Genomic DNA, 112,838 nt, shown 5'->3' with positions numbered 1-112,838 from the left:
GTGTGACGCAGGAATCAACGCAAACCGCGTTGTTTCTCGTCCAGCTCACGGATGTATTTGAAGATTTTGCGGCTCGAAGCGGGTGCCTTGTTATGGGCCAGCTCGTGTTGAGCCTGACGGATCAAAGAACGCAGTTGCTGACGATCCGCTTCCGGATATTCAGCAACAAACGTTTCGAGGACGCCGTCATCACCGGCGATCAGGCGATCACGCCAGCGTTCCAGGCCGTGAAAACGTTCGTTGTATTGGCGAGTGGAGGCATCGAGTTGATCGAGAAGCACCAGAATGGCGTCCAGATCCTGATCGCGCATCAGCTTGCCGATGAACTGAATATGCCGTTTGCGTGCGATATGAGCCGTGTGCTTGGGCGCATCGGCCAAGGCTCTGCGCAGCGGATCGGTCAAAGGCAGCTTGTTCAGCAGGTCGGGTTTGAGCGACACAAGACGCTCGCCAAGTTCAACCAGAGCATGCAGCTCGCGTTTGACCTGGGTTTTGCTTTTCTCCCCGTCGAGGGAGTCGTCGTAAGAATCAACCATGGGGGCAGTCCGCAAATAAACGCCGCCATGATAACCAGTCAGGGGCCTCTTGTCCGGCCCACTCGGTATTCGGCTCGTGCCGAAAGCAGAATTTGATGGAGAAAGTCATGAGTGCATCACAAAGCGTCGGCCCACAGGCCTTGCCCGCACTGCAAGAACAAGTCGAACAAATCATTGCCGAAGCCAGGCGTCAGGGTGCCAGTGCCTGCGAGGTTGCTGTGTCGCTGGAGCAGGGTCTGTCGACCTCGGTTCGTCAGCGCGAAGTGGAAACCGTCGAATTCAATCGTGACCAGGGTTTCGGCATTACCTTGTATGTAGGCCAGCGCAAAGGTTCGGCCAGCACCTCGGCGAGTGGTGCTGACGCGATTCGTGAAACCGTCGCTGCTGCGCTCGCAATCGCCAAACACACCTCTGAAGACGAAAGCTCAGGGTTGGCCGATGCTGCATTGATGGCAAGAGAACAGCAGGATTTTGATCTGTTTCATGCCTGGGATATCTCGCCAGAGCAGGCAATCGAAAAAGCGCTGATCTGCGAAGCAGCCGCCTTCGATGCGGATAGCCGGATCAAGAATGCCGATGGTACGACGCTCAATACTCACCAGGGCTGCCGCGTGTACGGCAACAGCCACGGGTTTATCGGCGGCTACGCGTCGACCCGTCACAGTTTGAGTTGCGTGATGATTGCTGAAGGCGAAGGCCAGATGCAGCGCGATTACTGGTATGACGTCAGTCGCCAGGGTGAGTTGCTGGCCGATCCAAAGAGCGTCGGTCGTAAAGCTGCCGAGCGGGCGGCCAGCCGCCTGGGCGCGCGTCCTGTGCCGACGTGCGAAGTGCCGGTGCTGTTCTCGGCCGAGCTGGCTGGCGGATTGTTCGGCAGTTTCCTCGGGGCGATTTCTGGCGGCAATCTGTACCGCAAGTCATCGTTCCTGGAGGGCTCCATCGGTCAGCGACTGTTTCCCGAATGGCTGACCATTGATGAGCGTCCTCACTTGATGCGCGCCATGGGCAGTTCGGCGTTCGACGGTGATGGCCTGGCCACTTATGCCAAGCCATTCGTCGAAAATGGCGAATTGGTCTCATACATTCTCAGCACCTATTCGGGCCGTAAACTGGGTTTGCCAAGTACCGCGAACGCTGGCGGTGTGCACAATCTGTTCGTCACTCATGGTACTGAGGACCAGGCGGCGCTGATTCGACGAATGGGCCGCGGGTTGCTGGTCACCGAGCTGATGGGCAGCGGTCTGAACATGGTGACGGGCGATTATTCCCGCGGTGCAGCTGGTTTCTGGGTCGAGAACGGCGAGATCCAGTTCCCCGTTCAAGAGGTGACCATTGCCGGCAACATGCGCGACATGTTCAAACAAATCGTCGCCGTAGGCAGCGACCTCGAATTGCGCAGCAACATCCGCACGGGCTCGGTGCTGATCGAACGGATGACCGTCGCCGGTAGCTGATACAAAAAGCTGTCGCCCCCCACCTTTGTCTCTGTGGGAGCTGAGCTTGCTCGCGATAAGGCTGGATGCGATCTGAAGTGAAACGTGTCCAGCCTTATCGCGAGCAAGCTCAGCTCCCACAAAAAACATGCCGCTCCGATAATTATTTTCCTCCCCCCTCTAAATCCCTTCACCCTCTACGGTTGTTTTGATTCTCAATATCATTTAATAATGAATATCATTATCTAGATGAGCCGTGGTCATGGGTCCTGTTTTGCACGCGCTTCCTGCGCACCTCGAAAACTGGCGCGGGATGAGTTTCAGAATTCGTTGTGCCCTTGAGCCTGACGAACCACGGCTGATTGATCGTTACCTGGCCGAAGGCCGTTACCTGGCGCGATTTACCGCCACGCCTCAGCGAATGATTGCTGAAACCTCCTTTCGACTGCTCATCGATACCGCTCGCGATACGGTTCTGCCCTGGCATTGGCGCTGTTTGTGCGTCGATCAGGCCTGGCGTCCGTTACGTGATCTCAAGGCCCTGATCAATTGCGCGGCCGACCAACAACGCTGGCAGGCCTGTACCTGGCAATTGGCGACATGCCTGCTGCAGCCCTCGATCTCTCTCACTGAACTGGTGCAAGGAAACTCCGATGAGTAATACCCGTATCGAACGCGACAGCATGGGCGAACTGCAGGTCCCTGCCGAGGCCCTGTATGGCGCTCAGACCCAGCGTGCGGTGAATAACTTCCCGATCAGTAATCTGCGCATGCCAACGCAATTCATTCGGGCGCTATTGCTCGCCAAGGCTGCCGCTGCACATGCCAACCTTGAGCTTGAGCAAATCTCGGCCGCACAAAGCGAAGCCATCGTCAGTGCCTGCCAGGAACTGTTGAGCGGCGATTACATGGCGCACTTCCCGGTGGATGTGTTTCAGACCGGTTCAGGCACCAGCACCAACATGAACGCCAACGAAGTCATCGCGACCATCGCCAGTCGTGTACTGGGTGACAAGGTCAATGCCAATGACCATGTGAACTGTGGACAGAGCAGCAACGACATCATCCCGACCACTATTCACGTCAGCGCCGCCCTGGCGTTGCACGAGCAGTTACTACCGGCGTTGACCCATCTGGTCGAAGTGATCGAGCGCAAGGCTGATGAGGTACATCCGTTCATCAAGACCGGTCGTACCCATTTGATGGACGCCATGCCGGTGCGCATGAGCCAGGTACTCAATGGCTGGGCTCAGCAGATCCGCGCCAACATTGAGCATTTACAGGCTTTGCTGCCGAGTCTTCAGGCGTTGGCTCAGGGCGGCACGGCGGTGGGAACCGGGATCAATGCGCACCCTGAGTTCGCCAAACGCTTCAGTAGCCATTTGAGCCGCTTGAGTAACGTCGCGTTTGAGCCGGGCAAGGACCTGTTTGCCCTGATCGGCTCTCAGGATACCGCTGTGGCCGTGTCAGGCCAGCTCAAAGGCACCGCCGTATCGTTGATGAAAATCGCCAATGATCTGCGCTGGATGAATTCCGGTCCGCTGGCCGGGCTGGGAGAGATTGAACTCGAAGCGTTACAGCCCGGTTCGTCGATCATGCCGGGCAAGGTCAATCCGGTGATTCCGGAAGCCACAGCCATGGTTGCCGCCCAAGTCATCGGCAATGATGCGGCGATCACGGTCGCCGGGCAGTCGGGCAACTTCGAGCTGAACGTGATGCTGCCGATCATCGCGCAAAACCTGTTGAGCAGCATTGAGCTGTTGGCCAACTCCAGCCGATTGCTGGCCAACAAGGCTATTGCGACCTTCAAGGTCAATGAAGCGAAGCTCAAGGAAGCGTTGTCGCGCAATCCGATTCTGGTCACCGCGCTAAACCCGATCATCGGTTACCAGAAAGCCGCAGAAATTGCCAAGACGGCTTACAAACAGGGGCGGCCGATTATTGATGTCGCCCTTGAACACACCGACCTGCAGCGCAGCCAGCTTGAGGCGCTGCTGGATCCGGAAAAACTCACCGCTGGCGGGATCTGACCTGTCGGCCATCGCTTGAGGAGTCGCGCCATGGAGCATTGGAAACGCACAATCGAAAAAGCCAATCGCTGTTTCAATCTCGGTGAGCTGGTTGACGCCCGCGAGTTGTATTTGCAGGCGCTGGCGTTGGCTCAGGTGTTGTTCGAGCGCTGGCCCAACCCCGACGAAGCGGTGGCCGCTTGCGTCATTTCCCATCACAACCTCGCTGACCTGCATTTGAGTCTGGGTCAGCCGGAGGAAAGCGCAGAGTACCTGTGCGCGATCCATCAGCACCTGCTGCGGGTCATGCAAGAGCAGCGCTTACCGCCAGCGCTGCGCCAGGCTGCCTTGCGCCACAGCAGTAAAACCTACGCCGAGCTGCTGAGTTTTATCAGTGAGCATGGTGAATACCCGCGCACCCATCGCCTGTTGAACAGTGGCGGCGAGCATTCGCGCTCGTCATTACAACGCAATGCCGCCGCCACTTCCGGCCTTTTCTACGGAGTACATTGATATGCCGTTTACCCTGCCTGCCTTGCCATATGCTTACGACGCCCTGGAACCGCACATTGATGCGCAGACCATGGAAATCCACTACAGCAAGCATCACCAGACCTACATCAATAACCTCAACGCAGCAGTCGAGGGTACTGAATGGGCTGAATGGCCGATCGAAAAGCTGGTGGCCGCTGTTGCTCAATTGCCTGAGAAGCTGCGCCCGGCAGTGATCAACCAAGGTGGTGGTCACGCCAACCACTCGTTGTTCTGGGCAGTCATGGCGCCAACCGGCGGCGGCTTGCCTGATGGCGCACTGGCTAAAGCCATTGACGAGCAACTGGGTGGTTTTGAGCAGTTCAAGGACGCGTTTACCAAAGCGGCGCTGACTCGTTTCGGCAGTGGCTGGGCCTGGCTGAGCGTGACACCGGAGAAAAAACTGGTCGTCGAGAGCAGCGGTAATCAGGACAGCCCTCTCATGAACGGCAACACGCCGATTCTGGGCCTGGACGTTTGGGAGCACGCGTATTACCTGCTCTATCAGAACCGCCGTCCGGAATACATCGCTGCGTTCTACAACGTCGTCAACTGGCCGGAAGTTGCCCGGCGTTACCAGGCCGCTCTGGCCTGATCTTCCAATAATCAGATCCAGGGCAGTTTATGCGCACGGAAATACTCACCATCAGCAGTGGGCGGTTGTTTCGCCTGGCATTGGGTTCGGTTCTGCTGTTGGCAGGTATGGCGCTTCTGGTTGCGCACGCGCTTGAATGGCTGGATCTTGAGCCGCGCCTGATGCGAGCGCTGGAGGGCGGAGCAATCTGTGCTCTGGGGACCGCACTGGGCGCTGTTCCTGTACTGGTCATCAGAGGCATGCCTGCCTCTGTGTCCGACGGTTTGCTCGGCTTCGGTGCAGGGGTGATGCTGGCAGCTACGGCATTTTCGCTGATCGTGCCCGGGCTGGCGGCTGCTGAAAATCTTGGGTTTTCCCCTTGGGGGGCTGGCGGGCTCGTCAGTTTCGGGATTTTTCTCGGGGCTGTGGGCTTGTTTATAGTTGATCACACAGTCTCCAAAGGTTCGCCCCTGAGCGGTGAAGAGCTGCCTGCGATTGCGCCGCGGATCTGGTTGTTCGTGATCGCGATCATTGCCCATAACATCCCTGAAGGGATGGCTATCGGTGTGTCTGCCGGTGGCGGTTTGCCCGACGCCGACAGTCTCGCCATGGGCATCGCGATACAGGACGTACCCGAAGGGCTGGTCATTGCACTGGTACTGGCCGGAGCAGGGATGTCGCGCTTCAAGGCATTTCTGATTGGTGCTGCTTCAGGGCTGGTCGAGCCGGTTTTTGCTTTGCTGTGCGCGTGGCTGGTGGCGATTGCCGAGTTGCTGTTGCCGCTAGGTCTGGCGTTTGCTGCAGGTGCCATGTTGCTGGTGGTCACTCAGGAAATCATCCCCGAATCGCGTCGTAATGGGCACGATAAAGTCGCCAGTCTCGGCTTGATCGCCGGGTTCTGTCTGATGATGGTGATGGATACGGCACTGGCTTGACGGAGCGGGCAGGGCGGCGAAGTGACATTCGCCCCCTGCGCAGGTCTAAAACCACTTATAATCCATGGTTTTTACCCTTCGACGCGAGAATGTCTGTGAGCTTACCTGCCTGCCCAAAATGTAATTCCGAATACACCTATGAAGACGGTACTCAACTGATCTGCCCGGAATGCGCGCATGAGTGGTCCGCAGACGGCAGCAGCGAAGCGGCCGATGACGTCAAAGTCATCAAGGATTCAGTAGGCAATACCCTTCAGGATGGCGATACCGTCACCGTTATCAAAGACCTTAAAGTCAAAGGCTCTTCGCTGGTCGTCAAGGTTGGCACCAAGGTGAAGAACATCCGCCTGGTGGATGGCGATCACGACATCGATTGCAAGATCGATGGCATCGGCGCGATGAAGCTGAAGTCGGAGTTTGTGAAGAAGGGGTAAGGTAGTGAATTGCTAAAGCACCTCTGAGCCAACGTCAGATTACTGAGTATCTAAATCCGGAGTTCGAGAGGACTTCGGATTTTTCGTATCTGGCGCACGAGTTTTGCAGACTTTTCCTTCGAGCCTCATGAGTAGAATGGTTTTCGTGTGAACTGTTCGGAGAGTCTTTATTTGAAGCGTAAACCCAGGTCGATCTGAAGGTGTTTTTTGAGAAGGTTTGCTTTTGTAAGCGTTGCCGCTGAGCGGGAGTACAAGAATCTGCCCGAAGATGTTCAGGACGAGTTTGGCAAGGATTTGCGGAGGATTCAGTTCGAGCAGGACCCGCGGCTAGCAATCAAGCAACTTACAGAGTCAGTAGGTACTGGTGTGGTCGAGCTGATCATAAACGGCAGCCCCGCATTTCGCTGTGTCTACATTGCTAAATACGCGGACATGGTGGTCGTTTTACATTCGTTTGTGAAAACCACCAATAAGACTGATCGGCACGCGATGGCCGTTGCGGAGCAGAGATTCAAGCAGTTGAAAAGTGAGTTGCGGGGGATGGGCTACTAAACTTAGGCAGATTTGGTAATGACAATCTGCGGAGATGCTTCGGCACCTGCATTCGACATGGTGAAATTGGCACGAAAGCCCAGGCAATCAAGCATGTCGATCATGGCATCGATAGTGAATTTCTCAATCTTGCCGTTCGCCAGTTCTGACACCCGTGACTGGGTCAGGTTAAGCAATTTCGCAGCTTCACTCTGCTTAAGATTCAACTGCTTCAGGCAGTTAGTGATGAATATGGATAAATCCATTTTGAGGGCCATCTTGCTGGCAGTTTCATCATCATGCGTGACATGAAAAGGGCTTTCATGAAATTGGAGAGCCATAATCGCCTCGGTTTATATCTAAAATTTAAGATAAAAATCTTAGCGGCAGACAGATGGGCTGGTCAAGAAAATCTTTTGACGCGGGCGCCGCTCTACTCTCCCTCATCAAACTTGTTATTGATCAACTCAACCAGACCATCCAGCGCGGCCTGTTCCTGATCGCCTTCGGTTGAAAGGTGGATGTCTGTTCCTTTGCCTGCAGCGAGCATCATCACTGCCATGATGCTTTTGCCGTCAACCATGCTTTCAGGTGAGCGCCCCACACGGATCTGGCAGGGGAATTTGCCAGCGACTCCGACAAACTTGGCGGCTGCGCGGGCGTGCAGGCCCAGCTTGTTGATAATGGTAATTTGACGAGCGGGCATCGCAGGGAAAGTCCTTTCAGCTTAAGTCGCGGTGGCGAACCTGAACGTTTTTGAGGGATTGTTGCAGGACCTGACCCAAGCGCTCGGTCAGGTATACCGAGCGGTGGTGCCCGCCGGTGCAGCCAATGGCAATGGTGACATACGAGCGGTTGCTGGCAGCGAAGCGCGGCAGCCACTTGTTGAGATAAGTGAAGATGTCCTGAAACATCTCTTCGACGTCAGGCTGCGCGGCGAGATAGTCGATAACAGGTTGATCTTTTCCCGACTGCTCTCGCAGCTCCGGTTTCCAGTACGGATTGGGCAAGCAACGTACATCAAATACCAGGTCGGCATCCACCGGCATACCGCGCTTGAAACCGAAAGACTCGATCAGGAACGCAGTACCTGGCTCAGGCTTGTTCAGCAGTCGCAGCTTGAGCGTATCGCGCAGCTGGTAAAGATTCAGGTGGGTCGTGTTGATCTTCAGGTCGGCAAGATCAATGATCGGCCCAAGCAGCGCAGTCTCGTCGCGGATGGCTTCTGCCAGCGAACGGTTGGCGTTACTCAGAGGGTGGCGGCGGCGGGTTTCCGAGAAGCGCTTGAAGAGGGTGGATTCATCTGCGTCCAGGTAAAGAACATCGCACTGGATATTGCGTGAACGCACCTCTTCAAGCATCTGCGGGAAGCGGGTCAGGTGACTGGGCAGGTTGCGGGCATCGATGGAGACGGCCAGTAACGGTTCAGCCAGCTCGGTATTGATCAGCGCACGCTCGGCCAGCTCTGGGAGCAGCCCCGCTGGAAGGTTGTCAACGCAATAAAAGCCGTTGTCTTCCAGTACGTCCAGCGCCGTGCTCTTGCCGGAGCCTGAGCGACCGCTCACGATGATCATGCGCATGATTAATGCCCGTTCTGTACGTCCAGCACCACTTTATAAAGCTCATCGCCAGTCTGAGCCTTACGCAGCTTGTCGCGCACTTCAGTGCGGTCCAGCATGCTGGCGATCTGGCGAAGCAGCTCAAGGTGTTCATCGGTAGCGGCTTCAGGTACCAGCAGGACAAACAGCAAGTCCACTGGCGCACCATCGATGGCGTCGAAATCAATGGGGGCATCCAGCCGTATCAAGGCGCTGACGGGTGCGCTGCAGCCCTTCAAGCGACAATGAGGAATGGCAATGCCATTACCAAAGCCGGTAGAACCAAGTTTCTCACGGGCGACAAGGCTTTCGAACACGACTTGCGAATCCAGATCCGCGACTTGTTCGCCGATCAGGTTGGCAATTTGTTCGAGTACTCGTTTCTTACTGCCGCCCGGCACGTTCGCACGCGAACGGCCGGGGGTCAGGATATTTTCTAGTCGGATCATGTTTTGGGGGTATCAGCGAGCCGTTGCGCCCTGAAGGAGGCTGAGCTGCTTTTCCTTATGCTTGAGCAATTGTCTATCCAGCTTGTCGGTCAAAAGGTCGATTGCCGCGTACATGTCATCATGTTCCGCATTGGCGACGACCTTTGAGCCGGGGATGTGCAGGGTGGCTTCGATTTTCTGTTTCAGCTTCTCGACCTCCATGATGACCTGCACATTAGTGATCTTGTCGAAGTGGCGCTCCAGTCGTCCGAGTTTTTCGGTGATGTAGTCGCGTAGGGCGTCGGTCACATCCAGTTGATGTCCACTGATGTTGACTTGCATACCGCTTTCTCCTTATTGCCAGTGCATAAAGAGGCAGGCTTTTGCCTGCCACTGGAACGCTGTGGCTAGCAACCGGGTTGCGTAAAAACCGTAACGTGCAGCGGTGGTACGGTTACTACTGTACCTCTCGTCACATCAGTCGCTTGCGTTCGCTTGAAGGCGCTATGCCAAGTGATTCGCGGTATTTGGCAACTGTGCGGCGGGCTACTTGAATGCCTTGTGCCTCCAGTAAACCAGCGATCTTGCTGTCACTCAACGGCTTTTTCTGATTTTCCGCTGCAACCAGTTTTTTGATGATCGCGCGAATGGCTGTGGACGAACACTCACCGCCCTCTGAGGTACTTACGTGGCTGGAGAAGAAATATTTCAACTCGTAAATGCCGCGTGGGGTATGCATGAATTTTTGCGTGGTAACCCGGGAAATAGTCGATTCGTGCATGCCTACTGCTTCGGCAATGTCATGCAGAACAAGAGGCTTCATCGCCTCATCGCCATACTCAAGGAAACCGCGCTGGTGCTCGACGATTTGTGTCGCCACCTTCATCAGGGTTTCATTGCGACTTTGCAGGCTTTTGATGAACCAGCGGGCTTCCTGCAGTTGATTGCGCATGAAGGTGTTGTCGGCGCTGGTGTCGGCGCGGCGAACAAAGCCTGCGTACTGAGGGTTTACACGCAGACGGGGCACTGACTCCTGGTTCAGCTCGACCAGCCAGCGCTCGTTGTCCTTGCGCACGATAACGTCCGGGACCACGTATTCTGCTTCGGTTGATTCGATCTGCGAGCCTGGCCGCGGATTGAGGCTTTGTACCAGCTCGATGACCTGGCGCAGCTCATCTTCCTTGAGCTTCATGCGCCGCATCAGTTGCGAGTAATCGCGGCTGCCCAACAAGTCGATGAAGTCACTGACCAGGCGTTGGGCTTCGCTGAGCCAGCGGGTTTTCGCGGGCAACTGACGCAGTTGCAGCAAGAGGCACTCGCTGAGGTTTCGGGCGCCAATGCCTGCTGGTTCAAACTGCTGAATACGGTGCAGCACGGCTTCGATTTCGTCGAGTTCGATATCAAGCTCGGGATCGAAGGCGTCAAGAATTTCTTCGAGCGTTTCGTCCAGATAACCTTGATTGTTGATGCAATCGATCAGGGTTACGGCGATCAGACGATCGGTATCGGACATCGGTGCGAGATTCAACTGCCAGAGCAGATGGCTTTGCAGGCTCTCACCGGCAGATGTGCGGGTGGTGAAGTCCCACTCATCGTCGTCATTGCTGGGCAGACTGCTTGCGCTGGTCTGATAGACGTCTTCCCAGGCGGTGTCGACAGGCAGCTCATTGGGAATGCGCTCGCTCCAGTCGCCCTCTTCAAGATTGTCTACTGTTGGAGCGGACTCCTGATAGGTCGGCTCCTGAACGTCAGGGTTTGGCTTCTGTTCGATGTTGTCAGCCAAAGGATCGGCATTGTCGAAGTCGTCGCCTTCTTCCTGGCGTTCCAGCATAGGGTTTGACTCCAGTGCCTCCTGAATCTCCTGTTGGAGGTCCAGCGTCGACAGTTGGAGTAAGCGGATGGCCTGTTGCAGCTGCGGCGTCATCGTCAGCTGCTGGCCCATTCTCAAGACTAGCGATGGTTTCATGGCTGGGGCTTAACACCTTATTCGCCGGCGCACATGCGCCATCCACTACCGAGCGCCTAGGCGCCTACATAAGCAAATTATATGCCTGAAACCGAAGTGTTTGCCTAGGGGTGTACTGGCATTTAACAAGCGTCAGAACAAACCCCCCAGGTTGCTGGCCTCCAGAGGCCAGACGCTGCGGCTATTTACAGGCGGAACTCGTGGCCGAGGTAAACCTCTTTCACCAGCTGATTTGCCAGAATGGTTTCCGAGTCGCCCTCGGCGATCAATTGCCCGTCGTTGACGATGTAAGCGGTTTCGCAGATATCCAGGGTTTCACGAACGTTGTGATCGGTGATCAGAACGCCAATGCCCTTGGCTTTCAAGTGATGAATGATCTGCTTGATGTCGCCTACCGAAATCGGGTCCACGCCTGCGAAAGGTTCATCGAGCAGAATGAATTTCGGTGAGGTAGCGAGTGCGCGGGCGATCTCTACCCGACGGCGTTCACCACCGGACAGGCTCATGCCCAGGTTGTCGCGGATATGGGTGATGTGGAATTCCTGAAGCAGGCTTTCCAGCTCTTTACGGCGTCCGTCGCGGTCCAGTTCCTGGCGGGTTTCGAGAATCGCCATGATGTTGTCTGCCACGGACAGCTTGCGGAAGATCGAGGCTTCCTGAGGCAGATAGCCGATACCCGCACGTGCACGGCCGTGCATTGGTTGATGGCTGACATCCAGGTCGTCAATGAGCACGCGGCCCTGATCCGCCTGAACCAGACCGACAATCATGTAGAAGCAGGTGGTCTTGCCGGCGCCGTTAGGCCCCAGCAATCCAACGATCTGGCCGCTCTCAATAGACAGGCTCACATCACGTACGACCTGACGGCCCTTGTAGCTTTTAGCCAGATGCTGGGCTTTCAGCGTCGCCATTTACTGGGCCTTCTGCTGGTCGGGTTTCTTTTTCGGCTGGATAACCATATCGATACGCGGACGCGGCGTAGTCACTTTGCTGCCGCCATTGGCGCGACCTGCGCTGACGATCTGCTTCACAGTGTCGTAAACGATTTTTTCGCCTTCGGACGTGTTGCCGTCGTTGATGACCTTGGCCTTGTCGATCAGCACGATACGATCCTGAGCAGCGTAGTACTGGATAGTGATCGCGTAGGCTTGAACGATAGGCTTGTCCACTGACGGCTTCTGCTCGTAGTAGGCAAGGTTGCCCACAGACGTGAATACGTCGACTTCACCTTGGGCGTTACGTGTGATGGTCACGGTGTTACCGGTGATCTTCATCGAGCCCTGGGTAATGATTACGTTGCCTTTGTAGGTAGCAACGCCTTTCTTGTCGTCGAGTTGTGCATCGTCGGACTGGATGTGGATAGGCTGATCGCGATCAGTCGGCAGGGACCAGGCGCTCGCGCTTCCCAGTGCTGCACCCAGGCCGAGCAAAAAAGGAAGGGTTTTAACGAGCCTCATACTGTCCTCTTACTTTAGATAGCAGGTCCATCCTGCCGTCGTTCAAATACGCTTTCATTCCCTTGGCCGTAGTCACACCGCCTGCGCCGTCGATTCTAACGGCTTGCTCGGTCTGCGCATATTGCTTCTGCGGGAATACGGTCATGCGACTACTAGTGATAATGGTCGTACGGTTTTTGTCGTCGGTTCGTGCTACGCGAACCGAATCGATCAATTCCACTTGCTCGCCACCTGGGGACACTTCACCTGTTTTGCTCTGTATATGCCAAGGATAAAGGGTGCCACGGTACATCTGCAGGTCTGGCGTGGTCAGCATTGTTACATCGGTAGCCTTGATGTGCTCGACCTTGTCGGCGGTCATCTCGTACTGCAGCTTGCCGTCGGGCAGATACTGCACGCTGTGCGCATTGATCGCGTAAAAGTCGATGGCGCTTTCATCCACCGCTGCAGCCGGTTGCTCCATGAAGCTTTCCGGGCTGATGTTCCAGTAACCTGCGGCAGCCAGCAAAAATGCCAGCACACCGAGGATCAGGAACGTTCGAATTCTTTTGCTAAGCATAAATGGCTTCTATAAGTAGGCTGCGTGGGCTGCTTCAAGACTGCCCTGAGCGCTCATGATCAATTCACAGAACTCGCGGGCTGCGCCTTCGCCGCCTCGCGCCTGGGTAATGCCATGGGCATGTTGCCGGACGAAAGTAGCTGCATTGGCTACCGCCATGCCCAGGCCGACACGCCGGATGACTGGCAAGTCTGGCAGATCATCACCCAGATAAGCGACCTGTTCGTAATTCAGGCCAAGTTGCGCGAGCAACTCGTCGAGCACCACGAGCTTGTCTTCACGGCCCTGATAAAGATGTTCAATGCCCAGGTTTTTGGCCCGGCGTTCGACTACCGGGGTTTTGCGGCCACTGATTATGGCGGTTGTCACGCCTGAGGCGATCAGCATTTTAATGCCTTGGCCGTCCAGTGTGTTGAAAGTCTTGAACTCGCTGCCGTCTTCAAGGAAATACAGGCGCCCATCGGTCAGCACGCCATCGACGTCGAAAATCGCCAGTTTAATATTTTTGCCGCGTTGCAGCAGGTCCGTGGTCATTTGTACATCTCCATTACATGACGCCTGCACGCAGCAGGTCCTGCAGATTGAAAGCGCCCACCGGATGGTCTTTCTCGTCGACGACGATGAGTGAGCCGATTTTGTGGTCTTCCATGATTTTCAGCGCTTCAGCGGCGAGCATTTCAGGGCGTGCGGTTTTGCCGTGGGCTGTCATTACGTCGTCTATGATCGCCTGGCGAATGTCGATAGGGCGATCCAGGGTGCGACGCAAATCGCCGTCGGTGAAAATCCCGGCCAGTCGTCCGTCAGCTTCGAGAATAGCGGTCATGCCCAGGCCCTTGCGGGTCATTTCCATCAATGCATCACGGAGCAGCGTCCCTCGTTGTACTTTCGGCAACTGGTCGCCGCTGTGCATGACGTGCTCGACTTTCAGCAGCAGGCGCCTGCCCAATGCGCCGCCCGGGTGCGAGAACGCGAAGTCTTCGGCTGTGAAGCCGCGGGCTTCCAGCAGTGCGACCGCCAGCGCATCGCCCATGACCAGTGCTGCAGTCGTGGACGAGGTCGGGGCCAGATTCAATGGGCAGGCTTCATGTTCTACGTGTGCATTGAGGTTGACATCGGCAGCTTCCGCCAGCGTCGACCCGGGGTTGCCGGTCAGGCTGATCATCTTGATGCCCAAGCGCTTGATCAGGGGCAGCAAGGTAACGATTTCGGCGGTGGTGCCCGAGTTCGACAACGCCAGAATGATGTCATCGGAGGTGATCATGCCCATGTCGCCGTGGCTGGCTTCGGCAGGGTGCACAAAAAAAGACGTGGTGCCGGTGCTTGCCAGTGTGGCAGCGATCTTCTTGCCGATATGGCCGGACTTGCCCATGCCAACCACGACAACGCGCCCTTTGCTCGCCAGAATCATCTCGCAAGCCTGGACGAAATCCGCATCGATATGCGCTAACAAGCCTTCCACCGCTTCGATTTCGAGGCGGATGGTGCGTTGTGCTGATTGGATGAGGTCGCTGGTCTGGTTCATGTGAAAAATCGGTCAGCTCGTTAAAAGGCGGCGATTATAGCGGTAATGCGCGATTCCCTCACGTCTGATCGTCGAGGTTTGTTTTTAATCGTTCTGGATGGCGATAAGCAGGCGGCCTTTGTGTGAAATGTCGCAAATTGTGTGTGGCGATCTTGATTGATCGGCTTCTCTCTTGGGCGACGCCTTATAGCGGTGGTATAGTTCGCGGCCTGTTCAGCCCACCGGGACAGCATGTCTCCCGCCAGGGACTCGGCAGCTGAACGTGAGGCTGCATCGCAAGGAGTTTAGATGAGCGCCGATAACGCCTACGCGATCGAGCTGAAGGGCGTTTCCTTCAAGCGCGGTACGCGCAGCATTTTCGAAAATGTCGATATTCGCATTCCCCGTGGCAAAGTCACCGGCATCATGGGACCTTCGGGCAGCGGCAAAACCACATTGCTGCGCCTGATGGGTGCCCAGTTACGGCCTTCTGCGGGCGAGGTATGGGTCAACGGTCAGAATCTGCCCGCCCTGTCGCGCAGCGATCTGTTCGATGCGCGCAAGCATATGGGTGTGCTGTTTCAGAGCGGTGCGCTGTTCACTGATCTGGATGTATTCGAGAATGTAGCCTTTCCATTGCGCGTTCACACCGAGCTGCCGGAAGAAATGATTCGCGACATTGTTCTGCTTAAACTGCAGGCAGTGGGGCTGCGCGGTGCTATCGAGTTGATGCCTGATGAACTGTCAGGCGGAATGAAACGTCGTGTGGCGCTTGCCCGGGCGATCGCGCTTGATCCGCAAATTCTCATGTACGACGAACCCTTCGTGGGGCAGGACCCGATTGCCATGGGGGTTCTGGTGCGTCTGATCAAGCTGCTCAATGACGCGCTCGGGATTACCAGTGTCGTGGTTTCTCATGATCTGGACGAAACGGCGAGTATTGCCGATTACCTTTATGTGGTGGGCGACGGTCAGGTGCTGGGGCAGGGTACGCCCGAGGAGCTGATGGGCTCGGATAACCCACGCATTCGTCAATTCATGACCGGCGATCCGGACGGCCCTGTGCCGTTTCATTATCCTGCGCCGGATTATCGCGAAGATCTTTTGGGGAAGCGCTGATGCGCAAGAAGTCATTAATGGAGCGGATACGTCTGCTGGGGCGTTCCGCAATAGATATCCTGGCTGTTCTCGGGCGTTCGGCAATTTTTCTGGTTCATGCCCTGCTGGGCCGTAGTTCGATTGGCGGCAGCTTTCAGTTGCTCGTCAGGCAGCTCTATTCGGTGGGTGTCATGTCGCTGGCGATCATCGTCGTGTCGGGCATGTTTATCGGCATGGTGCTGTCGCTGCAGGGTTTCAGCATCCTCACCAAATACGGCTCTGAGCAAGCGGTTGGGCAAATGGTTGCACTGACACTTCTGAGAGAGCTGGGGCCCGTGGTGACTGCGTTGTTGTTCGCTGGTCGCGCAGGTTCTGCATTGACCGCCGAAATCGGCAACATGAAGTCCACTGAGCAGTTGTCCAGCCTGGAAATGATCGGCGTCGACCCACTCAAGTACATTGCTGCGCCAAGGCTGTGGGCCGGATTCATCTCGCTGCCCCTGTTGGCCATGATTTTCAGCGTGGTAGGTATCTGGGGAGGCTCCTGGGTCGCGATTGACTGGCTGGGAGTCTATGAAGGCTCGTTCTGGTCAAACATGCAAAACAGCGTTTCTTTTGTAGATGATGTGATTAACGGCGTTATCAAGAGCGTCGTATTTGCCTTCGTGGTGACCTGGATTGCCGTGTTTCAGGGTTATGACTGCGAGCCCACCTCCGAAGGGATCAGCCGTGCCACGACCAAAACAGTCGTGTATGCCTCCCTGGCCGTGTTGGGCCTGGACTTTATTCTGACCGCATTGATGTTTGGAGATTTCTGATGCAAAACCGCACCATCGAAACAGGTGTCGGCCTGTTCCTGCTGGCCGGGATACTGGCTTTGCTCCTGCTTGCCCTGCGCGTCAGCGGTCTGAGCTCCAGTGCCAGCACTGATACTTATAAACTTTATGCAAATTTCGACAATATTGCCGGTTTGACTGTCAGAGCCAAGGTGAGCATGGCTGGCGTGACGATCGGCAAGGTCACTGCGATCGATCTTGATCGCGACACCTTTACGGGTCGAGTGACGATGGAAGTGCAGAAAAAGGTTGATAACCTGCCTGTAGATTCCACTGCGTCGATTCTGACCGCTGGCTTGCTCGGTGAGAAATATGTGGGTATCAGCGTGGGTGGCGACGACGGGTTGCTGAAGGATGGCAGCACTATCCATGACACGCAGTCGTCGCTCGTGCTGGAAGACCTTATCGGAAAATTCCTGCTCAATACCGTGAGTAAAGACGCTAAATGAGGAGCTTTTAGATGATCTCAATCGTGCGCCGTGGTCTGTTGGTGTTGCTGGCACTGGTACCAATGCTGGGCAATGCTGCCGCCACACCGTCCGCTCATGATCTGGTGGATCGCACCACCAAGGAATTGTTGAGCGATCTGGCAGCCAACAAAGAACAGTACAAAAGCAATCCTGGCGCTTTTTATGATGCCTTGAACCGCATCGTTGGCCCGGTGGTAGATGCCGACGGCATTTCCAAAAGCATCATGACCGTGAAGTACTCACGCAATGCTTCTCCTGAGCAGATGCAGCGTTTTCAGGAAAACTTCAAACGTAGCCTGATGCAGTTCTATGGCAACGCATTGCTGGAGTACAACAATCAGGGCATCACTGTTTCCCCGGAGAAGGCCGAAGGCGCGGACCGCACCAGCGTCGAAATGCAGGTCAAGGGTAACAATGGCGCCGTGTATCCGGTGTCCTACACGCTCGTCAAGATTGGCGGCGAGTGGAAAGTACGCAACGTGATCATCAACGGCATCAACATCGGCAAGCTGTTCCGTGATCAGTTCGCTGATGCGATGCAGCGTAACGGTAATAATCTGGACGAGACGATCAATAGCTGGGCGGGTGAAGTCGCCAAGGCTAAAGAGAAGGCGCCAGAAGCAGCGGGTCCGGGCGCGCAATGACAGAGTCAGTCGTACGGCTCGTCGCGCCCGGTGAGTTGCAACTAATCGGCACGCTCGACTATTTGACCGGTCCGGCCTTGCGCAAGCAGGGCGCCGCGTTGATCAAGTCGAGTGAGCTGCCGACCGTTGTGCTGGATTGCGCAGGCGTTGAAAAATCCAGCAGTGTGGGCCTGGCCTTGCTGCTGGCTTTCATGCGCGATGCACGGGACGCTGGCAAGGATGTCAGCATCCGCTCGATGCCGGAAGACATGCGCAAGATTGCTCAGGTATCAGAGCTGACCGAACTGCTGCACGATCATTGATCCCCGATTATGAAAGCCCCTCGTCCGGGTCCTGCGTTGCGGGGTTCGCATTGAGTGGGCTTTTTTGTATGATGGCCGACCCGCGCGCGTAGGTCGCCAATAGAGGTTTAGCATGCACGCCGTAGAAGTTAAGAGCTTCCTTGAAGGGAAGTTGCCCGAGATCCAGGTTGAAGTTGAAGGCGAAGGCTGCAACTTCCAGCTGAACGTGATCAATGACGAGCTGGCTGCGCTGAGCCCGGTCAAGCGTCAGCAACAGATCTACACGCATTTGAACCCCTGGATTGCCGATGGCAGCATCCACGCGGTCACCATGAAATTTTTCAGCCGCGCTGCGTGGGCCGAGCGCACCTGAGCCACTTGGCGTCGAGACTCTAATGGATAAATTGATTATTACTGGCGGCGTTCGTCTTGATGGCGAAATCCGCATTTCCGGGGCGAAAAACTCTGCCCTGCCGATTCTTGCCGCTACGCTGTTGGCTGATGGCCCTGTAACCGTCCAGAATCTGCCGCACCTGCACGACATCACCACCATGATCGAGCTGTTCGGTCGCATGGGCATCGAGCCTGTCATTGACGAAAAGCTCAGCGTTGAAATTGACCCTCGTACGATCAAAACGTTGATCGCTCCGTACGAGCTGGTGAAAACCATGCGCGCCTCGATTCTCGTGCTTGGCCCTATGGTTGCCCGTTTCGGCGAAGCTGAAGTCGCGTTGCCTGGCGGTTGTGCGATCGGTTCACGTCCAGTGGACTTGCACATTCGTGGCCTGGAGGCCATGGGTGCAATCATCGATGTCGAAGGTGGTTACATCAAGGCCAAGGCCCCTGAAGGCGGCCTGCGCGGTGCAAATTTCTTCTTCGATACCGTGAGTGTGACCGGTACCGAAAACATCATGATGGCCGCGAGCCTGGCTAACGGCCGTAGCGTTCTGCAGAACGCCGCTCGTGAACCTGAAGTTGTCGATCTGGCCAACTTCCTGATTGCCATGGGCGCGAAGATTCACGGTGCCGGTACTGACACCATCACCATCGATGGCGTGAAGCGCCTGGACTCGGCGACCTACAAGGTCATGCCGGACCGTATCGAGACTGGTACCTATCTGGTCGCTGCCGCTGCTACTGGCGGTCGCGTGAAGGTCAAGGACACCGATCCAACCATCCTTGAGGCGGTCCTGCTCAAGCTGCAGGAAGCGGGTGCTGAAGTCACCAGCGGTGTCGACTGGATCGAGCTGAACATGCACGGCAAGCGGCCGAAGGCTGTCAACGTGCGTACCGCTCCTTACCCGGCGTTCCCGACTGACATGCAGGCGCAGTTCATCTCGCTCAATGCCATCGCCGAAGGCACTGGTGCAGTGATCGAAACCATCTTCGAAAACCGTTTCATGCACGTCTACGAGATGCATCGCATGGGCGCGCAGATTCAGGTCGAGGGCAATACCGCCATCGTCACCGGTACCCAGGTCCTCAAAGGCGCGCCCGTCATGGCCACTGACCTGCGTGCATCGGCCAGCCTGGTTATCTCCGCACTGGTTGCCCAGGGCGATACGCTCATCGACCGCATCTACCATATAGATCGTGGTTACGAGTGCATTGAAGAGAAACTGCAGATGCTGGGCGCGAAGATTCGCCGCGTTCCGGGCTAGTAGTTGAACGACCTGACGCCCGAGCCAATTGTGGTTCGGGCGTCAGGTATTGCGCGCTTCACAGCGTGTGAATTCTGATTCGTTTCACCTGGTGCCCGTGTTGAACCGGCATCAGGTTTTGTTCGGCGCCGATTGCGCACGGGCAGAAGTTTCCTGATAAGGACTGACGTTTCCCATGTTGACCATCGCATTGTCCAAGGGCCGCATCCTCGATGACACTCTGCCGCTTCTCGCCGAAGCGGGCATCGTGCCTACCGAGAATCCGGACAAGAGCCGCAAGCTGATCATCCCCACGACCCAGGCCGATGTGCGCTTGTTGATCGTGCGCGCCACCGATGTGCCGACTTATGTCGAACATGGTGCTGCTGATCTGGGCGTTGCCGGTAAAGATGTGCTGATGGAATACACCGGCCAAGGCCTGTATGAGCCATTGGACCTGCAAATTGCCAAGTGCCGCCTGATGACAGCCGGCGCAATCGGCGCTCTCGAGCCCAAAGGCCGTCTGCGCGTGGCAACCAAGTTCGTCAACGTTGCCAAGCGCTATTACGCCGAGCAAGGTCGTCAGGTCGACATCATCAAGCTGTACGGCTCCATGGAGCTGGCACCGCTGATTGGTCTGGCTGACAAGATCATCGACGTTGTTGATACCGGCAACACGCTACGGGCCAACGGCCTGGAGCCTCAGGAGTTGATCGCGACAATCAGTTCCCGTCTGGTGGTCAACAAAGCTTCCATGAAAATGCAGCATGCCCGTATTCAGTCGCTCATCGATACCCTGCGCAATGCAGTGGAATCGCGACACCGCGGCTGACTTACTCGCGCAACCTTGAGTTGCGCCCGTCTATCCGCCTCATAGCCAGAATTCTCAGGTGCCCAAGCGGATCGACTGCTAGTTTAGGGCGCCTGAGTTTTTGCCATTCCTATGAGGCTCTCGCTATGACCGCACCGACTGCAATTCGCCGACTCAATGCTGCTGATCCGGATTTCGCACATCATCTGGATCATCTGCTGAGCTGGGAAAGTGTGTCTGACGATTCGGTCAACGAGCGTGTTCTCGACATCATCAAGGCCGTGCGTGAGCGGGGCGATGCTGCGTTGGTCGAGTTCACCGAGCGCTTCGACGGGCTTCAGGTCGCCTCCATGGCTGACCTGATTCTGCCTCGCGAGCGTCTTGAGCTGGCACTGACCCGCATCACTCCAGCCCAGCGCACAGCGTTGGAAAAAGCCGCAGATCGTGTGCGCATGTACCACGAGAAGCAGAAACAGGACTCCTGGACCTACACCGAAGCCGACGGCACTGTGCTGGGCCAGAAGGTCACGCCACTGGATCGCGCCGGTCTCTATGTGCCGGGTGGCAAGGCGTCTTATCCGTCATCGGTATTGATGAACGCCATTCCTGCCAAAGTGGCGGGAGTGGGCGAGGTAGTCATGGTGGTGCCAACTCCACGCGGGGAAATCAACGAGCTGGTACTGGCTGCGGCCTGTATTGCAGGTGTCGACCGGGTCTTCACCATCGGCGGTGCCCAAGCCGTTGCTGCGCTGGCTTACGGCACTGAAAGCGTGCCACGCGTCGACAAGGTCGTCGGGCCGGGCAACATTTATGTGGCCACCGCCAAGCGTCACGTTTTTGGTCAGGTTGGGATCGACATGATTGCCGGTCCTTCCGAGATTCTGGTGGTCTGCGACGGTCAGACCGATCCGGACTGGATTGCGATGGATCTGTTTTCCCAGGCTGAGCACGATGAAGACGCTCAGGCGATTCTGGTGAGCCCGGACGCAGACTTCCTGGATCAGGTGGCCGCGAGCATTGCCAAATTGATGCCGACCATGGAGCGTGCAGAGATCATCGACAAATCGATCAATGGCCGTGGTGCGTTGATCAAGGTCGCTGACATGCAGCAGGCGATTGAGGTCGCCAACCGTATTGCTCCGGAACACCTTGAGTTGTCAGTGGCGGACCCGGAGGTCTGGTTGCCGCAGATCCGTCACGCGGGTGCAATTTTCATGGGCCGTCACACGTCTGAGGCACTGGGCGACTACTGCGCCGGGCCAAACCACGTTTTGCCAACCTCCGGCACAGCGCGCTTTTCATCGCCGCTGGGTGTCTACGACTTCCAGAAACGTTCGTCGATCATCTATTGCTCGCCGCAAGGTGCATCCGAACTTGGCAAGACCGCATCGGTACTGGCTCGTGGCGAATCTTTGACTGCGCACGCACGCAGCGCCGAGTACCGCATCATCGATAACGAAGGGCAGGGGAACTGAGCATGAGTAAATTCTGGAGTCCTTTCGTCAACGGTCTGGTGCCCTATGTACCAGGTGAGCAGCCCAAGCTGACCAAGCTGGTCAAACTCAACACCAACGAAAACCCTTACGGCCCTTCGCCTAAAGCTCTGGCGGCGATGCGTGCCGAGCTGACCGACGACCTGCGTCTTTATCCTGACCCGAACAGCGACCTGCTGAAGCAGGCAGTCGCCAGCTACTACGACGTGCAGCCCGGTCAGGTGTTTCTGGGTAACGGTTCGGATGAAGTGCTCGCCCATGCATTCAATGCCTTTTTCCAGCACGGCAAACCGTTGTTGTTTCCTGATATCAGCTACAGCTTCTATCCGGTTTACTGTGGTTTGTATGGCATCGAGTACGACGCTATCGCGCTGGATGAACAGTTCCAGATCCGGGTCGAGGATTACGCCAAGCCTAATGGCGGGATCATCTTCCCGAACCCTAACGCGCCAACCGGTTGCGTAGTGGGCCTGGATGCTGTTGAGCGGATGCTTAAGGCCAACCCCGACTCCGTGGTCGTGGTTGACGAGGCTTATATCGATTTTGGTGGCGAGACGGCGATCTCTCTGGTGGATCGTTATCCGAACCTGCTGGTTACCCAGACGTTGTCCAAGTCCCGCTCACTGGCGGGGTTGCGAGTCGGTCTGGCGGTTGGGCATCCAGATCTGATCGAGGCGTTGGAGCGGGTCAAGAACAGCTTCAACTCTTATCCGCTGGATCGTCTGGCCATTGTTGGGGCTGCTGCCGCCTTTGAAGATCGTGAACACTTTGAGTTCACCCGCAATGCGGTCATCGCCAGCCGTGATGCATTGACGGGCGAGCTGCAAGCGCTGGGCTTTGAAGTGCTGCCGTCGGCGGCTAACTTTATTTTTGCCCGTCACCCACAACACGACGCTGCCGGTATCGCGGCGAAGCTGCGCGAGCAGGGTGTGATCGTTCGGCACTTCAAGCAGGAGCGTATTGCCCAGTTCCTGCGGATCAGCATTGGCACGCCAGAGCAAAATCAAGCGCTGCTGGATGGGTTGGCGGGTTTGTAACCAAAGTACAAAACTGTAGGAGCTGCCGAAGGCTGCGAATAGCGGTGTGTCAGAAATAACCGCTTCGCAGCCTTCGGCAGCTCCTACAGAGTTCGCGTAGTGTTACTGCTCCTCAACCGGCGTAGCCGACGGCGGAGGCGGCGGACGCAGGCCCACCTCGGCGTTGAGTTTTACTTCTTTCCCGTTGCGCATGACCTGAATGGCGATCTTGTCACTAGGTTTGGTGCGCGCTACCTGATTCATCGAGCGGCGACCATCACCGGCAGGCTCGCCGTTGATGCTCAAAATCACGTCCCCTAGCTGCAATCCGGCTTTCTGCGCCGGACCGTCACGGAAGATGCCCGCGACGACGATACCCGGGCGGTCCTTCAGACCAAATGACTCAGCCAGTTCCTGAGTCAGTGGCTGCACTTCAATACCCAGCCAGCCACGAATCACCTGACCGTGCTCGATGATCGATTTCATGACTTCCATCGCCAGCTTCGTCGGAATCGCGAACCCGATGCCTTGCGAACCTCCGGACTTGGAGAAGATTGCCGTATTTATACCGGTCAGGTTGCCATTGGCGTCAACCAGTGCGCCGCCCGAGTTGCCCGGGTTGATCGCCGCGTCAGTCTGAATAAAGTCTTCGTAAGTGTTCAGGCCAAGCTGATTACGCCCGGTGGCGCTGATGATGCCCATGGTCACGGTCTGGCCGACGCCGAAAGGATTGCCGATGGCCAGCGCGACGTCACCGATACGGATGCTATCGGAGCGGCCAATAGTGATTGACGGGATATTCTTGAGATCGATCTTCAGCACTGCCAGATCGGTTTCGGGGTCATTGCCAATAACCCTGGCGATGGTTTCGCGACCATCCTTGAGCGCTACGACGATTTGATCCGCCCCGGTCGTAACGTGGTTGTTCGTAAGGATGTAGCCCTCCGGGCTCATCAAAACGCCTGAGCCAAGGCTTGATTCCATGCGCTTCTGCTTGGGCATGTTATCGCCGAAAAAACGCCGGAATTGCGGGTCCTCGAACATCGGGTTGGCCGCTTTGTTGACCATCTTCGTTGTGTAGAGATTGACCACTGCCGGGGCCGCCATGCCCACGGCGTCGGCATACGAGACCGGGCCTTGCTGGACGTAGCTGGTTTGTGGCGCTTGCTGCAGATTAACGTCGAGACTGGGCAGGCCGACCATCTCCGGGAAACGCTGAATAATCAGCAGAGCGATAAGTACGCCTGCCAGCAATGGCCAACCAAAAAAGCGCAGCGCCTTGAACATTGAGCAAATCCTGAAAGTGATCCGACGCTGCGGCTTGCTGCCCATCTGCGCCATAATGGGCGGCATTATACGAGCACTTGGGGTTGTGTCTCACAAATAAGATATGCAGAAGTGAACCATTTCAGCAGCACGACCCTATCAGCTTCAAACCACACATTCAGGAGTCTTTTATGGCCGTTGCGCTCAGCACTCTGGTAGAAGAAGCCGACCGTTATCTCGGCAGTTCGCGTATCCAGGATTATTGCCCTAATGGCCTGCAGGTCGAAGGTCGTCCACAGGTCATGCGAATCGTCAGTGGTGTTACCGCCAGCCAGGCCTTGCTGGACGCTGCGGTCGACGCACAGGCCGACCTGATTCTCGTGCATCACGGTTATTTCTGGAAAGGCGAGAACCCCTGCGTCGTCGGCATGAAGCAGCGTCGCCTGAAAACCCTGCTCAAGCACGATATCAGTCTGTTGGCCTATCACCTGCCTTTGGACGTGCATCCGGACGTGGGTAATAACGTGCAGTTGGCGCTCCAGCTGGACATTACTGTTGAAGGCCCGCTCGACCCGGATAACGCGCGTGTGGTTGGGCTGGTTGGCTCGCTGAACGAGCCTGTGATGCCTCGGGATTTTGCCCGTCGCGTGCAAGAAGCACTGGGCCGCGAACCTCTGTTGATAGAAGGTTCCGGGATGATTCGTCGGGTGGGCTGGTGCACAGGTGGCGGGCAGGGTTACATCGATCAGGCAATCGCAGCCGGGGTCGATCTGTTTATCAGCGGTGAAGCGTCGGAGCAGACCGTACACAGCGCTCGGGAAAACGGCATCAGTTTTATTGCGGCCGGCCATCATGCGACTGAGCGTTACGGGGTTCAGGCATTAGGCGACTATCTGGCCCGCCGGTTTGCTGTAGAGCACCTGTTCATTGATTGCCCGAACCCCGTCTGATCACCCAAACGAGACGGTATATCGTTAGAACGTTTAGATCTATTTGGCCTCCTGAATAGAAGTAGTCGCTGTGCTAGAGTGCCGCCTCGAACACGGCCCGCTGGCCGTCCCGGGCGTTGTCCGGTCAATAATGAATGCAACCCGTGAGTAACCATGGTCGATAAACTGACGCATCTTAAGCAACTGGAGGCGGAAAGCATCCACATCATCCGCGAGGTCGCCGCCGAGTTTGATAACCCGGTGATGCTGTACTCCGTCGGTAAAGACTCCGCGGTAATGCTGCATCTGGCGCGCAAGGCGTTTTTTCCGGGCAAGCTGCCATTCCCGGTGATGCATGTGGACACCCGCTGGAAATTCCAGGAAATGTATCGTTTCCGTGACCAGATGGTTAAGGAAATGGGCCTGGACCTGATCGTCCACATCAACCCGGACGGCGTGGCTCAGAACATCAGCCCGTTGACCCACGGCAGCTCCAAGCATACTGACATCATGAAGACCGAAGGTCTCAAGCAGGCCCTGGACAAGCACGGCTTTGATGCCGCGTTCGGTGGCGCGCGTCGTGATGAAGAGAAATCCCGTGCCAAAGAGCGCGTGTATTCGTTCCGCGACAGCAAGCACCGCTGGGATCCGAAAAACCAGCGCCCGGAGCTGTGGAACGTCTATAACGGCAACGTCAACAAAGGCGAGTCGATTCGCGTGTTCCCGCTGTCCAACTGGACCGAGCTGGACATCTGGCAGTACATCTATCTGGAAAGTATCCCGATCGTGCCGTTGTACTTCGCTGCCGAGCGCGATGTCATCGAGATGAATGGCACCTGGATCATGATCGACGACGAGCGTCTGCTTAACCACCTCAGCGATGAGGACAAGGCACGCATCGTCAAGAAGAAAGTCCGCTTCCGTACACTTGGCGACTACCCGTTGACGGGCGCAGTCGAGTCCGAGGCCACCAGCCTCACTGACATCATTCAGGAAATGCTTCTGACGCGTACTTCCGAACGTCAAGGCCGGGTCATCGATCACGATGGCGCTGGTTCGATGGAAGAAAAGAAACGTCAGGGTTATTTCTAAGGGGTTGTCATGTCGCACGCATCTGATTTGATCAGCGAGGACATCCTCGCCTATCTGGGCCAGCACGAACGCAAGGAAATGCTGCGCTTTCTTACCTGTGGCAACGTCGACGACGGCAAGAGCACGCTGATCGGCCGTTTGCTGCACGACTCCAAGATGATCTACGAAGATCACCTTGAAGCCATTACTCGCGATTCGAAGAAGTCCGGCACTACCGGTGAAGATGTCGACCTGGCGTTGCTGGTTGACGGCCTTCAGGCCGAGCGCGAGCAGGGCATCACCATTGATGTTGCCTACCGCTATTTCTCCACTGCCAAGCGCAAGTTCATCATTGCCGATACTCCTGGCCATGAGCAGTACACGCGCAACATGGCGACTGGTGCATCGACCTGCGACCTGGCGATTATTCTGGTGGATGCCCGTTACGGCGTGCAGACCCAGACTCGCCGTCACAGCTACATTGCATCGCTGCTGGGCATCAAGCACATCGTTGTGGCCATCAATAAAATGGACCTCAATGGCTTTGACGAAAGCGTCTTCGAGTCAATCAAGGCTGATTACCTGAAGTTCGCCGACGGCATCGCGTTCAAGCCGACCACCATGGCCTTTGTGCCAATGTCGGCGCTCAAAGGCGACAACGTGGTGAACAAGAGCGAGCGTTCGCCTTGGTACACCGGCCAGTCCTTGATGGAAATCCTCGAAACCGTCGAGATTGCCAACGATCGCAACTACACCGACATGCGTTTCCCGGTGCAGTACGTCAACCGTCCAAACCTGAACTTCCGTGGTTTTGCCGGTACGCTGGCGAGCGGTATCGTGCACAAGGGTGACGAAATCGTCGTGCTGCCTTCGGGCAAGAGCAGCCGCGTCAAGTCCATCGTCACCTTCGAAGGTGAACTGGAGAATGCCGGACCGGGTCAGGCCGTCACTCTGACCATGGAAGACGAGATTGATATCTCCCGTGGTGACTTGCTGGTCCACGCCGATAACGTGCCGCAAGTGGCCGACGCCTTCGACGCCATGCTGGTCTGGATGGCCGAAGAGCCGATGCTGCCCGGCAAAAAATACGACATCAAGCGTGCCACCAGCTATGTGCCGGGCTCGATCGCCAGCATCACGCATCGCGTCGACGTGAACACCCTGGCCGAAGGGCCTGCCAGTTCTCTGGGGCTTAACGAGATTGGTCGCGTCAAGATCAGCCTCGATTCAGCCATTGCGCTGGACGGCTACGACAGCAATCGCACGACCGGGTCTTTCATTGTCATTGATCGTTTGACCAACGGCACTGTGGCGGCAGGCATGATCATTGCCAAGCCAGTCGGTGGCGCAGGTGCCAATCATCACGGTGCTCTGGCTCACGTTGCGACTGAAGAGCGTGCTCAGCGTTTTGGTCAGCAGCCAGCCACCGTGCTGTTCAGCGGCCTTTCGGGCGCTGGCAAAAGCACCTTGGCTTATGCGGTCGAGCGCAAGCTGTTCGACATGGGCCGCGCGGTTTATGTGCTTGATGGCCAGAACTTGCGTCATGACCTGAACAAGGGTCTGCCGCAGGATCGTGCCGGACGTACCGAGAACTGGCGTCGTGCTGCTCACGTGGCGCGTCAGTTTAACCAGGCAGGTCTGATTACCCTGGCAGCGTTCGTTGCACCGGATGGCGAAGGTCGTGAGCAGGCCAAGTCCCTGATTGGCGCTGATCGTCTGCTGACCGTCTACGTCCAGGCATCCCCTGCAGTTTGCCGCGAACGCGATCCACAGGGCTTGTACGCAGCTGATGGAGATAACATCCCGGGCGAGTCGTTCCCGTACGACGTGCCGCTTAATGCGGACCTGGTTATCGACACTCAATCGTTGAGTCTCGAAGACAGCGTCAAGCAAGTCCTCGACCTGCTGCGCAGCCGCGGCGCGATCTGACGATCGTTTGCTGTAAACAAGAAACCCGCCAGAGATGGCGGGTTTTTTATTTAGGTACAGCCTGTTCGCAATACAACTTGTGGGAGGTTCTATGTTGGGCTGCAAGCGTTGATCCCGGTGGGAGCGAATTCATTCGCGAAGAGGCCGGTACATTCGCCGCCTCTGTGCAGCCTGAAATACCGCTTTCCCGAATGAATGGAGCGTCACCCCGGTCGGTCCCACGGGTCGATCATGAACTTAGATCAGCGCCAACCTGTGGAAGCGAGGCTTGCCCGCGATGCAGGCGCGCCGGTCTGTCAGGTATACCGCGTTATCGTTCATCGCGAGCAAGCTCAGCTCCCACATGGATAACCGATAGCTGTGGGAGCCGAGCTTGCTCGCGATGAACGCTGGCGCGGCTACTGCAAGAATAATCAAGGCGTTAAGAATAATTCAGGTGCGGTATATATTTATCGCACTTCGTAACTCGGTGGGTGATTAGTTGAGTGCTCAATCAATAGCTTTCAAAGGTGAAAGTATGAGTATTCAGTAGGGTGTGTTTATAAATAACGGCGCTCCGGTATTACCGCCCAATCAGAAAATGATACCGGGACAATTTTTACAGTCTCCCAATGGACGTTTTCGTCTGAAACTGCAAAGCAATGGCAACCTGATTATCAAAGATAACGGAGCTATCGTCTGGGTCGCTGATAGCGGTCAGGCCTTTAGCAGAACGCTTTCCCGCAAGCAGACAGGATCTCCCTGGTTTGTCGTCAGCAACAGTGGTTTCCTTTACGACCCGGCCAGATCAAGGTTGTGGATAGCGGAAAGCACGCACACCAGGGACAAGTTCTTATGGGACCACAGTCACATGTCCATACAGAACGATGGGAATCTGGTTATTTATGATGGGCGGCAGGGAGACCTTCGATGGGCTCGTTTTGGATTTACACCGGGGCGTATCAAGAAGCCAACGCAAATTAACGTTAATGGCCCTCATAATAAAAAAGATATCTACACGTGGCGCTTTTAACTGCGCATCTACCTGTTGACAGGGCAGTCTGATCGATAGAGGTCCATGTTGCATTTGTACTCGAGCTCCAAATCTTTGCCTACGAGTATGTAGCAGTCTTTGGTGCAATCTCCGCGTACGCACCCTGACACCAGAACGCTTGCCACGATTATCAGAATTACTTTCATGCTTCCTCCGTTTTTCAAAAAGAATAGAGGTCGCAAAGAAATATATATAGCGCTGCATTCCTGAAAGTCCGTAGGAGGTTTCTCTGGCTTTGATTTTATCCCTGAATGATCCACAAAAAAGCCCGCCATTTTCACAAATGGCGGGCTTTCCTGATCCAGCTTTCGCTTACGGCTTTTTCAAACCGTAATGCTCGTCGAGCATGCCAGGAGCGTTGGGTGATTTCGGCGCGTAGTCTTTCGGCGCTTCAGTTGTGCGCGGTGGCGTCAGGCGATCGCGCTGGACCTGGTTGGCTTCAGGATGCAGGGCCGCCAGCAAACGTTGGCGAGTCAGCTCGTCGGTAGCCAGACGATTGGCACCTTCGGCGAGATGTTCCTGTACGTCCTGGTAGCTTTGGGAAAGCTTCTGGACCAGATTAGCCGTGCTGTTGAAGTGAGTGACCACCTCGTTCTGATAGGTATCGAAACGCTCCTGAACGTCATCCAGCTGGCGCTGGGTTCCATTGGGAGCAGCGTTGGGCACCAGACGTGCGACCAGAAAACCGATGACAACACCGACAACCAGGGCAATGGTCGGCAACAACCAAACTAAGAGCGACAGTTCCACGAGTCCTTCCTCTATAAACGGCTTTGCTTTACGTTAACGGCTCGAACCTGCTCTGTATACCGCGACACGTTCACGGATATGCTATTTGCAGACAATCAGCTAGACGAGTCGACCCATTGCGAGGTCACGGAGTTCCTTTTTGCTCATGCGCGAAACCCCCGTATTGATCGATGGCCCGGTGGGCCAGCTTGAAGCACTTTACCTTGATTTCCCGGATGCTACGGGCGTGGCGTTAATCTGCCATCCCAATCCGATCCAGGGCGGCACCATGCTTAACAAGGTCGTCTCGACCTTGCAGCGTACAGCGCGCGACGCGGGCCTGATTACATTACGTTTCAATTATCGTGGTGTGGGTGCCAGCGCCGGTACCTCCGAAGCGGGGGCCGGGGAAGTCGAAGACGCCCAGGCTGTCGCTTGCTGGCTGCTGGAAAAGCATCCTGATCTGCCCCTGACGCTGTTCGGCTTTTCCTTTGGCGGTTTCGTTGCTGCCAGCCTTGGCGGGCGTCTGGAAGCCTCTGGACACAAGCTTAGCCACTTGTTCATGGTCGCGCCTGCGGTCATGCGCTTGAGCGAGCAGTATCCGCTGCCTCAGAGCTGTCCGCTGACCGTTATCCAGCCGGAGACCGACGAAGTCGTCGAGCCGCAGCTGGTTTACGACTGGTCGGCTGCGTTGCCGCGCCCACATGAGCTGCTGAAAGTGGCAGAATGTGGACACTTTTTTCACGGCAAGCTGACCGATCTCAAGGATCTGGTCATGCCACGCCTTTCGAACTGATGACAGCCCCATAAGCGACCTGCCATGACCACTCGTATCCTGACCGGTATCACCACCACCGGTACGCCCCACCTGGGTAACTACGCGGGCGCGATTCGCCCGGCCATTGTTGCCAGCCGCCAAAGCGATGCTGATTCGTTTTACTTTCTGGCTGACTATCACGCCTTGATCAAGTGCGATGACCCGCTGCGCATTCAGCGCTCGCGTCTGGACATCGCTGCGACCTGGCTGGCAGCCGGTCTGGATGTGGATCGCGTCACCTTCTATCGTCAGTCCGACATCCCGGAAATCACCGAGCTGACCTGGCTGTTGACCTGCGTTGCAGCCAAAGGTTTGCTCAACCGTGCCCACGCCTACAAGGCGTCGGTGGACAAGAACGTCGAGACTGGCGAAGACCCGGATGCGGGCATCACCATGGGTTTGTACAGCTATCCGGTATTGATGGCTGCCGACATTCTAATGTTCAACGCACATAAAGTGCCGGTGGGCCGTGACCAGATCCAGCACGTCGAAATGGCGCGCGATATTGGCCAGCGATTCAACCACCTGTTTGGCCAGGGCAAAGAGTTTTTTGTCATGCCTGAGGCGCTGATCGAAGAAAGCGTTGCCACGCTGCCGGGTCTCGACGGGCGCAAGATGTCGAAGAGCTACGACAACACCATCCCGTTGTTCAGCAGCGCCAAAGAAATGAAAGACGCGATTTCGCGCATCATTACCGACTCGAAAGCGCCGGGCGAAGCCAAGGACCCAGACAACTCGCACCTGTTCACCCTGTATTCGGCGTTTGCCACGCCTGAGCAGAACGCTGAGTTCCGTGCCGATCTGCTTCAAGGTCTCGGTTGGGGTGAGGCGAAAAATCGTCTTTTCACGCTGCTGGACCAGCAGTTGGGCGAGGCCCGCGAGAATTACCATCGATTGATCGAGCGCCCTGCTGACCTGGAAGACATTTTGCTGGCTGGCGCGGCTAAAGCTCGCAAGGTGGCTACGCCGTTTCTCGGCGAGCTGCGTGAAGCGGTTGGCCTGCGCTCTTTCCGTAGCGGCGTGCAAGTCGCCGAGACGGGCAAGAAGAAAGCCGCCAAGGGCGCACGCTTTGTCAGCTTCCGTGAAGACGATGGAAGTTTCCGCTTCCGTCTGCTGGCCGCGGATGGCGAGCAACTGCTGTTGTCGCGCAATTTTGCCGATGGCAAAGCCGCAGGTGCGGTGAGCAAGCAGTTGCAGCAGGGCGGTGAACTGGATGTGCGTGCCGAAGCTGACAGCTTCACCCTGTGGCTAGATGGCCAATGTGTGGCGGACAGCCCGGCATTCGCTGACGCCGCTGCGCGTGACACTGCCATCGAAAGCCTTAAGTCGGCACTCGCGCCACAACAGGATTGATTGCCAATCTGCCGGGCCGTCGCTACAGTGACGGCCCGTTTTTGTTGCCTTGTTAGCGAATATGACCCCTCTAGAACGATACCAAGCTGATCTGAAACGCCCTGATTTCTTCCATGATGCGGCGCAGGAAACTGCTGTGCGTCATCTGCAGCGTCTTTATGACGATCTGGTGGCCGCCAATCAGAGCAAGCCGGGTATGTTCGGCAAGCTGTTCGGCAAGAAAGAACAGGCGCCGGTCAAGGGCTTGTACTTCTGGGGCGGGGTAGGCCGGGGCAAGACGTACCTGGTTGATACCTTCTTCGAAGCCCTGCCGTTCGAGCAGAAGGTTCGGACTCACTTCCACCGCTTCATGAAGCGCGTGCACGAAGAGATGCGGACCCTCAAGGGCGAGAAAAACCCGCTGACCATCATCGCCAAACGCTTTTCCGATGAAGCGCGGGTGATCTGTTTCGATGAGTTTTTCGTCTCGGACATCACCGACGCCATGATCCTCGGCACCCTGATGGAAGAACTGTTCAAGAATGGCGTGACACTGGTTGCGACGTCGAACATCGTGCCGGACGGTCTGTACAAGGACGGCCTGCAGCGCGCACGCTTCCTGCCGGCCATTGCGCTGATCAAGCAGAACACCGAAATCGTCAACGTCGACAGCGGCGTGGACTATCGCTTGCGTCACCTTGAGCAGGCTGAGCTGTTCCACTTCCCGCTGGATGAAGCTGCACAGGAAAGTCTGCGCAAGAGCTTCAAGGCGCTGACCCCGGACTGCGCGCAGACCATCGAAAACGATGTGCTGATGATCGAAAACCGCGAAATCCGCGCCCTGCGTACTTGTGATGATGTGGCCTGGTTCGACTTCCGCGAACTGTGTGACGGTCCGCGTAGCCAGAACGATTACATCGAACTGGGCAAGATCTACCATGCCGTGTTGCTCAGTGGCGTAGAGCAGATGAGCGTCACCACCGACGACATCGCTCGACGTTTTATCAACATGGTCGACGAATTCTACGACCGTAACGTCAAGTTGATCATTTCGGCCGAAGTCGAGTTGAAAGACCTGTATACCGGCGGACGTTTGAACTTCGAATTCCAGCGGACCTTGAGTCGTTTGCTCGAAATGCAGTCCCATGAGTTTCTGTCGCGGGCGCATAAGCCGTAATAGTGCTGGTCATTAATTAAAGCCCACATGATGTGGGCTTTTTTTTATCATTATTTTATAGATGGGATCTTTCCTTCAATTATTGAGGATAAATTCTACAAGCGCAGTCGGCGTTGTTTAATTGTATTTCCTTCGTGGATTCTATTTATTGACTGGTAGACGTTTTAAGACCGACTTGAGCTTGTTTCTGATATTTAAATACTGAAACTACGAAGGATTAAAAAATGCCTACTGAATTACCTCCATCACACCGCAGTACCATTCTGGTATGACTCCCTCGACACGCTGCCTTATCCGCCGACTTGATGAGCAAGCAGACATTCATGGAGGCCGTCAGGCGAGCTCCAGTCGGTAATTCAACGATTGATCAGCGGGTATCACATAATACGTATGATGACTCATATTCTATGGGGGGCATTGGGAAATATTATTTTGAGCGCGCTGGGTGAGCTTCAAAAGGATCACTCCAGAGCCTGGATGTTAAATAATGGGACTTTGATAGTTTTTGATGATCGTTTTGATGCTGATAGTTCTACTCATCGCAGTGGGATGGCCCTATTTCCTGGGAGCTGCCATTGTCAGCAAGCGGAGTAGCAAATTGAGCGTAATCATAATGAAGGGCAGATCATTTTTCTGGACGGCGTTTATCATAGGGACTGAGTACTGTGCAGCTTCGCTTATGGCTGCTTTCCATGTGATAAAAGTGGGGCTCGAGCTTGGGCCTGAGGATGGGGATGCGATGCCGCCCCTATTCGCACTCTTTGTTATTGCGTCAGGCTGGATGTTTGTGACGCTGATCTTGTATGTGCTTGCAATATGGATAGCAAGGTGGCGAATAAATAGATTGCCGAGGATTTTCATTGTGGTGATTTTGCAACTTCCACTTTTCGCTACGGCAGGTTTCGTGGCTATTGGCTTGTGGGTCAACGTGAAAGGTTGGGAAACGATTGCGGCAGCCTTCATCTATAGCGTGGTCGTCCTGCAAATCCCGATGCTGTTTTCCAGGCTTACAGAATCAACTCGCTCATAACTCACCGCCAAAGGCTGGCCATATACGGTCAGCCTTTGGGGAAGTAGCCATTATCCTCTTATAACGGACGCATGGGGTCTGTAGGAGCTGCCGAAGGCTGCGATCGCGGTGTGTCAGGATAAAGGCTTCGCAGCCTTCGGCAGCTCCTACAGAAAATGCATCTCAATCCAGCAGTCTGCATGTTGTTTGATATGAGTGATACCCGTTAAGCAGCCTGCTGAAACTGCTGGCGATACTGATTTGGCGACAACTCCGTGTGTTGACGAAACAGGCGGGCGAAGAAGCTGGCGTCGTCGTAGCCTACTTCGTAGCTGATGGTCTTGATGCTCTTGCGTGTGCCGGACAGCAGACCCTTGGCGGTTTCGATGCGTAGCCGCTGCAGGTAATGCAAAGGCTTGTCGCCAGTTGCTGTCTGGAAGCGGCGCATGAAGTTGCGGATGCTCATGCCGTGATTGCGGGCGACATCTTCGAAGCGGAATTTGTCGGCGAAATGCTCTTCCAGCCAATGCTGAATCTGCAGAATCACGACGTCCTGGTGCAGCTTTTGCCCGCCGAAACCCATGCGACCCGGCGCATAGTTACGCTGCACTTCATAGAGAATGTCCCGGGCAACGGCTTGCGCGACATTGGCACCGCAGAAGCGCTCAATCAGATAAATGTATAAATCACAGGCAGAGGTCGTGCCGCCTGCGCAGTACAAATTGTCGGCGTCTGTCAGGTGTTTCTCCTGATTCAACAAAACTTTCGGAAAGCGCTCACCAAAGTCGTTGAAAAACCGCCAATAGGTTGTAGCTTCTTTTCCATCCAGCAAGCCGGACTCTGCCAGCCAGAACACGCCGCTGGCTTCGCCGCAGAGCACTGCGCCGTTGGCATGCTGTTCACGCAACCAGGGAATGACTTGCGGATAACGCAAGCGAAGGGCGTCGAAGTTGTCCCAGAATGCCGGGATGACAATGACGTCGCTCTGGTCTAGTTCGCCGTCGACCGGTAGCACGACGTCGCTGAAGCTGCGCACCGGCTTGCCGTCGGGGCTGACCAGTCGCGTTTCGAACGCAGGGACTCTGCCCAGGCCCAGCTGTTTGCTGTAACGCAGGGCTGCGAGGTGAAAGAAATCCTTGGCTTGCATCAATGTAGAAGCGAACACCCCGTCAATGGCCAGGATGCTGACGCGCCGCAAGGGCGCGGAGGCGTGAGTCGACATATTCTGTTGTTCTTATATGGGAGATTAGTCAGGTAGCGGCTGGATCGTCTTATTTTTTGGCGGGTGTGTCCAGTGTCCTCTTGGTAGTGGCGAGCATAGGCTCTGCAAGCCAATCCCGGCTTTACGATCCGGCTTCCCCAGCCAGGCAGGTGCCGCATGATCCCCAGGACTTTATTCAGTTCCGAGCATGAGCTTTTCCGCGAGAGCGTCCGCAAGTTCCTCGAACAAGAGGCTGTGCCATTTCACGGGCAGTGGGAGAAGCAAGGTTACATCGACCGTCAGCTGTGGAGTAAGGCGGGAGAGCAGGGCATGTTGTGCTCGCATCTGCCCGAAGAGTACGGCGGCATGGCAGCGGACTTTCTATTCAGTACCGTGGTGATCGAGGAAATTGGTCGGCTCGGTTTGACGGGCATCGGCTTTTCCCTGCATTCGGATATTGTTGCGCCTTACATCCTGCATTACGGCAGTGAGGCACTGAAACTCAAGTATCTGCCCAAGCTGGTTTCCGGAGAGTTGGTCACCGCCATCGCGATGACCGAGCCAGGTGCAGGGTCAGACCTGCAGGGCGTGAAAACCACTGCTGTGCTGGAGGGCAATGAGTACGTCATCAATGGCTCCAAGACTTTCATCACCAATGGTTATCTGGCGGACCTTGTGATTGTCGTCGCCAAGACCGATCCTGCTGCCGGGGCCAAAGGCACCAGCCTTTTTCTGGTGGAAGCCAGTACGCCCGGGTTTGCTAAAGGCAAACGGCTGGAGAAGGTCGGGATGAAGGCTCAGGACACGTCGGAGCTGTTCTTTCAGGACGTGCGTGTTCCCAGGGAAAACTTGTTGGGGCAGGCGGGTATGGGCTTTGCCTACCTGATGCAGGAGTTGCCTCAGGAGCGGCTGACGGTTGCCATTGGGGCGCTTTCTTCAGCCGAAACCGCGCTGCAATGGACGCTTGACTACACCCGCGAGCGCAAGGCATTTGGTCAGGCGATTGCCGACTTCCAGAACACGCGCTTCAAGCTGGCTGAAATCGCCACCGAGGTTCAGATCGGCAGGGTTTTCATTGATCGCTGTCTGGAGTTGCACCTACAGGGCAAGCTGGATGTGCCGACTGCCGCGATGGCCAAGTACTGGGCGACCGACCTGCAGTGCAAGGTGCTCGACGAATGCGTGCAGTTGCATGGCGGTTACGGCTTTATGTGGGAATACCCGATTGCACGCGCATGGGCTGATGCCCGAGTGCAGCGGATTTATGCGGGGACCAATGAAATCATGAAAGAAATCATTGCCCGGAGTTTGTAAGAGTCAGATGAGTTAAAGCTTGTGGGAGCGAATTCATTCGCGAAGGGGCCGGTACATTCGATGCATTCCCATCATCTGTACGTTCGCTTTCGCGAATGAATTCGCTCCCACGGGTCCATATAGCATTATGCCTGCTGTGTTACGGCGCAGGATTTGGCTGATCCTTGTGAATCGCCTCGATACCGGCCAGCACCTCGTCGGACAGTTCCAGATTGAAACTGGCGATGTTGCTGTCCAGCTGCTCAAGGGTGGTGGCGCCAATGATGTTGCTGGTTACGAACGGTTGGCGGGTCACGAACGCCAGGGCCATTTGTGTCGGCTCCAGACCATGCTCGCGAGCCAGTGCAACGTAGCGGCTGCAAGCTGCTTCCGATTGCGGGTTGAAGTAGCGGGTGAAGCGGCTATAGAGGCTCAGGCGACCCTTGGCCGGTCGTGCGCCGCCTTCGTACTTGCCGGAAAGCATGCCGAACGCCAGTGGCGAGTAAGCCAGCAGCCCGCACTGTTCGCGAATGGCCACTTCAGCCAGACCCACCTCAAAGCTGCGGTTGAGCAGGTTGTAGGGGTTCTGGATCGACACTGCCCGCGGCCAGCCACGGCTTTCGGCCAGTTGCAGGAACTTCATGGTGCCCCATGGCGTTTCGTTGGACAGGCCGATGTGCCGAATCTTGCCCGCTTTGACCTGTTCGTCCAGCGCTTCGAGGGTTTCTTCAAGCGGGGTAAAGTCTTCTTCTTTATGGGTGTAGCCCAGTTTGCCGAAGAAGTTGGTGCTGCGCTCAGGCCAGTGCAACTGATAAAGGTCAAGGTAGTCGGTCTGCAGGCGGGCCAGGCTGGCGTCGAGCGCCGCCAATATATGCTCGCGATTGTGCTTGAGGCTGCCACCCCTGATATGGGTGATGGCATTACCTGGGCCGGCAATTTTGCTGGCCAGAATCCAGTCGGCGCGGTCACCTTGTTGCTTGAACCAGTTGCCGATGATTGTTTCGGTGGCGGAATAGGTTTCTGCTGTTGGCGGAACCGGGTACATCTCGGCGGTATCAAGAAAATTGATACCGGCCTCTTTGGCGCGTTCGATCTGGGCAAAGGCCTCAGGCTGGCTGTTTTGCTCGCCCCAGGTCATGGTGCCGAGGCAGATTGCACTGACTTTCAGGTCGGTTCTGCCAAGTTGGCGATAGTCCATTTGCTTCTCCTCAGGTAAGAGAACCATAAAAGCAGGTTGAAATTTATTTCGCAATCCGCATAATCCCGCGCTCTTTGCGGTGGAAGTGATGCTCCGCCCGCCAGAGAAAATCTTTGCCGTACCACAGATGCGCCGACCCGAGCCCTCGGCAGCGTCTGTATCTCGGCTGCCTTTGACATGCTGCTTGTCAAAGTACGATCTATTCAGTAAGATCCGCCGTCTCAATTTATCAGGGCGGCCCCTGAGGCTAAATAATGAAAACTTATACTGCTAAACCGGAAACAGTTAAGCGCGAATGGTTCGTAGTCGATGCTGCTGGTCAGACCCTCGGTCGTCTGGCTACAGAAATCGCTAGCCGTCTGCGTGGCAAGCACAAAGCGGAATACACTCCGCACGTTGACACTGGTGACTACATCGTTGTTATCAACGCTGAGCAAATCCGTGTTACCGGTGCTAAAACCACCGACAAAATCTACTACTCTCACTCCGGTTTTCCGGGCGGGATCAAGTCGATCAACTTCGAAAAGCTGATCGCCAAAGCTCCTGAGCGTGTGCTCGAGACCGCGGTTAAAGGCATGCTGCCTAAGAACCCGCTGGGTCGCGACATGTACCGTAAGCTGAAAGTCTATGCGGGCACTGCACACCCTCATACTGCTCAGCAGCCCCAAGAACTGAAGTTTTAACGGAATAGTTGATTATGTCGGCGACTCAAAATTACGGCACTGGCCGTCGCAAGACCGCTACCGCACGCGTTTTCCTGCGTCCAGGTACCGGCAACATCTCCATCAACAACCGTTCGCTGGACAATTTCTTCGGTCGCGAAACTGCCCGCATGGTAGTTCGTCAGCCGCTGGAACTGACTGAGACTGTTGAGAAGTTCGATATCTACGTCACCGTGATCGGCGGTGGTGTAAGTGGTCAAGCTGGCGCAATCCGCCACGGTATCACTCGCGCTCTGATGCAGTACGACGAAACCCTGCGTGGCGCTCTGCGCAAAGCCGGCTTCGTTACTCGTGACGCCCGTGAAGTTGAGCGTAAGAAAGTCGGTCTGCGTAAAGCGCGTAAGCGTCCGCAGTACTCGAAGCGTTAATTCGCACTTCGTTCAAAAAGAACGCCCAGCCTCCTCACGGAGCTGGGCGTTTTTTTGTGGGCGTCTATTATACATGTGACAACGTGACTCATTCCGCGCAGGCCCCGGATTACAAGGCCTTCGGCTTTTCGGGAAAAGTAATGCCCTTGTAGTTTGAAGGGTTTCTATTTACCATTCGGCAAAATTTAGATACTTAAATTTTCAAATTAGACGCCTGATCGAACAGGCCACATAGCTGATGGGAGAGGACGGAATGAGCAATGACGGCGTGAATGCAGGCCGGCGTCGCTTCCTCGTGGCAGCCACATCTGTGGTTGGTGCAGCAGGAGCGGTGGGGGCTGCGGTCCCGTTCGTAGGGTCATGGTTCCCCAGTGCCAAGGCGAAAGCCGCGGGCGCACCGGTCAAGGTGAACATCAGCAAGATCGAAGCAGGGCAGCAGATGATTGCTGAGTGGCGCGGTCAGCCGGTCTTTATCGTTCGTCGTACCGAAGAAATATTGGGCAACCTTGGCAAGATCGCAGGCCAGTTATCAGATCCCGAATCGAAGAGCTCGGTCCAGCCCACCTACGTTGACCCCGTTGTACGATCAATCAAGCCCGAAATTCTGCTGTTGATCGGTATCTGCACCCACTTGGGGTGTTCTCCGACTTTCCGTCCTGAAGTAGCGCCAGCCGATCTGGGCAAGGATTGGGTTGGTGGTTATTTCTGTCCGTGTCACGGCTCACATTACGACCTCGCTGGCCGCGTCTACAAAGCTCAACCTGCACCTTTGAATCTGCCAGTGCCGCCGCATTCCTATGAGTCGGACAATATTATTGTCATTGGCGTCGATCAGGAGAGCGCGTGATGAGCAAGTTTATGGATTGGGTCGATGCACGGTTTCCCGCCACCAAAATGTGGGAAGACCATCTCAGCAAGTATTACGCGCCAAAAAACTTCAATTTCTTCTACTTCTTCGGCTCCCTTGCCCTGCTAGTGCTGGTCAATCAGATCCTGACCGGTGTCTGGCTCACGATGAGCTACACGCCGTCTGCAGAAGAAGCGTTCGCCTCCGTTGAATACATCATGCGCGATGTCGAATACGGTTCGATTTTGCGCTTGCTGCATTCCACCGGTGCTTCGGCATTCTTCATTGTCGTTTACATGCACATGTTCCGCGGCCTGCTTTATGGCTCTTATCAAAAGCCTCGTGAGCTGGTGTGGATCTTCGGCATGCTGATTTACCTGGCGCTGATGGCTGAGGCCTTCATGGGGTATTTGCTGCCTTGGGGGCAGATGTCTTACTGGGGCGCGCAGGTGATCATTTCGCTTTTCGGCGCCATTCCAGTCATTGGTGATGACCTCACGCAATGGATTCGCGGCGATTACCTGATCTCCGGTATTACCCTGAACCGCTTCTTTGCGCTGCATGTGGTTGCACTGCCCATCGTCGTTCTGGGGCTGGTTGTGCTGCACATTCTTGCGCTGCATGAGGTGGGTTCTAACAACCCGGACGGCGTCGATATCAAGAAGCACAAAGACGAAAACGGCATTCCGCTGGACGGCATTCCTTTCCACCCGTATTACACGGTCAAGGATATCGTGGGCGTCGTGGTGTTCCTTTTCGTGTTCTGCTTCATCGTGTTCTTCTTCCCTGAAATGGGTGGCTACTTCCTCGAAAAGCCTAACTTCGAGGTGGCAAATGCGTTCAAGACGCCTGAGCATATTGCGCCGGTCTGGTACTTCACGCCGTTCTACGCAATCCTGCGTGCCATCCCCGACAAGCTCATGGGGGTGATGGCCATGGGGGCTGCGATTGCGGTGTTGTTTGTGCTGCCCTGGTTGGACCGAAGCCCTGTCAAATCGATGCGCTACAAAGGCTGGTTGAGCAAAATCTGGTTACTGGTGTTTTGCGTGTCCTTCGTGATTCTTGGTGTGCTGGGTGTGCTTGCGCCTACGCCTGGACGCACGTTGCTGTCGCAGGTGTGTACGTTCCTGTACTTCGCCTACTTCATTCTGATGCCGTTTTACACCCGGCTCGAGAAGACCAAACCGGTTCCAGAAAGGGTGACTGGCTGATGAAAAAGCTATTGGCTGTACTGATTCTTGCGGCTCTGCCGATGCTGTCTTTTGCTGCGGAACATGGTGGTCCCGAGCTGGAAAGCATCGACATCGATGTATCTGATCAGGCCGCTATGCAGGACGGTGCGCGGACATTCGCCAACTATTGCATGGGCTGTCACAGCGCTAAATTCCAGCGTTACGAGCGCGTTGCAGATGACTTGGGGATACCGCACGAGTTAATGCTGGAAAAACTGGTGTTCACGGGGGCCAAGATCGGCGACCACATGAACATCGGTATGCAGTCTGCAGACGCCAAGGCGTGGTTCGGCGCTGCGCCGCCAGACCTGACGCTGGTGGCGCGGGTTCGGGGGACGGATTGGCTGTATGGCTATCTGCGTTCGTTCTATGAGGACAAGGCGCGTCCATGGGGCGTGAATAATACGGTCTTCCCGAATGTGGGCATGCCGAATGTGCTGGTTGGCCTGCAAGGTCGACAGATCATCGGGTGCAAACAGATTCAGGTGGTGGAAGAGGGTAAGAAGCAGTACGACCCTTTGACCGGTGCGCCGTTGACCCATGAAGCCTGCGATCAACTGACCATTGTTCCCAATACGGGCACCCTGAATGAGGCCCAGTTCGACGAGAAGATCAAGAATCTGGTGACCTTCCTCGCTTATTCGGCTAACCCGGTGAAGCTGCAACATCAGCGTATAGGCACGTACGTGTTGCTGTATCTGGCTTTCTTCTTTGTCTTTGCCTACTTGCTCAAGCGCGAATACTGGAAGGACGTCCACTGATCTTTGTCACGCTGACGTAACACCTGCGCCTTCGGGCGCCTCTTTAGGCGACAAATGCAGGGCAAAAGTGATTGTGACGGCAAGATTGCAGAATTTACTGTGCGTAAATGAGCTATCTTGTCGCCCGCGATGACCACTGCCTCAATGCGGTTGTCGTCGGAGGCGTCCGAGGGCGTTTCCGTTTTTGTGTATTTCGATAAATTCAACAAGCGAGGAGGACCGCCATGGGCGTGACCAATCGGTTGGCCTGTTACTCCGACCCCGCCGACCACTATTCCCACCGCGTGCGCATTGTGCTCGCCGAGAAAGGTGTCAGCGCCGAGATCATTGATGTTGTGTCGGGGACTCATCCGGCGAAGTTGATTGAGGTGAACCCATACGGCAGCGTGCCAACCCTGGTTGATCGTGATCTGGCGTTGTACGAGTCGACTGTGGTGATGGAATATCTGGATGAGCGTTATCCGCACCCACCGTTGCTGCCGGTTTATCCAGTGGCGCGTGCCAACAGTCGTTTGCTGATCCATCGGATTCAGCGAGACTGGTGTGCTCAGGTGGACCTGATTCTGGATCCGCGCAGCAAGGAGTCGGCTCGTGTGGTGGCCCGCAAAGAGTTGCGTGAGAGCCTCACCGGCGTTTCACCACTCTTTGCCGAGAAAGCTTTTTTCCTCAGTGACGAGCAAAGTCTGGTTGACTGCTGTCTATTGCCCATACTCTGGCGTTTGCCTGTCTTGGGTATCGAGTTGCCGCGGCCTGCCAAGCCGTTGCTTGATTATATGGAGCGCCAGTTTGCGCGTGAGGCATTCCAGGCAAGCCTGTCTGCTGCCGAACGTGACATGCGCTAAGGCCTAAGGAGCCGTTGATGAACTCCAGTCGCCCTTATCTGATTCGTGCTCTCTATGAGTGGATCGTCGATAACGATTGCACCCCGCATATGCTGGTTAATGCGGAATACCCATCCGTGCAGGTCCCGCAAGGGTTTGCCAATGATGGGCAGATTGTCCTGAACGTTTCTCCGTCTGCCGTGCGTCATTTGCACATGGATAATGACGCTGTCAGTTTTGAAGGTCGCTTCGGCGGCGTTCCGCATACCTTGTACGTCCCTGTAGGGGCCATTCTGGGTATTTATGCCCGTGAGAATGGTCAGGGTATGGTTTTCGAGCTGGAGCCTCCTTTCGAGGATGATGACAGTGTTGATCCGGATGATGATCTTCCGCCACCGGGCACCGAACCGCCGCGTCCTAGCGGTCGGCCGAGTCTGAAAGTGGTGAAGTAAACGTCTCGCGCACAAAAAAAGGCGACCTCAGGGTCGCCTTTTTCATGTGTGCAGGATGGCTGGTGTCAGTCGATGTACTCGAACAGCTTCACGATCTTCTGCACGCCAGACACGCTCTGTACCAGATTGGTTGCGCGGGTGGCTTCCTGCTGGGTGACCAGGCCGAGCAGAAAGACGATGCCGTTTTCGGTAACGACTTTGATGCGCGAGCCAGGAATGGCGCTGTCTGTCAGCATCTGGCTTTTGATTTTGGTGGTCAGCCAGGCGTCATTGTTACGGGCCAGCAACGACGAAGGCGCCATGACCTGTAGCTCATTATTGACCTTCTTCACCCGTTGTACGCCGCTGGCTTCTTTTTCGGCCAGGGCTTTGAGGTCTGCGCGGGGCGTCTGACCGGCGAGCAGCACGATGCCGTTGTAGCTGGTGACGACGATGTGCGAGTTCTGGTCCAGATCAGGGCTTGCCTTGGCGATATTCACGGCTGCCTTGGTTTCGATCAGAGAGTCATCGATCTTGCTGCCGAATGTGCGGGTGCCGCGATCATCTTCGATCGGGTTGTCGCGCGTGGCAGTCAGCACCGAGCTACATCCGCTGAGGCTTACGCACAGGGTCAGTGCCAGCAGGCTGAGACGATTAACGGTCATTCTTCACTCCCGAACAGTTGGCTGTCGATCAAATCGCACAAGCAATGAATCGCCAGCAGATGGACTTCTTGAATTCGTGCGGTGACTTTCGCCGGTACGCGGATTTCCACGTCCTCTGGTAAAAGCAGCGAGGCCATGCCGCCGCCGTCGCGTCCCGTCAATGCTACGACAATCATTTCGCGATCATGTGCGGCCTGGATCGCTTGAATTATGTTTGCGGAGTTACCGCTGGTGGAGATTGCCAGCAGCACATCGCCGGGTTGGCCCAGTGCACGGATCTGCTTGGAGAAGATCTCGTTGTAGCTGTAGTCATTGGCAATCGACGTGATGGTCGAGCTGTCAGTGGTCAGTGCAATGGCTGGCAGGCTAGGGCGCTCACGTTCGAAGCGGTTGAGCAGCTCCGATGAGAAGTGCTGTGCATCGCCAGCCGAACCGCCGTTGCCGCAAGCGAGCATTTTGCCCTCGTTGAGCAGTGCATTGACCATGACTTGGCTGGCTTGCTCGATGTAGGGGGCAAGGACTTCCATCGACTGCTGCTTGGTATCGATGCTGGCCTGAAAAAGCTGGCGAATTCGGGATTGCATGTCCATCTGGGTGACCTTAATTAGAACGTATCGCGGCTGACCGGGGTGCGCTGGGCTGAGAAGCTCCTGGCGCAATGCTGTACAGCCCGCAAAGCGAAAAGCGAAATCTGTTTTGGGTGGCGTGTGGCATGAAACGGCATTTCGGTGCTGCGGTCTGCCTGCATCGTCCGTATGCCGTGGGGATCAGCTTTCGAATGCATGCTTTATCCAGTTCAAGGGTGGACCGTCAAGCGGATCACCCTCAATGGCAACGACGTCAAAGCGGCATGCAGCATCAGACCATTGTGTTTCGTTCTGCAGGAACAATTGTGCCGCCAGAACCAGCTTTTGCTGCTTGCGAAAATCAACACTTTCCAGAGCTCCGCCCCATGTTGAATGGCGGCGGTAGCGAACTTCGACGAATACTACTGTATCCCCGTCGAGCATGACCAGATCAAGCTCGCCGCGTTTGCACAACCAGTTCTGTGCAATCAGCTGCAATCCCTGCTGCTGTAAATGCCGCAGGGCGCAGGCTTCAGCCTCGCGCCCTGCGATTTGACGGGTGTTGCCGGACATTTACTGAGCGGTATCCGGAAGACGCTGGATTTTACCGTCAACGAATTCAGCCCAAGGCAGTTGGCGTTCCACACGGCGAGCCGGGTTGACGCTCAAGCTGCCGGACAGGCCATCGATGCGGCTTTCAGGCATGGTTTTCAGTTGGCCCAGGCGTGGTGCCAGGCGGTAGGCGTCGACACCCATCGCATAAAGGCGGCCCAGACTGCCGGACGCTTGAGGCCATTGGGCGATGACTTGCTGACGCAGCGGATCATTGGCTTCAAGCAGCCATGGGGTTTCGCAGAAGCGTACGCCATTCAGATCCATGTACTGCGCGTGATCGTTGCTGTTGGTGAACAGGTGCGATGTGGCGTAGACCGGAACATCGCCGGCGTACTGGAAGACCATGGTCGGCTTGATCTGCTGAGCCTGTTGTGGCGTGGCGGCAAGGAACATGAAGTCGATGTCCTGGCGACGCGTTGGCTGCGCGGCAACTTGTGTGCCTACGGTGCTCTGCAGTCGTTGTGCACGGCCTTCGCTATTGCGCAGCTGGAACAGGTCGGCAACTTGCTGCGCCAAAGCAACTGGCTGGTCGACGTGTTCTGCGGCAATCAACTTGCCGCCTTTGGCTTGCCAGCTCTGGCGGAAAGCGTCGAGAACCCGATCACCCCATTCGCCTTTAGGTACCATGGCAACCGCGCTGCGTTTGCCGTCAGCCCAAGCGCGTCGGGCAACTTCACGGGCTTCGTCTTCTGCGGAAAGGCCGAACTGGAACAGTTGCTGCGGGCCTTCAGGCCCTGTGTCGCTGTAGTTGAGCGCGAGGGTGGTGATAGGTAGCTGCGGGCGGCTGCTGAGTTGTTTGACCAATGGTTTTTCCAGTGGGCCTACGACCAGTTGCACACCTGCTGCCTGAGCCTGGCGGTAGAACTCATCCATCGAGGTCAGGCGAGAGCTGTCGAAGACCTGAATTGCAGGAGGGTTCTGGCCGGCTTGCTGAGCTTGATAGTGAGCGGCCATGAAGCCTTCGCGCAATGCTTTGGCGACCGCCGCGAGCGGGCCTTCCTGAGGCAGTAGCAGGGCGATTTTGGTAAGCGGCTCGCTGGTCAGCGCACGCAGTTGCGCCAGTGTCGCAGGCAGCTGGATGGCAGCAGGATGTTTAGGGTTTTGTGCTTTCCAGGTATCAATGGCGGCTTGTTGTTGCTCAAGTGTGCCAGCACCTTTGATGCTGCGCGCGAGGCTCAGCCAGCCGCCCATATCGTCGGTTGCAGTACTTTGCAACTGCTCTGGAGGCAGCGCCGCGACCAGTTTCCAGATCGCGTCATTGTTGGTGCTGAGGTCGTTCCCCTGGAGAAGCGGGCCAACGAAGACACGCTCGCTGATAGCAGGTAGAACCTGGCCATCGGCTTCGAGTGCGCGGGCGCGGACCGTGTGGGTACGAATCTGCTGTTCAACAGACAGCTCGCCCAGACGCTGCAGGCTTGGGTGGCTGAGCGCGGTCAGTGCGGCTTTTGGTTGATTACGCCCCATCGCCAGTTCGGCGTCGAGGGTAGCGGCAAAGACCTGTTGGCCTGGCTTGAGCAATTCTATCTGCACTTGCGCAAGGATTTGCGCCGCGCGGCCAGGATTGTTCTGCCGATTGGCCATGTCCGCAGCGCTGAGTCGGAGCAGGGCTGCCTGATCCGGCGTTTTTGCGCTGGCCGCCTGGTCGAGCAATTGCTCGATGCTGGCGTCAGGGGTGCGTGGAAGTTCGCCAAGGCTGGACGAGGGCGAGCTGGCACAAGCCGCCAACAGGGCAGCAAGGCAGAGGGCAGAGAACAGCCGCAGGCAAGCGATCATGTGTATGTTCCTGATACTCGAGCAAATTAGCGGGGAATTGTACCCAAGCACTGGCATGGGTGCGACGTCGTTAACATTTAAAGCGCTGATATAGGCGGTAGTGCCCGATTAAACGGGGCAATACAGTCCAAATGAGAGTGTTGCGCTGACAGGTATCGGGCGCCAATCATGACTTTTCCTCCCTTTTTTCAAGTCTTCCATAGGTCTGTGGGTCATTGGTCGCGGTTGTAGTCTGTACAATGATGACCTTCACCCTTAAAGGGTAACAAATCATGAGGTCTGCGCTTTGACTGCTCCAGTTGCTTTGAATTCCGCCGCGGGCTCGCTTTATGTAGTGGCCACGCCAATCGGCAATCTGGATGACATGAGCGTGCGGGCGTTGAAGGTGTTGCGCGAGGTGGCGCTGATCGCTGCCGAGGATACGCGTCACTCTTCACGATTGATGCAGCATTTTGGTATTTCTACTCCGCTGGCTGCGTGTCATGAGCATAACGAGCGTGAAGAAGGCAGTCGTTTTATCACCCGCTTGCTCGCGGGCGATAACGTAGCGCTGATCTCGGATGCGGGAACGCCGCTGATCTCTGATCCGGGCTATCACCTGGTTCGGCAAGCGCGTGCCGCTGGTATCGCTGTAGTGCCCGTGCCGGGTGCTTGCGCATTGATCGCTGCGTTGTCAGCGGCAGGGCTGCCGTCTGACCGGTTCATCTTTGAGGGCTTCCTGCCTGCCAAGGCGGTGGGGCGTCGTGCTCGACTGGAGTTAATCAAGGAAGAGCCGCGTACGCTGATTTTTTATGAGGCACCGCATCGGATTCTTGAATGCCTGCAGGATCTTGAATTGGTATTCGGTGGGCAGCGTCCCGCACTGCTGGCTCGCGAACTGACCAAAACATTTGAAACACTCAAAGGTTTGCCGTTGGCAGAGCTGCGGGAGTTTGTAGAAAGCGACAGCAATCAACAGCGTGGTGAGTGCGTAGTGTTGGTTGCGGGCTGGACCGAGCCCGAGGATGAAGACGTTATCGGTAGCGAAGCTCGACGTGTGCTGGACCTGCTGCTCAAGGAAATGCCGCTCAAGCGTGCAGCTGCACTGGCGGCGGAAATTACCGGTGTGCGTAAGAATCTGCTTTATCAGGTGGCGCTGGACAAGCAAAAGGGCGAATAAATCCCTGCGGCGCAGGTCTGCGACGTTTTAAAGCTTGTTCTGAGTGGGTTGTGCCGCTAACCTTGTCGGCGGAGAGTCGATTGGACAGTCGCTGCCTCTTATTGTTCGCGATTAAGGGGGGGAGGAAAGTCCGGGCTCCATAGGGCGGAGTGCCAGGTAACGCCTGGGAGGCGTGAGCCTACGGAAAGTGCCACAGAAAATAACCGCCTAAGCGCTTCGGCGCCGGTAAGGGTGAAAAGGTGCGGTAAGAGCGCACCGCACGTCTGGCAACAGTTCGTGGTCAAGGTAAACCCCACTCGGAGCAAGACCAAATAGGGTTCCTAGGCGTGGCCCGCGCTGGAACCGGGTAGGTTGCTAAAGACGTCCAGTGATGGCCGTCGTAGAGGAATGACTGTCCTCGACAGAACCCGGCTTACAGATCGACTCTCCACCTTTTTATCCCCTCTCGTTTCAGCAGCATCACACCCCCTCGTAATATCAAAAAAATCTTAAACTTCACAAATTACTTTAAGTTCGTTGCGCAGCCTTCTGTGCTGTGTCGGATTTTTCCGTAAGACCCCTCTCGAAATTCGCGCTAACCGTCCGATATCGCACCTAAATCCCAGTTCTGTAAGGGTTTTCCTTAAGACCGTGCCTTGACTGTGGAGTGGGCGGGTTCCTATAGTGTGCGCAAGTGGCAGAAAGTGGCGTGAAGTGGGTTTTTTTAACGCAAAAAGTTAGAATTCGGAGAAAGCGCCTGTGTTTCGTGGTGCAAACGCAATCAATCTCGATGCAAAGGGCCGTCTCGCTATGCCGAGCCGGTACCGTGACGAGTTGGATTCGCGTAGCGCCGGCCAGCTTATCGTGACCATTGATGCCGTTGACCCTTGTTTATGTCTCTACCCGCTTTCTGAATGGGAGCTGATCGAGGCGAAATTGCGTGAGCTTGCTACCTTCCGCGAAGAGAACCGTCGCTTGCAGCGTTTGCTGATTGGTAACGCGGTTGATCTGGAGCTGGATGGCAGTGGGCGTTTTCTGGTACCGCCGCGCCTTCGCGAATACGCCAAGTTGGATAAGCGCGTGATGCTGGTGGGCCAGCTTAATAAGTTTCAACTGTGGGACGAGGACGCCTGGAACGCTCTTGCTGATGCGGATCTTGCGGCCATTCAACAACCTGGCGCGATGCCTGATGAATTACGTGATTTGATCCTGTGACTATGACTAGCGGCTTTACCCACATCACCGTACTGCTCGACGAAGCCGTAGAGGCTCTCGCGGTGCGCGCTGATGGCTGCTATATGGACGGCACGTTCGGGCGCGGCGGGCATAGCCGGCTGGTGTTACAGAAGCTTGGCCCTGATGGCCGATTGCTAGGGTTTGACAAGGATCCTCAAGCAATTGCCACCGGGCAAGCGCTAGCGGCCGAAGACGGCCGCTTTGTCATTGTGCAGCGTAGCTTCGCCGAATTGGGCTCGGAGGCTCAAGCTCGCGGTGTTGCGGGCAAGGTCAGTGGAATCCTGCTGGATTTGGGCGTTTCGTCGCCTCAGTTGGATGATCCCGAGCGCGGCTTCAGTTTCATGAATGACGGCCCGCTGGATATGCGCATGGACCCGACACGAGGCGTCAGTGCTGCCGAGTTTATCGCCACTGCGCCAGTCGAAGAAATTGCCCGGGTATTCAAGGAATACGGTGAAGAGCGTTTCGCCAAGCGCATGGCGGGTGCCGTCGTTGCGCGCCGCGAAGTACAGCCGTTCGAGCGCACCGCCGATCTGGCTGAAGTCCTCAAGGTTGCCAATCCCGCCTGGGAAAAAGGCAAGAATCCTGCGACCCGTGCCTTCCAGGGCCTGCGCATTCACGTCAACAACGAATTAGGCGATCTGGAAACCGGTCTTGAAGCAGCGCTGGATGCGCTGGAGGTCGGTGGTCGTCTGGTCGTTATCAGCTTTCACTCGCTGGAAGATCGCATCGTCAAGTTGTTCATGCGCAAACTCGTCAAGGGTGAGGCGGACAATATGCCGCGCAACCTGCCGATCCAGTACAAGGCCTTCGAACCGAAAATCAGGCTCATCGGTAAGGCGCAGTTTGCTTCGGACGAAGAAACCAAAGCCAATCCACGTTCGCGCAGTGCTGTCATGCGCGTAGCGGAGAAGCTCAGGTGAGCCGCTTGTTCCTCAAGCCTTTGCCAGGCGGCAGCTTCTTCATGCTGTTGCTGTTTGTTGCTGTCCTCGTTTCGGCTATTGGCGTGTCGTACAGCGCGCACTGGAATCGTCAGTTGCTCAACTCGCTGTATTCCGAGCTGAGCGTGCGTGACAAGGCGCAGGCTGAATGGGGTCGTCTGATTCTTGAGCAGAGCACCTGGACAGCACATAGCCGTATCGAAACCCTGGCCACTGAACAACTGAAGATGCGCATCCCCAGCGCAGCAGAAGTCCGGATGGTGGCGCCATGATGAAGCTCGACGGCGCACTTTACCCGTGGCGCTTCCGCGTAGTCGTCGGCCTGCTACTGGCCCTGGTGGGTGCTATTTGCTGGCGTATCATCGACCTGCAAGTGATCGATCACACGTTCCTGAAGGAGCAGGGTGACGCGCGCAGCCTTCGACATATTCCCATTCCGGCGCATCGTGGTCTTATAACAGACCGTAACGGTGAGCCTCTGGCTGTCAGTACCCCGGTGACGACGCTGTGGGCCAACCCGAAAGAAATGCAGCAGGACAAGAGCAAGTGGGCGGTCCTGGCCACAGCGTTGGGGCAGGACCCCAAGGCACTTGCCGAGCGACTCGACTCGCAAGCCGGTAAGGAATTCATCTATCTGGTTCGTGGCCTGACGCCTGAACATGGTCAGGCTGTTCTGGACTTGAAAGTGCCCGGCGTTTACGGCATCGAAGAATTCCGCCGCTTCTACCCGGCAGGCGATGTCACTGCACATATGGTCGGCTTCACCGACCTGGATGATCACGGTCGCGAAGGTGTCGAACTTGCCTATGACGACTGGCTTGCTGGCGTGCCCGGCAGAAGGCAGGTCATCAAGGACAGGCGCGGACGACTCATCAAAGACGTTCAGGTCACCAAAAACGCCAAGGCTGGAAAGACCTTGGCTTTGTCTATTGATCTGCGCCTGCAATATCTGGCCACTCGCGAACTGCGTAACGCAATCGTCGAGAACGAAGCCAAAGCAGGCAGCATGGTGATCATGGACGTCAAAACCGGTGAGGTACTGGCGATGGTCAACTCGCCAACCTACAACCCGAATAACCGTCGCACCATGGTTCCGGCAGCGATGCGTAACCGGGCGATCATTGACGTGTTCGAGCCAGGCTCGACCATGAAACCGATCTCCATGACCGCCGCGCTGGACAGTGGCCGCTGGAAACCGACTGACAAGGTCGAGGTTTATCCAGGCACATTGCAGATCGGTAAATACACGATCCGTGACGTTACCAAAACCGAAGGGCCGGTCCTCGACCTGACTGGAATTCTGATCAATTCCAGTAACGTCGGCATGAGTAAAGTCGCGTTCGATGTGGGTGGCGAAGCGATCTTCCAGGCCATGCAGCGTGTAGGTCTTGGCCAGTACACAGGGTTGGGCTTCCCCGGTGAACGTGTGGGTAACTTGCCGAACTACCGTGAGTGGCGCAAGGCTGAAACTGCAACGCTATCTTACGGCTACGGCCTGTCGGTGACGGCTTTGCAGCTGGTTCATGCCTACGCCGCCATTGCCAACAATGGCCGCATCGTGCCGCTGACTATCTTGAAAAGTGACAACCCGCCTGTTGCGACTCAGGCCATTCCTGAAGCGACGGCCAAGACCTTGCAGACCATGTTGCAGGCTGTGATCGAAGACTCTCGCGGCGTTTATCGTGCTCGCGTTCCCTCCTATCACGTCGCTGGCAAGAGCGGTACGGCACGTAAAACGTCAGTCGGCACCAAGGGGTACGCAGAGAATTCCTATCGCTCGCTGTTTGCTGGCTTCGGTCCGATGAGCAACCCGCGTTATGCCGTGGTTGTCGTGATTGATGAGCCAAGCAAAGGCGGCTACTACGGCGGCCTGGTTTCTGCTCCTGTTTTCAGCAAAGTCATGTCCGGCACATTGCGCCTGATGAACGTGACGCCTGACAACCTGGCTCCGATTCCGCCGGAGCAGGTCAATGCAGCACCTGTCGTTAAAGGAGGGCGTGGTTGATGTCGTCCAGCCTGAACAAGATTTTTGCCCATGCTTCCAGCGATCTGCAGATTCGCGAGTTGACGCTGGACAGCCGTAAAGTGCGCGGCGGCGATTTGTTTCTCGCCGTGCCCGGTGGCCGCTTTGACGGTCGCGATCACATCACAGACGCTCTGGCGCATGGTGCCGCAGCGGTGGCCTATGAAGTCGAAGGCGCGAAAGTATTGCCGCTCACTGATGTGCCGATGATTCCGGTCAGAGGCCTTGCTGCTCAGTTGTCGGATATTGCCGGGCGTTTTTACGGTGATCCGAGCCGCAGCCTCAATATGGTTGGCGTGACGGGCACTAACGGCAAAACCAGCGTGACTCAATTGGTCGCGCAGGCGTTGGACTTGTTGGGTCAGCATTGCGGGATTGTCGGGACGTTGGGTACCGGCTTCTACGGCTCATTGCAAAGCGGTCGACACACCACTCCGGACCCTATCGCGGTGCAGGCAACGCTGTCTGACCTGAAAAAGGCCGGTGCACGCGCAGTCGCAATCGAAGTTTCGTCCCATGGTCTGGATCAGGGCCGTGCAACGGCTCTGGCCTTTGATGTTGCGGTATTGACCAATCTGTCCCGTGACCATCTGGACTACCACGGGACCATGGAAGCTTACGGCGCGGCGAAAGCCAAGCTGTTCGCCTGGTCCGACCTGCGTTGCCGGGTGATCAACATCGATGATGAGTTCGGTCGCACTCTGGCTGCTGAAAAGCGCGAGTCCCGGCTGATCACCTACAGCCTGGAAGACTCCAGCGCTTATCTGTATTGCCGCGATGCGAAATTCGATGACGAAGGCGTGCGTGCCACTCTGGTTACACCGCAAGGTCAGCATTTGTTGCGCAGTAGCCTGTTGGGCCGTTTCAACCTGAGCAATGTGCTGGCTGCAGTTGGCGCATTGCTGGGCCTGGACTATGCGCTGGACGAAATCCTCAAGGTGCTGCCGAAGCTGGAAGGCCCGGTAGGGCGTATGCAGCGTCTGGGCGGCGGTGCGAAGCCGCTGGTGGTGGTCGATTACGCCCATACCCCTGACGCGCTTGAAAAAGTACTGACTGCGCTGCGTCCTCATGCCAAAGGGCGTTTATCGTGCCTGTTTGGCTGTGGCGGCGATCGTGACCGCGGCAAGCGCCCGTTGATGGCCGAGGTCGTCGAGCGTCTGGCCGACAGCGTGCTCGTGACCGACGACAACCCGCGTACCGAGGCCCCCGCGCAAATCTTCGATGATATTCGTCAGGGTTTCGGCGCAGCACAAAATATCCGTTTTGTAGAAGGTCGCGGTCAGGCGATTGCCGAGATCATTGCTGGCGCTGCGGCCAGTGATGTGATTGTGCTCGCAGGCAAAGGTCACGAGGACTACCAGGAAATCAACGGCGAGCGCCAGCCATTCTCCGATCTGGAAGAAGCAGCCAAGGCCTTGGCCGCGTGGGAGGTAACCCATGCTTAGGCCGTTATCTCTCAGTGAATTGACCACTGTGCTTGATGCACGTCTTGTGGGTGACGATCGCACTTTCGATGGTGTGAGCATCGACAGCCGCGCTATCAAGCTCGGCCAGCTGTTTGTAGCCCTGACAGGCCCGCGTTTTGATGGCCATGATTACCTGAATCAAGTTGCAGCCAAAGGCGCTGTAGCGGCATTGGTCGAGCGCGAAATTCCGGATGCTGTGTTGCCGCAACTGGTTGTACTCGATACCCGCAAGGCGCTTGCCCAACTGGGTGCGCTCAACCGCAATGCTTTCGTCGATAAGCCTGTGGCAGCGATTACCGGTTCCAGCGGCAAGACCACCGTTAAAGAAATGCTCGCCAGCGTCATGCGCACCAAAGGGCCGGTCCTGGCTACCCGTGGCAATCTGAACAATGAACTGGGCGTGCCTCTTACCCTTCTTGAACTGGCGCCTGAATACTCGGCTGCCGTGATTGAAATGGGTGCATCTCGTGTAGGCGAAATCGCCTTCACTGTCAGTCTGACCAAGCCTCACGTGGCGCTGATTACCAACGCGGGTACCGCTCACGTTGGAGAATTCGGCGGGCCTGACAAAATAGTTGAAGCCAAGGGCGAGATTCTCGAAGGACTCGACAGCTTTGGCGTCGCTGTTCTTAACAAAGATGACAAGGCGTTCCCTGTCTGGGCGGCTCGCGCTGGCGATCGTCGCATCGTGAGCTTCGCGATTGCGGATCAGAGTGCCGATTTCCATGCGCAGGAACTCACGCTTGATGCCCGGGGCTGCCCTGGCTTCATTCTGAACAGTCCCCTGGGCTCGGCTCCGGTCCAGCTCAATCTGCTGGGCGTGCACAACGTGGCCAATGCGTTGGCTGCCGCGGCTGCTGGCCATGCGATGGGCGTTGATCTGGCCGGTATCGTTTCCGGGCTCAACGCTGTCCAGCCGGTCAAAGGCCGCACCGTTGCGCAGTTGGGTCTCAATGATGTGCGCGTTATTGATGACACCTACAACGCCAACCCAAGCTCAATCAATGCTGCCGTAGACATCCTCACCGGTTTCCCTGGCCGTACCGTGCTGGTCCTCGGTGATATTGGTGAGCTGGGCGACTGGGCCGAACAAGGCCATCGCGACGTCGGGGCTTATGCCGCGGGCAAAGTGTCGGCGCTATATGCCGTTGGTCCGTTGATGGCCCATGCCGTCAAGGCCTTCGGCGAGCATGCGCGCCATTTTGCCAATCAGACCGACCTGATCGCTGCGCTGGGCGCCGAGCAGAATCCTCAAACCACAATACTGATCAAGGGCTCGCGGAGCGCTGCGATGGAAAACGTCGTTGTCGCCCTATGCGGTTCTAGCCTGGAGACACATTAATGCTGCTGCTGCTGGCCGAGTTTCTGCAACAGTTTCACAAAGGCTTCGCGGTCTTCCAATACCTGACCCTGCGCGGGATCCTCGGCGTGCTTACTGCATTGTCGCTGTCGCTGTGCCTGGGCCCGTGGATGATCCGTGCATTGCAGATGCGCCAGATCGGTCAGTCTGTGCGTAACGACGGGCCGCAGTCTCACCTGTCCAAATCCGGCACGCCAACCATGGGCGGTGCGCTGATTCTGTCGTCCATCGGCATCAGCACGTTGCTCTGGGCTGACCTGAGCAATCGCTATGTCTGGGTCGTGCTGCTGGTGACGTTGCTATTCGGCGGCATCGGCTGGGTAGACGATTACCGCAAAGTCATCGAAAAGAACTCGAAAGGCCTGCCAAGTCGCTGGAAGTATTTCTGGCAGTCAGTATTCGGTCTCTGCGCCGCGATCTTCCTTTATGTGACCGCGCCATCGGCCGTAGAAACCACGCTGATTATCCCGATGTTCAAAGACGCCAGTATCGCGCTGGGCATCGGCTTCATCGTGCTGACCTACTTCGTGATCGTCGGCTCCAGTAACGCGGTCAACCTGACCGACGGCCTCGACGGCCTGGCCATCCTGCCAACCGTCCTTGTGGGCGGTGCGCTGGGTATCTTCTGCTACCTGTCCGGTAACGTGAAGTTCGCCGAATACCTGTTGATTCCTTATGTGCCGGGCGCGGGCGAACTCATCGTGTTCTGTGGCGCGTTGATCGGTGCCGGGCTGGGCTTCCTGTGGTTCAACACCTATCCGGCCCAGGTCTTCATGGGTGACGTCGGCGCACTGGCATTGGGTGCCGCACTGGGCACCATCGCGGTCATCGTTCGTCAGGAAATCGTTCTGTTCATCATGGGCGGCGTGTTCGTGATGGAAACCCTGTCAGTCGTTATTCAGGTTGCATCCTTTAAGTTGACCGGCCGCCGCGTTTTCCGCATGGCGCCGATCCACCACCACTTTGAACTCAAAGGCTGGCCCGAGCCGCGTGTGATCGTCCGTTTCTGGATCATCACCGTGATTCTCGTGTTGATCGGTCTTGCCACGCTGAAACTGAGGTAGAACGAGTGTCTCTTATCGCTTCAGACCATTTCCGCATCATTGTCGGCCTCGGCAAGAGCGGCATGTCCCTGGTTCGCTTTCTGGCGAGCCGGGGCGTGTCGTTTGCTGTGGCCGATACGCGGGAAAATCCACCGGAGCTGGCGACCTTGCGTCGTGACTATCCGCAGGTGGATGTGCGTTGTGGCGAACTGGACGTCGAATTCCTGTGCCGTGCCGACGAGTTGTACGTGAGCCCCGGTCTTGCGCTCGCTACCCCGGCATTGCAGCAAGCAGCCGCGCGCGGCGTGAAGCTGTCCGGCGACATCGAATTGTTTGCCCGTTACGCGAAGGCTCCGATCATTGCGATCACTGGCTCCAACGCGAAAAGCACGGTGACCACGCTGGTCGGCGAGATGGCTGCTGCAGCGGGCAAGCGCGTTGCGGTTGGCGGCAATCTTGGGACGCCCGCGCTGGATCTGCTCAGCGATGACATCGAGCTTTATGTCATGGAGCTTTCGAGCTTCCAGTTGGAAACCACCGATCAACTCGGCGCAGAAGTGGCGACCGTGTTGAACATCAGTGAAGACCACATGGACCGGTACAGCGGTTTGCCTGCCTACCATTTGGCCAAGCATCGTGTATTCCGTGGTGCTCGTCAGGTAGTGGTCAACCGTCAGGACGTGCTGACCCGGCCGTTGATTGGTGAAGGCCTGCCGTGTTGGACCTTCGGCCTGAACAAACCCGATTTCCATGGCTTCGGTTTGCGCGAAGAAGATGGCGAAAAGTACCTCGCCTTCCAATTCGAAAATCTGATGCCGGCACGTGAATTGAAAATCCGTGGCGCGCATAACCAGGCCAACGCCTTGGCTGCGCTCGCGCTGGGCCACGCTGTTGGTTTGCCGATGGACGCCATGCTTTCCAGCCTGCGCAGCTTCGGAGGCCTGGAGCATCGCTGCCAATGGCTGCGTGAGCGCAATGGCGTGAGCTATTACGATGATTCCAAGGCCACCAACGTCGGTGCTGCACTGGCGGCTATCGAAGGCCTCGGTGCTGATATCGAAGGCAAGCTGGTGTTGATCGCCGGTGGTGACGGCAAGGGTGCCGATTTCAGTGGTCTGCGTGCGCCGGTCGCTGCCAACTGCCGCGCGGTGGTGCTGATCGGCCGTGACGCCGAGCTCATTGCCCAGGCTCTGGGTGATGATGTAGCACTGGTACGCGTTGCAACTCTGGACGACGCGGTATTGCGTTGCGCCGAGATCGCACAGTCGGGTGACGCGGTACTGCTGTCTCCGGCGTGCGCCAGTTTCGACATGTTCAAGAACTACGAAGAGCGCGGTCGCCTGTTCGCGCAAGCCGTGGGGGACTTGTCATGATCTTCGGCGTAATCAAGCCTTTCCCGTCCCCGATCATCAGTGGCCGTGGCATCGACCTCGACTTCCCGATGCTGGCTGGCTGTCTCGCATTGTTGGGTCTGGGCCTGGTGATGATCACCTCCGCTTCCTCTGAAGTGGCAGCGGTGAACTCCGGCAACACGCTCTACATGATGACCCGCCATTTGATCTACATGATCATCGGCATCTTCGCTTGTGGCTTGACCATGATGATTCCGGTCGCCACCTGGCAGCGTCTGGGCTGGATGATGCTGTTAGGCGCATTCGGCTTGCTGGTCATGGTGCTGGTGCCGGGCATTGGTCGTGAGGTGAACGGCTCGATGCGCTGGATCGGCTTCGGCATGTTCAACGTACAGCCTTCGGAAATCGCCAAAGTCTTCGTGGTGATTTTCCTTGCCGGTTACCTTATTCGCCGCCAGCAGGAAGTACGTGAAAGCTGGATGGGCTTCTTCAAGCCTTTCATCGTTTTGCTGCCAATGGCCGGTCTGCTGCTCATGGAGCCGGACTTCGGTGCCACCGTTGTGATGATGGGCGCTGCAGCTGCCATGCTGTTCCTTGGTGGTGTTGGTCTGTTCCGTTTCAGTCTGATGGTTGCTCTGGCGGTTGGGGCGGTGTTCGTACTGGTGCAAGCGCAACCGTATCGGATGGCACGTCTGATTACCTTCACCGATCCGTGGTCTGATCAGTTCGGTTCCGGCTATCAGTTGACCCAGGCGTTGATCGCGTTTGGTCGTGGCGAATGGCTGGGCGTTGGTCTGGGCAACAGCGTGCAGAAGCAGTTCTATCTGCCGGAAGCCCACACTGACTTCGTGTTCTCGGTGCTCGCCGAAGAGCTGGGCGTAGTCGGTTCACTGTTGACTGTCGCGCTGTTCGTATTCGTCAGTATCCGCGCCATGTACATCGGCATGTGGGCCGAGCGCGCCAAGCAGTTTTTCGGTGCCTATGTTGCTTACGGTCTGGCGTTCCTGTGGATCGGCCAGTTCCTGATCAACATCGGTGTGAACGTCGGCCTGTTGCCGACCAAAGGTTTGACCTTGCCGTTCCTCAGCTACGGCGGCAGCTCGTTGGTGATCTGCTGCGCAAGCCTGGGTCTGCTGTTGCGGATCGAGTGGGAGTCGCGCAACAACATGGGCAGCGAAGAAGCGGAATTCAATGAAAGTGACTTCGCCGAGGAGCCTAACCATGGACGCTAACGTGCTGATCATGGCAGGCGGAACCGGCGGACATGTATTCCCGGCGCTGGCATGCGCGCGCGAGTTTCAGGCCCGTGGTTACAAGGTGCACTGGCTCGGTACGCCCCGGGGCATCGAGAACGAACTGGTGCCGCAGGCTGGATTCGCTTTGCACCTTATCAATGTCACCGGTTTGCGTGGCAAGGGCCGACTGTCCTTGCTCAAGGCTCCGCTGATGTTGCTCAAGGCATTGATGCAGGCACGTAAAGTCGTGCGTGAGCTCAAGCCGGTTTGCGTAGTGGGCTTCGGTGGGTATGTCACCGGTCCAGGCGGTCTTGCCGCGAAGCTGGGCAAAGTCCCTTTGATCATTCATGAGCAGAACGCGGTTGCCGGTACTGCCAATCGCAGCCTGGCTTCGTTCGCCAGTCGGGTGTGTGAAGCTTTTCCGAACACCTTTGCGGCTTCTGAGAAGCGTCGCACCACGGGTAACCCGGTGCGTACCGAGCTGTTCCTGGAAACTCCGCGCCAAGCGCTGGCCGGGCGCAAAGCGCGCTTGCTGGTCCTGGGTGGCAGCCTGGGAGCCGAGCCGCTGAACAAATTGTTGCCGGAGGCGCTTTCGCTGGTGCCTGCCGAGTTTCGTCCTGAGGTTTTTCATCAGGCTGGCAAGAATCACGATGAAGTCACCACTGAGCGTTATCGCACTGCCGGTGTCGAGGCGCAGGTCGCCCCCTTCATCAAAGACATGGCCCAAGCCTATGGCTGGGCCGACCTGGTGGTCTGTCGCGCAGGCGCGCTGACCATCAGTGAATTGGCGGCGGCCGGACTGCCCTCGCTGTTGGTGCCGTTGCCCCATGCGATCGACGATCACCAGTCCCGTAACGCCGACTATCTGGCTCACGAGGGTGCAGCCTTCGTCATGCCACAAGCGACAACTGACGCAGCCGATATGGCGGCGCGTCTGAAAGAGGTTTTGATGCAACCCGAACAACTCAACACCATGGCTCGTACCGCCCGCCGGCTGGCCAAGCCTGATGCAACCAATACTGTTGTAGATATCTGTCTGGAGGTGGCTCATGGTTGAGAATCAACGTGCGATGCCACAGCCGGAAATGCGCCGCATCCGTCGCATCCACTTCGTCGGTATCGGCGGCGTGGGCATGTGCGGGATTGCCGAGGTGTTGTTGAACCTGGGTTATGAAGTTTCCGGTTCCGACCTGAAGGCTTCCCCGGTGACCGAGCGTCTGGAGTCGTTCGGTGCTCATATCTTTATCGGCCACCGCGCAGAGAACACCGTTGGTGCTGACGTGCTGGTGGTTTCCAGTGCTGTGAACACCTCCAACCCGGAAGTGGCGACTGCCCTTGAGCGTCGCATTCCGGTGGTGCCGCGTGCCGAGATGCTGGCCGAGCTGATGCGCTATCGCCACGGTATTGCCGTTGCCGGTACGCATGGCAAAACCACCACCACCAGCCTGATCGCTTCGGTGTTCGCGGCCGGTGGGCTTGATCCGACGTTTGTGATCGGTGGTCGTCTGAACGCTGCCGGTACCAATGCGCAGTTGGGTACCAGCCGTTACCTGATCGCTGAAGCCGATGAAAGTGACGCGAGCTTCCTGCATTTGCAGCCTCTGGTTGCGGTCGTCACCAATATCGACGCCGATCACATGGCGACCTATGAAGGCGACTTCAACAAACTGAAGAAAACCTTCGTCGAATTCCTGCACAACCTGCCTTTCTATGGGCTGGCGGTGGTGTGTATTGATGACCCTGTGGTGCGGGAAATTCTGCCCCAGGTCAAACGTCCGACTGTCACCTACGGCTTCACCGAAACGGCCGACGTGCGCGCTATCAATGTGCGCCAGGAAGGCATGCTGACCTTCTTCACGGTATTACGTCGCGACCGTGAGCCGCTGGACGTATCGGTGAACATGCCGGGCAACCACAACGTACTTAACTCGCTGGCAACCATCGCCATTGCGACGGATGAAGGTGTCAGTGACGAAGCCATCGTCCAGGGCCTGTCGGGCTTCCAGGGCGTGGGGCGACGCTTCCAGGTATACGGCGAGCTGCCAGTTGAAGGCGGCAACGTCATGCTGGTGGATGACTACGGTCATCACCCGCGTGAAGTTGCCGCGGTGATCAATGCGGTCCGTGGTGGCTGGCCGGACCGTCGTCTGGTCATGGTTTATCAGCCGCACCGCTTCAGCCGGACTCGCGATCTCTACGACGATTTCGTGCAGGTACTGGCCGAGGCCAACGTACTGCTGCTGATGGAAGTCTATCCGGCAGGCGAAGAGCCGATCCCGGGTGCGGACAGCCGCAACCTCTGCCACAGCATTCGTCAGCGTGGCCAACTGGACCCTATCTACATCGAGCGCGGCGTCGAGCTGGCGCCGTTGGTGAAACCTTTGCTGCGTGCAGGTGACATCCTGCTTTGCCAGGGCGCTGGTGACATTGGCGGGCTGGCTCCACAGTTGCTGAGAAGCCCGTTGTTCGCGGGAGCCGTCATTGCGCCTACCGAAGGGAAGCTGAAATGACTGCGCCACTGCAATCGTCCCTGCTCTCGACGCTGGAGCCGAAATCGTTCGGCCGCGTTGCCGTGCTGTTCGGCGGCAAGAGCGCTGAGCGGCCGGTTTCATTGAAGTCCGGGCAAGCGGTGTTGCAAGCGTTGCAGAGCGCCGGAGTCGATGCATTCGGCATCGATGTGGGCGATGATTTCCTGCAGCGGCTGGTTAGCGAAAAGATTGATCGGGCGTTCATTGTTTTGCACGGACGTGGTGGCGAAGACGGCACCATGCAAGGCCTGCTGGAGTGTCTGGAAATCCCTTACACCGGCAGTGGCGTACTGGCTTCAGCGCTGGCGATGGACAAGCTGCGGACCAAACAGGTCTGGCAGAGTCTTGGCCTGCCAACGCCTTTGCACGCGGTGCTTGGTAGCGAATCTGATTGTATTTCTGCAGCTGCGGAACTGGGCCTGCCTTTGATCGTCAAACCGGCTCATGAAGGTTCCAGTATCGGTATGGCCAAGGTGACCAGCGTCGAAGAGTTGATCGTCGCGTGGAAAGCCGCCAGTACCTACGATTCGCAAGTTTTGGTTGAACAATGGATTCAAGGTCCGGAGTTCACCATCGCATCGCTGCGTGGCCAGGTCTTGCCTCCCATCGGCCTGGGCACTCCTCACAGTTTTTACGACTACGACGCCAAGTACCTGGCTGACGATACCCAGTATCGGATTCCGTGCGGGCTCGATGACACCAAGGAACAGGAACTCAAGCAACTGACCGCTCGCGCTTGCGAAGCAGTTGGCGTTACCGGCTGGGCGCGTACCGATGTGATGCAGGATGCCGACGGCAAGTTCTGGCTGCTGGAAGTGAACACTGTTCCCGGTATGACCGACCACAGCCTGGTGCCGATGGCGGCCCGTGCGGCGGGGCTGGATTTTCAGCAGCTGGTGTTGGCCATTCTGGCTGACAGCGTCCAGGTGCGGGGTTAAGTCATGAACGCGACGGCGCGTCATCAGCCTCCAGCAACCGGCCGCAAGCCGGTGCCGCGTGGTGCCAGTCGCATGGTTGCCAAGGAACCGCTGTCGGCGCGTTTGCCGAAAGCCAAAGTGGGCGGTTTCTTTAAAAAGATGGGCTGGTTGGTACTGATGGTTGCGTTGGGGTATGGCGTTTACGAGGGCGCACAGCGGTTGCTGCCCTACGCCGACCGGCCGATCACCAAGATAAATGTTCAGGGCGACCTGAGCTATATCAGCCAGCAAGCGGTGCAACAGCGGATCGCGCCTTATGTTGCGGCGAGCTTTTTCACCATCGACCTTGCCGCCATGCGCAGTGAGCTGGAAAAAATGCCGTGGATTGCCCACGCAGAAGTACGACGGGTATGGCCGGATCAGGTTGTGATCCGCCTGGAAGAACAATTGCCAGTGGCGCGCTGGGGTGATGAAGCACTGCTCAACAATCAGGGCGAAGCATTTACACCACGCGAGCTGGCCAATTACGAACACTTGCCGCAATTGTTTGGCCCACAGCGGGCCCAGCAGCAAGTGATGCAGCAGTATCAGGTGTTGAGTCAGATGTTGCGCCCAATGGGGTTCTCCATCGCTCGGCTGGAATTACGTGAACGTGGGAGCTGGTTTTTGACCACGGGCGCGGGCAGTGCGGGTCCCGGTATCGAGTTGTTGCTGGGACGCGATCGCCTTGTAGAAAAAATGCGCCGTTTTATCGCCATTTACGACAAAACGCTTAAAGAACAGATCACGAATATTGCGCGCATCGACCTGCGCTACTCCAACGGCCTTGCCGTGGGGTGGCGCGAGCAGACAGCGCCTCCGACGGACAAACCCGCCGTCGCGAAGAATTGACAAGAGGCAGGACCATGGCAAACGTGCAAAGCGGCAAAATGATCGTTGGCTTGGATATCGGCACCTCCAAGGTGGTGGCGCTGGTAGGCGAAGTCGCGGCCGATGGCACGCTGGAAATTGTCGGTATCGGTACGCACCCATCCCGCGGCCTGAAAAAGGGCGTGGTGGTGAATATCGAATCCACCGTTCAGTCGATCCAGCGCGCAGTGGAGGAGGCTCAGTTGATGGCGGGCTGCCGTATCCACTCGGCGTTCGTCGGCGTGGCCGGCAATCACATTCGCAGCCTCAACTCCCACGGTATCGTCGCGATTCGCGACCGTGAGGTGAGCTCGGCGGATCTGGAGCGCGTACTCGATGCGGCCCAGGCTGTAGCGATCCCGGCTGACCAGCGTGTATTGCACACCTTGCCGCAGGATTACGTGATCGATAACCAGGAAGGCGTTCGTGAGCCACTGGGTATGTCGGGCGTACGTCTGGAAGCCAAGGTGCATGTGGTGACCTGTGCAGTGAACGCCGCGCAGAACATCGAGAAGTGCGTGCGCCGCTGTGGCCTTGAAATTGACGACATCATTCTTGAGCAACTGGCTTCGGCGTACTCGGTCCTGACCGATGACGAAAAAGAGCTGGGCGTGTGCCTGGTGGACATCGGTGGCGGCACCACCGACATCGCGATCTTCACCGAAGGCGCGATTCGCCACACCGCAGTGATCCCGATTGCCGGTGATCAAGTCACCAACGACATCGCCATGGCCTTGCGTACCCCGACGCAATACGCCGAAGAGATCAAGATTCGCTACGCCTGTGCCCTGGCCAAACTGGCCGGTGCAGGTGAGACGATCAAAGTGCCAAGCGTTGGCGACCGTCCTCCGCGCGAACTGTCGCGTCAGGCCCTGGCCGAAGTGGTCGAGCCTCGCTACGACGAGCTGTTCACCCTGATTCAGGCGGAACTGCGTCGCAGTGGCTACGAAGACCTTATCCCGGCCGGCATCGTGCTGACCGGCGGTACCTCGAAAATGGAAGGCGCGGTCGAACTGGCCGAGGAAATCTTCCATATGCCGGTACGCCTGGGCGTGCCGCATAGCGTCAAAGGGCTCGCAGATGTCGTGCGTAACCCGATTTATTCCACCGGTGTCGGCTTGTTGCTGTACGGGCTGCAAAAGCAGTCTGACGGTTTCTCTTTGTCCGGGATCAGTAGTAGCAGTAGCGGCTATGGAGATGAGCCTAAAGCTCCAGTGCTTGAACGCTTCAAGCGCTGGGTGCAAGGCAACTTCTAAGCCTCAAGGCAGTAATGGCAGCAGTGGGCACCAGGCAAAAAAACTAGAGAATGAAAGGAGAGGGAAAATGTTCGAACTCGTAGACAACGTCCCGCAAAGCCCGGTAATCAAAGTTATCGGTGTGGGTGGTGGTGGCGGCAACGCCGTTAATCACATGGTCAAGAGCAACATCGAAGGTGTGGAATTCATCTGCGCCAACACTGATGCTCAAGCGCTGAAAAACATCGGCGCACGTACCATCCTGCAACTGGGTACTGGCGTTACCAAAGGTCTTGGCGCTGGCGCCAACCCTGAAGTAGGCCGTCAGGCTGCTTTGGAAGATCGTGAGCGCATTGCAGAAGTTCTGCAGGGCACCAACATGGTTTTCATCACCACTGGCATGGGCGGCGGTACCGGTACCGGTGCAGCTCCGATCATTGCTGAAGTGGCCAAGGAAATGGGCATTCTCACCGTAGCGGTGGTGACTCGTCCGTTCCCGTTCGAAGGTCGCAAGCGTATGCAGATCGCCGATGAAGGCATCCGCATGCTGTCTGAAAGCGTCGACTCGTTGATCACCATTCCTAACGAGAAGCTGCTGACCATCCTCGGTAAAGACGCCAGCCTGCTGTCGGCTTTCGCCAAGGCAGACGATGTTCTGGCCGGTGCCGTTCGCGGTATCTCCGACATCATCAAACGTCCGGGCATGATCAACGTCGACTTTGCCGACGTGCGTACCGTGATGAGCGAAATGGGCATGGCAATGATGGGCACTGGCTGCGCCAGCGGTCCGAACCGTGCACGTGAAGCGACTGAAGCAGCCATTCGTAACCCGCTGCTCGAAGACGTCAACCTGCAGGGCGCTCGCGGCATCCTGGTCAACATCACTGCCGGTCCTGACCTGTCTCTGGGTGAGTACTCGGACGTGGGTAGCATCATCGAAGCGTTCGCCTCTGAGCACGCAATGGTCAAGGTCGGTACTGTTATCGATCCGGACATGCGCGACGAGCTGCACGTGACTGTGGTTGCCACCGGTCTGGGCGCGAAAATCGAGAAGCCTGTGAAGGTTATCGACAACACCCTGCAAACTGCCCAGCCGTCTCAGGCTCAGCCTGCTGCTGCTCGTCAGGAAGCCCCGTCGGTCAACTACCGCGACCTGGATCGTCCTACCGTGATGCGCAATCAGGCTCACGCAGGCGCTACAGCCGCAAAAATGAGTCCGAATGACGATCTGGATTACCTGGATATCCCGGCTTTCCTGCGTCGTCAGGCTGATTGATGAAATGTATCAGGGGTATTAGGGTGATTGGTGTTCAGCAAAGGCCGGGTCTGCTATCATCGCCAGCCTTTGTTGATACCAGTTCGCAACTTGCGCTGAAGCGGCCAATGCCATGATTAAACAACGCACCCTGAAAAATATTATCCGTGCCACAGGTGTCGGTCTGCACTCCGGGGAGAAGGTTTACCTGACCCTCAAGCCTGCACCTGTGGATACCGGTATCGTGTTCGTACGTGCTGACCTCGACCCCGTCGTGCATATTGCTGCCCGCGCGGAAAATGTCGGTGACACCACACTGTCGACCACACTGGTCAGCGGTGATGTCAAAGTCGACACCGTGGAACATTTGCTCTCGGCCATGGCTGGCCTGGGCATCGATAACGCTTACGTTGAACTGTCTGCCTCCGAAGTTCCGATCATGGATGGCAGCGCGGGTCCCTTCGTATTCCTGATTCAGTCGGCTGGCCTGGAAGAACAGGACGCGCCGAAGAAATTCATCCGGATCCTGCGGGAAGTGACACTGGAGGAGGGCGGTAAACGCGCTACTTTCGTGCCTTTCGAAGGGTTCAAAGTCAGTTTCGAGATCGATTTCGATCACCCGGTCTTCCGCGACCGCACTCAAAGTGCAAGCGTGGACTTTTCCAGCACTTCCTTCGTGAAGGAAGTCAGCCGTGCCCGTACCTTCGGGTTCATGAGTGACATCGAGTACCTGCGCAAGCACAACCTCGCACTCGGCGGCAGTGTGGAAAATGCCATCGTGGTGGACAAGGATGGCGTACTGAACGAAGACGGCCTGCGTTACGAGGACGAATTCGTCAAACACAAGATTCTTGATGCAATTGGTGACCTCTACCTGCTAGGCAACAGCCTGATAGGTGAGTTCATTGGCTTCAAGTCGGGGCATGCACTGAACAATCGTCTTCTGCGTAAATTGATCGCCGAAACAGACGCGTGGGAAGTCGTGACCTTCGAAGATGCCAGTACTGCACCGATCTCTTACATGCGCCCTGTAGCGGCCGTGTAAGGTCAGCTTTACTCTCCTTCCTTTTTGCTGTTTTTAAAGGCTGCCCTCGGGCGGCCTTTTTTTATGGGTTTTTTTTGACGCTGCGCGGATCTGTAGGAGCTCACCGAGGCTTGGGCTCGGCAGCGATTGGCAAATCAACCTTTAGGCTTGGCGTGACTTGCCAGGCGCTCCAGTGCTGCGCGCAACTTCGGATCGGTAATGCCGTCAGCCGTTGCCTGAATGCTCTCGGCCGCCACGGTGGACAAGTCCATTGTATGGCCCGCCGCGCCCTGAGGGGCGGTAGGTGGCTGAACCTTGAAGACAATGCGAGTCAGGCAGGCGAATTCGTCGAATGCGGTCAATTGCCGCTGCAAACGTTTTTGTTGATAGCGCAAACGCGTCGCCCAATGACCGTCCGTCACAATCAACAACAGGCTGCCTTCGCGCCAGGAAGCGACATGACAATGTTCGCGCGCAGCCGGTTGTAGCTGACTTTCGAGCAGCCGCTGCAGGTGCCCCAAACGCTGCGCGTGATGAAAAATACCTTTGAGAGGTTTTGCTTCACGTAGCAGGACAGCGGGTGCCCGAGCGGGGAGTGGACGGAACGCCATGAGTGAAAACCCTGGATGACAAGTTTGTCATGTTATCAGAAAGCGCCCGCCAGCCCTTGTTTCAAGCGGGTCTGAGAGATTTGTGCGCAAAATCAACGGTTAACTTCTGCTCTTGACGGGTTGAACTCTCAGGAAATGACCCTATCTACAAACAGCCCCGTCACAGCGCTGTGCCAGCATCGTGGAATAACGCCACTTTCCTCACCATCGTTTCCGGGTAGAATGCTCGTTCGCATGCGGCCATGAGGGCTGCACGGGCGACTCACGGGGCCGCCCTCCATTCCTATGTCTGGAAGATCCTGTCGATATGTTTGCGCCTTTGTTAAAAAAACTTTTTGGAAGCAAGAACGAGCGTGAAGTGAAGCGCATGCTCAAGACGGTACAAGTCGTCAATGCCTTCGAAGAGCAAATGGTGGCCCTTTCGGACGAGCAACTACGTGCCAAGACCGAAGAGTTCAAGGCCCGCTTAGCCAAAGGTGAGACCCTCGATAAGCTGCTTCCTGAAGCTTTCGCGGTCGCGCGTGAAGCGGGTAAGCGCGTCATGGGTATGCGCCACTTCGACGTTCAGTTGATTGGCGGCATGACTCTGCACGAAGGCATGATTGCCGAGATGCGTACCGGTGAAGGTAAAACCCTGGTGGGTACGCTGGCGGTTTACCTCAATGCGCTGTCCGGGAAGGGCGTGCACGTGGTAACGGTCAACGATTACCTGGCCCGCCGTGACGCCAACTGGATGCGTCCACTGTATGAGTTCCTCGGTCTGAGCGTCGGCATCGTCACGCCTTTCCAGCCGCCTGAAGAAAAGCGTGCGGCTTACGCGTCGGACATCACCTACGGTACCAACAACGAGTTCGGTTTCGACTATCTGCGCGACAACATGGCGTTCAGCATGGACGACAAGTTCCAGCGCGAACTCAATTTTGCCGTGATCGACGAAGTGGACTCAATCCTCATCGACGAAGCGCGTACGCCGCTGATCATCTCCGGTCAGGCTGAAGACAGCTCCAAGCTCTACACCGAAATCAACCGTCTGATCCCACGCCTCGTGCAGCACATCGAGGAAGTGGAAGGCGAGGTGACCAAAGCCGGTCACTACACCGTTGACGAGAAAACCCGTCAGGTTGAGCTGAACGAAGCCGGTCACCAGTTCATCGAAGAGATGCTGACTGAAGTTGGCATGCTGGCTGAAGGCGAGAGCCTGTATTCGGCACACAACCTGGGTCTGCTGACTCACGTCTATGCCGGTTTGCGTGCGCACACGCTGTTCCATCGCAACGTCGAGTACATCGTTCAGGACGGCCAGATTCTGCTGGTCGACGAGCACACCGGTCGTACCATGCCGGGTCGTCGCCTGTCCGAAGGCCTGCACCAGGCCATCGAAGCGAAGGAAAACCTGAATATCCAGGCCGAAAGCCAGACCCTGGCGTCGACCACATTCCAGAACTACTTCCGTCTATACAACAAACTGTCCGGCATGACCGGTACAGCGGACACCGAAGCGTTCGAATTCCACCAGATCTATACGCTGTCGGTGATGGTTATTCCGCCAAACAAGCCGTTGGCGCGCAAAGACTTCAACGACCTTGTGTACCTGACCGCAGAAGAGAAGTACGCGGCCATCGTGACCGACATCAAGGCCTGTCTGGCTGAGAATCGCCCGGTGCTGGTAGGTACTGCGACCATCGAAACTTCCGAGCACATGTCCAAGTTGCTTAATCAGGAAGGTATCGAACACAAGGTTCTGAACGCCAAGTTCCACGAAAAAGAAGCTGAAATCATTGCTCAGGCCGGTCGTCCTGGCGCGCTGACCATTGCGACCAACATGGCCGGTCGTGGTACCGACATCCTGTTGGGCGGTAACTGGGAAGTTGAAGTTGCTGCGCTGGAAAACCCGAGCCCGGAGCAAATTGCACAGATCAAGGCCGATTGGCAGAAACGCCATCAGCAAGTGATCGAAGCGGGTGGTTTGCACGTTATCGCTTCCGAGCGTCATGAATCGCGCCGTATCGACAACCAGCTGCGTGGTCGTGCCGGTCGTCAGGGCGATACCGGTTCGAGCCGCTTCTACCTGTCGCTGGAAGACAGCCTGATGCGTATCTTCGCCTCAGATCGGGTGAAGAACTTCATGAAAGCGCTGGGCATGCAGTCCGGTGAAGCGATTGAGCACCGCATGGTGACCAACGCGATCGAGAAGGCACAGCGCAAGGTTGAAGGGCGCAACTTCGATATTCGCAAGCAATTGCTCGAGTTCGATGACGTGTCCAACGAGCAGCGTAAAGTGATCTACCACATGCGTAACAGCCTGCTGGCCGCTACCAACATCGGTGACACTATCGCTGAGTTCCGTGAAGACGTGCTCAACAGCCTGATCAGCCAGCACATTCCGCCGCAGTCGATGCCGGAGCAGTGGGATGTACCTGGTCTGGAAGCCGCACTGGAAAGCGATTTCGGTGTGAAGCTGCCGATTCAGCAATGGCTGGATGAAGACGATCACCTGCACGAAGATACACTGCGTGTGAAGCTGCTCGAAGAGCTGCTGGGCGCGTATAACGAGAAAGAAGAGCAAGCCAGCGCTGATGCGTTGCGCACCTTCGAGAAGCAGATTCTGCTGCGCGTTCTGGACGATCTGTGGAAAGACCACCTGTCGACCATGGATCACCTGCGTCACGGTATCCACTTGCGCGGCTACGCTCAGAAGAACCCGAAACAGGAATACAAGCGCGAGTCTTTCACGCTGTTCCAGGAACTCCTGGATTCGATCAAGCGCGATACCATCCGTGTGCTGTCGCACGTTCAGGTACGCCGCGAAGATCCGGCCGAGGAAGAAGCTCGTCTGCGTCGCGAGGCCGAAGAGCTGGCGCAGCGCATGCAGTTCGAACATGCTGAAGCGCCAGGCCTTGAGCAGCCGGAAGTCCTGGTTGAAGAGGGTGTCGATGTAGTCTCCATACCCGTGCGCAACGACCAGAAGCAAGGTCGCAACGAGCTGTGCTGGTGTGGTTCGGGCAAGAAGTACAAGCACTGCCACGGCCAAATCAACTGATACTGATTTGAACCTGTAGCGTGTTTTGAGCAACAAAAAGTATTAACGCCGCGACTGGCTTACCCGTCGCGGCGTTTTTCAATCGATTGCCGTACCGATGCGGGCGGCACAGATATCTTTCAAGGAGCGCACCTCATGGCTGTTGGTCTTGGTCCTTTGCCGACACTGCACCCGGTTCCAGGTTTTGAACTGGGCATTTCATCTGCCGGCATCAAACGCCCGGGCCGCAAGGACGTTGTGGTCATGCGCTGCGCAGAAGGCTCCAGTGTCGCCGGTGTTTTCACCCTAAACGCGTTCTGCGCGGCACCGGTGATCCTCGCAAAGCAGCGTGTAAACGGCCCTGTCCGTTATTTGCTGACCAATACCGGTAACGCCAATGCCGGCACCGGCGAGCCTGGTCTGGCCAATGCTGCGCGCACTTGCGCCAAACTCGCCGAGCTGACCGGCGTCGACGCCAATGCCGTGCTGCCGTACTCGACAGGTGTGATTGGCGAGCCGCTGCCTGTGGAAAAGATCGAGGGCGCGTTGCAAGCCGCCCTGGATGACTTGTCTGTGGATAACTGGGCTGCTGCGGCAACTGGCATCATGACCACCGACACGTTGCCAAAAGGCGCGAGCCGTCAGTTCCAGATCGACGGCGTGACCGTCACTGTGACTGGCATCAGTAAAGGCGCGGGCATGATTCGCCCGAACATGGCGACCATGCTGGGCTATATCGCTACCGACGCTAAAGTTTCACAAAGTGTCCTGCAGGACCTGATTCGTGACGGCGCCAACAAGTCGTTCAACCGCATCACTATTGATGGCGACACCTCGACAAACGACTGCTGCATGCTGATCGCAACCGGTCAGGCCAATCTGCCGGAAGTGACCGAAGCCAAAGGTCCTCTGTTCGATGCGTTGAAATCAGCCGTATTTGACGTGTGCATGGAGGTGGCTCAGGCTATCGTGCGCGACGGCGAAGGCGCGACCAAGTTCGTGACCGTTGAAGTCAACGGCGGTGGCAGTCATCAGGAATGTCTGGACGTCGGCTATGCAGTGGCTCACTCGCCATTGATCAAAACCGCGCTGTTTGCCTCCGACCCGAACTGGGGTCGCATCCTGGCAGCTGTAGGCCGTGCTGGCGTACCGGATCTGGACGTGAGCAAGATCGACGTTTTCCTCGGTTCCGTCTGCATCGCCAGCAAGGGCTGCCGCGCGACTACCTACACTGAAGAGCAAGGCTCGGCGGTAATGGCTGAAGCTGAAATCACCATTCGCATAGAACTGGGCCGCGGTGATTGCAGCGAGACCATCTGGACCACCGACCTGTCCCATGAGTACGTGAAGATCAATGCGGAATACCGCACCTGATCTGACGGAAACCGGACCTGTAGGAGCGAATTCATTCGCGAAGCTGGCATTCGACACGCTGAATATTTATCGAATGTACCGGCCTCTTCGCGGATAATCCGCTCCTGCAGGGAAGTGATCAGCTCGCTCTATCTGGAGAACTCCTCATGACCCTGCACCTGATCATCGGCGACAAACGCTACTCCTCCTGGTCTCTGCGGCCTGCACTGGCGCTGTACATGACCGGTGCGGCGTATACCGAACAACTGATTCGCCTGAATCAGAACAACACCCGCCAGCTAATTCTTGAGCACTCTCCGACCGGTAAGGTCCCGCTGCTGAAAACCGAACACGGCACGATTGCCGATTCGCTGGCAATCATTGAATACCTCGCTGACCAATTCCCCGAAGCTGGACTGTGGCCGAGCGATATAGCCGCTCGTGCTCAGGCGCGTTCAGCTTGCGCGCAAATGCACAGCGGCTTTACCGGCCTACGCTCCAATCTGCCGATGGACTTGCATCGTGATGCGGCGCTGGAAGTTATCTCGGTGGAAGCTCAAGGTGATATCGAGCGTATCGTCAAACTGTGGGCTGAATGCCGTGCGGCGGCGACTGAAGACGGTCCGTTTCTGTTCGGCAAGGTCAGCGCTGCTGACGCATACTTCGCCCCCGTAGTGATCCGACTGCGCACTTATCGGGTCGAACTGCCAGCCGAGGCGCTGGCGTACATCGAAACCATCTACCAATGGCCGTTGTTCCAGCGTTGGCAGAAGGCTGCTTTAGAGGAAGTCGAAGGGTGAAACGTATTCATGTAGCAGCAGCGGTCATTCGCGGCGTTGACGGCAGGATCCTTATCGCCCGGCGTGCCGACACTCAGCACCAGGGCGGTTTGTGGGAGTTTCCCGGCGGCAAGGTCGAACCCGGAGAGGCCGTCGAGGCAGCGCTTGCTCGTGAACTACAGGAAGAACTGAACATCGTCGTCACCCAGGCCAGGCCGTTGATCAAGATTCAGCACGACTACCCTGACAAGCAAGTGTTGCTGGATGTCTGGGAGGTATCAGCGTTTACCGGTGAACCTCACGGCGTCGAAGGGCAGCCGTTGGCCTGGGTGTCCAATCGAGAACTGGCGAATTATGAGTTCCCGGCTGCCAACCAGCCTATTGTTGCGGCGGCGCGTCTGCCCGGCGAATACCTGATTACCCCTGGTGAATTGGAAACTCCGCAGTTGCTTCGCGGCATGCAAAAGGCGATTGCTGGCGGTATCAAGCTGGTCCAGCTACGTGCGCCGAACGGCTATGACCCTCAGTACCGCGATCTTGCAGTGGACGCCGTGGGTTTGTGTGCCGGCAAGGCGCAGCTGATGCTCAAGGGGCCGCTGGAGTGGCTGGGCGACTTTCCCGCTGCGGGTTGGCACCTGACGTCGGCACAACTGCGCAAACTGGCCCCGAATGGGCGTCCGTTTCCCAAGGATCGCTGGCTGGCTGCCTCTTGCCACAATGCTGAAGAGCTGGCCTTGGCCGAGCTGATGGACGTCGACTTCGTGACCTTGTCACCGGTCCAGCCCACTCAGACTCACCCTGACGCTCAGCCGCTGGGCTGGGAGCAGGCTCAGGAGCTGATTGCAGGCTTTAGTAAGCCGGTATATCTGCTCGGCGGTGTTGGCCCTGCTGAACAGCAAAAAGCCTGGGAGAGCGGCGCACAAGGCGTGGCCGGAATCAGAGCGTTCTGGCCAGGGGAGTGACCTTGGCTCCAACAGGTGCTGCAATCATCCTGTGAGACCGAATTCATTCGGGAAGGCAGTATTGAAGCGATACATAAGCTGCGGATGTACCGGCCCCTTCGCGAATGAATTCGCTCCCACAGTAATCGCATTTTGCTTCAATCCTGAGGCTTCTTCGCCGCTTCCCACAATATCTCTGCAATACCCTGCCGCTTGGCAATCAATCGCGCCGCGACAAACAGCAGGTCCGACAGCCGATTGATATACGCCAGCCCAACCCCGGCCAAAGGTTCTACAGCGTTCAGGTGCTGACAACGGCGCTCGGCGCCGCGGGCAAGGCTGCGGCAGACATGGGCTTGGGCAATCAGCGCCGAACCACCGGGCAGAATGAAATTCTCCAGTGGGCCCAACTCTTCATTCCACAGATCAATCGCCGTTTCCAGGCGATCAACTTCTGCCTGATCGAGTGCCTGATAAACCGGCATCGCCAGCTCGCCACCCAGGTCGAACAGCCGATGCTGACACGGTGCGAGCACGTCGATTACCTCAGCAAGAGCAGGCGTTTGCGCCAATTGCTCGGCAAGCCCGGCGAGGAGTAATCCCAACTGGCTGTTCAGCGTATCGACTTCGCCGATAGCCTCGACACGAGGATGATCCTTCGGCACGCGTCGGCCATCACCCAGGCCGGTTTCGCCGGTGTCACCCGTGCGTGTGTAAATTTTCGACAAGCGAAAGCCCATTCTCAATGCTCCGTTATGGCGGCGAAATGACCGCTTCAGGCACGATCACCTGGCTACCTGCCAAGGGCAGGCGCAAGGTGAAGCAGGTGCCCTGGCCGACAGAAGAGTGCACCTCCATCTGGCCTTTGTGATTGTTGGTGATAATGAAATACGAAACCGACAGGCCAAGCCCGGTGCCCTGACCGATTTCCTTGGTGGTGAAGAACGGTTCGAACGTGCGCTTGCGCACCTGTTCAGACATACCAATACCGTTATCTTCGACCTGAATCTCAGCCCAGGGGGGATTGAGTTTTGTACGCAGGATGATTCGCCCCGGCTCGGCCTCTTCGGGGCGCTGATGAATGGCCTGCGCGGCGTTCTTGAGCAGATTCAGCAAAACCTGCTCCAGCTCGTTGGCTGTCCCCGGTACCGGACCCAGTTCCGGGTCGAACTGGCGAATGATGGCTTGGCCCTTGAAGTCGAAACCGATCGTCAGGTCAAAGTCATTGCTGGCGATCTCTACGGCTTGATCGATCAATGCAGGAAGGTCGCAAGGCGCCATCTGCCGCGTGCTGAGGCGACTGAAACTGAGCATATGGCTAACGATTTTTGCTGCGCGAGCACCGGCCTGCTGGATCCCGTCGAGTAGCTGCGGTACTTCCCGGCTGACCAGATAGCGATTAACTGTTTCCAGTTCGATGCCTTCAGCTTCGGCCTGCTCGATATTTTTCTGCAAGTCGACTGACAGGCGCCGCCGGATGTTCTGGACGTTATGCAGAATGGCGCCCAGCGGATTATTGATCTCATGGGCCATCCCTGCGGCGAGTCCTCCGACAGAAAGCATCTTCTCGGATTGCACCATCATTTCTTCCAGCGACAAACGCTGGGTGATGTCGTCCACCCGGATCACCACGCCCTGGCCTGCGCCGCCGGTCAACGGATAGAAGGTCAGCGCGTAATGGCGGCGTTCCTCATCCTTGATCCAGGTCACCCGTTCAATCTTGGTGACGCTGTGATTCTCGACCGTCTGTTTAAGCTGCGGCAGAAAAGTTTTCATCGGCGGGAAGGCGAGGAAGATCGGCTGATTGAGTGCCTCATCCAGCGGTGTCCCGGACAGTGCGCTGGCTTCCTGATTCCACTGGGTCACGTACAGCTGCTCATCAAGCGCGATCAGTGCCGAGGGCATCGAGTCGATGATGCTGTTCAGGTAGTTCTGGAAACCGGTGAGCTTCTTCTCGATCTTGCTACGCACCTTGACCTCAAGCTCTAGCTTGCGGTTGGTGTTCCGGGTTTCTTCGGCCAGCCCTTGAGCCTGATCGTATGCTTCCTGAGAGTCATCCCGGGCTCGTTTGAGTTGCTGCTCCCGCGCCTCGATACGCGACAGCATGGTGTTGAAAGCTTCAGCGAGACTGCCGATTTCATCCTTGTTGCCCGGCGCGGCGCGCAACGCATAACTCTCTTCGTGGGTGACCTGGCGTGACAGCTCTTCCAGTTGATAAATGGGTTCGGTAATCAACCGGCGAATCTGTCGGGCAATGACCAGCCAGAGCAATACGCTGAAGACCAGAATGCCGAGGCTGGCAGTCAGGGTGCCGGTGTAGAACGCGGTGGGTAATTCGCTACTGGCTACCAGCAGCAGGTGGCCCGGAGCCTGCCCGGCTTTTGGTACCGGGATCAATTGAGTGTTACGAAACTCTGTGATGCGCCAGCCTTCGATCTCGTTGAAGCGCTCGGGCAATTTGAGCTTTTCGCCCTGCTGTAATTGGCCGAGGCGCTCTCCGTTCGTGTCGTAAAGCGCAGCAGCACGCAACGGGCCGTAGTTTTTCAACTCCTTGAGCAACGATTCGGCATTCGTCGAAGAGTTGAGCGCCTGTTCGGCAAGGTTCGGATTGCTGATCAGGCGGCCAATGGTCTGCAGTGCCTGAGGGGCCATGGCCTCCTGGGAGATGTAATAGGCGGCACCGATGAATGTCAGATTGGCGACCAGCAGGACGGTGGTCAGCAAGACCAGCAGGGCTGCCAGTAGCTTCTGGCCGACCGGCAGGTTTTCCAGGCGTTGGCGCAATGGCATGAGACGAATCACATACGGATGAGGAATGTTCAGGGTAGCGCGCACTCTGGCCCTTGAGCAAACCGGGCGAGCCTTTGCCTGAAGCCTAATCGATGGGCAGGCCGTTTATTGTCAGGTGCTGAACCAGTCTGTTTTTGAGCTGTTGCAAATGTGGAACAGAACAGTGATGCCGATCAGCCGCTGCGCAGGCGTAACCTAACAAATAGCTGATTTCTGTGCGGCGTCGTTGCACGACATCCTGATGCATTGATGAGTAATTGGCTGCTGTTGCCTGAATGACTCGTTGCACATCACGATGCAAATCCACGGCAGCTTCGGGTTGGCCGCAGCACTGGAGCAGTTGGCTTAACTCCTCGCACAGCGTCGCCACTTCACAGTGATGTTGCGTCAACTCGCCGTTGCGGCAGTCGTAAAGTACTGTCAGTGGATTGATCGCGCAGTTCAGGGCCAGCTTGCGCCATAGCCGGGTAAGAATATCCGGCGTCCATTCATGGGGAATGCCAGCCTGTTGCAGCTCACTGAGCCATGCGGGAGGGCTGGGATCAGCAGGGTCACCCAGCCAGTTGTAACCATGCCCGGCAAATACCACGCGCCAGTCGCGTTCGCGAAACGCACCTTCTGTACTGGATGCGCAGATACAACGGGCTTTCGGGACCTTTGCGGCCACCGCGTCCTGACTGCCCAAACCGTTTTGCAGCAGGAGGATTTCCGCGTCAGGTGCCAGCCGCTGCGCCAGAGCAGCGACTGCCTGCTCGGCATCGTAAGCCTTGCATGCCAGCAACAGCCGTTGGATGGGTTCTGCACTGTCGAGGAGCTGTGCGCTGATCGCCAGGCGACTTTCGACACCTTGCTCTACCAGCGTCAAGGTGGCGCCATTGGCCTCGTAATCTGCCAGACGCGTGGCATTACGCATTAGCAGGCGCACTGGCAAACCGGCCCTCGCCAGGCGCGCTGCCCACAGGCTACCCAGACTTCCGGCACCCAGTACATGCCAGACGACGCTCATCAGCAAGTCACTGCGAGGCGAAGAAAACTGTGCAGGAGCGAGAAAACGGCTGTCGACATGGAAGGCTCGCAGTGAACGCGGGAAAAGTCTCGTTATAATAACCGGGTTTTATTCACATCAAAGACAGGCGTTCCGACACGCCATCCATTGGAGAAATGACATGCCCTCGTTCGACGTAGTGTCCGAACTGGATAAACACGAAGTCACTAATGCCGTCGACAACGCTATCAAAGAGCTGGACCGTCGCTACGACTTGAAAGGCAAAGGTGAGTTCGAGTTCAAGGAAAAGGACCTGACGGTCAACCTGACTGCCGAGGCTGAGTTCCAACTTGAAGCGATGATCGAAATCCTCAAGCTATGCCTGGTCAAACGCAAGATCGACGTCAAATGCCTTGAGGTCAAAGACGCGTTTGCGTCCGGCAAGTTGATGAAGCAGGACGCTGTGCTCAAAGAAGGCATCGACAAAGAGCTGGCGAAGAAAATCGTCGCGCACATCAAGGACGCCAAGCTCAAGGTTCAGGCTGCCATTCAAGGTGAGCAGGTACGCGTCACGGGCAAAAAGCGTGATGACCTGCAAGAAGCCATGGCCGTATTGCGTGCCAATGAATTTGGTATGCCACTGCAGTTCAATAACTTCCGTGACTGATCACCCGGCCTGAGCGTGGGGAACCTCTTATCCCCGAACGCGGGCCAGTGCAAGCGGTTGAACGCATCGGACCAGATCCGATGGTTCAGCCGCCAGTTTCGCGAATCGCAAGGAGATAAAGATGGATTTGAATGCCGAAGTGGATCATCTGGTAAAGGCCTCTCAGGCCTGGATTCCAATGATCATGGAATACGGCAGCCGCGTGCTGTTGGCCCTGGTTACCCTGACCATCGGTTGGTGGCTGATCAACCGCCTGACCACCAAAGTGGGCGCGCTATTGGCGCTGCGCAATGCTGACCTGGCATTGCAGGGCTTTATCAGCAGTCTGGCCAACATCATTCTGAAGATTCTGCTGATCGTCAGTGTTGCGTCGATGATTGGCGTGGAAACTACCTCGTTTGTCGCCGCTATCGGTGCTGCGGGTCTGGCCATCGGTCTGGCCTTGCAAGGCAGCCTGGCGAACTTCGCAGGTGGCGTGCTGATTCTGCTTTTCCGCCCATTCCGTATCGGCGACTGGATCGAAGCCCAAGGCATTGCGGGTACGGTCGACAGTATCCAGATTTTCCATACGGTGGTGCGGACCGGTGATAACAAGACGGTCATCTTGCCGAACGGCAACCTGTCCAACGGGATTATCACCAACACCAATCGTCAGCCGACCCGCAAGATCACCTTTGATGTGGGCGTTGATTACGAGGCTGACCTGAAGCAGGCGTTGCAGGTCCTGATGGACATGGCAGACGATCCTCGGGTCTTGCAGGACCCTGCGCCGCAGGCCGTGGTGGCTGCGCTGGGTGATAGCTCGATCACTGTTTCGCTGCGTGTATGGGTCAAGACCGGTGATTTTGGCGATGTGTCGAACCGCTTCAATGCTGAAGCCCGCGACCGTTTGCGTGCTGCCAACATTGATATTCCGTTCCCGCAGCGAGTGATTCGCGTGGTTCAGGATTCTCCGGCACCGCAGTAATTAACCTATGATTTTGTAGGAGCTGCCGAAGGCTGCGAAAGCATTCTGGCTGACACGCCGCCATCGCAGCCTTCGGCAGCTCCTACAGATTCAGCGTTGCAGCCTTAAAGTTGTTCTTGTGAGGGCTTCTCCGCCTCAAGCGCCTCAGCCGCCTTGTCCTGGCGGATCTCCTTGCTCCACTGCAAGATGATCATGATCAGCGTCGGAACACCCAACAGTGCGGTGATCAGGAAGAAGTTGTGATAGCCATATTTCTCCACAACGACCCCCGAATAACCTCCCAGCAAACGCGGCAGCAGCAGCATGATCGAGCTGAGCAGCGCGTATTGGGTTGCCGAGAATTTGAGGTTGGTCAGGCTTGATAGATACGCCACGAACGCTGAAGTCGCCAATCCAGAGCTGAAATTGTCCAGCGAAATGGTCAGCACCAGCATCTTCAGGTTCGGCCCCATATCGGCCAGCATCAGGAACAGCAGGTTGGTAGCTGCAGACGTCAGACCACCAATAAAAAGGATCGGCATGATGCCAAAGCGCACGATCAGCAATCCGCCAAAACCTGCGCCCAGCAGCGTCATGATCAGGCCGAAGATCTTGCTGACACTGGCGATCTGATCCTTGGTAAAGCCCTGATCGATGTAAAACACGTTGGCCATTACGCCCATGACCGTGTCTGACATTCGATAGGTTGCGATCAGCCCGAGCAACAGGAACGCTTGCCAGCGATAACGCAGGATGAAGTCGTTGATGGGCGTCAATACCGGCGCCAGGCCGCGTCGGCCCATTGAAGACAGGCACGCGACCGTCAGTACGATGTAGAGAATGGCGCGCAGGAAGGCGCGGTCTTCCATCAGCAAGTCAGTCCAGCTGGCGTTCTGAAACAGCACGCTGGCGAAGTCTGTGTTGTAGAGCTGGGTGAACATGGCCGGGACCGACACCAGCAGCACGATCAAGACGAACACAGAGGCCAGTTGGTGCGCGAAGCCATAGCGAGCCGCCGACAGCTGGGTGCGCAGCGCCACGGGAGGCTCGCGCATGATCAGGGTAGTGATCAAGGCTGGCAGCATCAGCAGACCGAACAGCACATACGTGCCTGTCCATGCCGAGTGTTTGTAGGCGAAACCGGTGGAGCCAAAGCCTTCAGCGAAATACAGCGCGCCCGCCGTGGCTAGCAGCGCAGCCACGCGGTAGCCAGACATGTAGCTGGCTGCGAGGGCTGCTTGCTGGGTATCGTTGGCAATTTCCAGGCGATAGGCATCGATAGCGATGTCTTGCGTGGCGGATGAAAAAGCCACCACAACAGCGATCGCGATCAGCCAGGACAAGTGCTGCTGCGGATCGCAGAATCCCATGCCGATGAGGCCCAGAATTACCAGACTCTGCGACAGCACGAGCCAGGAGCGACGTCGACCCAGCTTGCCCAGCAGCGGCAGGCGCCATTGGTCGAGAAGCGGCGACCACACCCACTTAAAGGCGTAGGCGAGCCCGATCAGGCTGGCATAGCCGATGGTTTCACGGGCGACACCGGCTTCACGCAACCAGACCGACAGAGTAGAGAACACCAACATGTAGGGCATGCCCGCAGCGAATCCGAGCAACAACAGCACTAACGTCGAGGGGCTGGCATATGCGGCGAGCGCGGCGCGCCAGGTTTTACGGGGCATGGGCTGGAGTCTGCCTCAGGTTACGAAAACAAAGGGCGCACTCTAACCGCAGTGCTCTATCGGACGCCAGCCATGACGCCGGATATCTACCCGATTGTTCTCCACAAGGATGCCTTCAGCGCGTAAACGGGCACGCTGTTCGTCGCCTGAAGCCGTCCCGACTGGCAAACTGACCTTGCCACCAGCACCTATCACGCGGTGCCACGGCAGTGAGCTGCCGTCCGGCAACTGGCTCAGTGTCCGGCCGACCCAGCGCGCAGCGCGGCCAAGGCCTGCCAGTTCGGCTAGCTGCCCGTAAGTGACAACTTTCCCTTCCGGTACCTGATTGAGCGTAAGGTACAGCGCTGTACGCCGGGCCTGTGCCGCGTCCATACCCGTCGGATCCGCGGAATGCCGTTGCTCGCTGGTCACTCTTTCCCTCCTGTTTATAGGCCTGTTTATAGCTTTTTTATAGATGGGCGGCTGTCCGGGTTTTGAACTACAGAAAAATCCCACGGTCTGTGTTTTCTGTGTCCGCGGCGGTCTTCGATTGCCTTGACGTCATCTTCACAGATGATGCCCGATTTTCCGCTAACTGAGCCTCCTAGTTGCTTATGCTGACCAGAACTCTGCTGTTCCTCGCTGCCTCCATCGCCGCCACTCCTTTGCTCGCCGACACCGTCTGGTTGAAGAACGGCGACAAGATCACCGGTACCATCAAGCTGTTCGACGGCGGCAAACTGCTGATCGAGACCTCCTATGGGGGCGCAATCCCTGTGGACTGGAAACAGGTCAAAACCCTGGAGAGTGACCAGCAGTTGATGGTCAAGCAGGATCAGTATCAGGGTGAGATTGCGAAGTCGCTGCAAGCGTCGGATGACGGCAAAGTCACGCTGACCAATGGCGAAGCGCCGAAAACCGTCGAGTTGGCCAGCATTCAGCAGATCCTCAAGCCCAAGCCGGTCATCACTGATCTGGTATGGAAAGGTAACGTCGATCTGGCAATGGACTTCCAGAAGGCCGAGAACGATACCGACGACTACAACCTGGCCTTCAAGACCTCGGCTCGTCATGGTCAATGGCGGCATAACGCCAAAGGCGATTACAACCGCGAGACTCAGGACGATGTGGTCAGCACCGACAACTGGAGTGCCGAGTACTCCATCGACCGCTTCCTGACCGAGAAATTTTTCTGGGATGGCCGGATCAGCTACAAGCGCGACAAAGTGGAAGACCTGAGCCGTCAGCGTGTTGTGGGTACGGGTCCTGGCTACCAGTTCTGGGATGACGAGTTGGGCGCTTTCAAGCTCGGCGCTCTGCTTAACCGCACTGATTACGAGTTCTCCAATGGGAACAAGGAAAACTTTTATTCCGTGGCGGGTACGTGGGACTACAACCGCTTCCTGATCGGTAAAAAAGTTGAATTCTTTACCAACGGTGAGCTAGGCAGGCCGTTGAGCAACGTTGCTGACTACGCCCTCGATGCAGAAGTCGGGCTGCGTTACAAAGTCACTGACTGGGCTTCGTTGAACCTGAAAGCCGAGAAAAACGTCATCAGCGGCTCTGACGATGGCGATCTGGATAAAACCCGCTACACCGCCGGTTTTGGTGTGACCTGGTAACGGCTGGCAAGCCTGTTTTCAGATATCTCCCGCTCGGCGGGAGAGAAATTGTGTGGTGCGCCACAAACCCGTGGGAGCGAATTCATTCGCGAAAGGGCTGGTGAATCCACAGCCTGTGTATCGCCTGAAAATACAGTTTTCGCGAATAAGTTCGGTTCCACGGTCAACGCCAGCCTCGGCACGCAACTCCCCCCCCAAGAACTGCAAAAAAGCTGATCGTAATAATTATTAACTTGTCTTTCAAACCTGTGCACGTGCCCAATCACAGCTGATTATTATTCAGCTTTATTTATACGTGCGTCGATTGTCGACAGGTTCGTTACGAGGAGTCATCAGATGAGTGTTAAGGCCATCAAGCAGGCGCGGGAGCTGCTGCTCAAGGAATACAGAGGCGTGCTGTCCACGCACTCCAAATCCATGCCGGGTTTCCCTTTTGGTTCTTCGGTACCGTATTGCCTTGATGACCAGGGACGACCGCTGATTCTGATCAGCCGCATTGCTCAGCACACCCACAACCTGGGCAAAGACGCTAAATGCTCGCTGTTGGTGGGCGAGCGCAAGGCTGACGACGTTCAGGCGAGCGGGCGCGTGACGGTCATGGCGGAGGCCCAAAAGCTTGTTGAGCCGGACGCTATCGAAAGAGCGGCTCAGCGCTATTACCGTTTTTTCCCCGAAGCGCAGAGCTATCACACCGCCCATGATTTCGATTTCTGGGTGTTGGTGCCGGTGCGCTATCGCTTTATCGGCGGCTTCGGTGCAATTCACTGGCTGGATCATGTTGAGCTGGCGAATCCGTTTGCGGGTTCCGCCGAAGCCAGCATGGTCGAGCACATGAATGCTGACCATGCCAACGCGATTGCCCACTACGTACAGCTCACCGGTCTGCCACAAGGCGAAGCGGCACAGTTGGCAGGTATCGACAGCGAAGGCATGCACCTGCGCATCGGTCAGAGCCTATACTGGCTGGCTTTCAGTGAGCCCTGTAATACACCGAAACAAGTCCGCGAAGCCTTGGTTCAGCTGGCTCACGCGGAAAAATGGCCCACTCGTGATAGTCAGGAGGCTTGAATTCACGCTTTGATGACGTCACGTAGGGTCTACTGCAAGGCATTCTTGCGTTGAGGAATTCAATTGATGCGTGTTTTTCTACTGCTGTTCCTTCTTTTTCCGGTACTGGAGCTGTTCGTTCTGGTACGGGTGGGCATGTCGATCGGCTTCTTTCCGACATTCCTGATGGTGGTCGCAACTTCGCTGTTGGGCCTGTTCGTTATCCGGGTTGCCGGGTTTGCTACTGCCATGCGCGCGCGCGAAAGCCTGTCGCGTGGCGAGTTGCCTGCCCAGCAGATGCTTGAGGGTTTGATGATTGCCGTCGGTGGCGGGCTTCTTCTGTTGCCGGGCTTTATCAGTGACATCCTTGGCGTGATCTGCCTGTTGCCTGTTACACGTCGTGTGCTGGTCAACACCATGCGCAAACGTGCTGAAGAGCAGGCTATCCGCCAGCGTGCTTTCGCAGAGGACATGCCGGCGAGCAACGATCCGGGCCGTCCGGGGGCGATCCACCCTCCGACTCGCGAACCGGATGTGATCGAAGGCGAGTTCGAGCATCGCGACAAATAATCCCGTCCATAGCCCCGCTGCGCGGCACCTCAGGGTGCCGCGTGCGTTTTGTGTCGCGGTAACTTTCAACAAAAAAATTCAGTGGCTGGCCTTGTAATCACCATGCCCGCCCTTATGTATGGGTCACCGCAAGGTTTCTGGCCATTTCGCCAGACCGTATTCTGCGGTTCGCTCGTCGAACCGTAACCGGCAACGCCGGATGTTTTAACCGACTGGTGTGATCACCGGTCGCTCAAAAACCATAATTAGGAGATCGACAATGAAGCTTCGTCCTCTGCATGACCGCGTCGTAATCCGTCGCAGCGAAGAAGAATCCAAAACTGCTGGCGGTATCGTTCTGCCAGGTTCGGCTGCTGAAAAGCCAAACCGTGGCGAGATCCTCGCTGTTGGTACCGGCCGTGTGCTGGACAACGGTGAAGTACGTGCGCTGGCCGTGAAAGTGGGTGACAAAGTGGTGTTTGGCCCGTACTCCGGCAGCAACACTGTGAAAGTAGATGGCGAAGACCTGCTGGTGATGAGCGAGAACGAAATTCTCGCGGTCGTCGAAGCCTGAGTCACCCCACTAGTTTCCGTTACTACTCAAAGTATTTAAGGAAGATCGATCATGGCTGCTAAAGAAGTTAAATTCGGCGATTCTGGCCGTAAAAAAATGCTCGCCGGTGTCAACGTCCTGGCTGACGCAGTAAAAGCAACCCTGGGCCCAAAAGGCCGTAACGTCATCATCGAGAAGAGCTTCGGCGCTCCTCTGATCACCAAAGACGGCGTTTCGGTTGCCAAAGAAATCGAACTGAAAGACCGTTTCGAAAACATGGGCGCGCAGCTGGTCAAAGACGTTGCTTCCCGTGCAAACGATGACGCTGGTGACGGTACTACCACTGCAACCGTTCTGGCTCAGGCTATCGTCAACGAAGGCCTGAAAGCCGTCGCTGCCGGCATGAACCCGATGGACCTCAAGCGCGGCATCGACAAGGCGACCATCGCCATCGTTGCTGAACTGAAAAAACTGTCCAAGCCTTGCACCGACACCAAGGCTATCGCTCAGGTAGGGACTATCTCTGCGAACTCCGACAATTCCATCGGCGATATCATTGCTGAAGCCATGGAAAAAGTGACCAAAGACGGCGTTATCACCGTTGAAGAAGGCACTGGTCTGGAAAACGAACTGTCCGTTGTTGAAGGCATGCAGTTTGACCGTGGCTACCTGTCCCCGTACTTCATCAACAAGCCGGACACCATGGTTGCCGAGCTGGACAGCCCGCTGATCCTGCTGGTTGACAAGAAAATCTCGAATATCCGCGAAATGCTGCCCGTTCTGGAAGCAGTGGCCAAAGCTGGCCGTCCGCTGTTGATCGTTGCTGAAGACGTTGAAGGCGAAGCCCTGGCGACTCTGGTTGTGAACAACATGCGTGGCATCGTCAAAGTTGCAGCCGTCAAGGCTCCAGGCTTCGGCGACCGTCGCAAGGCAATGCTGCAGGACATCGCTGTCCTTACTGGCGGTACCGTTATCTCCGAAGAAATCGGCCTGAGCCTGGAAACCACTACCCTGGAACACCTGGGTAATGCCAAGCGCGTTGTGCTGAACAAAGAAAACACCACCATCATCGACGGTGCTGGCGTTCGCACTGACATCGACGGTCGCATCTCGCAGATTCGTCAGCAGATCGGTGACACCACTTCGGACTACGACAAAGAAAAACTGCAAGAGCGTCTGGCCAAGCTGTCCGGCGGCGTTGCGGTAATCAAGGTCGGCGCTGGTTCCGAAGTTGAAATGAAAGAGAAGAAAGCCCGCGTTGAAGACGCCCTGCACGCTACTCGTGCAGCCGTTGAAGAAGGCGTGGTACCTGGCGGTGGCGTAGCGCTGGTTCGCTCCCTGCAAGCAATCGCCGAACTGAAAGGCGACAACGCCGATCAGAACGTCGGTATCGCTCTGCTGCGTCGCGCTGTAGAAGCTCCACTGCGCCAGATCGTTGCCAACTCCGGTGACGAGCCAAGCGTTGTAGTCGACAAGGTCAAGCAGGGTTCGGGTAACTTCGGTTACAACGCTGCTACCGGCGAATACGGCGACATGATCGAAATGGGCATCCTGGACCCGGCTAAAGTGACTCGTTCTGCTCTGCAGGCTGCGTCCTCCATCGCCAGCCTGATGATCACCACCGAAGCCATGATCGCAGACGCTCCGGACGACAAAGCACCAGCTGGCGGCGGCATGCCAGACATGGGCGGCATGGGTGGTATGGGCGGCATGATGTAAGCCAGCTTCACCCTTTAGCTGTACCCCATAAAAGAACCCCGCCTTGTGCGGGGTTTTTTTATGGCTAGCGCGTGCAGCCGAAACTTTGCTTTTGCTTTTGCTTTTGCTTCAACGAAGTATCGCCATAAACGAATATCAAGTACGCCACTAAACGAGCGTCGGAAGGCTGAGCGTAGGTGTTGTGGTGTGGGTCGCTCGGCATGGATGCCGAGCGAGCGCCGTTGGGCCATGGATGGCCCGTCGGCGCGTGCCCACACCACGGCACCGGAGTCGAAGGTACCTCCGCGAAGCGGGGGCCGCACGTCAGCGATAAATGGTTTCCCCCCTTTGCCGAAACAAAGGGGGTCGACCGTCAGGGCGAAACCAGAATTCAGCAGCAGTGAGAATGTTGTTGCTGCCACTCGATCACAAAAATACCTAACCCTATCTGGCTCTTGCCCCCTATAGGCCTTAAGCTGCGCCAGCCTATTGCTGATGGAGGGCGTGCACATGCGAATTCTTCTTGTAGAAGACAACCGGGACATCCTGGCCAACCTTGCCGATTATCTCGGCATGAAAGGCTATACCGTCGATTGTGCACAGGATGGCCTCTCCGGATTACATCTGGCGGCAACCGAACATTACGACCTCATCGTGCTCGACATCATGCTGCCTGGCATCGATGGCTACACCCTCTGCAAACGCCTTCGTGAAGATGCGCGCCGCGACACCCCGGTCATCATGCTGACCGCTCGTGACCAACTGGACGATCGCCTGCAAGGCTTCCGCTCAGGCGCTGACGACTACCTGCTCAAACCCTTCGCCTTGTCTGAGCTGGCGGCTCGCATCGAAGCAGTATTGCGCCGCGCCCAGGGAGGCGGGCGACGCACCCTGCAAGTCGCCGAACTGGTGTACGACCTCGATACGCTGGAAGTAACCCGTGAAGGTCGTCTACTCAAGCTCAACCCGGTCGGCCTCAAGCTGCTCGCCGTTTTGATGCAGAAAAGTCCGCACGTACTGCGTCGCGAAGTACTGGAAGAGGCCTTGTGGGGTGATGATTGCCCGGACAGCGACAGCCTGCGCAGCCACGTGCACCAGTTGCGTCAGGTCATCGACAAGCCTTTTGACAAACCACTGCTGCAAACCGTGCACGGTGTCGGTTACCGCCTGGCCGAGGGCCGGGATGGAGTTTAAGCAGAGCCTTGCTCAACGCATCATCATCGCTTTCGCGTTGATGAGCGCGTTGGTGGCAGGCTCCTTTGCCATGGGGATCGTGGCGACTGTCCACCTGGTAGAAGAGAAACTGATTTCAGCTGGCCTGGGCGGCGACCTGCACCGTTTACTATTGCTCGACAGTGTCAGCGACTGGAGTCACCGTCCGGAGCCTGATCAGCTTTTCTATTTCAGCGGCGGCCCCGGCGATTTCGATATACCCAGCGACCTCAGGCATCTTGATCCCGGCTTCCATGAAGTATTTCGCGGCCCGCTGTCCTATCACGCCATGGTCGAAGTGGTAGATGGTCGGCGCTACGCATTACTCCAGGACCAGAGCGATTTTGAAGAGCGCGAGCGGGTCCTGTTCGCAGTCGTGCTGGTGGGGTTCGTGCTTGCTTTAGGCCTGGCAGTGTTTCTGGGTTGGGTGTTGGCTCGGCGGGTCATGGCGCCTGTTGTTCGATTGGCCCGCCAGGTACGCCATCGCGATCAGCTACTCGGGCTGGCGCCACCGTTGGCACCTGATTACGCCGCTGACGAAGTAGGCGAACTGGCTGTCGCTTTCGACGCAACACTGGGGCGCCTGCGTCAGGCGCTGACTCGCGAGCGTATGTTCACCAGCGACGTTAGCCATGAGCTAAGAACCCCGTTGATGGTGCTGGCCAGCTCCTGCGAGTTGCTGCTGGACAACCCGGCGCTTGATACCCGGGCGAGGGCGCAGGTCGAGCGGATTGCGAGGGCTTGCGAAGAGATGCGTGACCTCGTGCAGACCTTTCTCATGTTGGCCCGCACGCAACGTGAAGACGCCAACATGGTCCCCAGGGTGTCACTGGAGAGCGTTGCTGAAGACCTGATCGCACTCTGGCGTGACCCTATCGAAAGCAAAGGGCTGCAACTGACTGTTCGATCGATCGGCTCAAATGAGCCTTCCGGGATCCTCTATAACTCGACTTTCCTGCACGCGGTCATGGGCAACCTACTGCGCAATGCCTTGCACTACACCGATCAGGGATTCATCACTCTGACATTGCAGCAGGAAGGATTTCTGGTAGAGGACAGCGGTGTCGGAATACCGGAGGAGAAGCGAGAAGCCATGTTCGAGCCTTTCGTGCGGGGCAATGAACAGCGCGGCGAAGGTCTTGGCCTGGGCCTGTCACTCGTCCAGCGGATCTGCGAGAACCAGGGCTGGAGCGTCAGTTTAAGCCCGATGGAGCCTAACGGTTGTCGTTTTAGCGTGAAGCTCAAGAAGTAGCGGAAGATAAAATATTCACCGGTCCTACACCTCTGTGTTTCGATTTCGAGACAAATCTGACACATCCGCGAATCACTCATCATCAAGACTGCTAAGTCATTGACGTATCTGGAAACATCTCGATATTCCTCCAACGCTTTTTTCACATAAGCATGACCTGAAGATCACAACGTGCTGTCTATCTTGGCCGGCATCCAGATCAGAAGGTGCCCCTCATGAGCAAGCGAATTGAACTTGAGTTCTCACGCAAGTACGACAAGGACCATGCCCAACAATATTTGCAAAAGCATAAGGACAATCTGTCCCGCCGCTTGTCTCATTGGCGCGATGAGCAATTGGCAAGGACTGCTTTGCATCGTGCGGGGGACCCCGGGTTAGTGCTTGATCTGCCCTGCGGCGCAGGTCGTTTCTGGCCATTGCTGGCAGAAAAATCGAACCGGATGATCATCGGTGCAGACAACTCGGCAGACATGCTCAAGACTGCTTGTGCTGCTCAGCCAGCAGAAGTGGTGAAACGGGTACAACCCTTGCAGACATCTGCATTCGACATAGACCTGCCTGATAACGCCGTGGACAGCATTTTCTGTATGCGGCTGCTGCACCACGTCGGCCAAGCCGATCATCGCCTCGCTCTGTTAAAGGAGTTTCAGCGTGTTACACGTGACAGTGTGATTGTTTCACTCTGGGTGGATGGCAATTTCAAAGCATGGAAACGCAAGCGTCTCGACAAGCAGCGCATCGCGAAAAATGGGCAGGATAGTTACCAGAATCGCTTTGTGTTACCGGCCGCTACTGTCGAGGCCGAGTTTGAACAGGCGGGATTTCGTATTCAGGAGCGGTTGGATTTTTTACCGACGTACGCCATGTGGCGTGTGTACCTATTGCGCAAGAGGTAACAAGATGGGCGTGCAAGTTGCTGTGGAGCCCACGGTTTCAAAGGATGAGCGTTTTGATTTTTTCTGGACGCAGCACGGAGAATGGGTTGAAGAACCCAACCAGCGCCGTGGTGGCGAAAGCGGTGTACAACGAGTGCTTGACGATAATGGTCGCCTGATTTACGTCAAGCGGCAGGTCGGGCATATCTATCGCAGCTGGCTGCACCCGTTTGGGCGACCGACTGTGTTGCGTGAGCGCGACGCCATCCAGGGCTTGAGCGAGCTTAATGTCAACGTTCCCAAGCTGATTTTCTGTGGGGCGCAGCGCGATCAAAGCAAGGAGTGGCGTGCCCTGCTGGTCACCGCTGCGCTTGATGGCTATGTCGAACTTGATAACTGGTATGCCGCGGGTGGCCGGGAGCAGTATGGCGAGGCCCTGCATGATCAAGTGCTCCAGGAACTGGCCAGCAATCTGGCACGCATGCATTTGGGGCGTTGGCAGCACGGCTGTCTTTATATCAAGCATGTATTCGTTCGCATCGTCGGCGAAGGTGCAGATGCCAAAGCTGAAATTGCGTTGCTCGATCTGGAGAAGTGTCGACGCCGTTTGACTCCCGTCGCTGCCGCCCGTCATGACCTCAGACAGTTGCGCCGCCACTCGTCGTTCTCATCAACAGATTGGCAGAAGTTGGTCTACTTTTACGAGGCAGCGTTTGGCAGCGCTATCAAGGGTTTAGACTAATGAAACTAGAACTGGCACGAGGTTTGTTCATTCTAGGTGCGCTGGTGGTCACTTCCGTCGCCATGGCCGCTTGGGTTGAACCTGGAACAAAGGTTTTGAGCGCGTTGCATGGCGAAGGACATTGTCCGTTACCACGGATAGCGAAAACTCATGATGCGGTAAGCCCAAGTCATGATCTGTTGCTCCTGATGTTCGGCTTGGCTCAAGGCTCGGGAACGGCGCGTTAGCGTTAACAGCTTTCGCGACATCGACTTTAAGGCCCCTTGATTGGGGCCTTGTTGTGTCCGGGGTTAGCCCGTATGGGGTTCTGATTCAGGACCGGTCACGGGCGCTTTATCAGGTGCTGCGAGCAAGGTGTAAACACAAGGCAGTACGAACAAGGTGAATAAAGTCCCGACCGACATCCCGGTGGCGATGACCATACCGATATCAAAGCGGCTGACAGCCCCGGCGCCGGTTGCCAGGATCAGTGGCACCATGCCGAAGACCATGGCGGCTGTCGTCATCAAGACCGGACGCAGACGAATAGCCGCCGCTTCCTCAACTGCTGCGCGAATCGACAGGCCCTTCTCGCGACGTAGCTGATTGGCGAACTCGACGATCAGGATGCCGTGTTTGCTGATCAGGCCTATCAGCGTCACCAGCCCCACCTGGGTATAGATGTTCATGCTCGACAGGCCGAGGAACAGCGGGATCAAAGCCCCGCAAATCGACAGCGGAACCGTGACCAGAATCACCAGTGGGTCGCGGAAGCTTTCGAACTGGGCGGCCAGCACCAGAAAAATAATCGCCAGTGCCATGGCAAAGGTGACCCACAAGGCGCTGCCTTCCTGCACGTATTGCCTGGACGCGCCTGCGTAGTCGTAGGCATAACCGGGCGGGGCTTCCTCACTGGCGATCTGCCGGACTGTTTCGATGGCTTCGCCCATGCTGACGATGGGGAAACCCTGAATGATCGCCGAGTTCAGTTGCTGAAACTGATTCAATTGCCGAGGGCGGGCCCGGTCGGTCACCTTGATCAGCGTCGAAAGGGCCAGTAGCTGGCCATCGCTGCTCTTCACGTAATAGTTGTTGAGCCAGCCGGGGTTGTCACGATAAGGACGCTCGACCTGAGCAATAACCTTGTAGCTACGGCCTTCGATGGTAAACCGGTTGATTTCCTGTTCGCCCAGGAGGGTAGCCAGGGTGCCTCCGAGGTCCTGCATGGAGACGCCCATTTGTGCAGCCTTTGCACGGTCGATGTCGACGACAACTTCGGGCTTGTCGAAGGCAAGGTCGATGTCGAGGAACGCAAATTTGCCAGACTCGTTTGCCCGCGCCTTGATTCGTTCGACGACCTGCAATAACGACGCATAGTCGTTCGCGGTATTAACCACGAACTGGAAAGGCAGGCCTTCGCCGGTGCCTGGGAGCGATGGCAGATTGAAGCCGAAAATCTGCAAACCGCTGATGTCTGCCAGTCGTGCCTGGACCTCGGGGAGGATCTCCATCTGCGTGCGGTTGCGCTCGTCCCATGGTTTGAGCAGGAAACCGCCTATGCCCGTCTGCACACCATTGAATCCATTGATCTGGAACGAGGAGTAGTACTCGGGGAACTCCTTGAAGATCTTGATGAACTGGTCGGTATAGGTGTTGATGTAGTTCAGGTTGGTGGGCTGCGGTGACGTCGCCATCATGAAAATGATGCCTTGATCCTCGTCGGGAGCGAGCTCTGATTTAGTGAACTTGAGCAGCACCGGAATCAGGCAGAGCACAATAACTGCGAAGACCAGTACGACCGGACGTGTGTCCAGGGTGCCGTGCAGCATCCGCTGGTAACGCCGCTTCAGCCTCTCGAATGCCTGATCGAGCTTGTGTGAAAGGCCACTGGGGTTCTCGTCGCGACGCAGGAGCAGGGCGCACATCATGGGCGAAAGGGTCAGGGCAACTACACCCGAGATCACCACTGCGCCTGCCAGGGTAAGAGCGAACTCCTTGAACAGTGCGCCGGTCAATCCTTCCAGAAAGCCGATAGGGGCATAAACCGCTGCCAGGGTGACAGTCATTGATACCACCGGCATGGCTATTTCCCTGGCACCCTCTATAGCGGCATCGAAGGGCGTTTTTCCCTCTTCGATGTGCCGGTGAATATTTTCGACGACGACGATTGCGTCGTCCACCACCAGCCCGATTGCCAGCACCATCGCCAGCAGTGTGAGCAAGTTGATGGAGTAGCCCATCAGTTGCATGAAAAACAGCACACCGATCATCGACAGGGGAATAGTGATGACTGGGATCATCACTGAGCGCAGAGCCCCGAGAAACAGAAACACCACGACGATGACGATCAGCACTGCTTCGATCAGGGTTTTAACCACCTCGTTGATGGAAGCTTGAATGAACAGCGTTGCGTCGTAGGCGATGGAAACCTTCAGGTTGGGCGGCAGCTGACCTTCCAGCTCCGGCATGATGCGCCGTACCTCTTTGATGACATCCAGAGGGTTGGAGCTGGGTGTGCCTTTGATCCCGATATACACCGACGGTGTGCCGTCGAAAGAGCTGACGGTGTCGTAGTTTTCTGCGCCCATTTCCACCCGCGCCACATCACCGAGCAAAACCCGGCTGTCGCCTGCGGTCTTGAGCGGAATGGCTGCGAAGTCCTGGGCGGATTTCAGTTCAGTGGTCGCATTGATGCTGGTGACTACATACTCGCCTTTGACTTCACCGGCAGCGGCGAGAAAGTTGTAGCGGCGCACGGCATTGGTCACGTCAGCGGCGGTCAGGCCAAAGCCTGCGAGCCTTACCGGATCCAGCCACAGCCGCATAGCGAACACTTGATTGCCAAGGATCTGTGCTTCTGCCATGCCCGGTAGCGTTGCAAGCTTGGGTTGTATGACACGCGACAGGTAGTCGGTGATCTGCGGGTTACTCAGTTCAGAGCTGTAGAAACTGACGTACATCAGGGCCGACGCATCGGCGGCTTCCTTGCTCAGTACCGGATCTTCAGAATCCTGAGGTAATTTGTTCTTTACTTCGTTGGCCTTGGCCAGCAACTCAGTGAACAGCCGGTCGCTGTCGGCACCGATCCGCGCGTAGATGGAAATCACCGAAAAATTCTGCCGACTCACCGACGTCATGTAGTCAATGCCCTCGGCGCTGGCCAGACTTTGCTGCAAGGGTTGAGTGATGTAGCCCTGGATGGTTTCGGCGTTGGCACCGGGGTAGGCCGTGGTGACCGTGATCAGGGCATTTTCCATCTGCGGATACTGGCGAATGGTTAGCTTGCTGAAGGCCTGAAAACCCAGCAGTACGATCAGCAGGCTGACGACCGTGGCGAGGACTGGGCGACGAATGAATGGATCTGTAAAAGCCATGAGTATTCCTTGATCAGTCAACCTGTGGCTGGCTGTTCTGTTCGGCTTGCAGGGTCTGATCTGCACTGATGGCGACGTGTGCACCGGCATCCAGTTTCAATTGCCCGCCGCTGACCACTTGTTCACCCGCCTTGAGTCCCTTGTTGATAATGACCAGTCCGTCGCGACGCTCGCCGGTCTCGACAAAACGACGATCCACAATCAACTGCTGCTCACCTTTAGCGTCCTTCTCGGGCGCACCTTCGGAATTTTTCTTCGGCACGACGACGTAAACCGAGTTGCCATAAAGCGTATAGGTGATGGCGCTTTCGGGAATCACCACCTGAGTTTTCGGCCCGGGCAACAGCACCTGCAGATTGGCGAACATGCCGGGGAGCAAGGTGCTCTGAGGATTGGGCAAGGTGGCGCGAATCAGCACGTTGCGCGTGGCCTCGTCGACCTTGGGATTGATCGCGCTGATCGTGGCTTCGAAACTCTGGTTCGGGTAGGCCGCTACGTTCACCAGTGCTGTTTGCCCGACTGTCAGTTTTGGCAGCGCCTGTTCCGGCACATTGAAGTCCACGTACAGGCTGCTCAAATCTTGCAACGTAGCAATCACGGTTCCGCTTGCGAGGTAATCCCCCACATCCACCTGGCGAATACCGATCGTGCCGCTGAAGGGCGCCAGAATGCGTTTCTTCGCCAATGAGGCGTTGAGCTGGGCGACGGTGGCACTGGCTTTTTTGAACTGGGCTGCAAGCTTGTCGAAATCGCCTTTGGAGATGGCCTGGTCGCCTACCAGTCGGCTACCGCGGCCGTACTCGACTTGGGCCAGTCCCAGATCAGCTTCAGCGGTACCCAGCAGGGCTTTTTCGACGTCGCTGTCCAGTTGCAACAGAGGTTGCCCGGTACGGACTTTTTGCCCTGACTCAAACTGCACGGTCTTGACCGTCCCCGCGATCTCCAGACTCAAGTCCACACCCTGCAATGCCTTGAGTGAGCCGATGGCGGGCAGACGGTTCTGCCAAGGCCGTTCGCTGGCGGTCGCAACAGCGACACTGATAGGTGGTTTGGGGGCCGTGAACTGTTGAATCTGCTGATAGACAGAAAACGCCTTGTAGGCCGCAAGCAGCAGCACTACAAGCAACACAACCCCGAGCATGATCAGCATCCGGCGACGCAGCATATCCATTTCCTTGGAGAAAACCGGGTGAGCCCGGCGAGCGACATTGCCGGATATTACAGCGAGAGCGTGCGGGCCGGTACAGTAAAAGACGTGCTTTCAGTGTGTGCTGAGTTTTCCTACAGCCGAGAAATCTCTGTCGCTAGCAGAGGACCTGTAGGAGCTGCCGAAGGCTGCGATGGCGTTGTGTCAGGCGAGAGCTTTCGCAGCCTTCGGCAGCTCCTACAAAATCCCGAGGCATCACACCAGATGCAGATGGTTATCCCAAAGCCCCGCAGGCAGTTCCAGAGGCTTGGCGAGCAGCTCGTTTTGGCGGCAGTCGTAAAAGCGGCAACGGCCTTGCCCGGAGGTCACTACAAAACCATCTTTTACCGCACCCACCCCAGCGCAGTCGGGCAGGGCGGTGTCGAGGCGTGTTGCGCCGCTGTCCATGTCCCAGATGAAAAACCGGTTGCCCCTTGGTGCAGTGAGCGCTATCAGACGCAATTCGCTGTGTACCGCAACGCTGGCGGTGTAGTGCCCCATCGACGCCAGTTGCTGCTCTGGTACCGGAAAAGCCACAAATGGCTGGCCCGGACGTTTGATTGCCAGCAGCTCCGAGGATTCGTGAGCGTCGCCCATGAATTGCTGACCGGAAACGATGGTGCCGTCGCTGGCAATACCCAAGTGACGAACGCTGTTCATGGGTTGCGCCAGGGTTTCCTTGCTCAGCAACGTGCCGTCGCGCTGCATCAGGACCAGGCTGGGCTGCATGGCATTCAGGTTCATCTCGACGCGGCTCTCGGCCTCTGTCCGGATTCCGCCATTGGCCACCACTAATGTTTCGCCGTCCGGCATCCATGACACCTGATGCGGGCCGATGCCATGGGTAGAAATTTCTCCGGTATGCACCAGACGCTCGTCGACAAACCGATACACACCAAGCAATCCACGTCCTGGATCAGTGGTGTCATTCTCGGTGGTGTACAGCCATTCGCCACTGCTGTGGATCACCGCATGGCCGTAGAAATGTCGGTCAGGCTGCGAGTGAATGGTTTGCAGCAAGCGCCCGTCATTCAGGTCGATCAGATAGCTTTCTGTGCCCGGCCGACGGGCGACGAACAGCGCCAGACTCAGCGTCGGATGATTGATGATGTCGTGGCAGCGTTGGCCGACCTGCGTCGCAAACACCTGCTGGCCATCCAGACGATAACCCACGGCGTAATGCTGCCCGTCGCCATCGTCGCGCGCGGACAACAGCAGCGGGCTTTGGCCTTTCTGCCGGAACAGTGTCCAGCCGCCCAAGGTGCAGGCGCTGAGCAACAGGCTTCCGAGTGCCAGGGCCTGGCGTCGCAACATCATCGTGATCTCCCGGTCAGTCGCCGTCGTTGGCGTTGAAGCCCAACTGGATGCCCAGCGCCTTGGCCAATTCGCCTTCATGCAGACGATGCACGACGTTGAGGCTGTCGTAGAAGGCGTTCAACTGTTGGCGACCCTCTTCGCTGGCCAGCAAATCGGCGAGCGGCGGCTTGAGCTCCGACAGCAGTTTGCGACTGGCAGCGTAAGCAGCGTCGATCTTGTCTGCCAGCGGTTTCTGCTCGGCGGGCAACAGTCCACGCAGACCTTTGTTGTCCACGCCGGCCCACACCGTCTGGGCGCTTCCCAGACTTGCTTCGAGGCTGCTCAGGGATGATTGGCTACGCCATGCGTCCGCCTGGAATGGCTGCGGCTGGCCTTTGCTCTGGCGACCCAGCGGTGTACCGAGTTTTTTCTTCAGAGTATCCAGTGCGGTGACTTGCACACGCAGTAGCTCGGCGATGGCTTCGTGGGAATCTGCGTAGCGCTGGTTGGGGAATTTGCTCAGTTGCGCGAGCATCCCGTCGTTGCTGTTCCAGCGGCTGAGGATCTCTTCAGCCAGGGCTTTCTGGCGTTCGCCAATTGCCGTCAGCAATGGGCAATAACGGGCTTTTTGTTCGGCGTTGGCCATGTCGATGGCGGCATCGAACAGAATGTATTCATAAGCGGACAGGCCCTGGACCACCACGCTGGACTTGGCCAGTGCGTCAGGGCTGATCTGCGGCTGGGCCGTCACCAGTTGTTCCACCTGACGGCCGACAAGATTCTTCTTGTCTGGCCAGAACTGCACCTGCCAGGAGCGATTACCCTCGGCCAAAGGCCCGATCAGCAACGGCTGCAACTCGGCCCAGGTCTTCTGGGCGTAGAGGAAATCGGCACGGGCGGTGGCCAGATCAGTCTTGCCCTCACAGAAAGCCAAAGCGCTTGTCGCCAACTTGCGATCAGCATCAACCCAGCGGCTGTAGGTCGGCAGGATCACTTGCTTGGCAATCGCTGCCGAAGTGACCGCTTGCGGGTCCGACGGTGCGCAGGCACCGAGGGCGAGCGCAGCAAGGCTGGTGAAGAGCAACTTGGGACGGAACATGTCCGGCTCCTTATAGTTTTTAAATGAAAGAAGTCATAACGAATTCAGAAACGCCAGCAGTGCTGCGCGTTGTTCGGCATCGAAAGCCAATACCTGCCGCTGCGCGGCTTGTGCTTCGCCTCCGTGCCAGAGCACCGCTTCGAGCAGATTGCGGGCGCGTCCGTCGTGCAAAAACTGAGTGTGGCCGCTGACGGTTTGCGTCAGACCTATGCCCCACAGAGGCGGCGTGCGCCATTCGCGCCCTGTCGCCTGAAATTCGGTGCGATTGTCAGCCAACTCATCGCCCATGTCATGCAATAACAGGTCGCTGTAGGGGCGGATCACCTGATTGGCCAGTTCCGGCTCGGCGGCATCATGACGCGTCTTGAACTGTGGCGTATGGCATTGCTGGCAGCCTGCCTTGTAGAACAGGTTTTTACCGGCCAGCACTTGGGGATTTTCTATGTTGCGACGGGCGGGAACACCCAGGTTACGGCTATAGAACAGCACCAGCCGCAAGATATTGTCGCTGACCTCCGGCTCGCCGCCCGGGCCATTGCCGTTGGGGGCCGCAAGGCAGTCGGTTTGTGCGGGTGTGCAATCGTCGAAGTTACGCAGGCTGGTCGTCAGGCCCATGTCACCGGAAAACGCATGCACGTTTTGTTGATTCAGAGTGGGCTGCCCGGCCTTCCAGCCAAACCGGCCCATGACGACAGTCTGTTGCTCATCGTCCCACACCCAGTTCGGTCGACCGCTAATGCCGTCGCCGTCTTTGTCGTCGGGATCTGCATTGGCCAGAATCGCCGCGTCGGGAATCGCTTCCAGCAGCCCAAGGCCAATCATCGCCGGGGCCACCCTCACCGAGGCGCGGGTTTGCGGGTGCATCGGGCCGTAGCCCAGATGAGTGATGCTCAAGGTCGGTTTGCGCAACTCGACCACCGTGCCATCGCGGAATCTGACCGGCATGGGCTCGTACTCGATGCGTACACGACCCTCTGGAGCGACACCGGGCACTGCCATGTCCTGCAACTGCCCGCCGTAAGTTGGCTCGGGCAGCACGCCATTCTTCTTGATCAGCTCTGCCTGAGCCGGATCATCAGGGATCGACAGGCGTACCAGCATCGACACGGCATTGACGTCATTGGGCTCGGGAGGATGACCGCGACCATCCTTGATGTGGCAGTTCTGGCACGCGTTGGTATTGAACAGCGGCCCCAGCCCGTCACGGGCGGTGGTCGTGGACGGGGCGATCACCCAAGGGCTGCGGAAGAAACTGTTGCCGACGCTGAAGTCCAGACGCCGCGCAGGCGACAGGTTCGCCGACGGCATTGAGAACGCATTCACATCCCGCTTGTTCACCGTCGCTCTGCCGCCCGCCAACGCCTCGCCAGGCTCTGCCTGCGTGAAACGCGGGGCGTCATCGCACGCACCCATCATCAGGGCACTGAGCAACACAACAAAGGGACGCAGCCGCGTAGCCATAACCATCCTGCAACGAGCCAAAAATCGGGGCGTGCAAGCTTAACAGCCTCGTCCTTTTTGAATAAGAGGGATTATCGTTTGCCTTGACGTGGTGCAACGTGTTGTTACGAAATCGGATGGTCGATCCCCGATGGGCAGACTCCTCCGAAAACCGGGTCCATAAAAAAATGCCAGTCAGCAAAGCCAACCGGCATTTTTCAGTTCATCCGTTCAAAGCGTTCATTACCAAACGCTCGAACTACGTCGATCAAAATTCGTGATCGGCGTTATCCGGGTTCAGGTCGGTGATGCCGAGTTTGCCAGCGGCTTGCTCGATGGCGCCGGTCTGTTTGACCAGAGCGGCAATGGCGTCGCGAACGATCTGGTTGCCTTCAGTGTTGCCAGCCGCGATCAACTGGTCGAAATGCTGACCTTTGTTGGCTTGGTCGACGATGGCTTGCAGCTTGGCCTGGGTGGCGTCCAGGTCGGCACGCAGGGTAGCGTCGGCGGCTGGATCGGCTTTGGCTACCAGGGAAGACAGGCTTGGACCGCTAACCTTGGTGCCGTCTGTACGGGTGTATTCGCCCAGGTAAACGTTGCGGATGCCTTTGCCATTGTAGAAATGGGAGTTGTGGGTGTTGTCGCTGAAGCAGTCGTGCTCGTCTTCGCTGGAGTTGGCTTCTAGCGCTACTTTCATGCGCTCGCCAGCCAGTTCACCGAGGGACAGGCTGCCCATGCCGAAGAGCATTTTACGCAGACCGCTCTCGCCGCTTTCGGCTTCCAGGCTGGCGCGATAGTTGTCGGCAACACCCGGCTTCCAGTTGTTGACCATTTCTTCCAGATCGCTGACCAGCAGATCGGTCACGGCGGTCAGGTAAGCGCGACGACGATCGTTATGACCGCCGGTACCGCCTGCACCTTCGATGTAATCAGAGGCTGGACGCTCGCCAGCGCCTGCTTCGTTACCGTGCAGGTCCTGGCCCCACAGCAGGAATTCGATGGCGTGATAGCCGGTCGCAACGTTGGCTTCGGAACCGCCCAGCTCGTTCAGGCTGGCCAGTTTCTCAGGCGTGATTTCCTTCACGTCGACCTTGTCTTCGCCGACCTGAACTTCGGTGTTGGCGATGATGTTGGCAGTGGCACCCGGGTTGCCCAGCGCGTGCTGGTAGTCTTTGGCAACGTAGTCGATCAGGCCTTCGTCCAGGGGCCAGGCGTTAACCTGTCCTTCCCAGTCGTCGATGATCGTGTTGCCGAAGCGGAAGACTTCGCTCTGCATGTAAGGCACGCGCGCAGCAACCCAGGCGTCGCGGGCAGCTTTGAGGGTTTTGTCATTCGGAGTAGCGAGGAATTCGTTGATCGCAGTCTGCAGGGTTTTAGCAGCGGCTTCAGCGTCGCTGAATACGGCGGAAACCATGTTGGCGTAGTTGGCGACGACTGCCTTGGCTGCAGCGTCACTGGACTGCGAAGCCGGTGCCGGAGCAGCCGCTTCGGGCGCGGGTGCAGCAGCAGGCGCTGGAGCCGGTGCGGAAGCGGTGGCTGGTGCTGCAGCTTTTTTCTCGTCGCCACAACCAGCGAGGGAAATAGCGATGGCCAGCAGACTAGCGGTTGCCAATGGCATACGAATCATGACGGAATCCTGCGTCTAGAGGGTTCAAGGCGCCAGGCGCCCAAAAAAAGCTGCAACATAATGCGAAAGATTTGCATTCGGTGTAAAGGCCTATTGCCTTTGAGGAAAGATGAAGTCGGGCAGGGTTGTAACAAGTAGTGTCGATTCAAGAAGCGAATGATGGCGGATTTTGTGGGAGCGGTGCTTGCCCGAGATAAAGGCTGGACGCGATCCAAAGTGAACCGTGTCCGGCCTTATCGTCGGAATGCCGCCCAGACCAAGCACCGCTCCCACAGGTTCCGAGTGGAGTAAAGTCTTGGCTTAAACCTCGGCCTTACTGCGCTGTGCCTGTTTCAGATAAGCCAGCAGTTCTCGGCCCGGTAGCGGTTTGCTGTACAGGTAACCCTGGCCCTCATGGCAGCCTTCGGAAATGATGTAAGCCTCCTGTTCGACGGTTTCCACGCCTTCAGCGATGACCTGCATGCCCAGGCTTTTCCCCAGTTGAATGATGGCACGCACGATGGTTGCGTCGTCATCGTCATCAATCAGGTCCTGCACGAAGCTCTTGTCGATCTTGATCTTGTCGAGGGGCAAGCTCTTCAGGTAACTGAGGGACGAATAACCCGTACCAAAGTCGTCAATGGCGATCAGCGCACCGGAGCGGCGCAGGCTCAGCAAATGCTGGGCGGCGGTGCTGATGTCTTCCATCAGGCCGGTTTCAGTGACTTCCAGTTCCAGGCTGCGCGGGGGCAAGCGATAAATCTGCATCAGATTATTGACCACCCTCGGCAATTCCGAGTGGTGTAACTGGACGGTCGACAGGTTGACCGCCATGCGCAGGTCGGTGAAGCCCTGATCATGCCATTCGCGCAACTGACGACAGGCCTGATCCAGTACCCATTCACCAATCGCGATGATCGAGCCGTTCTGCTCCGCCAAGGGGATGAACTGATCCGGCGGAACCATGCCATGTTCCGGATGCTGCCAGCGAATCAGGGCTTCGACACCGACCACCCGGTTGTCGCGATAGCTGATTTGCGGCTGATACACCAGGAATAACTGGTTGCGCGGCAGTGCTTCGCGCAGGTCTTTTTCCAGTTCCCGGCGCCGACGCATTTCGCTGTCCACGCTGGCGATATAAAACTGATAGCGGTTGCGCGAGCGCGACTTGGCCAGGGTCATGGTCTGTTCGGCTTTTTGCAGCAGCTTTTCAGTGCTGTCACCGTCTTCCGGGAAGAGGGTGATGCCAATGGTGGCGCGCAGACGGATTTCCTGTTGGCCCAGGGCAAACGGAGCTTCCAGATCATCCAGGATGTTCTGTGCCAGTTCGGCGGCTTCATAAGGTTGTTCGATATCAGCCTGAACCAGCGCGAACTGATCGCCGCCCAGCCGGGCGAGTGCGCCGAGCCGACCGCTATGCCCGCGCAGACGATCAGCAAGCGCCAGCAGCAGTTGGTCGCCGGTCTGGTAACTGAATTGCTCGTTGATGCCTTTGAAGTCGTCCAGCCCGACACACAACACCGCAACCCGGCGTTGCAGGCGGCCAGCGTCGATCAGAATCTTGTCCAGTTGCTGCTGCAATTGCTGGCGGTTGGGCAAGCCGGTCAGGAAATCGTACTGCGCCATGCGCAGCAGGCTTATCTCGGCTTCGTGGCGCAAATGCGTGTTGCGCTCGATTGAGGCCAGCAGTTGGTTGGCGGTATTGACCCAGATGCCCAGTTCGTTTTTCTCATGGCCCTTGAGCAGCGGCAACAGGTGTTCGCTGGGGCGATCCGGGTTGATATTGGTCAGGTGTTCGATGATGCGCGACAGGGGTTTGGTCAGTAGCCAGTGGTAAACCAGATACAACACGAGCCCCATGGCCAGCGCCCGCAGGACACCCGATATGAAAATGATCACCGCATTGATGATGAAGCCTTCGCCGTAGGTTGCGGTGTCCATCGTGATGCGCAAGTCGCCGTAATACTCGCTGTAGGGACTGCGGCCGACCAATTGGGTGGTGAAGCTGCGCTCCTGGCCGAGAATCAGGTCGGTCAGCCAGCGGGTGGAGGAGGCTTTTAGGGGGCGCGATTTTTCGGCGAGCAACGTTTCGTTCGGATGCCCGATAGACGCCATCCGCACCGCGTTGTCTTGAAACAGGCCCTCGATGACCTGCATGCCCATTTCCCGGTCCAGGCTGTAAACGGCCTGAGTCGACGGGTCACGAAACATGTCCAGGATTCGTTCAGCATCGCTGGCCACTGCCTGCCGAGTCTTGTACGCATCGTAGACAATCTGCGCACAACTCAAGACCACGCCTACGATCAGTGCAGAAAGCAACACCACGCGCAGCAGCTTTACTGACAGGCTGTTTTTGAGTTCCAGCTTCAAATGGCTATTCCTTAATCCGTGCTGGGTGCATCAAGCCTTTGCAACCATCAAAAAACAGTTGAGCCAGAACGAAATCGCCAAACAGCGATTTTGCTCCTCGTCACCTGCTTCCTTGCTCCGTCCCGACTTTATCGTAAAGTCAGGCATTCTCACTGTGTCGGACAAAAACCTTTGAAACTTGAACGAAATCTTGAAAACCCAAGCGAATGATATTAGTCCGCTATCGCTCGCTGACAATACCTAAAATACAGTTTGTCGACGAAAAAAAACCCGGCAATGCCGGGTTTTCTTGACTGGATCTGAAATCAGGCAGCGAATTGCTTCGCTACGAAGTCCCAGTTGACCAGGTTCCAGAACGCTTCCACGTACTTTGGACGCAGGTTGCGGTAGTCGATGTAGTAAGCGTGTTCCCATACGTCGCAGGTCAGCAGCGGGGTGTCGCCGCTGGTCATCGGGTTGCCTGCACCGATGGTGCTGGCCAGAGCCAGGGAACCGTCTGGTTTTTTCACCAGCCAGCCCCAGCCGGAACCGAAGGTGCCGATAGAGGTTTTGCTGAATTCTTCTTTGAACTTGTCGAACGAGCCGAAAGCCGCATTGATTGCGTCAGCCAGTGCGCCGGTAGGTTCGCCGCCAGCATTTGGCGCCAGGCATTCCCAGTAGAACGTGTGGTTCCAGACCTGAGCGGCGTTGTTGAAGATGCCGCCCGAAGAGGTCTTGATGATTTCTTCCAGGGTTTTGCCTTCGAACTCGGTGCCAGGCACCAGGTTGTTCAGGTTCACGACGTAGGTGTTGTGGTGCTTGTCGTGGTGATATTCCAGTGTCTCTGCGGAAATGTGCGGTACCAGAGCATCTTTGGCGTACGGCAGCGGCGGCAATTCAAAAGCCATGGTTTATCTCCTAATCAGGTCAGTTGCGGTGAGCGCAAGGCCGATCACGGGCGGCCAGACAGAACATGCACCGGCGAGTTTGTACTCTTTGCGGCGCAGGGTCAGGATCATAGCACCGGGTCTGCCCGTTAACCACGCAACAACTGTGTGGGATAGAGGTTCCAGAGGATTTGCCTAATGGGAATACTTCCCTGAAGGCGATTGCTTTGTGTCCGGGACAAAATTGCCGTGGTACGGCGAACACAAAATCTGTAGGAGCTGCCGAAGGCTGCGATGGCGGTGTGTCAGGTCAAATGCTTCGCAGCCTTCGGCAGCTCCTACAAAAACTGCATCAAGCTCTTCTGGCGCTACGCAGCCCTGATCAACTGCACCGCAACACTGAACATCATCACCGCGACCATCAGGTCCAGCAGTCGCCAGGTGGCCGGGCGCGCCAGCCAGGGAGCCAGCCAGGCTGCGCCAAGCGCCAAGGTGCTGAACCATAACAATGACGCACTGGCCGCACCCACAACATAAGCTTCAGGCACACTTTGCTGAGCGCCAAGCGAGCCAACCAGCAATACCGTATCGAGGTAGACGTGAGGGTTGAGCAAGGTCACGGCCAAGGCGCTGAGCAGGACGGCCCGGCGCGAGCGCTGGCCGACGATCTCGCTTTTTTGCAGGCTCTGGCTTGAGCAGGCACGGCGCAGGGCAAGGCTGCCGTACCAGAGTAAAAACACCACGCCGCCCCAGCGTGCGATCGCCAGCAATGTCGGATTTTGTGCCAGCACGTTGGCCAGGCCGAACACACCGGCCGCGATCAGGATCGCATCGCAGACAATGCATATCATCGCCACGGGTAAATGATGTTCACGACGCAGGCTTTGCGCCAGAACGAAGGCGTTCTGCGTGCCGATAGCCATGATCAATCCGCCGGCAACCAGCAGACCATTGAGATAACTTTGCCACATGAAATGTATGCTCCAGCGCATTTAACCGCCTGCTTCGAAGCCTGAACGGCCAGCAGGTTTGTGTAGCAAGTGTGGGGCTGCCCGAGGTATAAGAAAAACCAATCTTACTGATCGCTCATTAGGAAAACTGATGTTCGACTACAAACTGCTTTCTGCTTTGGCGGCGGTGATCGAGCAGGCCGGGTTCGAGCGTGCCGCGCAGGTGCTGGGTTTATCCCAATCTGCGGTATCCCAACGGATCAAACTGCTGGAAGCGCGCGTGGGTCAGCCCGTGTTGATCCGGGCCACTCCACCCAGTCCCACTGACATCGGGCGGCGCTTGCTTAACCATGTGCAGCAAGTGCGGCTGCTGGAGCGTGACCTGCAAAGCCAGGTACCGGCGCTGGATGAAGAGGGGATGCCGGAGCGCCTGCGTATCGCGTTGAATGCCGACAGTCTGGCAACGTGGTGGGCAGAAGCGATTGGTGATTTCTGTGCGCAGAACAATCTGCTGCTGGATCTGGTCGTTGAAGATCAGGACGTCGGCCTCAAACGCATGCGGGCAGGCGACGTTGCGGCTTGCTTGTGCGCCAGTGAACGCCCGGTGGCCGGTGCGCGCAGTCTGTTACTGGGCGCCATGCGCTATCGTGGCCTGGCCAGCCCGGCATTCATCGCCCGCAACTTTCCTGAAGGTTTCGATGTGCAGAAACTCGCTCGCGTTCCGGCGCTGGTGTTTGGTCCGGATGATCTTTTGCAGCATCGTTATCTGGCTTCACTAGGGATCGAAGGCGGGTTCGAGCATCATGTGTGCCCATCGGCGGAAGGCTTTTTACGCATGACCGAAGCCGGAGTGGCCTGGGGGCTGGTCCCGGAGATACAGGTGCGCGAGCAACTCAAGCGCGGTTCGCTAGTGGAATTCTCAGCAGACAATCCGGTGGACGTGCCGCTGTACTGGCATCATTGGCGCAATGGCGGGCAGTTGTTGACTCGACTGACTGAGCATCTGGCGCAGCAGGCGGGGCAGTGGTTGGTGCCGTTGGGGCCTAAGTGATTTTCAGGTTGGAATGCGTTCCTGTGGGAGCGAGGCTTGTGTACGGCTTCAGGTTCATGATGAGCCTGTGGGACAGACCGGGGTGGCGCTCCACTTCATTCGGGAAGGCGGCATTCAAGCGATACATCAACTGCGGATGTACCGGCCCTTTCGCGAATGAATTCGCTCCCACGGATTTGTGTTTGCAGGCCAACATAGAATCTCCCACATGTGATCTCTATCAAGTCAGACAAGACCTGTGTTTTTGAAACAAGCAAAAAATCTCTAACGGAGCGGTAAATGAAGATTCTGGTCACCGGCGCAAGCGGCTTTATTGGCGGGCGCTTTGCGCGTTTCGCTCTGGAGCAGGGCTTCAGCGTGCGGGTCAATGGCCGTCGTGCCGAGGGTGTCGCGCATCTGGTCAAGCGCGGCGCCGAGTTCATTCAGGGTGATTTGATTAATCCTGATCTGGTTCGAGTGCTGTGTGACGACGTTGAAGCTGTCGTGCATTGCGCCGGTTCAGTAGGCGTCTGGGGGCGCAAGCAGGATTTCTTGCAGGGCAACGTGCAAGTCACTGAGAACATCGTTGAGGCTTGTCTGAAACAAAGGGTCAGAAGGCTGGTCCATTTGTCGTCGCCTTCAATCTATTTCGATGGCCACTCGCACTTGGACCTCAAAGAAGAACAGGTGCCCAAACGCTTCAACAATCACTACGCCGCCAGCAAATATCTGGCTGAGCAAAAGGTATTTGGCGCAGAAGAGTTTGGTCTGGAAGTGATTGCCTTGCGCCCGCGTTTTGTAACCGGGGCGGGTGACACCAGCCTTTTCCCGCGACTGCTGCACATGCAGCGCAAGAAGCGTTTGTCGATTGTCGGTAATGGCTTGAACAAGGTGGATTTCACCAGCATTCATAACCTTAACCAGGCCCTGATCAGCAGTCTGCTGGCCGACCGGTCGGCGTTGGGCAAGGCCTACAACATCAGCAATGGCACGCCGGTGCCGCTGTGGGATGCCGTCAATTACGTGATGCGTCGCATGCAACTGCCGCAGGTCACCCGGTATCGTTCGTACGGCCTGGCTTACTCCGCTGCCGCGATCAACGAAGCGGCATGCATGCTTTGGCCCGGGCGTCCCGAACCTACGCTGTCGCGGTTGGGCATGCAGGTCATGAGCAAGGATTTCACTCTGGACATTGGTCGCGCCCGGCACTATCTAGACTACGACCCGCAAGTCAGCCTGTGGGCGGCGCTGGATGAGTTTTGTGACTGGTGGCAAACGCAACAACACAGGTGAGCGCTTTAGGCTGCGGCTGCAGCGGTTATACTCGCGAACTTCGAGCATTTTCATCGGTTTTAGACAGGGTTATTCATGCGTAACGATCCTTACGACGACGTCGATGACGTTCCGAATCTCAGCGCCAAGGACGATGACGACGACTTCGCGCCGACCGTGGGTGCGCGCAAACGCACGACGGTTTATTCCCGTGACACGCCTGTAGTAAAGGTCAAAGGGCCAAGCACCGGCCCTCTTTGGGCATTGGTGGGGGCGTTGTTCATAGCCTTTTGTGGCTTGGGCTGGTGGAGTTTTCAGCAGATTTCGTTGATGGAGCAGCAACTGGTTGCGACACAGGAAAGCTTTGCGCGGATCAGCGAAGAAGCCGCGGGCCGCTTGCAGGATATTTCCGGCAAAGTGGTCGCGACTGAATCAGTGGCGGTGGACGGAGAGGCGCTCAAGCAGCGCATCAAGCTGATCGAAGACCAGTTGGCTGATCAGGACAAACTGCAGGAAGGTGCCACCGGCCAGCAGACCGCATTGCAGCAGCGTCTGGAACAGATCACCGGTCAGGCGACGCAGTTGCAGACCAGCAATACCCAACTGCAGGATCAGCTTAAAGCGGTCACCACCGAGTTAGCAGCGGTGAAGGCTTCGATTCCAGATCACAAGGCAGCTCAGGGCGACGTGGACAAAGTCGATACTCAGCTTAAAAGCCTGAGCGCCGATGTTGCAGCCTTGAAGAAACAGGGCAATCCGACAGCGGCCATCGAGCGTCTTGAGCAGGATTTGATCGTGCTTAAAAGCGAACAGGAAAACCGCCAGGCCCCCGCAGCTACCAGCAGCAACACTGCTGAATTCGATGCCTTCCGTGCGCAAATGACCCGCAACATCAACACATTGCAAAGCCAGATTCAGAACCTGTCGCAGCAGGTGAATGCACGTCGTTAACAGCCGTATCCCCGGTAGGAGCGAACTTGTTCGCGAGGCGATCTTCCTGAGTGTTCAGGTCCAAAGCTTCGCCAACAAGTTGGCTCCTGCAGATGTATTACAAAGCCGGGTAATCGATATAACCCACTGGCCCTTTACCGTAGAACGTCTCCGGATGCGGAGTGTTCAGCGGCGCATCCTGCTTCAAGCGTGCTGGCAAGTCAGGGTTGGCGATGAAAGGTACGCCGAACGCCACGGCATCCGCTGAGCCATTGGCCAGCCAGGCGTTGGCACTGTCCTTGGTGAATTTTTCGTTGGCGATGTACGCGCCGCCGAAAGCCTTTTTCAACTGCGGACCAATGCTGTCGCCCGCTTCGCGCTCGCGAGAGCAAATAAACGCGATGCCACGTTTGCCCATCTCCGCAGCAACGTAGCTGAAGGTTTCGGCCAGGTTATCGTCACCCATGTCATGGGAGTCTGCACGCGGTGCCAGATGCAGGCCCACGCGGCCAGCGCCCCACACTTCAATTGCCGCATCGACCACTTCGAGCATCAGGCGCGCACGGTTTTCCAGAGAGCCGCCGTATTGGTCGTTACGCTGGTTGGTGCTGCTCTGCAGGAACTGATCCAGCAGGTAACCATTGGCACCGTGAATTTCTACACCGTCAAAACCAGCCGCTTTGGCGTTTTCTGCGCCCGTACGATAGGCGTCCACCACGTCAGCGATTTCCGCCAGTTCCAGTGCGCGAGGGGTGACGTAGTCAGACAGTGGACGAACCAGGCTGACATGGCCTTCAGGCTTGATGGCGCTTGGCGCAACCGGGGTTTCGCCATTGAGGTACGACGGGTGGGAAATGCGCCCGACGTGCCACAGCTGCAGGACGATCTTGCCGCCGGCGCCGTGTACTGCTTTGGTGACGTTGCTCCAGCCACGCACCTGATCGTTGGACCAGATGCCCGGAGTATCCGGGTAGCCGACGCCCATTGGCGTCACTGAAGTGGCTTCGCTGATGATCAGACCTGCCGACGCGCGTTGCACGTAATACTCAGCCATCATCGCGTTCGGGACACGACCTTCATCCGCACGGCAGCGGGTCAGCGGCGCCATGACGATACGATTGGCGAGTTGCAGGTCGCCTAGCTTGATCGGGTCAAAGATAGTTGTCATGGGTGAAACCCTCTTAATTGATCAGTTGGTAGCCGGAGCCAGATCGGCATTGCCGCCCTGACGAAAAGTAATCAAGGTCACGGTCAGTGCGAGTACGGCCAGCGCCCCGGCGGCCAATGGCACGCTGGTCAGGCCGAAGCCGTGAGCGATCACGCTGCCGCCGACCCATGCGCCCAGAGCGTTGCCGACGTTGAACGCGCCGATGTTCAGGGTCGACACCAGGTTTGGCGCGTCTTTGCCGAAGGTCACGACGTTGATCTGCAAGGCCGGCACAGCGGCGAACGCGGCGGTGGCCCAGAGGAACAAAGTGATTTCGGTCGGGATCAACGCGACGCTGGTCCAGCTCAAGGCGGTGGAAATCACGGCCATGGCGACGAACACGCCAATCAAGGTCGCGGCCAGGCGACGGTCAGCCAGCTTGCCGCCGATCACGTTGCCTACCGTCAGGCCCAGGCCGATCAGCAGCAGTGTCCAGGTGATACCGTTCGGAGATACGCCAGTGACTTCGCCCAGCAACGGCGCGACATAGGTGAACAGGGTGAACATCGACGCTGAGAACAGCGCGGTCATGCTCAACGACAGCCAGATACCAGCACCTTTGAGCGAGGCGAGTTCGGCACGCATGTCGAGCTTGAGCTCTTCGCGGTTGGTCGGCAGAAAACGGATCAGGCCGATCAAGGCGATCACGCCGATGACGGTGACGGCCCAGAAGGTCGAGCGCCAGCCAGCGTATTGGCCCAGCGCGGTACCCAGCGGTACGCCGAGCACGTTGGCCAGTGTCAAACCGGTGAACATCAAGGCAACGGCCGAGGCGCGACGGTTGGCCGGCACCAGACCTGCGGCAACTACCGAGCCGATACCGAAGAAAGCGCCGTGGCACAGTGCCGTGACCACTCGGGCGAACATCAATACGTTGTAATCGGCGGCGATGGCGCATAGCAGATTACCGACGATGAAAATGCCCATTAGCGTGACCAACGCGGCCTTGCGCGGCAGTCTGGCGGTGGCCATCGCCATGAACGGCGCACCGATCGCCACGCCTAATGCGTAACCGGTTACTAGCCAGCCTGCACCTGGAATCGAGACGCCCAGATCGGCAGCGACTTCGGGCAGTAAACCCATGATGACGAACTCGGTCGTCCCGATGGCGAAGGCGCTAAGCGCCAGAATAAACAGTGAAAGAGGCACTGGGCGTCTCCTGTTAATAAAGGTTTCGTTAATCCTGTAGGAGCTGCCGAAGGCTGCGATTCTCGGTGTTTCAGGAGGAAAGATTTCGCAGCCTTCGGCAGCTCCTACAGAAGGTTTTTACATTCGAAGGTGCTCAAGTTGGCGGATTCAGCTCCAGCACCAGCGCTTCGACGAAGGCCGCAATCACCGTTTCGTTACGCTTGAAAAAGCTCCATTGCCCCACCTTCTTGCTGGTGATCAGACCAGCGCGTTGCAGCGTTGCCAGGTGAGCAGAAACCGTGGACTGCGAAAGCCCGGCACGCTGATCGATCTGACCTGCGCAAACGCCGTTTTCCGTCGAGTGGGTCTGGTCCGGAAAGCAACTGAGCGGGTCCTTCAGCCAGACGAGAATCTCCCGGCGAACAGGGTGGGCCAGGGCTTTTATTATTTCGTCGAGGTCGATAGGCATGTCGTTCTCAATATGGGTTTAACGCTATATCGCGATGAGGCGAACTTTATATCTGTATTTCGCGATATACAAATATGATTTGCTGCTGAGAATAGTGAAAAACGCTATATCGGGTTATATCGATATAGGCGCGGCGTGCAATTCGGCGTAGGCTGGGCGCCATGAACTACCTCGCACATCTGCATCTCGGTGGCCAGCGACCGGCACAACTCCTCGGCAGTCTGTATGGCGATTTCGTCAAAGGGCCTGTGGCTGGGCGTTTCCCGGACGAATTGGCACAGGCGATCCAGCTGCATCGCAGCATCGATGCATTCACCGACAGTCACCCGCTGATCAAGCAAGCGATTGCGCGCTTTCCAGCCGAACGCAGACGTTACGCGGGCATTGTGCTGGACGTGTTTTTCGATCATTGCCTGGCCCGGGACTGGGCGCATTACGCGGATGTGCCGCTGGCGGCGTTCACGCGCAAGGTTTACGGCGTGCTGGCCGCCGAGCCAGAGTTGCCCGAACGACTGGCGCGGATTGCACCGCACATGGCCGCTCACGACTGGCTGGGTTCGTACCGGGAATTTGCCGTGCTGGAGCAGGTATTCGCGGGGATTTCGCGGCGTTTGTCACGACCGCAAGGGCTGGCAGGGGCCATGCAGGAACTGCACGACCTCTACCAACCCTTGAGTGCGGACTTTGCCGAGTTCTACCCGATCTTGCAGGACTTCTCTCAGGCCGCTCTGGCCGAGCGTGGGCTCTCGGCGGTCTGAACGTTTGACACTGTTTCGGCCCCTCCGGTAACCAAAGGCTTGGCAACCACAGATGGCTCGCCAAACAGCGCGATCTGCACCGCTTGCTGCGCTTCATAAGCCAGCGCGGCGCGTTCCTTGCCTTCGGTGGCAATCGGCGTCAGCAACTGGATATGCACGTCGCCTTGTTCATTGGCGAACAGGCGGCGCAAGTGCGACAGCAAATCGTCGTCGCCGATGAAGGGTGCGATGGGGTCTGGCTTGCCATCGCGTGAATACTGAATCGCGACTGGTTGCAGCAACAGCCCGCTGTCAATCGCACTCGACATCAGTCGACCATGAAACGTACGCAGGCCAGTACCGTCAGTGGTAGTGCCTTCAGGGAAAATTACCAGCGCGTTGTTCTGCTGCAAGTGGTTGCCCATTTGCTTCTGGATCAGCTTGCTGTCACCCGAACCGCGGCGGATGAAGAGTGTGCCGGCTTTCAGGGCCAACCACCCAGCGACTGGCCAGGTGCGGACCTCAGCCTTGGACAGAAACGACAGCGGGGCCAACATGCCCAGCAGCGGAATATCGGTCCAGGACACATGGTTACTGACCCACAGCATCGGTTGACGTGGCAGCTCGCCGCTGACCGTCACCCGAAAGGGCAGGGCGGCGGTCAGGCGCGCCATGAACCACCGGCTCCAGCGCTGACGCCGGGCCATGGAGTTGCCGATCTTCATGCGCTCCATGCAGGCGAACGTGCCGGCAATGGTCAGCCCCAATGCAATGACCAGCAGCACCCGTGCGACTCGGGCGTAGCCACGCAAGCGGCTCATTACACTGCTGCCTTGAAGTGACGAGCATAACGCGGGCACAGCTCGTCACGTTTGAGCAGGATGAACACGTCGGCGACCTGGAAGTCTTCGTCCCAGCACGGCTCGCCGCAGATCTTCGCACCCAGGCGCATGTAGGCTTTGAGCAGCGGTGGCATTTCGCAGATCACGTTGTTGGGCAGATCCATGGCAGGCAGCGGATTTTTAGGTTCGGCGCGCAGGTTCTGGTTGCACAGATAACGCTCGCGCAAGCGCTGCATGATCGCGTGGGCTTGAATGCCGCCGTCTTGCATCGGGATGCTCGCGCAACCCATCAGATAGCTGTAGGCACCTTCGTTGAGGATCTCGGCCAGTTCGCTCCACAACACAGCGATAGTGCCGCCGTTGCGGTAATCGGGGTCCACACATGTGCGACCCAGTTCCAGAATCGGACCTTGCAGATGGCCAAGGCCATGCAGGGCGAACTCTTCTTCACTGTAGAAGCTGCCGATGCTGTTGGCCGCTTTGTGGTCCAGCAGACGCGTGGTGGCGACGAGCTTGCCAGTGTTCAGGTCCCGCACGCCGATGTGCGAGCAGTGCACATCGTAATCATCCATATCCAGGCCTTGGTCTGCGCCTTTGAGTTTGGCGTTGAATTCGCCACTGAACACGTTGAAACGCAGGGCCTGTGCTTCCTGCAAGGCTTTGCTGCCGGTCAGACGTTCAGCCTGAAGGCGGCGGTCGGATGCTGTGTCGCGAATGCGGGCGATCTGAGTCATGCGAAGTCTCCGTTAGCCTGCCCTGCAAGTGCGGGCGTTGGCTGTAATGGCCTGGCGCTGCTGTACAAACTCAGGCTAAGGAGAGGCGATGTCATGACCGTGAAGGTTTGGTGATGGTTGTGTGACGCTGTTTGAGGGAAAGCTGTATCTCCTCTGGAGCAAATTCATTCGCGGAAGGGCCGTTACGGTCACTGCATATTTGTCTGACGCAATATCGCCTTCCCGAATAAATTCGGTCCCACGGGTTCTGCGTCGCTCGCGGTTTGCGGTGATCCTGTGGGAGCGAATTCATTCGCGAAAGGGTCGTTACGGTCACTGCATATTTGTCTGACGCAATATCGCCTTCCCGAATAAATTCGGTCCCACGGGTTCTGGGTCGCTCGCGGTTTGCGGTGATCCTGTGGGAGCGAATTCATTCGCGAAAGGGTCGTTGCGGTCACTGCATATCTGTCTGACGCAATATCGTCTTCCCGAATAAATTCGGTCCCACGGGTTCTGCGTCGCTCGCGGTTTGCGGTGATCCTGTGGGAGCGAATTCATTCGCGGAAGGGCCGTTGCGGTCACTGCATATTTGTCTGACGCCATATCGTCTTCCCGAATAAATTCGGTCCCACGGTTCTGCGTCGCTCGCGGTTTGCGGTGATCCTGTGGGAGCGGATTCATTCGCGAAAAGGCCGTTGCGGTCACTGCATATCTGTCTGACGCAATATCGCCTTCCCGAATAAATTCGGTCCCACGGGTTCTGCGTCGCTCGCGGTTTGCGGTGATCCTGTGGGAGCGAATTCATTCGCGA

111 protein-coding genes and 1 other RNA gene are annotated in these 112,838 nt (G+C 57.0%); 72 read left to right on the top strand and 40 right to left on the bottom strand.

Going from position 1 to position 112,838, the window contains the following annotated elements; all coding sequences use genetic code 11:
• Positions 1-14: 14 nt before the first annotated feature.
• Entirely contained in the window at positions 15-536 is a 522-nt protein-coding gene (gene yjgA, locus EE949_RS03185; protein WP_095096470.1) for a ribosome biogenesis factor YjgA, read from the bottom strand.
• Positions 537-643: 107 nt separating this feature from the next.
• Between yjgA and pmbA the strand changes: the two genes are divergently transcribed.
• From pmbA to EE949_RS03145, 8 genes are all read left to right on the top strand, one after another.
• Positions 644-1,990 (top strand): metalloprotease PmbA, encoded by a 1,347-nt coding sequence (gene pmbA, locus EE949_RS03180; RefSeq protein WP_122662816.1) that lies wholly within the window; start codon positions 644-646, stop codon positions 1,988-1,990.
• A 241-nt stretch (positions 1,991-2,231) separates the two neighbouring features.
• Positions 2,232-2,630, top strand: a complete 399-nt coding sequence (locus EE949_RS03175; RefSeq protein ID WP_122662814.1) for a FagA protein — start codon at positions 2,232-2,234, stop codon at positions 2,628-2,630.
• Complete coding sequence (locus EE949_RS03170; RefSeq protein ID WP_122662812.1) at positions 2,623-3,999, top strand: class II fumarate hydratase; 1,377 nt, start codon at positions 2,623-2,625, stop codon at positions 3,997-3,999. The genes EE949_RS03175 and EE949_RS03170 overlap by 8 nt, the downstream gene beginning before the upstream one ends.
• A 30-nt stretch (positions 4,000-4,029) precedes the next feature.
• Positions 4,030-4,491: a hypothetical protein gene (locus EE949_RS03165; protein WP_122662810.1), complete on the top strand. Its 462-nt coding sequence runs from the start codon at positions 4,030-4,032 to the stop codon at positions 4,489-4,491.
• A 1-nt stretch (position 4,492) separates the two neighbouring features.
• Positions 4,493-5,104, top strand: a complete 612-nt coding sequence (locus EE949_RS03160; RefSeq protein ID WP_122662808.1) for a superoxide dismutase — start codon at positions 4,493-4,495, stop codon at positions 5,102-5,104.
• 29 nt (positions 5,105-5,133) lie between these two features.
• Positions 5,134-6,018 carry a ZIP family metal transporter gene (locus EE949_RS03155; protein WP_122662806.1) on the top strand — a complete coding sequence of 295 codons (885 nt, stop codon included), beginning with the start codon at positions 5,134-5,136 and terminating at the stop codon, positions 6,016-6,018.
• An 89-nt stretch (positions 6,019-6,107) separates the two neighbouring features.
• On the top strand, positions 6,108-6,452 hold the full coding sequence (locus EE949_RS03150) for a zinc ribbon domain-containing protein YjdM (protein ID WP_027897848.1): 345 nt from the start codon (positions 6,108-6,110) through the stop codon (positions 6,450-6,452).
• Between the two features lie 207 nt (positions 6,453-6,659).
• Positions 6,660-7,004, top strand: coding sequence for a type II toxin-antitoxin system RelE/ParE family toxin (locus EE949_RS03145; protein WP_122662804.1), 345 nt, complete (start codon positions 6,660-6,662; stop codon positions 7,002-7,004).
• Positions 7,005-7,006: 2 nt separating this feature from the next.
• Here the strand turns inward: EE949_RS03145 and EE949_RS03140 are convergent, their stop codons facing one another.
• From EE949_RS03140 to EE949_RS03090, 11 genes are all read right to left on the bottom strand, one after another.
• Positions 7,007-7,324 (bottom strand): helix-turn-helix domain-containing protein, encoded by a 318-nt coding sequence (locus EE949_RS03140; RefSeq protein WP_027897846.1) that lies wholly within the window; start codon positions 7,322-7,324, stop codon positions 7,007-7,009.
• 92 nt (positions 7,325-7,416) lie between these two features.
• Positions 7,417-7,689 carry an HPr family phosphocarrier protein gene (locus EE949_RS03135; RefSeq protein WP_122662802.1) on the bottom strand — a complete coding sequence of 91 codons (273 nt, stop codon included), beginning with the start codon at positions 7,687-7,689 and terminating at the stop codon, positions 7,417-7,419.
• A gap of 16 nt (positions 7,690-7,705) precedes the next feature.
• The gene (gene rapZ / locus EE949_RS03130; RefSeq protein WP_122662800.1) at positions 7,706-8,563 is read right to left on the bottom strand and encodes an RNase adapter RapZ; all 858 of its coding nucleotides are present in this window, start codon (positions 8,561-8,563) and stop codon (positions 7,706-7,708) included.
• A gap of 2 nt (positions 8,564-8,565) precedes the next feature.
• Positions 8,566-9,030: a PTS IIA-like nitrogen regulatory protein PtsN gene (gene ptsN, locus EE949_RS03125; protein ID WP_122662798.1), complete on the bottom strand. Its 465-nt coding sequence runs from the start codon at positions 9,028-9,030 to the stop codon at positions 8,566-8,568.
• A gap of 12 nt (positions 9,031-9,042) precedes the next feature.
• Positions 9,043-9,351, bottom strand: coding sequence for a ribosome hibernation-promoting factor, HPF/YfiA family (hpf, locus tag EE949_RS03120; protein ID WP_027897842.1), 309 nt, complete (start codon positions 9,349-9,351; stop codon positions 9,043-9,045).
• A gap of 130 nt (positions 9,352-9,481) precedes the next feature.
• Positions 9,482-10,975 (bottom strand): RNA polymerase factor sigma-54, encoded by a 1,494-nt coding sequence (locus tag EE949_RS03115; protein ID WP_122662795.1) that lies wholly within the window; start codon positions 10,973-10,975, stop codon positions 9,482-9,484.
• A 185-nt stretch (positions 10,976-11,160) separates the two neighbouring features.
• Positions 11,161-11,886: an LPS export ABC transporter ATP-binding protein gene (gene lptB, locus EE949_RS03110; RefSeq protein WP_122662792.1), complete on the bottom strand. Its 726-nt coding sequence runs from the start codon at positions 11,884-11,886 to the stop codon at positions 11,161-11,163.
• Positions 11,887-12,432: a lipopolysaccharide transport periplasmic protein LptA gene (gene lptA / locus EE949_RS03105; protein WP_122662790.1), complete on the bottom strand. Its 546-nt coding sequence runs from the start codon at positions 12,430-12,432 to the stop codon at positions 11,887-11,889.
• Positions 12,419-12,991 (bottom strand): LPS export ABC transporter periplasmic protein LptC, encoded by a 573-nt coding sequence (gene lptC / locus EE949_RS03100; protein WP_122662788.1) that lies wholly within the window; start codon positions 12,989-12,991, stop codon positions 12,419-12,421. The genes lptA and lptC overlap by 14 nt, the downstream gene beginning before the upstream one ends.
• 9 nt (positions 12,992-13,000) lie before the next feature.
• Complete coding sequence (locus EE949_RS03095; protein ID WP_122662786.1) at positions 13,001-13,525, bottom strand: KdsC family phosphatase; 525 nt, start codon at positions 13,523-13,525, stop codon at positions 13,001-13,003.
• Between the two features lie 13 nt (positions 13,526-13,538).
• Positions 13,539-14,513 carry a KpsF/GutQ family sugar-phosphate isomerase gene (locus EE949_RS03090; RefSeq protein ID WP_122662784.1) on the bottom strand — a complete coding sequence of 325 codons (975 nt, stop codon included), beginning with the start codon at positions 14,511-14,513 and terminating at the stop codon, positions 13,539-13,541.
• A gap of 288 nt (positions 14,514-14,801) precedes the next feature.
• On the opposite strand from EE949_RS03090, the gene EE949_RS03085 reads away from it, so the two are divergent.
• The 10 genes from EE949_RS03085 to hisC all read left to right on the top strand — a co-directional run bounded on the left by EE949_RS03085 (position 14,802) and on the right by hisC (position 22,802).
• The gene (locus tag EE949_RS03085; RefSeq protein WP_122662782.1) at positions 14,802-15,611 is read left to right on the top strand and encodes an ATP-binding cassette domain-containing protein; all 810 of its coding nucleotides are present in this window, start codon (positions 14,802-14,804) and stop codon (positions 15,609-15,611) included.
• Positions 15,611-16,408: a lipid asymmetry maintenance ABC transporter permease subunit MlaE gene (gene mlaE / locus EE949_RS03080; protein WP_122662780.1), complete on the top strand. Its 798-nt coding sequence runs from the start codon at positions 15,611-15,613 to the stop codon at positions 16,406-16,408. The genes EE949_RS03085 and mlaE overlap by 1 nt, the downstream gene beginning before the upstream one ends.
• The gene (gene mlaD, locus EE949_RS03075; protein ID WP_122662778.1) at positions 16,408-16,875 is read left to right on the top strand and encodes an outer membrane lipid asymmetry maintenance protein MlaD; all 468 of its coding nucleotides are present in this window, start codon (positions 16,408-16,410) and stop codon (positions 16,873-16,875) included. Before mlaE ends, mlaD begins: the two co-directional genes overlap by 1 nt.
• Before the next feature lie 11 nt (positions 16,876-16,886).
• The gene (locus EE949_RS03070; RefSeq protein ID WP_122662776.1) at positions 16,887-17,540 is read left to right on the top strand and encodes an MlaC/ttg2D family ABC transporter substrate-binding protein; all 654 of its coding nucleotides are present in this window, start codon (positions 16,887-16,889) and stop codon (positions 17,538-17,540) included.
• Complete coding sequence (locus EE949_RS03065; protein ID WP_122662774.1) at positions 17,537-17,842, top strand: STAS domain-containing protein; 306 nt, start codon at positions 17,537-17,539, stop codon at positions 17,840-17,842. The genes EE949_RS03070 and EE949_RS03065 overlap by 4 nt, the downstream gene beginning before the upstream one ends.
• Positions 17,843-17,954: 112 nt before the next feature.
• Entirely contained in the window at positions 17,955-18,194 is a 240-nt protein-coding gene (locus EE949_RS03060; protein ID WP_122662772.1) for a BolA family protein, read from the top strand.
• Positions 18,195-18,216: 22 nt separating this feature from the next.
• The gene (murA, locus tag EE949_RS03055) at positions 18,217-19,482 is read left to right on the top strand and encodes a UDP-N-acetylglucosamine 1-carboxyvinyltransferase (protein ID WP_122662770.1); all 1,266 of its coding nucleotides are present in this window, start codon (positions 18,217-18,219) and stop codon (positions 19,480-19,482) included.
• A 175-nt stretch (positions 19,483-19,657) separates the two neighbouring features.
• Positions 19,658-20,293 carry an ATP phosphoribosyltransferase gene (gene hisG / locus EE949_RS03050; protein WP_122662768.1) on the top strand — a complete coding sequence of 212 codons (636 nt, stop codon included), beginning with the start codon at positions 19,658-19,660 and terminating at the stop codon, positions 20,291-20,293.
• A gap of 125 nt (positions 20,294-20,418) precedes the next feature.
• Complete coding sequence (gene hisD / locus EE949_RS03045) at positions 20,419-21,747, top strand: histidinol dehydrogenase (RefSeq protein ID WP_122662766.1); 1,329 nt, start codon at positions 20,419-20,421, stop codon at positions 21,745-21,747.
• Between the two features lie 2 nt (positions 21,748-21,749).
• Complete coding sequence (gene hisC / locus EE949_RS03040; protein WP_122662763.1) at positions 21,750-22,802, top strand: histidinol-phosphate transaminase; 1,053 nt, start codon at positions 21,750-21,752, stop codon at positions 22,800-22,802.
• Positions 22,803-22,904: 102 nt separating this feature from the next.
• Here the strand turns inward: hisC and algW are convergent, their stop codons facing one another.
• Complete coding sequence (gene algW / locus EE949_RS03035) at positions 22,905-24,068, bottom strand: Do family serine endopeptidase AlgW (protein ID WP_122662761.1); 1,164 nt, start codon at positions 24,066-24,068, stop codon at positions 22,905-22,907.
• A gap of 170 nt (positions 24,069-24,238) precedes the next feature.
• Between algW and EE949_RS03030 the strand changes: the two genes are divergently transcribed.
• From EE949_RS03030 to EE949_RS03010, 4 genes are all read left to right on the top strand, one after another.
• Positions 24,239-24,997 carry a Nif3-like dinuclear metal center hexameric protein gene (locus EE949_RS03030; RefSeq protein ID WP_122662760.1) on the top strand — a complete coding sequence of 253 codons (759 nt, stop codon included), beginning with the start codon at positions 24,239-24,241 and terminating at the stop codon, positions 24,995-24,997.
• A 153-nt stretch (positions 24,998-25,150) separates the two neighbouring features.
• The gene (cysD, locus tag EE949_RS03025; protein WP_087264873.1) at positions 25,151-26,068 is read left to right on the top strand and encodes a sulfate adenylyltransferase subunit CysD; all 918 of its coding nucleotides are present in this window, start codon (positions 25,151-25,153) and stop codon (positions 26,066-26,068) included.
• A gap of 9 nt (positions 26,069-26,077) precedes the next feature.
• The gene (gene cysN / locus EE949_RS03020; protein ID WP_122662757.1) at positions 26,078-27,976 is read left to right on the top strand and encodes a sulfate adenylyltransferase subunit CysN; all 1,899 of its coding nucleotides are present in this window, start codon (positions 26,078-26,080) and stop codon (positions 27,974-27,976) included.
• Between the two features lie 535 nt (positions 27,977-28,511).
• Entirely contained in the window at positions 28,512-28,988 is a 477-nt protein-coding gene (locus EE949_RS03010; protein WP_240350578.1) for a hypothetical protein, read from the top strand.
• A 333-nt stretch (positions 28,989-29,321) separates the two neighbouring features.
• Here EE949_RS03010 and EE949_RS03005 read toward each other — a convergent pair whose 3' ends face one another.
• Positions 29,322-29,759 (bottom strand): YhcB family protein, encoded by a 438-nt coding sequence (locus EE949_RS03005; RefSeq protein ID WP_122662753.1) that lies wholly within the window; start codon positions 29,757-29,759, stop codon positions 29,322-29,324.
• Between the two features lie 145 nt (positions 29,760-29,904).
• Here EE949_RS03005 and EE949_RS03000 point away from each other — a divergent pair, with 145 nt between their 5' ends.
• The 4 genes from EE949_RS03000 (at position 29,905) to EE949_RS02985 (ending at position 34,094) form a co-directional block, all read left to right on the top strand.
• Positions 29,905-30,534, top strand: coding sequence for an alpha/beta hydrolase (locus EE949_RS03000; protein ID WP_122662750.1), 630 nt, complete (start codon positions 29,905-29,907; stop codon positions 30,532-30,534).
• 24 nt (positions 30,535-30,558) lie between these two features.
• Positions 30,559-31,908: a tryptophan--tRNA ligase gene (locus tag EE949_RS02995; RefSeq protein WP_122662748.1), complete on the top strand. Its 1,350-nt coding sequence runs from the start codon at positions 30,559-30,561 to the stop codon at positions 31,906-31,908.
• Positions 31,909-31,969: 61 nt separating this feature from the next.
• Entirely contained in the window at positions 31,970-33,064 is a 1,095-nt protein-coding gene (gene zapE, locus EE949_RS02990; protein WP_122662746.1) for a cell division protein ZapE, read from the top strand.
• A gap of 598 nt (positions 33,065-33,662) precedes the next feature.
• Entirely contained in the window at positions 33,663-34,094 is a 432-nt protein-coding gene (locus tag EE949_RS02985; RefSeq protein ID WP_162874429.1) for a hypothetical protein, read from the top strand.
• Between the two features lie 205 nt (positions 34,095-34,299).
• Here EE949_RS02985 and EE949_RS02980 read toward each other — a convergent pair whose 3' ends face one another.
• Positions 34,300-35,220 carry a GlxA family transcriptional regulator gene (locus EE949_RS02980; protein ID WP_205505001.1) on the bottom strand — a complete coding sequence of 307 codons (921 nt, stop codon included), beginning with the start codon at positions 35,218-35,220 and terminating at the stop codon, positions 34,300-34,302.
• Between the two features lie 231 nt (positions 35,221-35,451).
• Between EE949_RS02980 and EE949_RS02975 the strand changes: the two genes are divergently transcribed.
• Positions 35,452-36,588 carry an acyl-CoA dehydrogenase family protein gene (locus tag EE949_RS02975; RefSeq protein WP_122662740.1) on the top strand — a complete coding sequence of 379 codons (1,137 nt, stop codon included), beginning with the start codon at positions 35,452-35,454 and terminating at the stop codon, positions 36,586-36,588.
• Between the two features lie 139 nt (positions 36,589-36,727).
• Here EE949_RS02975 and EE949_RS02970 read toward each other — a convergent pair whose 3' ends face one another.
• A complete protein-coding gene (locus EE949_RS02970; RefSeq protein ID WP_122662739.1) occupies positions 36,728-37,765 on the bottom strand; it encodes an NADP(H)-dependent aldo-keto reductase in 1,038 nt (345 codons plus the stop codon).
• Positions 37,766-38,019: 254 nt separating this feature from the next.
• On the opposite strand from EE949_RS02970, the gene rplM reads away from it, so the two are divergent.
• The 7 genes from rplM to EE949_RS02935 all read left to right on the top strand — a co-directional run bounded on the left by rplM (position 38,020) and on the right by EE949_RS02935 (position 42,968).
• Positions 38,020-38,448: a 50S ribosomal protein L13 gene (gene rplM, locus EE949_RS02965; RefSeq protein WP_027900224.1), complete on the top strand. Its 429-nt coding sequence runs from the start codon at positions 38,020-38,022 to the stop codon at positions 38,446-38,448.
• A 14-nt stretch (positions 38,449-38,462) separates the two neighbouring features.
• On the top strand, positions 38,463-38,855 hold the full coding sequence (gene rpsI, locus EE949_RS02960) for a 30S ribosomal protein S9 (RefSeq protein WP_002555064.1): 393 nt from the start codon (positions 38,463-38,465) through the stop codon (positions 38,853-38,855).
• Between the two features lie 253 nt (positions 38,856-39,108).
• Complete coding sequence (gene petA / locus EE949_RS02955; RefSeq protein WP_122662737.1) at positions 39,109-39,702, top strand: ubiquinol-cytochrome c reductase iron-sulfur subunit; 594 nt, start codon at positions 39,109-39,111, stop codon at positions 39,700-39,702.
• Positions 39,702-40,913 carry a cytochrome b gene (locus tag EE949_RS02950; protein ID WP_122662734.1) on the top strand — a complete coding sequence of 404 codons (1,212 nt, stop codon included), beginning with the start codon at positions 39,702-39,704 and terminating at the stop codon, positions 40,911-40,913. Before petA ends, EE949_RS02950 begins: the two co-directional genes overlap by 1 nt.
• Positions 40,913-41,695 (top strand): cytochrome c1, encoded by a 783-nt coding sequence (locus EE949_RS02945; protein ID WP_122662731.1) that lies wholly within the window; start codon positions 40,913-40,915, stop codon positions 41,693-41,695. The genes EE949_RS02950 and EE949_RS02945 overlap by 1 nt, the downstream gene beginning before the upstream one ends.
• Before the next feature lie 224 nt (positions 41,696-41,919).
• Entirely contained in the window at positions 41,920-42,537 is a 618-nt protein-coding gene (locus tag EE949_RS02940; RefSeq protein WP_122662729.1) for a glutathione S-transferase N-terminal domain-containing protein, read from the top strand.
• Between the two features lie 17 nt (positions 42,538-42,554).
• Positions 42,555-42,968: a ClpXP protease specificity-enhancing factor gene (locus EE949_RS02935; protein ID WP_122662727.1), complete on the top strand. Its 414-nt coding sequence runs from the start codon at positions 42,555-42,557 to the stop codon at positions 42,966-42,968.
• A gap of 65 nt (positions 42,969-43,033) precedes the next feature.
• On the opposite strand, the gene EE949_RS02930 is transcribed toward EE949_RS02935, so the two are convergent.
• From EE949_RS02930 to EE949_RS02915, 4 genes are all read right to left on the bottom strand, one after another.
• Positions 43,034-43,612 carry a BON domain-containing protein gene (locus EE949_RS02930; RefSeq protein WP_122662725.1) on the bottom strand — a complete coding sequence of 193 codons (579 nt, stop codon included), beginning with the start codon at positions 43,610-43,612 and terminating at the stop codon, positions 43,034-43,036.
• Positions 43,609-44,202, bottom strand: coding sequence for a phosphoheptose isomerase (locus tag EE949_RS02925; protein WP_122662723.1), 594 nt, complete (start codon positions 44,200-44,202; stop codon positions 43,609-43,611). The genes EE949_RS02930 and EE949_RS02925 overlap by 4 nt, the downstream gene beginning before the upstream one ends.
• Positions 44,203-44,379: 177 nt before the next feature.
• Complete coding sequence (locus EE949_RS02920) at positions 44,380-44,751, bottom strand: YraN family protein (RefSeq protein ID WP_122662720.1); 372 nt, start codon at positions 44,749-44,751, stop codon at positions 44,380-44,382.
• Complete coding sequence (locus EE949_RS02915; RefSeq protein ID WP_122662717.1) at positions 44,752-46,566, bottom strand: penicillin-binding protein activator; 1,815 nt, start codon at positions 46,564-46,566, stop codon at positions 44,752-44,754.
• A 286-nt stretch (positions 46,567-46,852) separates the two neighbouring features.
• Here EE949_RS02915 and rsmI point away from each other — a divergent pair, with 286 nt between their 5' ends.
• The 18 genes from rsmI (at position 46,853) to lpxC (ending at position 66,249) form a co-directional block, all read left to right on the top strand.
• Complete coding sequence (rsmI, locus tag EE949_RS02910) at positions 46,853-47,725, top strand: 16S rRNA (cytidine(1402)-2'-O)-methyltransferase (protein WP_122662714.1); 873 nt, start codon at positions 46,853-46,855, stop codon at positions 47,723-47,725.
• 72 nt (positions 47,726-47,797) lie between these two features.
• Positions 47,798-48,156, top strand: an RNA gene (rnpB, locus tag EE949_RS02905) — RNase P RNA component class A.
• Positions 48,157-48,463: 307 nt separating this feature from the next.
• The gene (gene mraZ / locus EE949_RS02900; RefSeq protein ID WP_004881513.1) at positions 48,464-48,919 is read left to right on the top strand and encodes a division/cell wall cluster transcriptional repressor MraZ; all 456 of its coding nucleotides are present in this window, start codon (positions 48,464-48,466) and stop codon (positions 48,917-48,919) included.
• A 2-nt stretch (positions 48,920-48,921) separates the two neighbouring features.
• Positions 48,922-49,863 carry a 16S rRNA (cytosine(1402)-N(4))-methyltransferase RsmH gene (gene rsmH / locus EE949_RS02895; protein ID WP_122662712.1) on the top strand — a complete coding sequence of 314 codons (942 nt, stop codon included), beginning with the start codon at positions 48,922-48,924 and terminating at the stop codon, positions 49,861-49,863.
• Positions 49,860-50,153: a cell division protein FtsL gene (gene ftsL / locus EE949_RS02890; protein WP_122662710.1), complete on the top strand. Its 294-nt coding sequence runs from the start codon at positions 49,860-49,862 to the stop codon at positions 50,151-50,153. Before rsmH ends, ftsL begins: the two co-directional genes overlap by 4 nt.
• Positions 50,150-51,886 (top strand): peptidoglycan D,D-transpeptidase FtsI family protein, encoded by a 1,737-nt coding sequence (locus EE949_RS02885; RefSeq protein ID WP_122662708.1) that lies wholly within the window; start codon positions 50,150-50,152, stop codon positions 51,884-51,886. The genes ftsL and EE949_RS02885 overlap by 4 nt, the downstream gene beginning before the upstream one ends.
• Entirely contained in the window at positions 51,886-53,349 is a 1,464-nt protein-coding gene (locus tag EE949_RS02880; RefSeq protein WP_122662706.1) for a UDP-N-acetylmuramoyl-L-alanyl-D-glutamate--2,6-diaminopimelate ligase, read from the top strand. Before EE949_RS02885 ends, EE949_RS02880 begins: the two co-directional genes overlap by 1 nt.
• On the top strand, positions 53,342-54,712 hold the full coding sequence (locus tag EE949_RS02875; RefSeq protein WP_122662704.1) for a UDP-N-acetylmuramoyl-tripeptide--D-alanyl-D-alanine ligase: 1,371 nt from the start codon (positions 53,342-53,344) through the stop codon (positions 54,710-54,712). The genes EE949_RS02880 and EE949_RS02875 overlap by 8 nt, the downstream gene beginning before the upstream one ends.
• On the top strand, positions 54,712-55,794 hold the full coding sequence (mraY, locus tag EE949_RS02870) for a phospho-N-acetylmuramoyl-pentapeptide-transferase (RefSeq protein ID WP_027900240.1): 1,083 nt from the start codon (positions 54,712-54,714) through the stop codon (positions 55,792-55,794). The genes EE949_RS02875 and mraY overlap by 1 nt, the downstream gene beginning before the upstream one ends.
• Positions 55,795-55,799: 5 nt before the next feature.
• Positions 55,800-57,146 (top strand): UDP-N-acetylmuramoyl-L-alanine--D-glutamate ligase, encoded by a 1,347-nt coding sequence (gene murD / locus EE949_RS02865; RefSeq protein ID WP_122662702.1) that lies wholly within the window; start codon positions 55,800-55,802, stop codon positions 57,144-57,146.
• Positions 57,143-58,357: a putative lipid II flippase FtsW gene (gene ftsW / locus EE949_RS02860; RefSeq protein ID WP_087264848.1), complete on the top strand. Its 1,215-nt coding sequence runs from the start codon at positions 57,143-57,145 to the stop codon at positions 58,355-58,357. Before murD ends, ftsW begins: the two co-directional genes overlap by 4 nt.
• Positions 58,347-59,417 carry an undecaprenyldiphospho-muramoylpentapeptide beta-N-acetylglucosaminyltransferase gene (gene murG / locus EE949_RS02855; protein ID WP_122662700.1) on the top strand — a complete coding sequence of 357 codons (1,071 nt, stop codon included), beginning with the start codon at positions 58,347-58,349 and terminating at the stop codon, positions 59,415-59,417. The genes ftsW and murG overlap by 11 nt, the downstream gene beginning before the upstream one ends.
• Positions 59,410-60,870 carry a UDP-N-acetylmuramate--L-alanine ligase gene (gene murC, locus EE949_RS02850; RefSeq protein WP_122662698.1) on the top strand — a complete coding sequence of 487 codons (1,461 nt, stop codon included), beginning with the start codon at positions 59,410-59,412 and terminating at the stop codon, positions 60,868-60,870. Before murG ends, murC begins: the two co-directional genes overlap by 8 nt.
• Positions 60,867-61,826 (top strand): D-alanine--D-alanine ligase, encoded by a 960-nt coding sequence (locus EE949_RS02845; protein ID WP_122662696.1) that lies wholly within the window; start codon positions 60,867-60,869, stop codon positions 61,824-61,826. The genes murC and EE949_RS02845 overlap by 4 nt, the downstream gene beginning before the upstream one ends.
• A gap of 3 nt (positions 61,827-61,829) precedes the next feature.
• On the top strand, positions 61,830-62,696 hold the full coding sequence (locus EE949_RS02840) for a cell division protein FtsQ/DivIB (protein WP_122662694.1): 867 nt from the start codon (positions 61,830-61,832) through the stop codon (positions 62,694-62,696).
• A gap of 14 nt (positions 62,697-62,710) precedes the next feature.
• Positions 62,711-63,970, top strand: a complete 1,260-nt coding sequence (gene ftsA / locus EE949_RS02835; protein WP_027900247.1) for a cell division protein FtsA — start codon at positions 62,711-62,713, stop codon at positions 63,968-63,970.
• A 67-nt stretch (positions 63,971-64,037) separates the two neighbouring features.
• A complete protein-coding gene (gene ftsZ / locus EE949_RS02830; protein WP_027900248.1) occupies positions 64,038-65,225 on the top strand; it encodes a cell division protein FtsZ in 1,188 nt (395 codons plus the stop codon).
• Positions 65,226-65,337: 112 nt separating this feature from the next.
• A complete protein-coding gene (gene lpxC, locus EE949_RS02825; RefSeq protein WP_027900249.1) occupies positions 65,338-66,249 on the top strand; it encodes a UDP-3-O-acyl-N-acetylglucosamine deacetylase in 912 nt (303 codons plus the stop codon).
• 134 nt (positions 66,250-66,383) lie between these two features.
• Here lpxC and EE949_RS02820 read toward each other — a convergent pair whose 3' ends face one another.
• Positions 66,384-66,839, bottom strand: coding sequence for a DUF721 domain-containing protein (locus EE949_RS02820; RefSeq protein WP_122662692.1), 456 nt, complete (start codon positions 66,837-66,839; stop codon positions 66,384-66,386).
• Positions 66,840-67,146: 307 nt separating this feature from the next.
• Here EE949_RS02820 and secA point away from each other — a divergent pair, with 307 nt between their 5' ends.
• From secA to EE949_RS02800, 4 genes are all read left to right on the top strand, one after another.
• Complete coding sequence (gene secA / locus EE949_RS02815) at positions 67,147-69,879, top strand: preprotein translocase subunit SecA (protein ID WP_122662690.1); 2,733 nt, start codon at positions 67,147-67,149, stop codon at positions 69,877-69,879.
• Between the two features lie 135 nt (positions 69,880-70,014).
• Positions 70,015-71,232, top strand: coding sequence for a bifunctional glutamate N-acetyltransferase/amino-acid acetyltransferase ArgJ (gene argJ / locus EE949_RS02810; RefSeq protein ID WP_122662688.1), 1,218 nt, complete (start codon positions 70,015-70,017; stop codon positions 71,230-71,232).
• A 146-nt stretch (positions 71,233-71,378) separates the two neighbouring features.
• The gene (locus EE949_RS02805; RefSeq protein ID WP_122662686.1) at positions 71,379-72,011 is read left to right on the top strand and encodes a glutathione S-transferase family protein; all 633 of its coding nucleotides are present in this window, start codon (positions 71,379-71,381) and stop codon (positions 72,009-72,011) included.
• The gene (locus tag EE949_RS02800) at positions 72,008-72,952 is read left to right on the top strand and encodes a Nudix family hydrolase (RefSeq protein WP_122662684.1); all 945 of its coding nucleotides are present in this window, start codon (positions 72,008-72,010) and stop codon (positions 72,950-72,952) included. Before EE949_RS02805 ends, EE949_RS02800 begins: the two co-directional genes overlap by 4 nt.
• A gap of 137 nt (positions 72,953-73,089) precedes the next feature.
• On the opposite strand, the gene EE949_RS02795 is transcribed toward EE949_RS02800, so the two are convergent.
• The 3 genes from EE949_RS02795 to EE949_RS02785 form a co-directional block, all read right to left on the bottom strand.
• Complete coding sequence (locus EE949_RS02795) at positions 73,090-73,671, bottom strand: cob(I)yrinic acid a,c-diamide adenosyltransferase (protein ID WP_122662682.1); 582 nt, start codon at positions 73,669-73,671, stop codon at positions 73,090-73,092.
• 13 nt (positions 73,672-73,684) lie between these two features.
• Positions 73,685-75,721: a sensor histidine kinase gene (locus EE949_RS02790; protein WP_122663196.1), complete on the bottom strand. Its 2,037-nt coding sequence runs from the start codon at positions 75,719-75,721 to the stop codon at positions 73,685-73,687.
• A gap of 85 nt (positions 75,722-75,806) precedes the next feature.
• On the bottom strand, positions 75,807-76,727 hold the full coding sequence (locus EE949_RS02785; RefSeq protein WP_122662680.1) for a putative 2-dehydropantoate 2-reductase: 921 nt from the start codon (positions 76,725-76,727) through the stop codon (positions 75,807-75,809).
• 160 nt (positions 76,728-76,887) lie between these two features.
• Between EE949_RS02785 and EE949_RS02780 the strand changes: the two genes are divergently transcribed.
• Entirely contained in the window at positions 76,888-77,373 is a 486-nt protein-coding gene (locus EE949_RS02780) for a YajQ family cyclic di-GMP-binding protein (protein WP_122662678.1), read from the top strand.
• Positions 77,374-77,494: 121 nt separating this feature from the next.
• Positions 77,495-78,340: a mechanosensitive ion channel family protein gene (locus tag EE949_RS02775; RefSeq protein WP_122662676.1), complete on the top strand. Its 846-nt coding sequence runs from the start codon at positions 77,495-77,497 to the stop codon at positions 78,338-78,340.
• 104 nt (positions 78,341-78,444) lie between these two features.
• Here EE949_RS02775 and EE949_RS02770 read toward each other — a convergent pair whose 3' ends face one another.
• Entirely contained in the window at positions 78,445-80,001 is a 1,557-nt protein-coding gene (locus EE949_RS02770) for an AmpG family muropeptide MFS transporter (protein WP_122662674.1), read from the bottom strand.
• A gap of 42 nt (positions 80,002-80,043) precedes the next feature.
• A complete protein-coding gene (locus EE949_RS02765; protein WP_122663195.1) occupies positions 80,044-80,373 on the bottom strand; it encodes an MGMT family protein in 330 nt (109 codons plus the stop codon).
• A 221-nt stretch (positions 80,374-80,594) separates the two neighbouring features.
• Between EE949_RS02765 and EE949_RS02760 the strand changes: the two genes are divergently transcribed.
• The 10 genes from EE949_RS02760 (at position 80,595) to EE949_RS29765 (ending at position 89,757) form a co-directional block, all read left to right on the top strand.
• A complete protein-coding gene (locus EE949_RS02760) occupies positions 80,595-81,602 on the top strand; it encodes a DUF481 domain-containing protein (protein WP_122662672.1) in 1,008 nt (335 codons plus the stop codon).
• Between the two features lie 336 nt (positions 81,603-81,938).
• On the top strand, positions 81,939-82,670 hold the full coding sequence (locus EE949_RS02755) for a HugZ family protein (protein ID WP_122662670.1): 732 nt from the start codon (positions 81,939-81,941) through the stop codon (positions 82,668-82,670).
• Positions 82,671-82,736: 66 nt separating this feature from the next.
• Positions 82,737-83,219, top strand: a complete 483-nt coding sequence (locus tag EE949_RS02750; RefSeq protein WP_122662668.1) for an FxsA family protein — start codon at positions 82,737-82,739, stop codon at positions 83,217-83,219.
• A 259-nt stretch (positions 83,220-83,478) separates the two neighbouring features.
• Positions 83,479-83,772 carry a co-chaperone GroES gene (locus tag EE949_RS02745; protein ID WP_020292988.1) on the top strand — a complete coding sequence of 98 codons (294 nt, stop codon included), beginning with the start codon at positions 83,479-83,481 and terminating at the stop codon, positions 83,770-83,772.
• Between the two features lie 51 nt (positions 83,773-83,823).
• Positions 83,824-85,470, top strand: a complete 1,647-nt coding sequence (gene groL, locus EE949_RS02740) for a chaperonin GroEL (protein ID WP_122662666.1) — start codon at positions 83,824-83,826, stop codon at positions 85,468-85,470.
• A gap of 489 nt (positions 85,471-85,959) precedes the next feature.
• Positions 85,960-86,643 (top strand): two-component system response regulator ColR, encoded by a 684-nt coding sequence (gene colR / locus EE949_RS02730; RefSeq protein ID WP_027900279.1) that lies wholly within the window; start codon positions 85,960-85,962, stop codon positions 86,641-86,643.
• Positions 86,633-87,913 (top strand): sensor histidine kinase, encoded by a 1,281-nt coding sequence (locus tag EE949_RS02725; RefSeq protein WP_122662664.1) that lies wholly within the window; start codon positions 86,633-86,635, stop codon positions 87,911-87,913. Before colR ends, EE949_RS02725 begins: the two co-directional genes overlap by 11 nt.
• Positions 87,914-88,128: 215 nt before the next feature.
• Positions 88,129-88,809, top strand: a complete 681-nt coding sequence (locus EE949_RS02720; protein WP_122662662.1) for a class I SAM-dependent methyltransferase — start codon at positions 88,129-88,131, stop codon at positions 88,807-88,809.
• A 4-nt stretch (positions 88,810-88,813) separates the two neighbouring features.
• Complete coding sequence (locus tag EE949_RS02715) at positions 88,814-89,530, top strand: lipopolysaccharide kinase InaA family protein (RefSeq protein WP_122662660.1); 717 nt, start codon at positions 88,814-88,816, stop codon at positions 89,528-89,530.
• Complete coding sequence (locus tag EE949_RS29765) at positions 89,530-89,757, top strand: hypothetical protein (protein WP_122662658.1); 228 nt, start codon at positions 89,530-89,532, stop codon at positions 89,755-89,757. The genes EE949_RS02715 and EE949_RS29765 overlap by 1 nt, the downstream gene beginning before the upstream one ends.
• A gap of 63 nt (positions 89,758-89,820) precedes the next feature.
• Here the strand turns inward: EE949_RS29765 and EE949_RS02705 are convergent, their stop codons facing one another.
• The 9 genes from EE949_RS02705 to EE949_RS02665 form a co-directional block, all read right to left on the bottom strand.
• Positions 89,821-92,883 carry a multidrug efflux RND transporter permease subunit gene (locus EE949_RS02705; protein ID WP_122662656.1) on the bottom strand — a complete coding sequence of 1,021 codons (3,063 nt, stop codon included), beginning with the start codon at positions 92,881-92,883 and terminating at the stop codon, positions 89,821-89,823.
• Positions 92,884-92,896: 13 nt separating this feature from the next.
• Complete coding sequence (locus EE949_RS02700; protein ID WP_122662653.1) at positions 92,897-94,048, bottom strand: efflux RND transporter periplasmic adaptor subunit; 1,152 nt, start codon at positions 94,046-94,048, stop codon at positions 92,897-92,899.
• 237 nt (positions 94,049-94,285) lie between these two features.
• Entirely contained in the window at positions 94,286-95,383 is a 1,098-nt protein-coding gene (locus EE949_RS02695; RefSeq protein WP_122663194.1) for a DUF1513 domain-containing protein, read from the bottom strand.
• A 16-nt stretch (positions 95,384-95,399) separates the two neighbouring features.
• Positions 95,400-96,464, bottom strand: a complete 1,065-nt coding sequence (locus EE949_RS02690; protein WP_122662651.1) for an imelysin family protein — start codon at positions 96,462-96,464, stop codon at positions 95,400-95,402.
• Between the two features lie 33 nt (positions 96,465-96,497).
• Positions 96,498-97,925 carry a di-heme oxidoredictase family protein gene (locus EE949_RS02685; RefSeq protein ID WP_122662648.1) on the bottom strand — a complete coding sequence of 476 codons (1,428 nt, stop codon included), beginning with the start codon at positions 97,923-97,925 and terminating at the stop codon, positions 96,498-96,500.
• Positions 97,926-98,172: 247 nt separating this feature from the next.
• Positions 98,173-99,531 (bottom strand): imelysin family protein, encoded by a 1,359-nt coding sequence (locus EE949_RS02680; RefSeq protein WP_122662646.1) that lies wholly within the window; start codon positions 99,529-99,531, stop codon positions 98,173-98,175.
• A gap of 300 nt (positions 99,532-99,831) precedes the next feature.
• Positions 99,832-101,880, bottom strand: coding sequence for a putative bifunctional diguanylate cyclase/phosphodiesterase (locus EE949_RS02675; protein ID WP_122662644.1), 2,049 nt, complete (start codon positions 101,878-101,880; stop codon positions 99,832-99,834).
• A gap of 305 nt (positions 101,881-102,185) precedes the next feature.
• Positions 102,186-102,767, bottom strand: a complete 582-nt coding sequence (locus EE949_RS02670) for a superoxide dismutase (RefSeq protein WP_027900293.1) — start codon at positions 102,765-102,767, stop codon at positions 102,186-102,188.
• Between the two features lie 347 nt (positions 102,768-103,114).
• Positions 103,115-103,717 carry a LysE/ArgO family amino acid transporter gene (locus tag EE949_RS02665; protein WP_122662642.1) on the bottom strand — a complete coding sequence of 201 codons (603 nt, stop codon included), beginning with the start codon at positions 103,715-103,717 and terminating at the stop codon, positions 103,115-103,117.
• Between the two features lie 130 nt (positions 103,718-103,847).
• Here EE949_RS02665 and EE949_RS02660 point away from each other — a divergent pair, with 130 nt between their 5' ends.
• The 3 genes from EE949_RS02660 (at position 103,848) to EE949_RS02650 (ending at position 106,949) form a co-directional block, all read left to right on the top strand.
• A complete protein-coding gene (locus EE949_RS02660; RefSeq protein WP_122662640.1) occupies positions 103,848-104,747 on the top strand; it encodes a LysR family transcriptional regulator ArgP in 900 nt (299 codons plus the stop codon).
• A gap of 279 nt (positions 104,748-105,026) precedes the next feature.
• On the top strand, positions 105,027-106,019 hold the full coding sequence (locus tag EE949_RS02655; RefSeq protein ID WP_122662637.1) for an NAD-dependent epimerase/dehydratase family protein: 993 nt from the start codon (positions 105,027-105,029) through the stop codon (positions 106,017-106,019).
• A gap of 75 nt (positions 106,020-106,094) precedes the next feature.
• Entirely contained in the window at positions 106,095-106,949 is an 855-nt protein-coding gene (locus EE949_RS02650) for an ATPase (RefSeq protein WP_122662635.1), read from the top strand.
• Positions 106,950-107,046: 97 nt separating this feature from the next.
• On the opposite strand, the gene EE949_RS02645 is transcribed toward EE949_RS02650, so the two are convergent.
• The 3 genes from EE949_RS02645 to EE949_RS02635 all read right to left on the bottom strand — a co-directional run bounded on the left by EE949_RS02645 (position 107,047) and on the right by EE949_RS02635 (position 109,732).
• Positions 107,047-108,096 (bottom strand): alkene reductase, encoded by a 1,050-nt coding sequence (locus tag EE949_RS02645; protein ID WP_122662633.1) that lies wholly within the window; start codon positions 108,094-108,096, stop codon positions 107,047-107,049.
• Between the two features lie 21 nt (positions 108,097-108,117).
• Positions 108,118-109,284, bottom strand: a complete 1,167-nt coding sequence (locus tag EE949_RS02640) for an MFS transporter (protein ID WP_122662631.1) — start codon at positions 109,282-109,284, stop codon at positions 108,118-108,120.
• Positions 109,285-109,417: 133 nt separating this feature from the next.
• Positions 109,418-109,732, bottom strand: coding sequence for an ArsR/SmtB family transcription factor (locus tag EE949_RS02635; RefSeq protein WP_122662629.1), 315 nt, complete (start codon positions 109,730-109,732; stop codon positions 109,418-109,420).
• Between the two features lie 161 nt (positions 109,733-109,893).
• Between EE949_RS02635 and EE949_RS02630 the strand changes: the two genes are divergently transcribed.
• Positions 109,894-110,490, top strand: coding sequence for an ACP phosphodiesterase (locus EE949_RS02630; RefSeq protein ID WP_122662627.1), 597 nt, complete (start codon positions 109,894-109,896; stop codon positions 110,488-110,490).
• Here EE949_RS02630 and EE949_RS02625 read toward each other — a convergent pair.
• Positions 110,451-111,290, bottom strand: coding sequence for a lysophospholipid acyltransferase family protein (locus tag EE949_RS02625; RefSeq protein WP_122662625.1), 840 nt, complete (start codon positions 111,288-111,290; stop codon positions 110,451-110,453). The two genes, EE949_RS02630 and EE949_RS02625, sit on opposite strands and share 40 nt — an antisense overlap.
• Entirely contained in the window at positions 111,290-112,045 is a 756-nt protein-coding gene (gene olsB / locus EE949_RS02620; RefSeq protein ID WP_122662623.1) for an L-ornithine N(alpha)-acyltransferase, read from the bottom strand. Before olsB ends, EE949_RS02625 begins: the two co-directional genes overlap by 1 nt.
• Between the last annotated feature and the right edge of the window lie 793 nt (positions 112,046-112,838).

It is taken from the genome of Pseudomonas viridiflava (assembly GCF_900602065.1).
GTDB lineage: Bacteria > Pseudomonadota > Gammaproteobacteria > Pseudomonadales > Pseudomonadaceae > Aquipseudomonas.
This window is presented reverse-complemented; position numbering and strand designations above follow the sequence as displayed.

Excerpts from the sequence above, each read along its gene's own strand:
- yjgA (WP_095096470.1), bottom strand. The coding sequence starts at position 536 with ATGGTTGATTCTTACGACGACTCCCTCGACGGGGAGAAAAGCAAAACC.
- pmbA (WP_122662816.1), top strand. The coding sequence starts at position 644 with ATGAGTGCATCACAAAGCGTCGGCCCACAGGCCTTGCCCGCACTGCAA.
- EE949_RS03175 (WP_122662814.1), top strand. The coding sequence starts at position 2,232 with ATGGGTCCTGTTTTGCACGCGCTTCCTGCGCACCTCGAAAACTGGCGC.
- EE949_RS03170 (WP_122662812.1), top strand. The coding sequence starts at position 2,623 with ATGAGTAATACCCGTATCGAACGCGACAGCATGGGCGAACTGCAGGTC.
- EE949_RS03165 (WP_122662810.1), top strand. The coding sequence starts at position 4,030 with ATGGAGCATTGGAAACGCACAATCGAAAAAGCCAATCGCTGTTTCAAT.
- EE949_RS03160 (WP_122662808.1), top strand. The coding sequence starts at position 4,493 with ATGCCGTTTACCCTGCCTGCCTTGCCATATGCTTACGACGCCCTGGAA.
- EE949_RS03155 (WP_122662806.1), top strand. The coding sequence starts at position 5,134 with ATGCGCACGGAAATACTCACCATCAGCAGTGGGCGGTTGTTTCGCCTG.
- EE949_RS03150 (WP_027897848.1), top strand. The coding sequence starts at position 6,108 with ATGTCTGTGAGCTTACCTGCCTGCCCAAAATGTAATTCCGAATACACC.
- EE949_RS03140 (WP_027897846.1), bottom strand. The coding sequence starts at position 7,324 with ATGGCTCTCCAATTTCATGAAAGCCCTTTTCATGTCACGCATGATGAT.
- EE949_RS03135 (WP_122662802.1), bottom strand. The coding sequence starts at position 7,689 with ATGCCCGCTCGTCAAATTACCATTATCAACAAGCTGGGCCTGCACGCC.
- rapZ (WP_122662800.1), bottom strand. The coding sequence starts at position 8,563 with ATGCGCATGATCATCGTGAGCGGTCGCTCAGGCTCCGGCAAGAGCACG.
- ptsN (WP_122662798.1), bottom strand. The coding sequence starts at position 9,030 with ATGATCCGACTAGAAAATATCCTGACCCCCGGCCGTTCGCGTGCGAAC.
- hpf (WP_027897842.1), bottom strand. The coding sequence starts at position 9,351 with ATGCAAGTCAACATCAGTGGACATCAACTGGATGTGACCGACGCCCTA.
- EE949_RS03115 (WP_122662795.1), bottom strand. The coding sequence starts at position 10,975 with ATGAAACCATCGCTAGTCTTGAGAATGGGCCAGCAGCTGACGATGACG.
- lptB (WP_122662792.1), bottom strand. The coding sequence starts at position 11,886 with ATGGCGACGCTGAAAGCCCAGCATCTGGCTAAAAGCTACAAGGGCCGT.
- lptA (WP_122662790.1), bottom strand. The coding sequence starts at position 12,432 with ATGAGGCTCGTTAAAACCCTTCCTTTTTTGCTCGGCCTGGGTGCAGCA.
- lptC (WP_122662788.1), bottom strand. The coding sequence starts at position 12,991 with ATGCTTAGCAAAAGAATTCGAACGTTCCTGATCCTCGGTGTGCTGGCA.
- EE949_RS03095 (WP_122662786.1), bottom strand. The coding sequence starts at position 13,525 with ATGACCACGGACCTGCTGCAACGCGGCAAAAATATTAAACTGGCGATT.
- EE949_RS03090 (WP_122662784.1), bottom strand. The coding sequence starts at position 14,513 with ATGAACCAGACCAGCGACCTCATCCAATCAGCACAACGCACCATCCGC.
- EE949_RS03085 (WP_122662782.1), top strand. The coding sequence starts at position 14,802 with ATGAGCGCCGATAACGCCTACGCGATCGAGCTGAAGGGCGTTTCCTTC.
- mlaE (WP_122662780.1), top strand. The coding sequence starts at position 15,611 with ATGCGCAAGAAGTCATTAATGGAGCGGATACGTCTGCTGGGGCGTTCC.
- mlaD (WP_122662778.1), top strand. The coding sequence starts at position 16,408 with ATGCAAAACCGCACCATCGAAACAGGTGTCGGCCTGTTCCTGCTGGCC.
- EE949_RS03070 (WP_122662776.1), top strand. The coding sequence starts at position 16,887 with ATGATCTCAATCGTGCGCCGTGGTCTGTTGGTGTTGCTGGCACTGGTA.
- EE949_RS03065 (WP_122662774.1), top strand. The coding sequence starts at position 17,537 with ATGACAGAGTCAGTCGTACGGCTCGTCGCGCCCGGTGAGTTGCAACTA.
- EE949_RS03060 (WP_122662772.1), top strand. The coding sequence starts at position 17,955 with ATGCACGCCGTAGAAGTTAAGAGCTTCCTTGAAGGGAAGTTGCCCGAG.
- murA (WP_122662770.1), top strand. The coding sequence starts at position 18,217 with ATGGATAAATTGATTATTACTGGCGGCGTTCGTCTTGATGGCGAAATC.
- hisG (WP_122662768.1), top strand. The coding sequence starts at position 19,658 with ATGTTGACCATCGCATTGTCCAAGGGCCGCATCCTCGATGACACTCTG.
- hisD (WP_122662766.1), top strand. The coding sequence starts at position 20,419 with ATGACCGCACCGACTGCAATTCGCCGACTCAATGCTGCTGATCCGGAT.
- hisC (WP_122662763.1), top strand. The coding sequence starts at position 21,750 with ATGAGTAAATTCTGGAGTCCTTTCGTCAACGGTCTGGTGCCCTATGTA.
- algW (WP_122662761.1), bottom strand. The coding sequence starts at position 24,068 with ATGTTCAAGGCGCTGCGCTTTTTTGGTTGGCCATTGCTGGCAGGCGTA.
- EE949_RS03030 (WP_122662760.1), top strand. The coding sequence starts at position 24,239 with ATGGCCGTTGCGCTCAGCACTCTGGTAGAAGAAGCCGACCGTTATCTC.
- cysD (WP_087264873.1), top strand. The coding sequence starts at position 25,151 with ATGGTCGATAAACTGACGCATCTTAAGCAACTGGAGGCGGAAAGCATC.
- cysN (WP_122662757.1), top strand. The coding sequence starts at position 26,078 with ATGTCGCACGCATCTGATTTGATCAGCGAGGACATCCTCGCCTATCTG.
- EE949_RS03000 (WP_122662750.1), top strand. The coding sequence starts at position 29,905 with ATGCGCGAAACCCCCGTATTGATCGATGGCCCGGTGGGCCAGCTTGAA.
- EE949_RS02995 (WP_122662748.1), top strand. The coding sequence starts at position 30,559 with ATGACCACTCGTATCCTGACCGGTATCACCACCACCGGTACGCCCCAC.
- zapE (WP_122662746.1), top strand. The coding sequence starts at position 31,970 with ATGACCCCTCTAGAACGATACCAAGCTGATCTGAAACGCCCTGATTTC.
- EE949_RS02980 (WP_205505001.1), bottom strand. The coding sequence starts at position 35,220 with ATGCAAGCCAAGGATTTCTTTCACCTCGCAGCCCTGCGTTACAGCAAA.
- EE949_RS02975 (WP_122662740.1), top strand. The coding sequence starts at position 35,452 with ATGATCCCCAGGACTTTATTCAGTTCCGAGCATGAGCTTTTCCGCGAG.
- EE949_RS02970 (WP_122662739.1), bottom strand. The coding sequence starts at position 37,765 with ATGGACTATCGCCAACTTGGCAGAACCGACCTGAAAGTCAGTGCAATC.
- rplM (WP_027900224.1), top strand. The coding sequence starts at position 38,020 with ATGAAAACTTATACTGCTAAACCGGAAACAGTTAAGCGCGAATGGTTC.
- rpsI (WP_002555064.1), top strand. The coding sequence starts at position 38,463 with ATGTCGGCGACTCAAAATTACGGCACTGGCCGTCGCAAGACCGCTACC.
- petA (WP_122662737.1), top strand. The coding sequence starts at position 39,109 with ATGAGCAATGACGGCGTGAATGCAGGCCGGCGTCGCTTCCTCGTGGCA.
- EE949_RS02950 (WP_122662734.1), top strand. The coding sequence starts at position 39,702 with ATGAGCAAGTTTATGGATTGGGTCGATGCACGGTTTCCCGCCACCAAA.
- EE949_RS02945 (WP_122662731.1), top strand. The coding sequence starts at position 40,913 with ATGAAAAAGCTATTGGCTGTACTGATTCTTGCGGCTCTGCCGATGCTG.
- EE949_RS02940 (WP_122662729.1), top strand. The coding sequence starts at position 41,920 with ATGGGCGTGACCAATCGGTTGGCCTGTTACTCCGACCCCGCCGACCAC.
- EE949_RS02935 (WP_122662727.1), top strand. The coding sequence starts at position 42,555 with ATGAACTCCAGTCGCCCTTATCTGATTCGTGCTCTCTATGAGTGGATC.
- EE949_RS02930 (WP_122662725.1), bottom strand. The coding sequence starts at position 43,612 with ATGACCGTTAATCGTCTCAGCCTGCTGGCACTGACCCTGTGCGTAAGC.
- EE949_RS02925 (WP_122662723.1), bottom strand. The coding sequence starts at position 44,202 with ATGGACATGCAATCCCGAATTCGCCAGCTTTTTCAGGCCAGCATCGAT.
- EE949_RS02920 (WP_122662720.1), bottom strand. The coding sequence starts at position 44,751 with ATGTCCGGCAACACCCGTCAAATCGCAGGGCGCGAGGCTGAAGCCTGC.
- EE949_RS02915 (WP_122662717.1), bottom strand. The coding sequence starts at position 46,566 with ATGATCGCTTGCCTGCGGCTGTTCTCTGCCCTCTGCCTTGCTGCCCTG.
- rsmH (WP_122662712.1), top strand. The coding sequence starts at position 48,922 with ATGACTAGCGGCTTTACCCACATCACCGTACTGCTCGACGAAGCCGTA.
- EE949_RS02885 (WP_122662708.1), top strand. The coding sequence starts at position 50,150 with ATGATGAAGCTCGACGGCGCACTTTACCCGTGGCGCTTCCGCGTAGTC.
- EE949_RS02880 (WP_122662706.1), top strand. The coding sequence starts at position 51,886 with ATGTCGTCCAGCCTGAACAAGATTTTTGCCCATGCTTCCAGCGATCTG.
- EE949_RS02875 (WP_122662704.1), top strand. The coding sequence starts at position 53,342 with ATGCTTAGGCCGTTATCTCTCAGTGAATTGACCACTGTGCTTGATGCA.
- mraY (WP_027900240.1), top strand. The coding sequence starts at position 54,712 with ATGCTGCTGCTGCTGGCCGAGTTTCTGCAACAGTTTCACAAAGGCTTC.
- ftsW (WP_087264848.1), top strand. The coding sequence starts at position 57,143 with ATGATCTTCGGCGTAATCAAGCCTTTCCCGTCCCCGATCATCAGTGGC.
- murG (WP_122662700.1), top strand. The coding sequence starts at position 58,347 with ATGGACGCTAACGTGCTGATCATGGCAGGCGGAACCGGCGGACATGTA.
- murC (WP_122662698.1), top strand. The coding sequence starts at position 59,410 with ATGGTTGAGAATCAACGTGCGATGCCACAGCCGGAAATGCGCCGCATC.
- EE949_RS02845 (WP_122662696.1), top strand. The coding sequence starts at position 60,867 with ATGACTGCGCCACTGCAATCGTCCCTGCTCTCGACGCTGGAGCCGAAA.
- EE949_RS02840 (WP_122662694.1), top strand. The coding sequence starts at position 61,830 with ATGAACGCGACGGCGCGTCATCAGCCTCCAGCAACCGGCCGCAAGCCG.
- ftsA (WP_027900247.1), top strand. The coding sequence starts at position 62,711 with ATGGCAAACGTGCAAAGCGGCAAAATGATCGTTGGCTTGGATATCGGC.
- ftsZ (WP_027900248.1), top strand. The coding sequence starts at position 64,038 with ATGTTCGAACTCGTAGACAACGTCCCGCAAAGCCCGGTAATCAAAGTT.
- lpxC (WP_027900249.1), top strand. The coding sequence starts at position 65,338 with ATGATTAAACAACGCACCCTGAAAAATATTATCCGTGCCACAGGTGTC.
- EE949_RS02820 (WP_122662692.1), bottom strand. The coding sequence starts at position 66,839 with ATGGCGTTCCGTCCACTCCCCGCTCGGGCACCCGCTGTCCTGCTACGT.
- secA (WP_122662690.1), top strand. The coding sequence starts at position 67,147 with ATGTTTGCGCCTTTGTTAAAAAAACTTTTTGGAAGCAAGAACGAGCGT.
- argJ (WP_122662688.1), top strand. The coding sequence starts at position 70,015 with ATGGCTGTTGGTCTTGGTCCTTTGCCGACACTGCACCCGGTTCCAGGT.
- EE949_RS02805 (WP_122662686.1), top strand. The coding sequence starts at position 71,379 with ATGACCCTGCACCTGATCATCGGCGACAAACGCTACTCCTCCTGGTCT.
- EE949_RS02795 (WP_122662682.1), bottom strand. The coding sequence starts at position 73,671 with ATGGGCTTTCGCTTGTCGAAAATTTACACACGCACGGGTGACACCGGC.
- EE949_RS02790 (WP_122663196.1), bottom strand. The coding sequence starts at position 75,721 with ATGCCATTGCGCCAACGCCTGGAAAACCTGCCGGTCGGCCAGAAGCTA.
- EE949_RS02785 (WP_122662680.1), bottom strand. The coding sequence starts at position 76,727 with ATGAGCGTCGTCTGGCATGTACTGGGTGCCGGAAGTCTGGGTAGCCTG.
- EE949_RS02780 (WP_122662678.1), top strand. The coding sequence starts at position 76,888 with ATGCCCTCGTTCGACGTAGTGTCCGAACTGGATAAACACGAAGTCACT.
- EE949_RS02775 (WP_122662676.1), top strand. The coding sequence starts at position 77,495 with ATGGATTTGAATGCCGAAGTGGATCATCTGGTAAAGGCCTCTCAGGCC.
- EE949_RS02770 (WP_122662674.1), bottom strand. The coding sequence starts at position 80,001 with ATGCCCCGTAAAACCTGGCGCGCCGCGCTCGCCGCATATGCCAGCCCC.
- EE949_RS02765 (WP_122663195.1), bottom strand. The coding sequence starts at position 80,373 with ATGGACGCGGCACAGGCCCGGCGTACAGCGCTGTACCTTACGCTCAAT.
- EE949_RS02760 (WP_122662672.1), top strand. The coding sequence starts at position 80,595 with ATGCTGACCAGAACTCTGCTGTTCCTCGCTGCCTCCATCGCCGCCACT.
- EE949_RS02755 (WP_122662670.1), top strand. The coding sequence starts at position 81,939 with ATGAGTGTTAAGGCCATCAAGCAGGCGCGGGAGCTGCTGCTCAAGGAA.
- EE949_RS02750 (WP_122662668.1), top strand. The coding sequence starts at position 82,737 with ATGCGTGTTTTTCTACTGCTGTTCCTTCTTTTTCCGGTACTGGAGCTG.
- EE949_RS02745 (WP_020292988.1), top strand. The coding sequence starts at position 83,479 with ATGAAGCTTCGTCCTCTGCATGACCGCGTCGTAATCCGTCGCAGCGAA.
- groL (WP_122662666.1), top strand. The coding sequence starts at position 83,824 with ATGGCTGCTAAAGAAGTTAAATTCGGCGATTCTGGCCGTAAAAAAATG.
- colR (WP_027900279.1), top strand. The coding sequence starts at position 85,960 with ATGCGAATTCTTCTTGTAGAAGACAACCGGGACATCCTGGCCAACCTT.
- EE949_RS02725 (WP_122662664.1), top strand. The coding sequence starts at position 86,633 with ATGGAGTTTAAGCAGAGCCTTGCTCAACGCATCATCATCGCTTTCGCG.
- EE949_RS02720 (WP_122662662.1), top strand. The coding sequence starts at position 88,129 with ATGAGCAAGCGAATTGAACTTGAGTTCTCACGCAAGTACGACAAGGAC.
- EE949_RS02715 (WP_122662660.1), top strand. The coding sequence starts at position 88,814 with ATGGGCGTGCAAGTTGCTGTGGAGCCCACGGTTTCAAAGGATGAGCGT.
- EE949_RS29765 (WP_122662658.1), top strand. The coding sequence starts at position 89,530 with ATGAAACTAGAACTGGCACGAGGTTTGTTCATTCTAGGTGCGCTGGTG.
- EE949_RS02705 (WP_122662656.1), bottom strand. The coding sequence starts at position 92,883 with ATGGCTTTTACAGATCCATTCATTCGTCGCCCAGTCCTCGCCACGGTC.
- EE949_RS02700 (WP_122662653.1), bottom strand. The coding sequence starts at position 94,048 with ATGCTGCGTCGCCGGATGCTGATCATGCTCGGGGTTGTGTTGCTTGTA.
- EE949_RS02695 (WP_122663194.1), bottom strand. The coding sequence starts at position 95,383 with ATGTTGCGACGCCAGGCCCTGGCACTCGGAAGCCTGTTGCTCAGCGCC.
- EE949_RS02690 (WP_122662651.1), bottom strand. The coding sequence starts at position 96,464 with ATGTTCCGTCCCAAGTTGCTCTTCACCAGCCTTGCTGCGCTCGCCCTC.
- EE949_RS02685 (WP_122662648.1), bottom strand. The coding sequence starts at position 97,925 with ATGGCTACGCGGCTGCGTCCCTTTGTTGTGTTGCTCAGTGCCCTGATG.
- EE949_RS02680 (WP_122662646.1), bottom strand. The coding sequence starts at position 99,531 with ATGATTCGTATGCCATTGGCAACCGCTAGTCTGCTGGCCATCGCTATT.
- EE949_RS02670 (WP_027900293.1), bottom strand. The coding sequence starts at position 102,767 with ATGGCTTTTGAATTGCCGCCGCTGCCGTACGCCAAAGATGCTCTGGTA.
- EE949_RS02665 (WP_122662642.1), bottom strand. The coding sequence starts at position 103,717 with ATGTGGCAAAGTTATCTCAATGGTCTGCTGGTTGCCGGCGGATTGATC.
- EE949_RS02660 (WP_122662640.1), top strand. The coding sequence starts at position 103,848 with ATGTTCGACTACAAACTGCTTTCTGCTTTGGCGGCGGTGATCGAGCAG.
- EE949_RS02655 (WP_122662637.1), top strand. The coding sequence starts at position 105,027 with ATGAAGATTCTGGTCACCGGCGCAAGCGGCTTTATTGGCGGGCGCTTT.
- EE949_RS02650 (WP_122662635.1), top strand. The coding sequence starts at position 106,095 with ATGCGTAACGATCCTTACGACGACGTCGATGACGTTCCGAATCTCAGC.
- EE949_RS02645 (WP_122662633.1), bottom strand. The coding sequence starts at position 108,096 with ATGACAACTATCTTTGACCCGATCAAGCTAGGCGACCTGCAACTCGCC.
- EE949_RS02635 (WP_122662629.1), bottom strand. The coding sequence starts at position 109,732 with ATGCCTATCGACCTCGACGAAATAATAAAAGCCCTGGCCCACCCTGTT.
- EE949_RS02630 (WP_122662627.1), top strand. The coding sequence starts at position 109,894 with ATGAACTACCTCGCACATCTGCATCTCGGTGGCCAGCGACCGGCACAA.
- EE949_RS02625 (WP_122662625.1), bottom strand. The coding sequence starts at position 111,290 with ATGAGCCGCTTGCGTGGCTACGCCCGAGTCGCACGGGTGCTGCTGGTC.
- olsB (WP_122662623.1), bottom strand. The coding sequence starts at position 112,045 with ATGACTCAGATCGCCCGCATTCGCGACACAGCATCCGACCGCCGCCTT.